The organism is Amycolatopsis sp. lyj-23 (assembly GCF_046549135.1).
Classification (GTDB): Bacteria; Actinomycetota; Actinomycetes; order Mycobacteriales; family Pseudonocardiaceae; genus Amycolatopsis.
In genome coordinates, this window is sequence record NZ_JAJPWN010000012.1 from 1 (window position 1) to 113,735 (window position 113,735).

103 protein-coding genes, 3 tRNA genes and 2 riboswitches are annotated in these 113,735 nt (G+C 71.8%); of the genes, 46 read left to right on the plus strand and 60 right to left on the minus strand.

The features are described 5' to 3' along the window. The first annotated feature begins 196 nt into the window (after positions 1-196). Positions 197-2,464 carry an AAA family ATPase gene (locus ACLJPY_RS28670; RefSeq protein ID WP_410593083.1) on the plus strand — a complete coding sequence of 756 codons (2,268 nt, stop codon included), beginning with the start codon at positions 197-199 and terminating at the stop codon, positions 2,462-2,464. A 39-nt stretch (positions 2,465-2,503) separates the two neighbouring features. On the opposite strand, the gene ACLJPY_RS28675 is transcribed toward ACLJPY_RS28670, so the two are convergent. Both ACLJPY_RS28675 and ACLJPY_RS28680 read right to left on the minus strand, forming a co-directional pair. Beyond that, the gene (locus ACLJPY_RS28675) at positions 2,504-3,175 is read right to left on the minus strand and encodes a LytR C-terminal domain-containing protein (protein ID WP_410593085.1); all 672 of its coding nucleotides are present in this window, start codon (positions 3,173-3,175) and stop codon (positions 2,504-2,506) included. Continuing rightward, the gene (locus tag ACLJPY_RS28680) at positions 3,172-3,480 is read right to left on the minus strand and encodes a DUF3263 domain-containing protein (RefSeq protein ID WP_003101701.1); all 309 of its coding nucleotides are present in this window, start codon (positions 3,478-3,480) and stop codon (positions 3,172-3,174) included. The genes ACLJPY_RS28675 and ACLJPY_RS28680 overlap by 4 nt, the downstream gene beginning before the upstream one ends. Positions 3,481-3,635: 155 nt before the next feature. On the opposite strand from ACLJPY_RS28680, the gene ACLJPY_RS28685 reads away from it, so the two are divergent. Continuing rightward, positions 3,636-4,214: a peptide deformylase gene (locus ACLJPY_RS28685; protein ID WP_410593086.1), complete on the plus strand. Its 579-nt coding sequence runs from the start codon at positions 3,636-3,638 to the stop codon at positions 4,212-4,214. A 106-nt stretch (positions 4,215-4,320) separates the two neighbouring features. Here ACLJPY_RS28685 and ACLJPY_RS28690 read toward each other — a convergent pair whose 3' ends face one another. Then, positions 4,321-6,486 carry a glycoside hydrolase family 15 protein gene (locus ACLJPY_RS28690; RefSeq protein ID WP_410593088.1) on the minus strand — a complete coding sequence of 722 codons (2,166 nt, stop codon included), beginning with the start codon at positions 6,484-6,486 and terminating at the stop codon, positions 4,321-4,323. Between the two features lie 202 nt (positions 6,487-6,688). Here ACLJPY_RS28690 and ACLJPY_RS28695 point away from each other — a divergent pair, with 202 nt between their 5' ends. The 4 genes from ACLJPY_RS28695 (at position 6,689) to ACLJPY_RS28710 (ending at position 10,424) form a co-directional block, all read left to right on the plus strand. Then, positions 6,689-7,600 (plus strand): S1C family serine protease, encoded by a 912-nt coding sequence (locus tag ACLJPY_RS28695; protein WP_410593090.1) that lies wholly within the window; start codon positions 6,689-6,691, stop codon positions 7,598-7,600. A gap of 38 nt (positions 7,601-7,638) precedes the next feature. Beyond that, a riboswitch (TPP riboswitch) is annotated at positions 7,639-7,761 on the plus strand. After that, positions 7,755-9,392 carry a phosphomethylpyrimidine synthase ThiC gene (thiC, locus tag ACLJPY_RS28700; RefSeq protein WP_410593092.1) on the plus strand — a complete coding sequence of 546 codons (1,638 nt, stop codon included), beginning with the start codon at positions 7,755-7,757 and terminating at the stop codon, positions 9,390-9,392. (Overlaps the previous riboswitch by 7 nt.) Beyond that, positions 9,389-10,189, plus strand: a complete 801-nt coding sequence (gene thiD, locus ACLJPY_RS28705) for a bifunctional hydroxymethylpyrimidine kinase/phosphomethylpyrimidine kinase (RefSeq protein WP_410593094.1) — start codon at positions 9,389-9,391, stop codon at positions 10,187-10,189. The genes thiC and thiD (ACLJPY_RS28705) overlap by 4 nt, the downstream gene beginning before the upstream one ends. A gap of 40 nt (positions 10,190-10,229) precedes the next feature. Further along, positions 10,230-10,424: a hypothetical protein gene (locus ACLJPY_RS28710; RefSeq protein ID WP_410593096.1), complete on the plus strand. Its 195-nt coding sequence runs from the start codon at positions 10,230-10,232 to the stop codon at positions 10,422-10,424. Position 10,425: 1 nt separating this feature from the next. On the opposite strand, the gene ACLJPY_RS28715 is transcribed toward ACLJPY_RS28710, so the two are convergent. After that, positions 10,426-10,821 carry a winged helix-turn-helix transcriptional regulator gene (locus ACLJPY_RS28715; RefSeq protein ID WP_410593098.1) on the minus strand — a complete coding sequence of 132 codons (396 nt, stop codon included), beginning with the start codon at positions 10,819-10,821 and terminating at the stop codon, positions 10,426-10,428. Between the two features lie 92 nt (positions 10,822-10,913). Here ACLJPY_RS28715 and ACLJPY_RS28720 point away from each other — a divergent pair, with 92 nt between their 5' ends. Further along, positions 10,914-11,837: an NADP-dependent oxidoreductase gene (locus ACLJPY_RS28720; RefSeq protein ID WP_410593100.1), complete on the plus strand. Its 924-nt coding sequence runs from the start codon at positions 10,914-10,916 to the stop codon at positions 11,835-11,837. Here the strand turns inward: ACLJPY_RS28720 and ACLJPY_RS28725 are convergent. Continuing rightward, on the minus strand, positions 11,834-12,844 hold the full coding sequence (locus tag ACLJPY_RS28725) for a phosphatidylinositol-specific phospholipase C domain-containing protein (RefSeq protein WP_410593102.1): 1,011 nt from the start codon (positions 12,842-12,844) through the stop codon (positions 11,834-11,836). The two genes, ACLJPY_RS28720 and ACLJPY_RS28725, sit on opposite strands and share 4 nt — an antisense overlap. Before the next feature lie 105 nt (positions 12,845-12,949). On the opposite strand from ACLJPY_RS28725, the gene thiD (ACLJPY_RS28730) reads away from it, so the two are divergent. Next, a complete protein-coding gene (thiD, locus tag ACLJPY_RS28730) occupies positions 12,950-13,777 on the plus strand; it encodes a bifunctional hydroxymethylpyrimidine kinase/phosphomethylpyrimidine kinase (RefSeq protein WP_410593104.1) in 828 nt (275 codons plus the stop codon). Between the two features lie 25 nt (positions 13,778-13,802). Here the strand turns inward: thiD (ACLJPY_RS28730) and ACLJPY_RS28735 are convergent, their stop codons facing one another. From ACLJPY_RS28735 to thiO, 4 genes are all read right to left on the minus strand, one after another. Beyond that, on the minus strand, positions 13,803-14,228 hold the full coding sequence (locus ACLJPY_RS28735) for a MarR family winged helix-turn-helix transcriptional regulator (protein WP_103351229.1): 426 nt from the start codon (positions 14,226-14,228) through the stop codon (positions 13,803-13,805). A 96-nt stretch (positions 14,229-14,324) separates the two neighbouring features. Continuing rightward, a complete protein-coding gene (locus tag ACLJPY_RS28740; RefSeq protein WP_410564160.1) occupies positions 14,325-15,083 on the minus strand; it encodes a thiazole synthase in 759 nt (252 codons plus the stop codon). A gap of 1 nt (position 15,084) precedes the next feature. After that, a complete protein-coding gene (thiS, locus tag ACLJPY_RS28745) occupies positions 15,085-15,285 on the minus strand; it encodes a sulfur carrier protein ThiS (RefSeq protein WP_410593106.1) in 201 nt (66 codons plus the stop codon). Further along, positions 15,285-16,358 carry a glycine oxidase ThiO gene (gene thiO / locus ACLJPY_RS28750; RefSeq protein WP_410593108.1) on the minus strand — a complete coding sequence of 358 codons (1,074 nt, stop codon included), beginning with the start codon at positions 16,356-16,358 and terminating at the stop codon, positions 15,285-15,287. The genes thiS and thiO overlap by 1 nt, the downstream gene beginning before the upstream one ends. Continuing rightward, a riboswitch (TPP riboswitch) is annotated at positions 16,352-16,457 on the minus strand. Its footprint overlaps the gene before it by 7 nt. Before the next feature lie 31 nt (positions 16,458-16,488). On the opposite strand from thiO, the gene thiE reads away from it, so the two are divergent. After that, positions 16,489-17,148, plus strand: coding sequence for a thiamine phosphate synthase (gene thiE, locus ACLJPY_RS28755; protein ID WP_410593110.1), 660 nt, complete (start codon positions 16,489-16,491; stop codon positions 17,146-17,148). A 1-nt stretch (position 17,149) separates the two neighbouring features. On the opposite strand, the gene ACLJPY_RS28760 is transcribed toward thiE, so the two are convergent. Continuing rightward, positions 17,150-17,890, minus strand: coding sequence for a hypothetical protein (locus ACLJPY_RS28760; protein ID WP_410593112.1), 741 nt, complete (start codon positions 17,888-17,890; stop codon positions 17,150-17,152). Positions 17,891-18,038: 148 nt separating this feature from the next. On the opposite strand from ACLJPY_RS28760, the gene ACLJPY_RS28765 reads away from it, so the two are divergent. Beyond that, complete coding sequence (locus ACLJPY_RS28765; protein ID WP_410593114.1) at positions 18,039-18,989, plus strand: threonine/serine dehydratase; 951 nt, start codon at positions 18,039-18,041, stop codon at positions 18,987-18,989. A 126-nt stretch (positions 18,990-19,115) separates the two neighbouring features. Here the strand turns inward: ACLJPY_RS28765 and ACLJPY_RS28770 are convergent, their stop codons facing one another. Both ACLJPY_RS28770 and ACLJPY_RS28775 read right to left on the minus strand, forming a co-directional pair. Beyond that, the gene (locus tag ACLJPY_RS28770; RefSeq protein WP_410593116.1) at positions 19,116-20,654 is read right to left on the minus strand and encodes an MFS transporter; all 1,539 of its coding nucleotides are present in this window, start codon (positions 20,652-20,654) and stop codon (positions 19,116-19,118) included. A 44-nt stretch (positions 20,655-20,698) separates the two neighbouring features. Next, positions 20,699-21,454 carry a GntR family transcriptional regulator gene (locus ACLJPY_RS28775; protein WP_206785318.1) on the minus strand — a complete coding sequence of 252 codons (756 nt, stop codon included), beginning with the start codon at positions 21,452-21,454 and terminating at the stop codon, positions 20,699-20,701. 148 nt (positions 21,455-21,602) lie between these two features. Here ACLJPY_RS28775 and ACLJPY_RS28780 point away from each other — a divergent pair, with 148 nt between their 5' ends. Together ACLJPY_RS28780 and ACLJPY_RS28785 are read left to right on the plus strand one after the other, a co-directional pair. Continuing rightward, positions 21,603-22,649 carry an SIS domain-containing protein gene (locus tag ACLJPY_RS28780; protein ID WP_410593118.1) on the plus strand — a complete coding sequence of 349 codons (1,047 nt, stop codon included), beginning with the start codon at positions 21,603-21,605 and terminating at the stop codon, positions 22,647-22,649. After that, the gene (locus tag ACLJPY_RS28785) at positions 22,646-23,602 is read left to right on the plus strand and encodes an N-acetylglucosamine kinase (RefSeq protein WP_410593120.1); all 957 of its coding nucleotides are present in this window, start codon (positions 22,646-22,648) and stop codon (positions 23,600-23,602) included. Before ACLJPY_RS28780 ends, ACLJPY_RS28785 begins: the two co-directional genes overlap by 4 nt. Before the next feature lie 110 nt (positions 23,603-23,712). On the opposite strand, the gene ACLJPY_RS28790 is transcribed toward ACLJPY_RS28785, so the two are convergent. Continuing rightward, positions 23,713-24,372: a DUF3159 domain-containing protein gene (locus ACLJPY_RS28790; RefSeq protein WP_410593122.1), complete on the minus strand. Its 660-nt coding sequence runs from the start codon at positions 24,370-24,372 to the stop codon at positions 23,713-23,715. 268 nt (positions 24,373-24,640) lie between these two features. Between ACLJPY_RS28790 and ACLJPY_RS28795 the strand changes: the two genes are divergently transcribed. The 6 genes from ACLJPY_RS28795 (at position 24,641) to ACLJPY_RS28820 (ending at position 29,521) form a co-directional block, all read left to right on the plus strand. Beyond that, the gene (locus ACLJPY_RS28795) at positions 24,641-25,456 is read left to right on the plus strand and encodes an SGNH/GDSL hydrolase family protein (protein ID WP_410593123.1); all 816 of its coding nucleotides are present in this window, start codon (positions 24,641-24,643) and stop codon (positions 25,454-25,456) included. Between the two features lie 503 nt (positions 25,457-25,959). Next, positions 25,960-26,715 carry an OmpA family protein gene (locus tag ACLJPY_RS28800; RefSeq protein WP_410593125.1) on the plus strand — a complete coding sequence of 252 codons (756 nt, stop codon included), beginning with the start codon at positions 25,960-25,962 and terminating at the stop codon, positions 26,713-26,715. Positions 26,716-26,729: 14 nt separating this feature from the next. After that, on the plus strand, positions 26,730-27,137 hold the full coding sequence (locus tag ACLJPY_RS28805; RefSeq protein ID WP_410593127.1) for a hypothetical protein: 408 nt from the start codon (positions 26,730-26,732) through the stop codon (positions 27,135-27,137). A 57-nt stretch (positions 27,138-27,194) separates the two neighbouring features. Continuing rightward, complete coding sequence (locus ACLJPY_RS28810; protein ID WP_410593129.1) at positions 27,195-27,671, plus strand: DUF6932 family protein; 477 nt, start codon at positions 27,195-27,197, stop codon at positions 27,669-27,671. Continuing rightward, positions 27,668-28,549, plus strand: coding sequence for a hypothetical protein (locus ACLJPY_RS28815; RefSeq protein ID WP_086852001.1), 882 nt, complete (start codon positions 27,668-27,670; stop codon positions 28,547-28,549). The genes ACLJPY_RS28810 and ACLJPY_RS28815 overlap by 4 nt, the downstream gene beginning before the upstream one ends. Positions 28,550-28,855: 306 nt before the next feature. Further along, the gene (locus ACLJPY_RS28820) at positions 28,856-29,521 is read left to right on the plus strand and encodes a DUF4190 domain-containing protein (protein ID WP_410593131.1); all 666 of its coding nucleotides are present in this window, start codon (positions 28,856-28,858) and stop codon (positions 29,519-29,521) included. A 283-nt stretch (positions 29,522-29,804) separates the two neighbouring features. On the opposite strand, the gene ACLJPY_RS28825 is transcribed toward ACLJPY_RS28820, so the two are convergent. The 7 genes from ACLJPY_RS28825 to ACLJPY_RS28855 all read right to left on the minus strand — a co-directional run bounded on the left by ACLJPY_RS28825 (position 29,805) and on the right by ACLJPY_RS28855 (position 40,492). Further along, the gene (locus tag ACLJPY_RS28825) at positions 29,805-32,552 is read right to left on the minus strand and encodes a BTAD domain-containing putative transcriptional regulator (protein WP_410593133.1); all 2,748 of its coding nucleotides are present in this window, start codon (positions 32,550-32,552) and stop codon (positions 29,805-29,807) included. Between the two features lie 460 nt (positions 32,553-33,012). Continuing rightward, on the minus strand, positions 33,013-33,915 hold the full coding sequence (gene thpD, locus ACLJPY_RS28830) for an ectoine hydroxylase (protein ID WP_410593135.1): 903 nt from the start codon (positions 33,913-33,915) through the stop codon (positions 33,013-33,015). 30 nt (positions 33,916-33,945) lie between these two features. After that, positions 33,946-34,332 (minus strand): ectoine synthase, encoded by a 387-nt coding sequence (locus ACLJPY_RS28835; protein WP_410593137.1) that lies wholly within the window; start codon positions 34,330-34,332, stop codon positions 33,946-33,948. Positions 34,333-34,343: 11 nt separating this feature from the next. Further along, the gene (gene ectB, locus ACLJPY_RS28840) at positions 34,344-35,597 is read right to left on the minus strand and encodes a diaminobutyrate--2-oxoglutarate transaminase (RefSeq protein ID WP_410593139.1); all 1,254 of its coding nucleotides are present in this window, start codon (positions 35,595-35,597) and stop codon (positions 34,344-34,346) included. A 15-nt stretch (positions 35,598-35,612) separates the two neighbouring features. Further along, positions 35,613-36,122 (minus strand): diaminobutyrate acetyltransferase, encoded by a 510-nt coding sequence (ectA, locus tag ACLJPY_RS28845; RefSeq protein ID WP_410593141.1) that lies wholly within the window; start codon positions 36,120-36,122, stop codon positions 35,613-35,615. A 224-nt stretch (positions 36,123-36,346) separates the two neighbouring features. Beyond that, on the minus strand, positions 36,347-39,421 hold the full coding sequence (locus tag ACLJPY_RS28850) for a patatin-like protein (RefSeq protein ID WP_410593143.1): 3,075 nt from the start codon (positions 39,419-39,421) through the stop codon (positions 36,347-36,349). An 84-nt stretch (positions 39,422-39,505) separates the two neighbouring features. Then, complete coding sequence (locus tag ACLJPY_RS28855) at positions 39,506-40,492, minus strand: zinc-dependent alcohol dehydrogenase family protein (RefSeq protein ID WP_410593145.1); 987 nt, start codon at positions 40,490-40,492, stop codon at positions 39,506-39,508. A gap of 114 nt (positions 40,493-40,606) precedes the next feature. Between ACLJPY_RS28855 and ACLJPY_RS28860 the strand changes: the two genes are divergently transcribed. Then, positions 40,607-40,966, plus strand: coding sequence for a winged helix-turn-helix transcriptional regulator (locus ACLJPY_RS28860; RefSeq protein ID WP_410593146.1), 360 nt, complete (start codon positions 40,607-40,609; stop codon positions 40,964-40,966). On the opposite strand, the gene ACLJPY_RS28865 is transcribed toward ACLJPY_RS28860, so the two are convergent. Further along, positions 40,963-42,198 (minus strand): DUF445 domain-containing protein, encoded by a 1,236-nt coding sequence (locus ACLJPY_RS28865; protein ID WP_410593147.1) that lies wholly within the window; start codon positions 42,196-42,198, stop codon positions 40,963-40,965. The genes ACLJPY_RS28860 and ACLJPY_RS28865 overlap by 4 nt on opposite strands. Positions 42,199-42,202: 4 nt before the next feature. Then, complete coding sequence (locus ACLJPY_RS28870) at positions 42,203-42,994, minus strand: Abi-alpha family protein (protein WP_410593148.1); 792 nt, start codon at positions 42,992-42,994, stop codon at positions 42,203-42,205. Between the two features lie 82 nt (positions 42,995-43,076). Between ACLJPY_RS28870 and ACLJPY_RS28875 the strand changes: the two genes are divergently transcribed. Continuing rightward, positions 43,077-43,898 (plus strand): maleylpyruvate isomerase family mycothiol-dependent enzyme, encoded by an 822-nt coding sequence (locus ACLJPY_RS28875; RefSeq protein ID WP_410593149.1) that lies wholly within the window; start codon positions 43,077-43,079, stop codon positions 43,896-43,898. 48 nt (positions 43,899-43,946) lie between these two features. Here the strand turns inward: ACLJPY_RS28875 and ACLJPY_RS28880 are convergent, their stop codons facing one another. Together ACLJPY_RS28880 and ACLJPY_RS28885 are read right to left on the minus strand one after the other, a co-directional pair. Further along, complete coding sequence (locus tag ACLJPY_RS28880; RefSeq protein ID WP_410564113.1) at positions 43,947-44,378, minus strand: lipopolysaccharide assembly LapA domain-containing protein; 432 nt, start codon at positions 44,376-44,378, stop codon at positions 43,947-43,949. 46 nt (positions 44,379-44,424) lie between these two features. Beyond that, entirely contained in the window at positions 44,425-45,564 is a 1,140-nt protein-coding gene (locus tag ACLJPY_RS28885; RefSeq protein ID WP_410593151.1) for a dipeptidase, read from the minus strand. A 100-nt stretch (positions 45,565-45,664) separates the two neighbouring features. Here ACLJPY_RS28885 and ACLJPY_RS28890 point away from each other — a divergent pair, with 100 nt between their 5' ends. Both ACLJPY_RS28890 and ACLJPY_RS28895 read left to right on the plus strand, forming a co-directional pair. Continuing rightward, positions 45,665-46,111, plus strand: coding sequence for a MarR family winged helix-turn-helix transcriptional regulator (locus tag ACLJPY_RS28890; RefSeq protein ID WP_410593152.1), 447 nt, complete (start codon positions 45,665-45,667; stop codon positions 46,109-46,111). A 47-nt stretch (positions 46,112-46,158) separates the two neighbouring features. Next, positions 46,159-46,539: a VOC family protein gene (locus ACLJPY_RS28895; RefSeq protein WP_410593154.1), complete on the plus strand. Its 381-nt coding sequence runs from the start codon at positions 46,159-46,161 to the stop codon at positions 46,537-46,539. 57 nt (positions 46,540-46,596) lie between these two features. Here the strand turns inward: ACLJPY_RS28895 and ACLJPY_RS28900 are convergent, their stop codons facing one another. From ACLJPY_RS28900 to ACLJPY_RS28930, 7 genes are all read right to left on the minus strand, one after another. Next, complete coding sequence (locus ACLJPY_RS28900) at positions 46,597-47,451, minus strand: amidohydrolase family protein (protein ID WP_410593155.1); 855 nt, start codon at positions 47,449-47,451, stop codon at positions 46,597-46,599. Then, positions 47,448-48,995 (minus strand): benzoate-CoA ligase family protein, encoded by a 1,548-nt coding sequence (locus ACLJPY_RS28905; protein WP_410593156.1) that lies wholly within the window; start codon positions 48,993-48,995, stop codon positions 47,448-47,450. Before ACLJPY_RS28905 ends, ACLJPY_RS28900 begins: the two co-directional genes overlap by 4 nt. 8 nt (positions 48,996-49,003) lie before the next feature. Then, entirely contained in the window at positions 49,004-50,425 is a 1,422-nt protein-coding gene (boxB, locus tag ACLJPY_RS28910) for a benzoyl-CoA 2,3-epoxidase subunit BoxB (RefSeq protein WP_410593157.1), read from the minus strand. A gap of 5 nt (positions 50,426-50,430) precedes the next feature. Beyond that, complete coding sequence (boxC, locus tag ACLJPY_RS28915; protein WP_410593159.1) at positions 50,431-52,050, minus strand: 2,3-epoxybenzoyl-CoA dihydrolase; 1,620 nt, start codon at positions 52,048-52,050, stop codon at positions 50,431-50,433. 31 nt (positions 52,051-52,081) lie between these two features. Beyond that, positions 52,082-52,507: a hypothetical protein gene (locus tag ACLJPY_RS28920; protein WP_410593160.1), complete on the minus strand. Its 426-nt coding sequence runs from the start codon at positions 52,505-52,507 to the stop codon at positions 52,082-52,084. 97 nt (positions 52,508-52,604) lie between these two features. Beyond that, positions 52,605-53,507, minus strand: a complete 903-nt coding sequence (locus ACLJPY_RS28925; protein WP_410593161.1) for a GNAT family N-acetyltransferase — start codon at positions 53,505-53,507, stop codon at positions 52,605-52,607. 153 nt (positions 53,508-53,660) lie between these two features. Next, positions 53,661-56,087, minus strand: a complete 2,427-nt coding sequence (locus ACLJPY_RS28930) for a beta-glucosidase H (RefSeq protein ID WP_410593162.1) — start codon at positions 56,085-56,087, stop codon at positions 53,661-53,663. Positions 56,088-56,182: 95 nt separating this feature from the next. Between ACLJPY_RS28930 and ACLJPY_RS28935 the strand changes: the two genes are divergently transcribed. Beyond that, positions 56,183-56,752, plus strand: coding sequence for a TetR/AcrR family transcriptional regulator (locus ACLJPY_RS28935; protein WP_410593163.1), 570 nt, complete (start codon positions 56,183-56,185; stop codon positions 56,750-56,752). 2 nt (positions 56,753-56,754) lie between these two features. Here the strand turns inward: ACLJPY_RS28935 and ACLJPY_RS28940 are convergent, their stop codons facing one another. Continuing rightward, complete coding sequence (locus ACLJPY_RS28940; protein WP_410593164.1) at positions 56,755-57,138, minus strand: PPOX class F420-dependent oxidoreductase; 384 nt, start codon at positions 57,136-57,138, stop codon at positions 56,755-56,757. A 20-nt stretch (positions 57,139-57,158) separates the two neighbouring features. Further along, positions 57,159-57,746: a dihydrofolate reductase family protein gene (locus ACLJPY_RS28945; RefSeq protein ID WP_410593165.1), complete on the minus strand. Its 588-nt coding sequence runs from the start codon at positions 57,744-57,746 to the stop codon at positions 57,159-57,161. A 90-nt stretch (positions 57,747-57,836) separates the two neighbouring features. On the opposite strand from ACLJPY_RS28945, the gene ACLJPY_RS28950 reads away from it, so the two are divergent. Next, positions 57,837-58,292 (plus strand): winged helix-turn-helix transcriptional regulator, encoded by a 456-nt coding sequence (locus ACLJPY_RS28950; protein WP_410593166.1) that lies wholly within the window; start codon positions 57,837-57,839, stop codon positions 58,290-58,292. Position 58,293: 1 nt separating this feature from the next. Here the strand turns inward: ACLJPY_RS28950 and ACLJPY_RS28955 are convergent, their stop codons facing one another. Further along, entirely contained in the window at positions 58,294-58,740 is a 447-nt protein-coding gene (locus ACLJPY_RS28955) for a MarR family winged helix-turn-helix transcriptional regulator (RefSeq protein WP_410593168.1), read from the minus strand. Positions 58,741-58,789: 49 nt separating this feature from the next. On the opposite strand from ACLJPY_RS28955, the gene ACLJPY_RS28960 reads away from it, so the two are divergent. Continuing rightward, positions 58,790-59,257, plus strand: a complete 468-nt coding sequence (locus ACLJPY_RS28960) for a DUF1579 family protein (RefSeq protein ID WP_410593169.1) — start codon at positions 58,790-58,792, stop codon at positions 59,255-59,257. Positions 59,258-59,297: 40 nt separating this feature from the next. Then, positions 59,298-61,211, plus strand: coding sequence for an ABC transporter ATP-binding protein (locus ACLJPY_RS28965; RefSeq protein ID WP_410593171.1), 1,914 nt, complete (start codon positions 59,298-59,300; stop codon positions 61,209-61,211). 435 nt (positions 61,212-61,646) lie between these two features. Here the strand turns inward: ACLJPY_RS28965 and ACLJPY_RS28970 are convergent, their stop codons facing one another. Beyond that, on the minus strand, positions 61,647-62,360 hold the full coding sequence (locus ACLJPY_RS28970; protein ID WP_410593538.1) for a 2-keto-4-pentenoate hydratase: 714 nt from the start codon (positions 62,358-62,360) through the stop codon (positions 61,647-61,649). Positions 62,361-62,383: 23 nt separating this feature from the next. Next, complete coding sequence (locus ACLJPY_RS28975; protein ID WP_410593172.1) at positions 62,384-63,190, minus strand: 2-keto-4-pentenoate hydratase; 807 nt, start codon at positions 63,188-63,190, stop codon at positions 62,384-62,386. A gap of 137 nt (positions 63,191-63,327) precedes the next feature. On the opposite strand from ACLJPY_RS28975, the gene ACLJPY_RS28980 reads away from it, so the two are divergent. The 3 genes from ACLJPY_RS28980 to ACLJPY_RS28990 are packed head-to-tail and all read left to right on the plus strand — an operon-like array spanning position 63,328 to position 64,885. Continuing rightward, positions 63,328-63,831, plus strand: a complete 504-nt coding sequence (locus ACLJPY_RS28980; protein WP_410593173.1) for a VOC family protein — start codon at positions 63,328-63,330, stop codon at positions 63,829-63,831. A 56-nt stretch (positions 63,832-63,887) separates the two neighbouring features. Continuing rightward, the gene (locus ACLJPY_RS28985) at positions 63,888-64,460 is read left to right on the plus strand and encodes a hypothetical protein (RefSeq protein WP_410593175.1); all 573 of its coding nucleotides are present in this window, start codon (positions 63,888-63,890) and stop codon (positions 64,458-64,460) included. 23 nt (positions 64,461-64,483) lie between these two features. Next, positions 64,484-64,885: a CoA-binding protein gene (locus ACLJPY_RS28990; protein ID WP_410593176.1), complete on the plus strand. Its 402-nt coding sequence runs from the start codon at positions 64,484-64,486 to the stop codon at positions 64,883-64,885. Here the strand turns inward: ACLJPY_RS28990 and ACLJPY_RS28995 are convergent. From ACLJPY_RS28995 to ACLJPY_RS29025, 7 genes are all read right to left on the minus strand, one after another. After that, positions 64,882-65,409: an NHL repeat-containing protein gene (locus tag ACLJPY_RS28995; protein ID WP_410593177.1), complete on the minus strand. Its 528-nt coding sequence runs from the start codon at positions 65,407-65,409 to the stop codon at positions 64,882-64,884. The genes ACLJPY_RS28990 and ACLJPY_RS28995 overlap by 4 nt on opposite strands. Before the next feature lie 74 nt (positions 65,410-65,483). Beyond that, entirely contained in the window at positions 65,484-66,044 is a 561-nt protein-coding gene (locus ACLJPY_RS29000; RefSeq protein ID WP_410593178.1) for a GvpL/GvpF family gas vesicle protein, read from the minus strand. A gap of 392 nt (positions 66,045-66,436) precedes the next feature. Next, complete coding sequence (locus ACLJPY_RS29005; protein ID WP_410593179.1) at positions 66,437-67,117, minus strand: response regulator transcription factor; 681 nt, start codon at positions 67,115-67,117, stop codon at positions 66,437-66,439. Further along, positions 67,117-68,505, minus strand: a complete 1,389-nt coding sequence (locus tag ACLJPY_RS29010; RefSeq protein WP_410593180.1) for a sensor histidine kinase — start codon at positions 68,503-68,505, stop codon at positions 67,117-67,119. The genes ACLJPY_RS29005 and ACLJPY_RS29010 overlap by 1 nt, the downstream gene beginning before the upstream one ends. Before the next feature lie 69 nt (positions 68,506-68,574). After that, positions 68,575-69,297 (minus strand): type 1 glutamine amidotransferase, encoded by a 723-nt coding sequence (locus ACLJPY_RS29015; protein WP_410593181.1) that lies wholly within the window; start codon positions 69,295-69,297, stop codon positions 68,575-68,577. Further along, complete coding sequence (locus ACLJPY_RS29020; RefSeq protein WP_410593540.1) at positions 69,290-70,483, minus strand: MurT ligase domain-containing protein; 1,194 nt, start codon at positions 70,481-70,483, stop codon at positions 69,290-69,292. Before ACLJPY_RS29020 ends, ACLJPY_RS29015 begins: the two co-directional genes overlap by 8 nt. 92 nt (positions 70,484-70,575) lie before the next feature. Beyond that, the gene (locus ACLJPY_RS29025; RefSeq protein WP_410593182.1) at positions 70,576-71,469 is read right to left on the minus strand and encodes an NADP-dependent oxidoreductase; all 894 of its coding nucleotides are present in this window, start codon (positions 71,467-71,469) and stop codon (positions 70,576-70,578) included. 77 nt (positions 71,470-71,546) lie between these two features. Here ACLJPY_RS29025 and ACLJPY_RS29030 point away from each other — a divergent pair, with 77 nt between their 5' ends. The 4 genes from ACLJPY_RS29030 (at position 71,547) to ACLJPY_RS29045 (ending at position 75,823) form a co-directional block, all read left to right on the plus strand. Beyond that, positions 71,547-72,110 (plus strand): helix-turn-helix domain-containing protein, encoded by a 564-nt coding sequence (locus tag ACLJPY_RS29030; protein WP_410593184.1) that lies wholly within the window; start codon positions 71,547-71,549, stop codon positions 72,108-72,110. 653 nt (positions 72,111-72,763) lie between these two features. Continuing rightward, positions 72,764-73,546, plus strand: coding sequence for an IclR family transcriptional regulator (locus tag ACLJPY_RS29035; RefSeq protein WP_410593186.1), 783 nt, complete (start codon positions 72,764-72,766; stop codon positions 73,544-73,546). A gap of 23 nt (positions 73,547-73,569) precedes the next feature. Further along, entirely contained in the window at positions 73,570-75,261 is a 1,692-nt protein-coding gene (locus tag ACLJPY_RS29040) for an L-lactate permease (protein WP_410593188.1), read from the plus strand. 10 nt (positions 75,262-75,271) lie between these two features. Next, a complete protein-coding gene (locus ACLJPY_RS29045; RefSeq protein WP_410593189.1) occupies positions 75,272-75,823 on the plus strand; it encodes an HD domain-containing protein in 552 nt (183 codons plus the stop codon). Here ACLJPY_RS29045 and ACLJPY_RS29050 read toward each other — a convergent pair. The 3 genes from ACLJPY_RS29050 to ACLJPY_RS29060 are packed head-to-tail and all read right to left on the minus strand — an operon-like array spanning position 75,820 to position 77,903. Further along, the gene (locus ACLJPY_RS29050) at positions 75,820-77,085 is read right to left on the minus strand and encodes an RNA polymerase sigma factor (RefSeq protein WP_410593190.1); all 1,266 of its coding nucleotides are present in this window, start codon (positions 77,083-77,085) and stop codon (positions 75,820-75,822) included. The genes ACLJPY_RS29045 and ACLJPY_RS29050 overlap by 4 nt on opposite strands. A 42-nt stretch (positions 77,086-77,127) precedes the next feature. After that, entirely contained in the window at positions 77,128-77,478 is a 351-nt protein-coding gene (locus ACLJPY_RS29055; RefSeq protein WP_410593192.1) for a YciI family protein, read from the minus strand. Then, positions 77,478-77,903, minus strand: a complete 426-nt coding sequence (locus tag ACLJPY_RS29060) for a YciI family protein (protein WP_410593193.1) — start codon at positions 77,901-77,903, stop codon at positions 77,478-77,480. Before ACLJPY_RS29060 ends, ACLJPY_RS29055 begins: the two co-directional genes overlap by 1 nt. A 148-nt stretch (positions 77,904-78,051) precedes the next feature. Here ACLJPY_RS29060 and ACLJPY_RS29065 point away from each other — a divergent pair, with 148 nt between their 5' ends. Beyond that, on the plus strand, positions 78,052-79,035 hold the full coding sequence (locus ACLJPY_RS29065) for a small ribosomal subunit Rsm22 family protein (protein WP_410593194.1): 984 nt from the start codon (positions 78,052-78,054) through the stop codon (positions 79,033-79,035). 253 nt (positions 79,036-79,288) lie between these two features. Here the strand turns inward: ACLJPY_RS29065 and ACLJPY_RS29070 are convergent, their stop codons facing one another. From ACLJPY_RS29070 to ACLJPY_RS29085, 4 genes are all read right to left on the minus strand, one after another. Continuing rightward, positions 79,289-81,835, minus strand: a complete 2,547-nt coding sequence (locus ACLJPY_RS29070) for a CHAT domain-containing protein (protein WP_410593196.1) — start codon at positions 81,833-81,835, stop codon at positions 79,289-79,291. A 111-nt stretch (positions 81,836-81,946) separates the two neighbouring features. Next, entirely contained in the window at positions 81,947-82,432 is a 486-nt protein-coding gene (locus ACLJPY_RS29075) for a hypothetical protein (RefSeq protein WP_410593197.1), read from the minus strand. Next, a complete protein-coding gene (locus tag ACLJPY_RS29080; protein ID WP_410593198.1) occupies positions 82,429-83,004 on the minus strand; it encodes an RNA polymerase sigma factor in 576 nt (191 codons plus the stop codon). The genes ACLJPY_RS29075 and ACLJPY_RS29080 overlap by 4 nt, the downstream gene beginning before the upstream one ends. Further along, positions 83,001-84,626, minus strand: coding sequence for a S8 family peptidase (locus ACLJPY_RS29085; RefSeq protein WP_410593200.1), 1,626 nt, complete (start codon positions 84,624-84,626; stop codon positions 83,001-83,003). Before ACLJPY_RS29085 ends, ACLJPY_RS29080 begins: the two co-directional genes overlap by 4 nt. A gap of 197 nt (positions 84,627-84,823) precedes the next feature. Between ACLJPY_RS29085 and ACLJPY_RS29090 the strand changes: the two genes are divergently transcribed. After that, positions 84,824-87,934, plus strand: a complete 3,111-nt coding sequence (locus ACLJPY_RS29090; protein ID WP_410593201.1) for a hypothetical protein — start codon at positions 84,824-84,826, stop codon at positions 87,932-87,934. Here the strand turns inward: ACLJPY_RS29090 and ACLJPY_RS29095 are convergent. Beyond that, positions 87,903-88,778, minus strand: coding sequence for a sigma-70 family RNA polymerase sigma factor (locus ACLJPY_RS29095; protein ID WP_410593202.1), 876 nt, complete (start codon positions 88,776-88,778; stop codon positions 87,903-87,905). The genes ACLJPY_RS29090 and ACLJPY_RS29095 overlap by 32 nt on opposite strands. A gap of 153 nt (positions 88,779-88,931) precedes the next feature. Here ACLJPY_RS29095 and ACLJPY_RS29100 point away from each other — a divergent pair, with 153 nt between their 5' ends. Beyond that, a complete protein-coding gene (locus tag ACLJPY_RS29100) occupies positions 88,932-91,736 on the plus strand; it encodes an alpha-L-fucosidase (protein WP_410593204.1) in 2,805 nt (934 codons plus the stop codon). Here the strand turns inward: ACLJPY_RS29100 and ACLJPY_RS29105 are convergent. Together ACLJPY_RS29105 and ACLJPY_RS29110 are read right to left on the minus strand one after the other, a co-directional pair. After that, positions 91,725-92,348, minus strand: a complete 624-nt coding sequence (locus ACLJPY_RS29105) for a hypothetical protein (RefSeq protein ID WP_410593205.1) — start codon at positions 92,346-92,348, stop codon at positions 91,725-91,727. The two genes, ACLJPY_RS29100 and ACLJPY_RS29105, sit on opposite strands and share 12 nt — an antisense overlap. A 126-nt stretch (positions 92,349-92,474) precedes the next feature. Then, positions 92,475-93,707 carry a peptidase S8 gene (locus ACLJPY_RS29110; RefSeq protein WP_410593206.1) on the minus strand — a complete coding sequence of 411 codons (1,233 nt, stop codon included), beginning with the start codon at positions 93,705-93,707 and terminating at the stop codon, positions 92,475-92,477. Positions 93,708-93,974: 267 nt separating this feature from the next. On the opposite strand from ACLJPY_RS29110, the gene ACLJPY_RS29115 reads away from it, so the two are divergent. Then, a complete protein-coding gene (locus tag ACLJPY_RS29115) occupies positions 93,975-96,302 on the plus strand; it encodes a chitobiase/beta-hexosaminidase C-terminal domain-containing protein (RefSeq protein ID WP_410593208.1) in 2,328 nt (775 codons plus the stop codon). Between the two features lie 19 nt (positions 96,303-96,321). On the opposite strand, the gene ACLJPY_RS29120 is transcribed toward ACLJPY_RS29115, so the two are convergent. Continuing rightward, positions 96,322-97,314 (minus strand): erythromycin esterase family protein, encoded by a 993-nt coding sequence (locus ACLJPY_RS29120; protein ID WP_410593210.1) that lies wholly within the window; start codon positions 97,312-97,314, stop codon positions 96,322-96,324. A gap of 17 nt (positions 97,315-97,331) precedes the next feature. Here ACLJPY_RS29120 and ACLJPY_RS29125 point away from each other — a divergent pair, with 17 nt between their 5' ends. Next, positions 97,332-98,033 carry a MerR family DNA-binding transcriptional regulator gene (locus tag ACLJPY_RS29125; protein WP_410593211.1) on the plus strand — a complete coding sequence of 234 codons (702 nt, stop codon included), beginning with the start codon at positions 97,332-97,334 and terminating at the stop codon, positions 98,031-98,033. Here the strand turns inward: ACLJPY_RS29125 and ACLJPY_RS29130 are convergent. Both ACLJPY_RS29130 and ACLJPY_RS29135 read right to left on the minus strand, forming a co-directional pair. Then, positions 98,022-98,864 carry an ion transporter gene (locus ACLJPY_RS29130; protein ID WP_410593212.1) on the minus strand — a complete coding sequence of 281 codons (843 nt, stop codon included), beginning with the start codon at positions 98,862-98,864 and terminating at the stop codon, positions 98,022-98,024. The two genes, ACLJPY_RS29125 and ACLJPY_RS29130, sit on opposite strands and share 12 nt — an antisense overlap. A 199-nt stretch (positions 98,865-99,063) precedes the next feature. Beyond that, positions 99,064-100,062 (minus strand): hypothetical protein, encoded by a 999-nt coding sequence (locus tag ACLJPY_RS29135; protein WP_410593214.1) that lies wholly within the window; start codon positions 100,060-100,062, stop codon positions 99,064-99,066. Between the two features lie 378 nt (positions 100,063-100,440). Between ACLJPY_RS29135 and ACLJPY_RS29140 the strand changes: the two genes are divergently transcribed. The 3 genes from ACLJPY_RS29140 (at position 100,441) to ACLJPY_RS29150 (ending at position 104,329) form a co-directional block, all read left to right on the plus strand. Further along, positions 100,441-102,639, plus strand: coding sequence for a tetratricopeptide repeat protein (locus ACLJPY_RS29140; RefSeq protein WP_410593215.1), 2,199 nt, complete (start codon positions 100,441-100,443; stop codon positions 102,637-102,639). 269 nt (positions 102,640-102,908) lie between these two features. Then, complete coding sequence (locus ACLJPY_RS29145) at positions 102,909-103,961, plus strand: hypothetical protein (RefSeq protein WP_410593217.1); 1,053 nt, start codon at positions 102,909-102,911, stop codon at positions 103,959-103,961. Positions 103,962-104,158: 197 nt separating this feature from the next. Then, the gene (locus ACLJPY_RS29150) at positions 104,159-104,329 is read left to right on the plus strand and encodes a hypothetical protein (RefSeq protein WP_410593219.1); all 171 of its coding nucleotides are present in this window, start codon (positions 104,159-104,161) and stop codon (positions 104,327-104,329) included. Between the two features lie 129 nt (positions 104,330-104,458). Here ACLJPY_RS29150 and ACLJPY_RS29155 read toward each other — a convergent pair whose 3' ends face one another. The 3 genes from ACLJPY_RS29155 to ACLJPY_RS29165 all read right to left on the minus strand — a co-directional run bounded on the left by ACLJPY_RS29155 (position 104,459) and on the right by ACLJPY_RS29165 (position 105,798). Then, a complete protein-coding gene (locus tag ACLJPY_RS29155) occupies positions 104,459-105,325 on the minus strand; it encodes an alpha/beta fold hydrolase (RefSeq protein ID WP_410593220.1) in 867 nt (288 codons plus the stop codon). Between the two features lie 277 nt (positions 105,326-105,602). Then, a tRNA-Glu gene (locus ACLJPY_RS29160) sits at positions 105,603-105,674 on the minus strand. A 55-nt stretch (positions 105,675-105,729) separates the two neighbouring features. Next, positions 105,730-105,798: transfer RNA gene (locus ACLJPY_RS29165), tRNA-Trp, on the minus strand. A 398-nt stretch (positions 105,799-106,196) separates the two neighbouring features. Between ACLJPY_RS29165 and ACLJPY_RS29170 the strand changes: the two genes are divergently transcribed. Continuing rightward, positions 106,197-107,150 (plus strand): hypothetical protein, encoded by a 954-nt coding sequence (locus tag ACLJPY_RS29170; RefSeq protein WP_410593222.1) that lies wholly within the window; start codon positions 106,197-106,199, stop codon positions 107,148-107,150. Between the two features lie 31 nt (positions 107,151-107,181). On the opposite strand, the gene ACLJPY_RS29175 is transcribed toward ACLJPY_RS29170, so the two are convergent. Next, positions 107,182-107,254: transfer RNA gene (locus ACLJPY_RS29175), tRNA-Thr, on the minus strand. Positions 107,255-107,433: 179 nt separating this feature from the next. Between ACLJPY_RS29175 and ACLJPY_RS29180 the strand changes: the two genes are divergently transcribed. From ACLJPY_RS29180 to ACLJPY_RS29195, 4 genes are all read left to right on the plus strand, one after another. Next, positions 107,434-108,933 (plus strand): threonine/serine exporter ThrE family protein, encoded by a 1,500-nt coding sequence (locus ACLJPY_RS29180; RefSeq protein WP_410593224.1) that lies wholly within the window; start codon positions 107,434-107,436, stop codon positions 108,931-108,933. Positions 108,934-109,015: 82 nt separating this feature from the next. Further along, a complete protein-coding gene (locus tag ACLJPY_RS29185; protein ID WP_410593226.1) occupies positions 109,016-110,458 on the plus strand; it encodes a trehalose-6-phosphate synthase in 1,443 nt (480 codons plus the stop codon). A gap of 39 nt (positions 110,459-110,497) precedes the next feature. Beyond that, positions 110,498-113,029, plus strand: a complete 2,532-nt coding sequence (gene otsB, locus ACLJPY_RS29190; protein ID WP_410593227.1) for a trehalose-phosphatase — start codon at positions 110,498-110,500, stop codon at positions 113,027-113,029. A gap of 86 nt (positions 113,030-113,115) precedes the next feature. After that, positions 113,116-113,643 (plus strand): hypothetical protein, encoded by a 528-nt coding sequence (locus ACLJPY_RS29195; RefSeq protein WP_410593229.1) that lies wholly within the window; start codon positions 113,116-113,118, stop codon positions 113,641-113,643. Positions 113,644-113,735 lie beyond the last annotated feature (92 nt).

Genomic DNA, 113,735 nt, shown 5'->3' on the forward strand with positions numbered 1-113,735 from the left:
GAGTTGACCAGCTCGATCGCATCGTGCCGGAACTGCTCCGGATACTTCGACCTGCGAGACACCAGGACATCCTCCCTCCAGACCACCGTCTGGAATCAAGGTGTCCGGCCCCAGGGGGCAACTCCACATGCGTGACTGGCGGGGCATCACGCGTGATCGAGGGGGCACCACCCGCCCGGATCGCTAGGGTGAACGCGTGAGCCACCCGCAGATCACGCTGACCGTCCGGCACACCCCGTCGGCGCTGGACACGCGCCGCGGCGTCGTCCGGCTGCACCCCGAAGTCCTCGACGCGCTGGGCCTGCGGGCCTGGGACGCCGTCCACCTCACCGGGGCGCGGGTCAGCGCCGCGCTCGCCGCGCCCGCCGACGAGGCCGGGGTGCCCGGGGTGGTGCTCACCGACGACGTCACGATGTCGAACCTGGGCGTCACCGAGGGCTCGGAGGTCGTCGTCGCGCCGGCCGACGTCGCGGCGGCCAGGACCGTGACCGTCGCCGGGTCGCGCCTGGCCAGCGTCTCGGTCAGCCCGCACATGCTGCGGCTCGCGCTGATCGGCAAGGTGCTCACCGTCGGCGACGCCGTTTCGCTCCTGCCGCAGGACCTCGCGCCGACGCCGGGGTCGGACCCGGCCGGCCTGCGCGGCCAGCTGTCGCGGGCGGTCGGCGCCACCTGGACGAACGAGCTGCTCACCGTCACCGCCACCGAGCCCGCCGGCACCGTCGCCGTCGGACCGTCCACAGTGGTCACCTGGCGCGACGGCGCCCGGCCGGGCCCCGCCGAGCAGGCCGCGCCCCGGGCGGCGACCGCGCTGGTGCGCACCTCCGCGGTGACCGCGGCCGAGGAGTGGATCGACGCCGAAATCGTCGAGGACGAGGTCACGGCCGTCCAGGAAGAGCCGGCCGTCCCGCTGGCCGACCTGATCGGCGCCGAGACCGCCGCGCGCAAGCTCGCCGAGTGGTTCGACCTCGCCTTCCACCGGCCCGAGCTGCTGGCCCGGCTGGGCGCGCCGGCCCACCTCGGCGTCCTGCTGTCCGGCCCCGAAGGCGTCGGCAAGGCGACGCTCGTGCGGTCGGTGGCCCACGACGCCGGGATCAAGACCATCCCGCTCGCCGCGCCGAACCTCGCGGTGCTGGACCCGAACGTCGCCGTCAACCGCCTGCGCGAGGCCATCCGCGAGGCCGACGGCCCCTCGGTCCTCCTGCTCACCGACGTCGACGCGCTGCTGCCCGCGACGACTCCCCCGCCGGTCGCCACGGTCGTGCTGGAGGAACTGAGGACCGCCCTCAAACGCGAGCGCTTCGCCGTCGTCGCGACGACGGCCCGTGCGGAGTCCGCCGACCCGCGGCTGCGCGCCGCCGACCTGCTCGACCGCGAGCTCGGCCTGGCCCTCCCGGACGCGAAAACCCGCCGTGAGCTGCTGAACGTCCTCCTCCGGGACGTCCCGCTCGACGCGGGCATCGACTGCGGCGTGCTCGCCGAGCGGACGCCGGGGTTCGTCGCCGCGGACCTGATCGCGCTGCGCCGGGACGCGGCCCTGCGGGCGGCGCTGCGCCAGCGTGACACCGACGAGCCGCGCATCTCGCAGCAGGACCTGCTGGACGCGCTGGCCACCGTCCGGCCGGTCTCGATGTCCACTTCGGACAACCTGGCCACCGGCGGGCTGACCCTGGACGACGTCGGCGACATGACCGAGGTCAAGCAGTCGCTCACCGAAGCCGTGCTCTGGCCGCTGCGGTACCCGGACTCGTTCGCCCGGCTCGGCGTCGAACCGCCGCGCGGGGTCCTCCTGTACGGGCCGCCCGGCGGCGGCAAGACGTTCCTCGTGCGGGCGCTGGCCGGCACCGGCGCGCTGAACGTCTTCGCGGTCAAGGGCGCCGAGCTGATGGACAAGTGGGTCGGCGAGTCCGAGCGCGCGGTGCGCGAGCTGTTCCGCCGGGCCGCCGAGGCCGCGCCCGCGCTGATCTTCCTGGACGAGATCGACGCGCTGGCCCCGCGCCGCGGGCAGTCGTCCGACTCCGGCGTCGCCGACCGCGTGGTCGCGGCGCTGCTCACCGAGCTCGACGGCGTCGAGCCGATGCGCGAGGTCGTCGTCCTGGGCGCGACGAACCGGCCGGAGCTGGTCGACCCGGCGCTGCTGCGGCCGGGACGGCTCGAGCGCCGCGTCTACGTGCCGCCGCCGGACGCCGAGGCCCGCGCGGCCATCCTCGCCGCCAGCTCGAAGAACACGCCGCTGGCCGAGGACGTCGACCTCGCCGCGGTCGCGTCCACTCTGGACGGGTACTCGGCCGCCGACTGCGCGGCGCTGATCCGCGAAGCCGCGTTGACGGCGATGCGCGAATCGCTGGAGGCCCGCGAAGTCACCGCGGCGCACCTGGAGACGGCCCGGAAGACCGTCCGGCCGAGCCTCGACCCGGCCCAGCTGGCCGCGCTGGAGGCGTACGCGAAGACCCAGTCGGGAGAATGAGAAAGGCGGCCGTCAACGACGGCCGCCTTCTCCGGAGCTTCAGCTGCCCTTGTGACCGCTCTGGTATTCCTTCGTCACGATGATGATCACGCCGGGGGTCGCGTTCTGGATGCCCTCGAAGCGCGGCTCGGCCTTGATGTCGAACTCCTGGGCCAGTTGCTTGGCCGCGGCTTCCTCGTCGGTGCCCGGGCGGTAGTACGCCGTCGTCGTCGGGATGATGCCCTGGGAGTAGTTGCCGACCTCGTTGACGTTCCAGCCGGCGCCGCGGAAGTCCTCGGCCGCGCGGTCCGCCAGGCCCTTGATCGTCGAGTTGTTGAGCACCCGGACGGTCACCCACTTGTTGGACGCCTGCTGGTCACCGCCCGGCTGACCGGGTTGACCAGGCTGCCCCTGCTGCCCCGGCTGACCGGGTTGACCCGGCTGCCCGGGGCCGGCCGACGTCGGCTGGCCGGGCGCCGGCGAACTCGGCGACGGCGACGCGGGCGACGAAGCGCTCGTCGAGGACGACGCCGTCGCCGTCGAAGAACTGCCCGAAGACGGCGCGGAGGACGTCCCCGGCTGCGTCGACGTGCCGCTCGGCCCGGCTTCGTTCGATCCTTCGCCTCCGCCGAGCGCGGTGATCCCGCCGATCACGGCGGCGATGATCGCCACGCCGATCAACGCGACGCCGGCGGCCTTCATCGGCCGGGACATTCCGGAAAACACACTCATTTCAGCTCGATCCCCAGTCGCCGGGCGCCTCGCTTGCGCTGGCGGGCGGCGCGGGTCTTGCGCAGCCGCTTCACCAGCATCGGGTCGGCTTCGATCGCCTCCGGCTTCTCCAGCAGCTTGTTGAGCAGCTGGTAGTAGCGCGTTGCAGACAGGTCGAAGCGTTCGCGGATGGCGTTCTCCTTCGCCCCGGCGTGCCGCCACCACTGGCGCTCGAAGGCGAGGATCTCGACCTCGCGTTCGGTCAGGCCGGGCACGGGCTTCGGCGGCGACGGCTGCGGCTCAGCCATCGACTCCGCGGCGTCCATCCGAGTCCCTCTCAATCGGGCGTCATGGCGAATCAGACCTAGCTCTTCCGCGGGCGCCATTGAACCACGGAAGCCACCACCGACGTGGGCATCGACGTCGGCGCGTCACGGTCTGATGCAGGTGTACCAGAGGGGTCCGACTAAACTGGCTCGCCGTGACCATCCACCCCATCGTTATCGCCGGCGAGCCCGTGCTGCACCAGCCGACTCGGGAGATCACCGAGTACGACGAGAAGCTGCGCACGCTCGTGGACGACATGTTCGAGACGATGTACGCCGCCGAGGGCGTCGGCCTCGCGGCCAACCAGATCGGCCTCGACCTGCGCGTGTTCGTCTACGACTGCCCGGACGACGAGGGCGTGCGGCACAAGGGCGTCGTCGTCAACCCGAAGCTCGAGACGTCGGAGATCCCGGAGACCATGCCGGACCCGGACGACGACTGGGAGGGCTGCCTCTCCGCGCCCGGCGAGTCGTACCCGACCGGCCGCGCGAAGTGGGCGAAGGTGACCGGCTTCGACGTCGACGGCAACCCGATCGAGGTCGAGGGCACCGGTTACTTCGCGCGCTGCCTGCAGCACGAGACCGATCACCTGGACGGGTACATCTACCTGGACCGCCTGGTCGGGCGGCACGCGCGCGCGGCGAAGAAGATGTTGAAGCACAACAAGTGGGGCGTCCCGGGCAACTCGTGGCTGCCGCCGAAGACCCCCGAGGACGACGGCGCCGTCATCTGAACCGCCCGACCCAAGCGCCCCAAGGCGGCCTTGGTTGCGTCTCACGCACCCAAGGCGGCCTTCGGTGCGTCTGACGCACCGAAGGCCACATTGGGGCGTTTGAGACTCAGCAGCCGAGGAAGTGGCAGCGGACCACCTTCGGCGTCTCCAGGACCGAGCCCGCCTGGACGTCCCAGGCGAGCCGGACGTACTGCGCGTGCGTCCAGGCCAGCGGGGTCGCCGACGTGTTCGGCGTGCCGGCCGGGAAGCCGGTCTGGCCCGACGGCGGGTTCTCGTCCCACACCTGCTCCGGCATGGTCTCCGCCGAGCTGCTCACCCGGCCGAGGTCACGCAGCCGCCGCGCGGCCGACGCACTGTCGCCGAGCGTCAGCTCGTACTCGCCGCGCTCGCCGGCGAGCAGCGGCCACAGCCGGCCGAACGTCGTGCGGCTCTCCGCCGGGAACGTGTAGTCCCACGGCGAACCGTCGGCCTGCTCGCCGTAGCCGTCCTTCGTGTAGCGGTGCCAGAACTGGCCGGTCGGCGTGGTGAAGGCGATGTCCTTGTCGGTGACCCTGATGCTGTTGCGGATCACCGGGTCGTCGGCGCGGTAGACGCCGAGCCGGACGAGGTCGAGGAAGCCCGCGTCGGTGACCGCGCGCTGGTCCATCGTCACGCTCGAGTTGCCGAGGTTGTAGGTCGTGCCGGCGTTCGCGTTCGCGTCCTTGGTGAGGCGGACGAAGTACGGGTCCTTCGACAGCGGCCCGTTCGTGGTGATCGTCTGCTTGGGCAGGTCGGCCTTCATCTTGTCGGCCGCGGCGAGGTAGCGGGCGGCGTCGGCGGCCGCGCCGTTGTGCGACGCGATGTCCGCCGCGCAGACGAGCCCGGCGATCACCGAGGCGATGGTCGACGGGGACCAGCCGTCCTGCTCCTCCCAGCGCTCCTGCTGGGTGTACGGCGACGCCTGCCCGTTCGGCCCCCGGTACCCGAGGATGAAGTCGGCGGCCTTGCGGACGCCGGGCCACAGGTCGGTGCGGCCGAGCTGCTGGGCCAGCACGATCGGGAACGCGGTCTCGTCGAGCTGGATCGACGTCCAGTACGGGACGCCGTCGACGCGGCTGTTCTGCGGCATGTGCCCGTCGGCCTGCTGCTGCGTGCCGAACATGTAGGACACGGCCCGGTTCGCGGCCGCCTGGTCGCCGCCGGCGGCCAGGCCGGTCGCGATCTGGTAGAGGTCACGCGGCCAGACGAGGTGGTAGGTGCCGGACGGCGACCACTCCGGGTCGTTGTTCCCGAACCGCCACGGCATGCTCGGCGACGCGATGAACGCGCCCGGGTGGTGCTTGTCCTCGCTCGCGGCGAGCGTCAGCATCGACGCCTTGTAGAGGTCGCGCTCGGCGTCGGTCTTCAGCGACGACGGCGGCTTGCCGATCCCGCGCAGGTACTGCTGCCAGCCGCGGTCGTAGGCGCGCGTGATGTCGCGGACCCCGCGGCGCTGCGACGCCTGCGCGCTCTTCAGCGCGTCGGCGGCCTTCGCGCCCATGCCGAGGGCCAGGGTGACATGCCGGTTGCGGAGACCGTCGGCGGTCGTCTGCCCGGTCAGCACGACGTTGCCCTTGGCGGCGGTGTCGTAGGAGGTCAGCTTGAACGTCTTCGCGAGCTGCGTGTGGCCGTCGGACGCGCCCGCGTAGCCGACGCTCGTCTTCGTGAACGCGGGCTTCGCGGTGAGCGCGGCGGCGTTCGCGGCGTCCTGCGCGGTGACGGCGTCACCGGCGCGGGCGGCCGAGTCGTCGGAACCGTCGTTGGTCAGGTCCGGGTCGGCGACCGCGTAGAGCTGGTAGGGCCGCCCGGTGAGCGACTGGAAGTCGACGTCCACCAGCACGGTCGTGGCGGCCGGGTCGGTGACGTAGGTCTTGCGGATGCGCCAGCGGTGCTGGTCGTCGGTGATGGTCTGCTCATAGGTGAGACTGTCGTCGTCGGTCCGCCGGACCTGCTGCGACTCGGCGGTGTGGTCCGCGACGGCGAAGCTGCGGCCGTCCGTGACCACGAAGTCCAGCGAGCGGACGCTGGGCGTCGACAGGTCCGGGTAGTAGACCTCGGACAGCTGCCCGCCCTGGAGGGTGAACCAGACGTTGCTGGACCGGTCGTGCGCGGTCCCGAAGCCGGTCTTGTTCGCGGGCAGCCAGCTGGGATGGCTCCCGGGCGCGCCGGGAGCCTCGCCCTGGGCCACCGCGGTCGCCGGGATCAGGCCGGTGACCAGCAGCCCGGCGAGGGCGCCGAAGATGAGTTTTCGCATATCAACCCCACAGAAGATCGCTTTCTGCACCGTTACAGAAGCGACTTGGCAGTCTGCCGCCGATCCTTCACCGGCGCATGAGCCGATCCGGTGAACCACCGACCGTCACTGGTCCGGTGAACCGGTTCACGGACAGCGAACGGACTTCGCCCGTCGACGAGCGCACACTTGTAGTACCTGCAACGTTGTAATCGAGGTGCGCATGGACGACGCGATGGACGCCTACTCGCGCGCGGTCAGCACGGTCGCCCGGACCGTCACCCCGCACGTCGCCGGGGTGCAGCTCGCGCGCGGCAGCGGCTCGGCGGTCGTCTTCGCCGGCGACGGGCACCTGCTCACCAACGCCCACGTCGTCAGCGACCACCGGCGCGGGGTCGCCACCTTCGCCGACGGCAGCGAAGTGCCCTTCGACGTCGTCGGCGCCGATCCGCTGTCCGACCTCGCCGTGCTGCGGGCCCGGGGTGCGACGCCGGCGGCCGCCGAACTCGGGGACGCCGACCGGCTCGTCGTCGGGCAGCTCGTCGTCGCGGTCGGGAACCCGCTCGGCTTCTCCGGGACCGTCACCGCGGGGGTCGTCAGCGCGCTCGGGCGGGCGCTGCCGGTGCGGCAGGGGCGCACCACCCGGGTGATCGAGGACGTCATCCAGACCGACGCCGCGCTCAACCCCGGCAACTCCGGCGGCGCCCTCGCCGACTCCGCCGGCCGGGTGGTCGGCGTCAACACCGCCGTCGCCGGGGTCGGCCTCGGGCTCGCCGTGCCGATCAACGCGACGACGCGGCGGATCATCGACACGCTCCTCGTCGAGGGCCGGGTGCGGCGCGCGTACCTCGGTGTCGTCGGCGTGCCCGCGCCGCTGCCGGACGACGTCGCCGAGCGCACCGGGCAGAACGCCGGGCTGCGGGTGCGCGAAGTCGTGTCCGGCGGTCCCGCCGACCGGGCCGGGTTGCGGGCCGGCGATCTCGTGCTGACCGTCGGGCGCACGCGCGTCTCGGACGCGCAGGGCATCCAGCGGCAGCTGTTCGCCGAAGTGATCGGCACCGCACTGCCGATCACCGTGCTGCGCAACGGAGCCATGGTCGACGTCTACGCCACACCGGCAGAGTTGGTCGGGTGACTTGAGTATCGCGCTCCGGCGTGGCATGGTCGGTGGCACAACACCAACGCGGGAGCTCGCGCCATGGCGGGCTGAGAGGGTGACTTGCGATTTCGCAGGCGTCACCGACCGCATGAACCTGACCGGGTAATGCCGGCGTAGGGAGTGAAAGTCGTTGACGACGCTGGAGAATTCTGCTGCCGTCTCCGTGACGACCGGGCCGATCACCGGCTCGCGCAAGGTGTACCACCAGACCGAATCCGGGCTGCGGGTTCCGGCCCGCCGGATCGATCTGTCCAACGGTGAACACTTCGACGTCTACGACACTTCGGGCCCGTACACGGATCCGGAGGTGTCGATCGACGTCCACAGTGGACTGCACCGGCTGCGCGCCGGCTGGGCCGACGGGCGCGAGCACAACACGCAGCTCGGCTGGGCCAAACAGGGCGTCATCACCCGCGAAATGGAGTACATCGCGGCGCGCGAACGGGTTTCGCCCGAGTTCGTCCGCGACGAAGTGGCCCGCGGGCGTGCGGTGATCCCGGTCAACCGCAAGCACCCGGAGTCCGAGCCGATGATCATCGGCAAGAACTTCCTGGTGAAGATCAACGCCAACATGGGCAACTCGGCCGTCTGGTCGTCGGTCGAGGAAGAGGTCGACAAGATGGTGTGGGCCACCCGCTGGGGTGCCGACACGATCATGGACCTCTCCACCGGCAAGCGGATCCACGAGACGCGGGAGTGGATCATCCGCAACTCGCCGGTCCCGGTCGGCACCGTGCCGATCTACCAGGCGCTGGAGAAGGTCGACGGCGAACCGGAGAAGCTGTCGTGGGAGGTCTACCGCGACACCATCATCGAGCAGTGCGAACAGGGCGTCGACTACGTCACCGTGCACGCCGGCGTGCTCCTGCGCTACATCCCGCTGACCGCCCGGCGCGTCACCGGGATCGTCAGCCGCGGCGGCTCGATCATGGCCGCGTGGTGCCTCGCGCACCACCAGGAGTCCTTTTTGTACACGCACTTCGAGGAGCTCTGCGAGATCCTCCGGCAGTACGACGTCACGTTCTCCCTCGGCGACGGCCTGCGCCCGGGGTCCATCGCGGACGCCAACGACCGCGCCCAGTTCGCCGAGCTCGAAACCCTCGGCGAGCTGACGCACATCGCGCGTTCGCACGACGTCCAGGTCATGATCGAGGGCCCCGGCCACGTGCCGATGCACAAGATCAAGGAGAACGTGGAGCTCGAGGAAAAGCTCTGCGGCGAAGCGCCGTTCTACACCCTCGGTCCACTCGCGACGGACATCGCACCGGCGTACGACCACATCACCTCCGCCATCGGCGCGGCCCAGATCGGCTGGTACGGCACGGCGATGCTGTGTTACGTCACGCCGAAGGAGCACCTCGGCCTGCCCAACCGCGACGACGTCAAGACCGGCGTGATCACGTACAAGATCGCCGCGCACGCCGCGGACCTGGCCAAGGGACACAAGTACGCGCAGGAGTGGGACGACGAGCTGTCCAAGGCCCGGTTCGAGTTCCGCTGGAACGACCAGTTCAACCTCTCGCTGGACCCGGACACCGCCCGCTCGTTCCACGACGAGACGCTGCCCGCCGAGCCGGCCAAGACCGCGCACTTCTGCTCGATGTGCGGCCCGAAGTTCTGCTCGATGCGGATCACCCAGGACGTCCGCAAGTACGCCGAGGAGCACGGTCTGTCCACGGTGGAAGCCATCGAGGCCGGCATGGCCTCGAAGTCGGCGGAGTTCACCGAGGCGGGCGGCAAGGTCTACCTGCCGGTGGTGCAGCCGTGACACCGAGGACCGCCCTCACCATCGCCGGGTCCGACTCCGGCGGTGGTGCGGGCATCCAGGCGGACCTGCGCACCTTCTTCGCCAACGGCGTCCACGGACTGGTCGCGTTGACGGCGGTCACCGTGCAGAACTCCCTGGGCGTGCAGGGTTTCACCGAGATCCCGGCCGACGTGGTCACCGCGCAGATCAAGGCGGTGGCGTCGGACATGGGTGTCGACGCGGCGAAGACGGGCATGCTGGCCACGGCCGAGATCATCCGCGCGGTGGCGAAGACCCTGGACGAGCTCGAGTCCGGCTTCCCGCTGGTGGTCGACCCGGTGGCGGCGTCGATGACGGGCCACTCGCTGCTGCGCGAGGATGCCCTGGAGGCGATCCGCACGGAACTGTTCCCGCGGGCGACGCTGATCACGCCGAACCTCGACGAAGTCCGGTTGCTGACGGGCGTTTCCGTCGTCGACACGGCCTCGCAGCGGGCCGCCGCCGACGCCCTCCTCGAGTTCGGCTCGCGGTGGGTCCTGGTGAAGGGCGGCCACATGCAGGGGACACCGGACTGCGTGGACCTGCTGACCGACGGCAGCTCCTACGTCGAGCTGACCGGCCGTCGCTACGAGACGGAGAACACCCACGGCGGCGGTGACACGCTCGCGTCGGCGATCACGGCGGCCCTGGCGAAGGGTGCTTCGGTCCCGGACGCGGTGGCGGCGGGGAAGAAGTTCATCGAGCGTTGTGTCGCGGAGGCTTACCCGCTGGGTGCAGGGGTGGGGCCGGTCTCGCCGTTCTGGGTACTGGACCGGTAAATCACGCGCGGCATCGGAGCCGGGCTGCCAAACTGGCCCGGTGACCGAGGACGAGCTGTGGCAGACCCTGCCCCAGGGGCTGCAGGAGCAATTCGACGCCCTGGTCGGCGAAGGTCGCCATATCCAGGCGATAGCCGTCCTGCGCGAAAAGTCCGGCCGCACGCCGCCGCCGAGCATCCACGACGGCGTGGCGCTCCTCGACCACCGCGCCCGCGTACTGCGCGAACGCGGCTGACTCAGCGGACCGGCTGCAGTTCCCGGCCGTCGTAGTCTTCGCGGGCCGAGCGGATCCGGTCGAAGTTCGCCTGGGACCACGTGCTCAACGCGATCAGGTGCGCGCCGACCTCGGCGCCCATCTCCGTCAGCGCGTACTCCACCGTCGGCGGGGTGGTCGGGTACACCGTGCGCGTCACGAAGCCGTCGCGTTCGAGCTGGCGGAGGTTCTGGGTCAGCATCTTCTGGCTGATGCCGTCCACCGCGCGGCGCAGCTCGCCGAAGCGATGCGGGCCGCGGGCGAGCGCACCCAGGACCAGGGCCGTCCACTTGTTGGCCAGCAGGTCCAGCACGTCGCGGCACGGACAGTTGCGCAGGTACACATCCCAGGGTCCGCCCTGGTCGCAGGTGGTATCCATCAGGTACCTACTTTACGGGAAAGTGCCTTCTGGCGAAAAGTGACGAAGGACCCGAGGATGGAGGCGAGCCCCGAAGACGAAGGAGTGAAGCAATGCGCATCGTGACCCAGCAGGCTCTCGGCGGACCGGAGGTGCTCCGCGTCACCGAGGCACCGCGTCCCGAACCCGGGCCGACGGAGGTCCTGGTGCGGGTGCGGGCCGCCGGGATCAACCCGGTCGACTGGAAGGTGCGGCGCGGCGGCGGGTTCCTCGGCGAGCCGCCGTTCACCGTCGGCTGGGACGTCGCCGGCGTCGTCGAAGAGACCGGCTTCGGCGCGACCGGTGTCGAGAAGGGCGACGAAGTCCTCGGCATGCCGTGGTTCCCGCGCCCGGCCAACGCCTACGCCGAGTACGTCACCGCGCCCTCGCGGCACTTCGTGCGCAAACCCGCCGGGCTGTCGTTCGCCGAGGCCGCCGCGCTGCCGCTGGCCGGGCTGACCGCCTGGCAGGGCCTGGTCGACGTCGCGAACGTCCACGAGGGACAGCGGGTGTTCGTCGACGCCGCCGCGGGCGGGGTCGGCCACCTCGCCGTGCAGATCGCCAAGGCGCGCGGCGCGCACGTCATCGGCACGGCGAGCGCGAAGAAGCACGGCTTCCTGCGCGAGCTCGGCGTCGACGAGCCGATCGACTACCACGACCCCGAAGCCACCGCGTCCGATGTGGACGTCTACTTCGGACTCGTCGGCGAGGAGAGCGACCTGCGCTGGCTGCCCGCCATCAAGGAGGGCGGCCTGCTGATCGGCGTGCCCAGCGGTGTCGGCGACCGGGTCGAAAAGGCCGCCGAGGCCAGGAAAGTGCACGTCCGGCGGATGCTCGTCGAACCGGACCGCGGCGGGCTGACCGGCCTCGTCGAACTCATCGAAGCCGGTCAGCTGAAGGTCCGCGTCGAGCAGACGTTCCCGCTGGAGGACGCCGCCAAGGCGCACGAGCTGGGCGAAGCGGGCCGGTTGTCCGGCAAGCTCGTGCTGACCGTCTAACCCCGCGCGAGCACCTGGGGCAGCACCGTCGTGAGCCCGGTCCAGTCCGAGGTGACCACCGACGCGTGCTGCTTCGCCAGGTCGGCGACGCGCTGGTTGGCCTGGTCGACCGTCGGGTTGTGGGCGTCGATGGCCGGGGCGACGTTCTGCCCGTCGGTCATCACGACGTAGTAGTGGTTGGCGTCGTACCACCACGGCCCGGTCTGGGTCACCCACGCGTTCGCGTCGCCGTCGAAGACGACGAACCACGGCTTGAGGTCGGCGGTGTACTTGTCCCGCGGGTCACCGCCGGCCGCGCCGTGCACGGTCGGGAAGATGTTCGCGTCGCCGAGCTTGCCCGCGTTCTTCAGACCCAGCAGGTACTGCGCGTACTCGACGTCGGTGTGCAGCGTGTCGGTCGGGTTCTGCTCCTCGACCGTGCCCGGGATGATCTCGGTGATCACCCGGCCCCGCAGCGCGTCCACGGACGGCCAGTTGTCCGCCTTGGCCGCGTCGTCGAGCGTGGCGTAGCCGCCGAGCAGCTCGGCCGGGCGGAAAGCGACGCTGCCGAGGTGCGCCCGGAAGGTGGCGTCCAGCTCGTCCGGACCGAGGCCGGTGTTGTCGGAGAACCCGGTCTTCATCTCGATCTTGAGCGTGAGCGGCGTGTGCCCCGGGTGGGCGGCCAGCCAGATCCGGATGTCGTCGAGGCAGTACTCCAGGTTCTTGTTCTTGCCGCCGGAATACAGCTGCGATGCCGACGTCGCGGCGACGCAGTTGTTGTTGTTCCCCAGCGGGTTCGAGTGGCTGACCTTCCACTCGTGGGTGATGAAGTCCGGCCAGACGTCCAGCTCGATCAGCGATGACCCGGCGTCGAGCGCCTGGGCCAGGTAGCCGTAGGCCGCCGGGTCGTAGGTGTTGTGCACGCCGACGGTCGTGACGTGGGACAGCTTGGGACTGTCGGCGTTGGCCGCCGTCGCTCCGGAGAGCGTGAGCGCTGCCGTGAGGAGTGCCACCGAGAAGAGCTTCATCCAGGCTCCTTCGAACGTGAGTAACGTTCACAATGTCGCACCGTGGTTGACTGTTCATGAAGCAAAAGAGGCTGATTGGCCTAGACCAGAAGTCGGGAAACCACCATGACGACGAGCCTTCCGACCGCCTTGACGATCGCCGGGTCGGACTCCGGCGGGGCCGCCGGGCTGCAGGCGGACCTGCGCACGTTCCTGACCTGCGGCGTCCACGGCCTGGTCGCGGTCACCGCCGTCACCGTGCAGAACACCCTGGGCGTGCACGACCGCGCCGACCTGCCGCCGCACATCGTGGCCGGCCAGGTCGAAGCCGTGGCGGCGGACATGGGCGTCGGCGCGGCGAAGACCGGCATGCTGGCCTCGGCCGAGATCATCCACGCCGTCGCCGGCGCGTGCGACAAGGCGAGCATCGGGCGTGACGAGAAGATCCCGTTCGTGGTGGACCCGGTGGCGGCGTCGATGCACGGCCACCCGCTGTTCGACGAGGCCGGGCTGCACGCCCTGCGCGACGAGCTGCTGCCGCGCGCGACCGTGCTGACCCCGAACCTCGACGAGGTCCGGCTGCTCACCGGGATGACGGTGACCGACCGCGAAGGCATGCACACCGCGGCCGTGGTGCTGCACCGGATGGGCCCGAAGTACGTCCTGGTCAAGAGCGGCCACCTGCAGGCCGACCCGGAGTGCGTGGACCTGCTGTTCGACGGCTCGACGTTCGTGGAACTGCCGGGCAAGCGGTATTCGACGCCGCACACGCACGGCGCGGGCGACACGATGGCGTCGGCCCTGACGGCGGGCCTGGCCAAGGGCATGCCCGTGGTCGAGGCGGCGCGCTACGGCAAGTGGTTCGTCTCGCACGCCGTCGAGCACGCCTACCCGATGGGCGCGAAGGTCGGCCCCGTCTCGGCCTTCTGGCGGTTGGCTCCCGAGGAACGCTGAGCGCCGAACTGCGGCAGCGGGCGGCCTAGTCGTCCGCGATCAGGGCCTCGAGCGCCGGGATCGCCGCCGTCAGCGCTTCGCGGTGCTCGGGTGAGAGCCGGTCGAGACGGCGGTTGAGCTCCTGGACCCGCGTCGACCGGACGCCGGAGACGAGCCGCTCACCCTCCTCGGTCGCCTTCGCCAGCCACGCGCGGCGGTCGACCGGATCGGATTCCCGGCTGACGTACCCGGCCTCGACCAGCGACGCGATGATCCGCGACATCGTCGCGGCGGCCACGCCCTCCTTGGCCGCGAGGTCACCGAGCCGCAGCTGGCCCGCGTGCACCAGCGTCGCCAGCGCCGAAATGGCGCCGTGGCCCGGCCCGGGCACGCCGGCCTGGCGCAGGGACCGGGACAGCCTGCCGACGGCGAGGTACAACCTGCCCGAGGTGTCCTGAACCGATGTGGTCACGGCTGGCTCCTTCTGCCCTGCCCGGCCGCGGGTGCGCCGGAAAGTGCCGTCCACCTTACGGGCTCCCGGTGCACACTCGTGTGAAGGCGCTTGAGTTCACCGGGGCGGGCTCGACGCCTGCGCCCAAAAGCGCTGCGGCACCCGCCCGGCCTCACGCGCGAGGCGTCCGGCCACCACACCCGCCCGCATCGCCGCGGCCATCCGCTCCGGATCGGCCGCCCGGGTGACCGCGGTCGACAGCAGGACGGCGTCGCAGCCGAGCTCCATCGCCAGCGTCGCGTCCGACGCCGTGCCGATTCCGGCGTCCAGGATCACCGGGACGCCCGCCCGCGAGACGATGAGCTCGATGTTGTGCGGATTCCGGATGCCGAGGCCGGTGCCGATGGGCGCCCCAAGCGGCATCACCGCGGCGCAGCCGGCCTCCTCCAGGCGCAGCGCGAGCACCGGGTCGTCGTTCGTGTAGGCGAACACGGTGAACCCGTCGGCGGCCAGCCGTTCGGCGGCGTCGAGCGTCTCGAACGGCTCGGGCAGCAGCGTCCGGTCGTCGGCGTGCACCTCGAGCTTGACCAGGTCGGTTTCCAGGGCCTCGCGCGCGAGCTGAGCGGTGAGCACGGCCTCGGCGGCCGTCCGGCAGCCCGCGGTGTTCGGCAGCAGCTCGATCCCGAGCCGCTTGAGCAGCTCGAGGACGCCGGAGCCGCCTTCGGCGTCGGCGCGGCGCATGGCGACGGTGGTCAGCTCGGTGCCGGACGCCACCAGCGCGCGTTCCAGCACGGCGAGGTTCGCCGCGCCGCCGGTGCCGATGATCAGCCGGGACGTCAGCTTGGTCGTGCCGATGACCAGCGGTGCTTCGTCCACTTCAGCCTCCCTGGACCGCGGTGAGCACGTCGAGGACCGCACCCTTGGGCACGGCGGTGGTCGCCCAGTCGGCGCGGCGGACGACGACGCCGTCGACCGCGACGGCGATGCCGGGCCGTGGCCCGCCGGTGGTGTCGAGGACGTCGGCGACGGTGGCGCCGTCCGGGAACGCCGTCCACTCGCCGTTGAGCTTGATCTCCATCACACGTGCTCCTTCTGGTGCAGGCGGGCGGGGGACGCGGCCGCGGTGCCTTCCGGCGGCGCGTCCCCTTCGAGCCAGGCGACCACGGCGTCCGCGGTCACCGGGGCCATCAGCAGGCCGTTGCGGTGGTGCCCGGTTGCGGCAAAAACGCCGCTGTCCAGGACCCCGAGGTACGGCAGCGCGTCCCGGCTGCCGGCACGCAGGCCGGCGGCGGTCTCGGTGAGCTCGTACTCGGTGATCGCGGGGAAGACGCGTTCGGCGCCTTCGAGCAGCTCGCGCACGCCGCGGGCGGTGACGGCCTGGTCGAACCCGGCCTCGTACTGGGTGGCGCCGAGGACCAGCTCGGTGTCCCCGCGCGGGACGAGGTAGATCGGGCGGCCCTCGACGACGGCCCGGACGGTGTGCCGCGGCGGCGGCAGGCAGCCGCGGCGGGGCTTCAGCCGGAGGATTTCGCCCTTGAGCGGCCGGACGGCGCCGGCGAGCAGCGGGTGGAGCTGTCCGGTCCAGGCGCCCGCCGCGAGCACGACGGCCTCGGCGTCCGGAAGCTCTTCGACGCGCTCTCGCTGGAACCGCACTTGGCGGTTGACGCAGGCGTCGTACAGGGCGTGCAGGAGTTTCCGGTTGTCCACGGCCAGGTCACCGGGCACGTGGAGTCCACTTCGGACGGACCCGATGCCGGGTTCGAGCCGCTTGGCCGCCCGGCCGGTGAGCCGCTCGGCCGCGCGGCCGAGGTCGTGCAGGTGGGTCGCCAGGATGTCCAGGTAGCCGGCGTCGGCGCTGTCGAAGGCGACGACGAGAGTCCCGTGGCCGGCCAGGCCGGGGTCCAAGCCCTCTTTCCGCAGGTCATGGGCGAAGTCCGGCCAGCGTCTCAGCGACTCTTCGCCGAGGCGGAGGACGTCCTCCTCGCCGGGCCACGCCTCGGTGACGGGGGCGAGCATGCCGCCGGCCAGCCAGGACGCGCCACCGCGGGCGGGTTCGGGGTCGTGCAGGGTCACTTGGTGGCCACGCGCGGCGGCGCGCCACGCGACGGACAGGCCGATCACGCCGCCGCCCACCACTGCCAGGTTCGTCATGGGATCACGCTCCCTGCGCCGGCATGACCCGGATCAGGTTCCACGGTCGGAGCGGCAGCTCCCTCTCAGCCCGTGCCTCGGGCTCCCGTGCGGACACGTCCACCTTAACCGGCGCGGTACCGTCGCCGCTATGCCCGCCCTCTCCGGTGACAAGATCCGCGCCCGCCTCGACTCCGCGCGCCTGTACCTCTGCACGGACGCCCGTACCGGCCGCGGCGACCTGGCTGCCTTCGCCGACGCGGCCCTCGCCGGCGGCGTCGACATCATCCAGCTGCGCGACAAGACCGGCACCCTGGAGGCGGCCGGCGAGATCGCGGCGCTGGAGGTCCTGGCGGAGGCGTGCGCCCGCCACGGCGCGCTGCTGTCGGTGAACGACCGCGCGGACGTGGCTTTGGCGGTCGGCGCGGACGTGCTGCACCTGGGCCAGGACGACATCCCGGTGCCGCTGGCCCGCCGCATCCTGGGCGACGACGTGGTGATCGGCCGCTCGACGCACTCGCTCGACCAGGCCCTCGCCGCGGCCGCGGAACCCGGCGTCGACTACTTCTGCACCGGTCCCTGCTGGCCGACGCCGACGAAGCCGGGCCGCCCGGCCCCGGGGCTCGACCTGGTCCACGCGACGGCGGCGTGGGCGCCGGACCGCCCGTGGTTCGCGATCGGCGGCATCGACGGCGACCGGCTGCCTTCGGTGCTGGAGGCGGGCGCCTCCCGGATCGTCGTGGTCCGGGCGATCACCGAGGCCGAGGACCCCGAGGCCGCGGCGCGCGAACTGCGGGCGCGCCTGCCCTGAGTCAGGGCGTCGGCGTCGGCGCGGCACCCTTGCTGGTCGGCGGGGTCGCCGTGGTGGCCGGGGCCGAGGTCGACGGCTGCTCGCTCGTCGTGCTCGGGGTGGTCGTCGGCGTCTCGGACGACGTCGGGGCGGTCGAGGTGCCCGTCGGGGCCGTGGTCGTCTCCGTCGGGGACACCTGGGTGTCGTTCGTCGAGGTCGGCGGGGTCGTCGCCGGCGTCTTGTCCTCCTGGCCGGAGCTGCCGCCGAACAACTTGCCGACGCTGGCACCCGTGCCGCCCGCGACCTTGCCGCCCGAGGCCGCGTCCACGCCGATCATCGAGAGGATCGCCACCGCGAACGCCACCACGCTGGTGCCGATGATCAACGGCCACCGCAGCTTCCGCAGCCGTGCGGACAGCGGTGCCGTCTCGGGCTTCGCCAGCCGGACCGTGGGCTGGTCGGTGATGGGTACCTCGGCCGGCGCCTCCTCCGCGTGCCCGCGGCGCCGGATCCCCGACGTCGCCAGCTGGCGCGCCCGCAGCGCCGCCTCCCGCGTGCGTTCCAGTGAGCGGAGGTAGAGCTCACTGCCGACCGTCGACACCACGCTCGCGACGCCGGCACCGATCACCGTGCCCGCCACGCCCAGCGTCGAGCCGAGCAGCGCCGCGGTCACCGCCGCCAGCGCCGCCGCCATGACCTGCGCGATCCGCAGGCCCGACTTCTGTTCCTTTTCCTCCGCTGCCGCTGCTTTCTCCTTGCTCATGATCCCGATCTAGGTAGGCCGTGTTTCTCCCCTGTCCAACGTCTAAGGCGCGTGAGGCACTCCCCTCGTTGCCACGGCGTGAGGAGGACCACTCCGTCTGTCCATAATAGACACTCCATGTCGAACGCTTTCTTGACATACTCGGCACATGGAACTGGTGACGATCTCTGACATCGAGGCCGCCGCGAAGCGCGTCGCCGATGTCGCCGTGCGCACGCCCCTGCTGCTCCAGACGTGGGATCCCCGCGGGACCCTGTGGCTCAAACCCGAAAACCTGCAACCGGTCGGGGCGTTCAAGGTCCGCGGCGCGTTCAACGCCATCGCCGGTCTCGACGACGCGGCGCGCGCCCGCGGCGTCATCGCGTACTCCAGCGGCAACCACGCGCAGGCAGTCGCGTACGCCGCGCAGCGGTACGGCGTGCCCGCGGTGATCGTCGTGCCGGACGTCACGCCGCGGATCAAGGTCGAGGCCACCCTCTCTTACGGCGCCGAAGTCATCGAGGTGCCGATCGGCGAGCACGAGGGCAAAGCGCGTGAACTGGCCGCCGAACGCGGGCTGACCCTCGTCCCGCCGTTCGACGACGCGGCCATCATCGCCGGACAGGGCACCGCCGGCCTGGAGATCGCCGAGGATCTGCCGGACGTCGACGTCGTGCTGGTCCCGATCAGCGGCGGCGGCCTGGCGGCCGGCGTCGGTACCGCGATCCGGGCCCGCTGCCCGCGGGCGCGGGTGATCGGCGTCGAGCCCGCGCTGGCCGCGGACGCCGCCGACAGCCTCCAGCGGGGCGAGCTGGTCCGGTGGCCGCAGGCCGACCGCGCCCGCACGATCGCCGACGGCCTGCGCTCGCAGCCGTCGGAGCTGACCTTCGCCCACCTGCGGGAGGTCGTCGACCAGATGGTGACGGTCTCCGAGGAGGAGATCCGCGAGGCGGTCCGCGTCCTCGCGGCCAAGGCCCGGCTGGTGGCCGAGCCGAGCGGCGCGGTGACGACGGCGGCGTACCTGTCCCACGCCGACGAGCTGCCGTCCGGGAAGACGGTCGCACTCGTCTCGGGCGGCAACGCCGACCCGGCGATGTTCGCCGAAATCCTGGCAGGCTGACCCGGCCCCAGCGCCCCAATGTGGCCTTCGGTGCGTTGAATCAGCACTGCGGCGCGAAGCGCCTCCGTTGAGGGTGGCGGCGGGGGCATGGATGGAGCACCCAAGGCCGCCTTGGGGCGCTTGGGGCTAGGAGCCGGCGACGGAGGAGCCGCCGCGGATGTGCGTCGGCGGGCCCTCCACGCCGCAGTGGTAGCACTCGCCCAGGTGGGGGCACTCGTCGTTCGGCTCGGGCGCCGAGTCCGGCGACGGCGAGGACGGCGGCGCCAGGACGCCGTTGTGGATGCCCAGCGCGATCAGCCCGCCCGCGATCGCCAGGGCCGCGCAGATGACCAGCGCCGTCCGCCAGCCCGCCGTCAGTGCCACCGGGTCCGCGTACGCCTCGCCGGTCAGGCCGGCCGCCGCCGGGAGCACCGCCACCGCCAGCAGGCCACCCGATCGGGCGATCGCGTTGTTCACCCCGGACGCGACGCCGGCGTAGCGGTCCGGGGCCGCGGCGAGCACCGTCGCCGTCACCGGGGCCACCACCGTCGCCAGGCCGAGGCCGAACACCACCACCGCGGGCAGCACCGTGCCGAGGTAGGACGCGCCGGGCGCGATGCGCAGCATCAGCAGCATCCCGACGCCGACCACGATCGGCCCGACGACCAGCTGCGTGCGCGGGCCGATGCGCTGCGCGAGCGCGCCGGAACGGCCGGAGAGCAGCAACATGATCACCGTCAGCGGCAGCCCGGCCAGCCCGGCCGCGGTCGGCGAGTAGCCGAGCGACACCTGCAGCTGCATCACCAGCAGCATCATCACCCCGCCGAGCGCGGCGTAGACGACGAAGGTCAGGGCGTTCGAGAGCGTGAACGTCCGGTCCCGGAACAGCGACGGCGGCACGAGCGGCTCGCGCGAGCGGCGCTGGACGGCGACGAACGCGGCCAGCCCGGCGATCCCCAGCAGGCCCGCGACCAGCACGATCGGGTCGCCGACGCCGCGGGCGGGCGCCTCCACCAGCGCGCCGGTCACCCCCGCGAGACCGAGCGCGCCGAGCGCGGCGGCGCCGAAGTCCGGGTGGCCGGTGGCGCCGGGGTCACGGGATTCGGGGACGAACTTCCGCGCCATCAGCACCACGGCGACCGCGATCGGCACGTTGATGAGGAACGCGAGCCGCCAGGACCACACCTGCACGAGGAACCCGCCGAGCAGCGGGCCGGCGGCGGCCGCGATGCCGCCGAGGCCGGACCACGCCCCGATCGCGCGGGCGCGGGCGTCGTGCGCGAAGGACGACTGGAGGATCGCGAGCGACCCGGGCGTCAGCAAGGCGCCGCCGATGCCCTGCAGGATCCGCGTCGCGACGAGCATCTCGGTGGAGGTCGCGGCGGCACACAGCCCGGACGCGATGCCGAACCAGACGACGCCGACGAGGTACGTGCGGCGCCGGCCGTACCGGTCGCCGAGCGAGCCGGCGACGAGGATGAGCGCGGCCAGCGCCAGCATGTAGCCGTCGAGGATCCACTGGAGTCCCGCGACGGAGGCGTTGAGTTCGGCGCCGATGCGCGGCAGGGCGACGTTGACGATGGTGCCGTCGAGCATCGCCATGCCGGAGCCGAGGATGGTGGTCGCGAGCACGCCGCGGGCGGCGCCGGTACCCCACCGGATCCCGGTGTCTTCGGTGGCAGTCACCCGGTCAACTTCACAGTGACCGGGGACCGTCGTCAACCGCGCGCTTACGGCAGCAGCGTCGTCACGAACTTGTAGCGGTCGCCGCGGTAGACCGAGCGGGCGAACTCGACCGGCTTGCCGTCCGTGGCGAACGAGTGCCGGGTCAGCATCAGCACCGGCATGCCGACGTCCGCGCCGAGCATCTCCGCTTCCTGCGGCCCGGCGAGCGACGTCTCGATCGTCTCTTCCGCGCGTTCGAGTTCGACGCCGTAGTGCTCGCGTAGAACGGCGTACAAGGAACCGCCGGCCGAGACGTGCTTGCGCAGCCCGCGGAACCGGCCGAGCGGGAGGTGCGTCGTTTCCAGCGCCATCGGCTGCGAGTCCGCCAGTCGAAGGCGTCGAAGGCGGAGGATCTTCGCGCCGGTCCGGATGGCCAGCAGCTTGGCGAGGTCGCCCTCGACCGGCATTTCCTCGACTTCGAGGAGCTTCGACGACGGCTTCAGGCCCTGCTTGCGCATGTCCTCGGTGTAGGAGGACAGCTGCAGCCGCTGGGCGAGCTTCGGCTCGGCCGCGAACGTGCCCTTCCCCTGCACCCGGTGCAGGCGGCCCTCGGCGGTCAGGTCGGCCAGCGCCTGGCGCACGGTGGTGCGGGAGACCGTGAACTCCCCGGCGAGCGCGCGTTCGGTCGGGATCGGCGACCCCGGCGGCAGCACGTCGAGCAGGTCGAGGAGGTGCTGTTTCAGCGCCCAGTACTTGGGCTCGCGCTGCCCGCGCATCCCGGCGACGGCGCCCGCCTCGCCCGTGGTGGTGGTCTCCAACATGCCCGGCTCCCTATGTCTTCCCTCATCGCACGCCACGTCCCCGTAAGAAACGTACCCTTTTCCCCAAACGCGCCGCCCCTATAACATTGGTCTAGACCTGACCGACGCCGCCTGAGTCCGGTACATAATGCCGGAGGTGGAGAGGAAAATGATGACCGAACAACGGCCCGGCGAGCACATGGCCGCGGAGATCGCCCAGCAGCCGGACGTCTTGGCGGGACTGGTGGCGCGTCAGGCGGAAATCGCCGAAGTGGCGGAAAAGATCTCACACCGCCCGCCGCGGTTCGCTTTGCTCGCGGCGCGTGGATCGAGCGACCACGCAGCGTTGTACGCGAAGTACCTGATCGAGGTACTGCTCGGCCTTCCGGCCGGTCTGGTTTCCCCGTCCACGGCCACGCTGTACGGCGCGCGGCCGGACCTGCGGGACGTGCTGTTCGTCACGGTGAGCCAGAGCGGCGGCTCGCCTGACCTGATCGAGGTCACCGAAACGGCCCGGCGGCAGGGCGCGCTGACGGTGTCCGTGACCAACACGCCGGACTCGCCGCTGCGGGCGGCGTCCGAGCTCGGCGTCGACATCGGCGCCGGTGTCGAGAAGGCCGTCGCGGCCACCAAGACGTACTCCGCGACGCTGATGGCGCTGTACCTGCTCGTCGACGCGGTGCGCGGCGGCAAGGCGGCCGACGCCGAGAAGATCGGGGAGCTGGCCCAGCAGACGCTGGACGGCGCCGCCGAGGGCGTGCAGCACGCGGTCGACCGGTACCGGTTCGTGAACCGGGTCCTCACCGCCGCCCGTGGCTACTCGTACGCGACCGCGCTGGAGGCGTCGCTCAAGCTCGCCGAGACCAGCTACCTCGCGGCCCGCGCGTACAGCGGCGCCGACCTCCTCCACGGCCCGGTCGCGGCGGTCGACGACCAGACCGCCGTCCTCGCGGTGACCAGCGCCGGGCACGGCGCCGACGCCATGCGCGAGGTCATCGACGCCGTCGGCAAGCGCGGCGCGGACGTCGTCGCGATCGGCTCGGCGTCGGCGCAGACCCCGGCGGCGCTGCGCATCGACGTGCCGCAGACCGTCGAGGAGCTGGCGCCGATCCTGGAGATCCTGCCGATCCAGCGGATCGCGCTCGGCCTGTCGCTGGCCCGCGGCGGCGACCCGGACAGCCCGCGCGGCCTGCTGAAGGTGACCAAGACGAGGTGAGCTTCGCGATCGGCGTCGATGCCGGTGGCACTTCGACCAGGGCCGCACTGGTCGACGCCACCGGGGCGGTGCTGGGCACCGGGCGCGGCGAAGGCGCCAACCCGAACGCGCACGCGCCCGAATTGGCCGCGGGCCGGATCGCCGACGCGATCACCGCGGCGCTCGGCGGCCGCGACCCCGGCGCCGCGCGGGCGTGCGTCGTCGGGATGGCCGGGGTCAGCAAGCTGAGCGACCCGGGCGTGGCGGGGGTCTTCGACGCGGCGTGGACGCGAATCGGTCTCACGTGTGCCGTCCGGACGGTCGCCGACGCCGAAGTGGCGTACGCGTCGGCGACCGCGGCGCCCGACGGGACGGTCGTCGTGGCCGGCACCGGCTCGATCGTGGGCCGCATCCGGAAGCGGCGGCTGGCCGGCACGACCGGCGGCTACGGCTGGCTGCTCGGCGACGAGGGGTCGGCGTTCTGGCTCGGCCGCGAAGCCGTCCGCTCCACTTTGGAGGCACTGGGCCGCGGGCTGCCGCTGGACGGGCTGCCATCGGCGGTGCTGGCCACCGCGCTCGGACTGTCCCCAGTGGACGTGCGCGGCGACGACGGGCGGCTGGCGGCGTCCCGGGCGTTGATCACCGCGGCCAACGCCGAGGCACCCGTGCGGCTCGCCCGGTTCGCCCCGCTGGTGAGCGCGGCGCACGACGCGGGCGAGCCCGCGGCCCGGGAGATCGTCGCCCGCGCGGCCGGGCACCTGGCCGAGCACGCCCTCGCGGCGCGCGAGCCCGGCGAGTCGACCCCGGTCGTGCTCGTCGGCTCGGTGCTCACCGGAGCGAGCCCGGTCGGCGGCCTCGTGCGCCGCCGTCTGGCCGGTCTCGAGGTGCTGACCAGCTCCGATGGGGTGCTCGGGGCGGCCTGGCTGGCCGCCGTGGACGCCTTCGGCGAGGGGACGCCGAGGCCCCGGCCGTAGAGATATCGAGCAAAACGCGGCGCAAAGATGCGAAAACGTCGACTGAACCCGGGTAGTCCGGGTACCGTAGGCAGTGGCCCCCGGACCCTCCCCCCTCGCCGGGGGCCGCCTTATGCCCCGGGTACGTCGTCCGAGCGGGTTTCCGGCTCCAGGCGCAGGCCGGGGTGCTCCGGCGGCAACGCCCGGTAGAGCACCCAGCCACTGACCGCGACGGTCAGCGCGACGAGCGGCCACGACAGCACCGTGCGCGCCACGCCGAGCGCGAGCACCTGGCCGGCCCACCACAGCAGGCCGTAGACGACCACGCGCACGGTGTACTGGAGCACCCACACCCAGCTGGCCCGCGAGTAGGCCTTGAGCAGCACGGCGTCGCGGCGCCAGCGCGTCTTCTGGCCCAGCAGCAGGCCGACGACGACGCCGAGCAGCGGCCACCGCACGACGATGCTGGCCGCCCACAGCAGTGCGCTGGCCACATTGGACATCAGCTGCAGCAGGAAGAAGTCCTGGGCCCGGCCGGTGTGCAGGGCGATGAGCGCGGCCGCGACGACGGCGGCCACGCTGACGACCAGCGCGCGGACCTTGCCGCCCCGGGCGATCCGGTAGACCCCGACCACGACGGCGACCGCGAGGGCGGCACCGGCACCCCAGGCGACGGACTGGCCGGCGGCGAGCCACCCGGCGACGAAGCCGACGGGCGGGATGCTGGCATCGAGCGCGCCTCGGCGGCCACCGAGGATCTGCGCGAGCGATTCACGGGGTTCTCCGGACACGTGTCCAGCCTGCCGGATGCCGTCCGGAACGCCCCGGGCAGGGAGATCTTCGCCACACGCGGTGTCCGGATTACCGCCGGGTGGGCGGTTTCACGGCATGCCGAAGGTGAAGACTGCGTAATAGAGAGGCGCAGAAGACCGACAAGATAAGACACTGTTACCGCAGGCTGAACGCCCGGGGGTGGAGCGGGTTTGCGGCTGATGGTTAGTTGAGGTGTACAACTACATGTCGGGGTGTGTCGGTCGCAGGGATGGGAAGGGGACCCACGTGTACGGATTCGACAGCTACGTAGCCCTAGGTGACAGCTTCACCGAGGGTCTCAACGACGGCCTGCCGGACGGCTCTTTCCGCGGCTGGGCCGACCGGCTGGCGGAGGTCCTGGCGGGCGGCCGCGGCGACTTCCAGTACGCCAACCTGGCCCTGCGGGGCAAGATGCTCGACGAGATCCTGGACGAGCAGCTGCCGATCGCACTGGAGCTGAAGCCGGACTTGGTCACACTGTGCGCCGGCGGCAACGACATCATCGTCCCGGGCGCGGACGTGGACGCGGTGACCGCGCGCCTGGAGGAGGGCGTGGCGAAGCTGCGCGAGGCGGGCATCCCGGTGCTGATGTTCAACGGCCCGGACACGAAGGTGCTGTCGGTGATGTCGGTGCTGCGCGGCAAGGTGGCGATCTACAACACGAACCTGTGGGCGATCGCGGAGCGCTACGGAGCCCGGATGGTCGACCTGTGGACCATGGGCCCGCTCCACGACCGCCGAGCCTGGAGCGACGACCGGCTGCACTTCTCCCCGGAAGCCCACCGCCGCATCGCGCTGAAGGCGGCGGAGGTTTTGGGGATCCCCCTGGAGAGCGACTGGCGCGAGCCGTGGCCGCTGGAGGACACGCCGAGCCGGTGGATCGACTCGCGCCGCTCGGACCTGACGTGGACGAAGGTGCACCTCCTGCCGTGGATCCGGCGGCAGTTGCGCGGGGAGTCGATGGGGGACGGGTTGTCGCCGAAGCGGCCTCAACTGGCTCCGTTCGTGCCTTTGGACGTGCTCGAGGTGCCGGACAGCGCTCCGCAGCAGCAGGCCAGCTGAAGAGGCGCTTCGGGTTTCGAGCTTTCTGGCCTTCGGGGCGCTCACGAGTGGCTGAGTAGCCCGGCGCGCGGAAGGTAACCCTTCCGGGTGGAATTTGAGCCTTCCCGACCGCGAACGGCGACCAGGAGGCGCGGCCGGGCCTAGGAGTCGGCGGCCCGCTTGAGCGCGATGGCGCGCGCGACGACTGGGGAGTCGCGGCGCTTGGCGCTGCTCGCTGTCAACCGCGGTTCCGCTTGCCGCCGCTGCCGCTCCGCCCACGACCGCCGCCCACCCTCGTTCACCTGCCCGCTTCCCACCAGCCTCCCCGCCGGACCGCCCCCAGACCTGACCCGCCCTCCCAGGGGGAACCACCCACATCCACCGTACCCACCACCTCCGACAGAAAGTGCCCGTCCGAACACGATCTCTCCAGTTGTCCACATGTCGACTTGCCTGGGGACAACTTGTGGATCGTCACCCGGATTCGGGTCGCCAACCTGCGGCACCCGGCTTACAGTCCCCTTATGCGTCGGCGCTGGATCCTCGTGGTCCCGATTGCGGTGCTGGTCACAGCGCTGCTCGCGGGGGTCGCCACCTGGACTCAGGCAGGCAGCCTCGAGCGGGACCTCGCCGCCCGGGCCCAGACCGCCCTCTTCCAGGCCGGCCTTCCCACCGGCGACGTCCGCTTCGACGGGCGGGACGCCACCCTCAGCGGCTTTCCGCCCACGCTGGCGCTCCGAGCGCTCGAAATCGTGCAGAACGTCGACGGGGTCCGGGCCGCCAAGTTCAACGGCGATGTCACCCCCGTCGCGCCGAGCGGCAGCGACACCACCGCCACCGCCACGAGCCCGCCGACCGAGGCCCCCACCACGAGCACGAGCACCAGCCCGCCGCCGACCACCAGCACCACCGCGCCGCCGCCCACCGACAAGGCCGGTGTCCAGGCCGAAATCGACCGGATGCTCACCGAGACCCCGATCGTCTTCGTGCCCGACTCCGCCGAGCTCACCCCCGACGGCGAACAGGCCGCGCGCAGCATCGCGATCGCCCTCGCCAAGTCGCCCGACGGCTTCCGGTACCGCGTCACCGGGCACGTCGCGCGGGGGCCCGGCGGGGAGAGTGCAGCCCTGCAGCTCTCGCGGGACCGCGCCCGGGCCGTCGCGCGGATCCTCACCGCCAACGGGCTGGCGGTCCGGCGCGTGACCTACCGGGGGCTCGGCGACACGCGGCCGGCCACCGGCGGCGAGGAAGACCGGCGTGTCGAGATCACGGTCGTTTGAGGGGTGATGAACTGATGTTCTGGCTGTTCGCGCAGATCTGGCTGTGGCTGGTCGTCGCCTTCGCCCTCGGCGCGCTGACCTCCTGGCTCGTGCTGCGCGCCACCGCGCGGCCCAAGGCGGAGCCCGCGCCCGAACCCGTCGAAGAAGAACCGCCGTACGAGCCGCCACCGCCGCCGCTGTCGACCGAGCAGACCCAGTTCATCCCGGCCGCCTGGGCGCAGCACGAGCACGATCGGCGCCCGGGCGTCGCCGACGACGAAGGAGCCGATCCCGTCGGCCACCGCGAAGGGCACCTGCCGCTGCCGCCGCAGCGCGGCTCGCAAGCCGAGGACTGGCCCACCGAAGACGAGCCCGCCTGGCCGCAGGCCGAAGAGCCGGAGGACGCCCCTCGGCCGTGGCACCGGCCTGGGCGCGGTGGCTGACACCCATCCTGGTAAGTTCGGCTACGCACTGTGAGCGAGGGCTGAGGAGGGGGTGGAGTGGCGCTCCCCCATTGGACGCCGCAGCAGGTCCTGCCGCCGGGCCGGCACGCGGGTGATCTCGCCGACGTCTACGAACGCCTGGTGTTCGACGCCCCGCACCAGAACGAACGCGAGATCCTGTTCAGCGCGCTCAACAGCTACCTCGGCGTCGCCCGGCGGATCATCCCGTCCGGCCGCGCCTGGATCGGCGGCGAGCTCATCACCCGGACCGCCCACCCGCCGCGCAGCCTCGACGTCGTCCTCATCCCGGACGAGTGGGGCGCGCTCAAGCGGCTGGACGACGACGGCCGCTCCGCGCTGTACGGCCTGCTCACGCTGCGCGGCGTCATCGTCGGGCAGCCGGCGATGTACCTCGATCAGGTGCAGCCGGTCGGCGGCATGCTGGACGGCTTCCTGTGCCGTCCCGGCGACGAAGACGTGTGGGCCGAGGTCTGGGCCGAAGGCGGCAGGGGCTACCCGGAGATGATCTGGTGAGGAACGAGTTCCGGCGCATCGCCGACGAGATCCCCGGCGGGACGTGGCTGGACGACCTGGCCCGCGCCTCGGCGATGGCGGCCAACGCGAAGTTCGAGCGGACGTCCCGCTCGCCGCTGCTGCACGTCTCGGTGATCGGCGAGCAGACCATCGACGCCTACACCTTCTCCGACATCAGCCGGGCCCTGCAGGACGCGACGGCGAAGATCGGGCACATCATCCGCAACCCCTCCGGCGAGGTCACCCAGGTCCAGCAGACCGACCGGGACAAGGCGCCGCTGATCCAGCGCGGCCAGGCGGGCAACGCGATCTTCTTCGGCTTCCCGGAGCCGCTGGCCGACGACGCCCTGATCGTCGACGGCATCGAGACGCTCTCCGAGCGCGCGGTCAAGGAGCTGTGCGACTTCCTGCCGGCGAACGGCTCGGACGACGGCGCGCTCGACGCCGTGCTCCTGCAGCGCGACACCGTCCGCAACGCCGTCAGCGACATCGTCAACGCCGTCGCGAAGAACGCCGGCATCGGAATGGCGCTGACCCCGACCGCGGGCGAGCAGGTCACCCGCAGCATGACGACCGAGCAGGCGCGGATCCTGCAGGGCAGCCTCCGCGAATCGCGGGAAGAGGTCGGCTACGAGACGGTGCGGGGGCGGCTCGACGGCGTCCGCACCCGGCGGCGGATCTTCTACCTCGACCGGGAGTCGGGCGGCACGATCCAGGGCGCGGTGGCCCCCGATCTGCTCGACCAGATCAAGGAGAACCTCGACCGTCCGGTGACCGCCCGGCTACGGGTGGTGCGCACGACGACGATCGACGGCCGCCGCGGCCGTCCCGTCTTCGAGCTCCTGGAAATCACCCCGGAAGTAAGCCTTTTCGACTGAGAAGTCCGGTATCAGACTTTCGTCTTGAACGTCGGTACCGACGGTCGTCGTAGGCCTCACGGTGGTGCCCGGAGGTGCGCCGGATATTTACGATACCCGCTGCGAGGTCGCGAAAGGCCACGTTCAACAGTGGGAACTCCGATATTCTTCCCATTGATCACCGGGCCACACCCTGCCCGCGGTGTCAGGAAATATCGATACCTGACGCCAAATGGTGGGACAATGACTTTTTCCGGAATGTAACAATTTCGTCCTGGGCCACACTTATGGGTTAACGTCGTCGCACTCCCACCCGAAGGGGTTCGCATGATGACCGACCCGCAGTACCCGCCGGTGACCGCGCGCCACGGACGGCCCGCCCCGCCGGTGACGGCCACGGAACGTCGTCAAGCCAATGCGAAGCACTCGCGGAACATCCTGGCGATCGTCGGCCTGCTGCTCGGCGTGGCCGCGCTGGTCGTCACCTTCGTCCCCGGCGTCCAGTTCGTGGCGTGGCCGCTGGGCGGCATCGGGCTCGTCCTGGCGATCGCCGGGCTGGTCCAGGTCAAGAAGGGCACCGCGGGCGACCGCGGGCTGGCGATCACGGCCACCGTCGTCACGGTCGCGGCGCTGCTCACCACGGCCGGGATGCTGCTGTACTCGACGTTCTTCGGCGGCGGCGAGAGCGGGCTGCACATGCCCGCGGTGGCCGGCGACAAGCACGCCGTGACCTTCCAGGTCACCTCCGCGGGCGGCGCGACCGTGCGCTACGGCAGCCTCAGCGACCAGCGGACCGAAAACGCGCCCGCGAGCACCGACGCGTGGCAGGGCCAGGCCTCCTACAACAATGGCTCCTACCTGTTGACCCTCACCGCGGACACCCGCAATGCGACGGTCAGCAACGAAATCAGCTGCGCCATTCTCGTCGACGGCAAGAAGGTCGCGGAAAACAGCGGGGCGACCATCGCGCTCTGCACGGCGAACGTCGGCTGACGCGCCGCGCGCACCCCGCCTGGCGACCGGCCGGCCTACCCCCACTTCGGCCGGCCGGGCCGCCACGAGCCGCTCATGGCGGCTCCGGGCCCCTTCGCGGTTTCCCGCGCGGGGCCTGGCGCCGGCGTCTCAGCCTGCCCCTCCCCTAGGGCTCAGCCGGCACCGCCGAACCTACGCGGGCACCGCCCGCGCGCACTAAGAATCCACTAAGGATTCAGCGTGCGGGCGGGGTCGTGACCCATTCGCAACGAAATTCCCGCCGCGCGAAACTGTCGGAAAGCGTTCACTGCAGATCGGCCAGTTCGGTGCGGACCTCACCGACGAGCTTCGGGTGCACACGCTCGTGAATGCGCACCGACAACGCCAGTTGTTCGCGGGCGCCGTCGAGGTCGCCGCGGGCCCGCAGGACGCGGCCCAGCGTCAGCCGCAGGGCCCCTTCCCGCGCGACGAACTCGCGGCTGATCGCCAGGTCGATCGCCTCCCAGGCGTACCGCTCGGCGGCCTCGTGGTCCCCGGCGCGCAGGCTGAGCTCGGCCAGCTTGTCCAGCGAGACGACGACCCGGTCGTCGTCGCCCAGCTCGCGGTCGATCCGCAGGCCGGCGCGCTGGTGGACGAGCGCGTCGGCGAGCCGGCCCGCCCGCTTCTCCGCCTGCGCGCAGCTGCTGAGCGCCTGCCCGCGCAAAACCACGTCGGGCGCGTTCGCGACGGCCTCGGCCAGCCGTTCGACGGCCTTCTCGTGTTCGCCGAGCCGGCTCAGCGCCCGCCCGAGGTGCAGGTCCACCGACGTGCGCAGCCGTTCGTCGGGCCGGGCGGCGGACAGTTCCGCCGCTCGTTCGGCGTCGGCGAGCCCGAACCCCGGCAGCTCGAACGTCAACGCGATCTCGCACCGCGCGAGCCGCAGCCAGCACTGCCCGGCGACGTCGCCCGCGGCCTCGGCGGCGGCGACACCGAGGTCGGCCATCCGCGTCCACTCGTCCAGCAGCGGGCACGCGACGCGGTAGGTGTGCCCCAGCCGGGCCAGCCGCCAGACGTCGTCGTGGCGGCCCGCGCCGTACGCGGCGTCGAGCACGGCCAGCAGGTTCGGCCACTCCGCCGCGAACCAGGCGTGCGCCTCGGCGAAACCGGGCAGCGGCGGCATGGCGTCGTCGGTGAGCACGCCCGAGAAGTCCAGCGGGTCGGCGACCGGGCCCAGCCGGCGCCGCGCCCGGTCGGCCACCGCCTGGTAGTAGCGGACCGTCCAGCCGAGCACCTCGTCGCGCTCCTTGTCGGTGAGCTCCTGCTCCGCGAGCTCCCGCAGGTACAGCCGAACGAGGTCGTGCGGCACGAAGACGTCCCGCTCGGTCTCGGCGATGAGGTTGTGCGCGGCCAGCGCGCGCAGCCGCCGCCGGGCCTCGGCCACGGTGATCTGCCCGGCCGCGGCCAGCACGTGCGGGCCGACCAGCACCCCGGGCACCGCGCCCAGCTGCAGGAACGTCTCGGCGACTTCGCCGGGCAGTCCGCGGAAGGAGACGTCGAAGGCCGCGCGGACGCTGTCGTCGGCGCCGTAGACCTGCAGGCCCGCCAGCCGGGTGCGTTCGTTGCCGAGTTCGTCGACCAGTTCCTCCGCGGTCCGCTGCGCGCCCGCGGAGAGCCGCGCGCCGGCGATCCGCAGCGCCAGCGGGAGGTAGCCGCAGAGCCGCGCGAGGGCGTGGTTGAGGCTCGCCGGGCCGGCGAGCTCCTCGATGAGCGCCACGGCGTCGTCCGGGGCCAGCGTGCCCAGCACGCGCTGCTGAGCCGCGTTCGACACGGCGAGCCCGTCGAGGCGCGAGCGGCTCGTCACCACCGTCATCGTCCGCGCGCTCGGCGGCAGCAGCGGGCGCACCTGCTCGGCGGTGCGGGCGTCGTCGAGCAGCACCAGCATCCGCCGTCCGGCGATCAGCGACCGGTAGAGGGCGACGCGTTCGTGCAGCAGCTCCGGCACCTTCGCCGTCTCGACGCCGAGGCCGAGCAGGAACTGCGTGAGCAGCTCGGCGGGCTCCAGCGGCGGGTGGTGCGGGTCGAAGCCGCGCAGCGACGCGAACAGGACGCCGTCCGGGAACCGCGCCGCGACCCGGTGCGCCCACCACACGACGAGGGTGCTCTTGCCGACCCCGGCGGTGCCGGTGACCACCGCGATCGTCGTCTGCCCGGCCTCGGCCCGGCCGACCAGGCCGTCGAGCCACGCCAGTTCCTCGGCCCGCCCGGCCAGGCTCGGCACGGCCGCGGGCAGCTGCGAAATCGCTTTCGCCGCCTCGCCGACGGCGGCCGGGACGACGACGTCCCGCGCCGGGAGGTCGTCGTTGAGCACCCGCTCGTGCAGCCAGCGCAGCTCCGCACCGGGCTCGACACCGAGGGTGCGCAGCGTCGCGCGGGAGACGGTCCGGTACAGCTCGAGCGCGTCCCCGCGGCGGCCGGCGTGGTACAGCGCCCGCATCAGCTGGCCCGCGGTCCGCTCGGCCAGCGGGTCGGCCCGGACGATCGGGCTGAGCTCGACGATCAGTTCCGCGTGCCGGCCGAGTTCGAGGTCGGCGTCGACGCGGGCGCCGTGCACAGCGCGGCGCAGGTCCTCCAGCTCCGGGGCCCGCAACGAGTCGGGGACCCCGCCCAGCGCCGGGCCCTGCCAGAGCGCGAGCGCCTCGGCGAGCAGCGCGGCGGCGACTTCCGGGGTGGCCAGCGACGCGCGGTCCAGCAGCGTGCGCGCCCGGTGGACGTCGATCCGGTCGGGGTCGATCTCCAGCCGGTACCCCGGCGGCGTGGTGAGGATGCGCGGGCCGTCGAGCTCGCGCAGGACCCGCCGCAGGTGGGAGACGTTGCCGTGGACGATGGTCCGGACGGTCGCCGGCGGGTCGTGCCCCCACAGGGCGTCGATGATCTCGTCGAGGCCGACGACCTTGCCCGGCCGCAGCGCCAGCAGCGCGAGCAGGCCGCGGACGCCGGGCCCGCCGATCGGGACGGGGTCGTCGCCGTGGAAGAGCTGAACGGGCCCGAGCAGCTGGAGCCGGGTCTGGGCCATGTGCGCGCCCACCTCCCGGGTCCACGGTGTCCCCCGGCGTCGCCCCCGCCGGAAAAGTCAACCTACCGTGATCGCCGGCCGGCGAATACCGCCCCACCGGGCCGGGACCAGGACGTTTCGCGACGCTGCGGAATCCGCAGCGGCCGCGCGAGGGGCCTGCGGATGGCGCGGACGTGAGAAGACCCCGCACCACCGGTCCCGATCCGGTGGTGCGGGGTCACTGGCAAAACTCCCGGCCGGGCCGCCAGGGGGCCGGTCCGCCCGTCCGCCACCGAGGGCAACCGGGCGGGTGAGCTCACCCCGAGCGAAGTACCCGCCGCCGGCCGTCCGCGAAGACGTGTTGCGCGGGCCACACACCCACGCGGTGGCGACACGGTAACAGGGCGCACCGGGCCCGTCACCGGCGGGTGCCGTTTCCGCGCCTTCCGAAGGTTTCGGGCGGCGGAACCGGGGGTACGGCTCAGCGCGTGATCGGCGTCGAATCCCGGCCGGCGATGAACGCCGGGCGCGGGGCACTCGCCGCGAACGGCTCCTGCAACGCGTTCTCCACGCTGTTGAACACCAGGAAGATGTTCGAGCGCGGGTACGGGGTGATGTTGTTGCCCGAGCCGTGCATGGTGTTCGAGTCGAACCACAGGGCCGAGCCCGCCTGGCCGGTGAACTGGTCGATGCCGTGCTCGGCCGCCAGCCGGGTGATGTCGTCCTCGGTCGGCACGCCCACCCGCTGGTCCTTGAGCGAGCTCTTGTAGTTCTCTTCCGGCGTCTCGCCGGCGCACTGGACGAACGTCCGGTGCGAGCCCGGCATGATCATCAGGCCGCCGTTGAACGGGTGGTTGTCCGTCAGCGCGATGGAGCAGCTGACCGCGCGCGGGGCCGGCATGCCGTCCTCCGCGTGCCAGGTTTCGAAGTCCGAGTGCCAGTAGAACCCGGTGCCCTTGAACCCCGGCATGTAGTTGACGCGGCTCTGGTGGAGGTACACCTCGGAACCGAGCAGCTGCCGGGCCCGGTCGAGCACGCGCGGGTCGCGCACCAGCTCGGCGATCAGGGCCGAGATCTCGTGGACGTCGAAGATCGACCGGACCTCACCGGTCTTCGCCTCGGCGATCACGCGCTCGTCCCGGGCGAGCTGCTCGTCGGAGGACAGCCGCACCAGTTCCTGCCAGTACGTCTGCACCTCGCCGACCGAGAGCAGGTCGTCGACCACGGTGTAGCCGCGTGCCTCGTGGTTCGCCAACGTGGCGGCGTCGAGCGGGCCGTCGGCTTCGGTGCCCCACACGGTGGGGTGCACGCGCGGCAGGTGCTCCGGCGTACCGGTGATCCGGGTCGGGTAACGGTCGCCGACCCGGGTGTCCGTCAGCGTCACGGGGTTCGCCTCCTGTTCCCTCGGCGGTTCCTACTCGGTGATCAGCGGGTAGACGCCGTTCTCGTCGTGCACCTCGCGGCCGGTCACCGGCGGGTTGAACACGCACACGCACTTGATCTCGGTCTTCGGCCGGACCTGGTGCTTGTCGTGGTCGTTGAGCAGGTAGAGCGTGCCGGGCTTGAGCTCGTACACCTGGCCGGTGGCCAGGTCTTCGATCTCGCCCTCACCGGAGGTGATGAACACCGCCTCGATGTGGTTGGCGTACCAGAAGTCGTTGACCGTCCCCGCGTAGAGCGTGGTCTCGTGCACCGAGAAGCCGACGCCCTCCTTGGCGAGGACGATCCGCTTGCTGCGCCAGTTCTCGGTCTTGATGTCGGCGTCGGTGTCGGTGATCTCGTCCAGCGTGCGGACCAGCACGGGCAATCTCCTTACTTGGTCAGAACGGCCTTGATGGACTCGTCGATGATCGACAGGCCTTGGGTCAGCTCGTCGTCGGTCAGCGTCAGCGGCGGCAGCAGCTTCATGACTTCGCCGTCGGGGCCGGAGGTTTCCATCAGCAGGCCGCGCGCGAAGGCCTCCGCGCACACCCGGCCCGCGAGGTCGCCGTTGGCGAACTCCAGGCCGCGCGCCAGGCCGCGGCCCTTGGCGGCCAGCTTCGCCTCCGGGTAGGCCTCGACGATGCCGGAGAACGCGGTGGCGATGCGCTCGCCCTTCGCCTTGGTCGACTTCTCGAGCGCGTCGTCGCTCCAGTAGACGTCGATCGCTTCCCTGGCGGTGACGAACGCCGGGCTGATCCCGCGGAAGGTGCCGTTGTGCTCGCCCGGCTCCCAGACGTCGAGCTCCGGCTTGATGAGCGTGAGCGCCATCGGGATGCCGTAGCCGCTGATGGACTTCGACAGGCAGACGATGTCCGGCGTGATCCCGGCGTCCTCGAAGCTGAAGAACGGGCCGGTGCGGCCGCAGCCCATCTGGACGTCGTCGAGGATGAGCAGGATGTGGTGGCGCTTGCAGAGGTCGTCGAGCCCCTTCAGCCACTCCAGGCGCGCGGCGTTGATGCCGCCCTCGCCCTGCACGCCCTCGACGATCACCGCGGCCGGCTCGTTGAGCCCGCTGCCGGAGTCCTCCAGGAGCTTCTCGAAGTACAGGAAGTCCGGCACCGCGCCGTCGAAGTACCTGTCGTACGGCATCGGCGTGGCGTGCACGAGCGGGACACCCGCGGCGCCGCGCTTCATCGAGTTGCCGGTGACCGACAACGCGCCCAGCGTCATGCCGTGGAAGGCGTTCGTGAAGTTGATGACCGATTCGCGGCCGGTCACCTTGCGCGCCAGCTTCAGCGCGGCTTCGACGGCGTTCGCGCCGCCCGGGCCGGGGAACACGACCTTGTAGCCGAGCCCGCGCGGGTCGAGGACCTTGTCGCGGAAGGTCTGCAGGAAGTCGCGCTTGGCCACGGTGAACATGTCCAGGGCGTGGGTGACGCCGTCGCGCTGGATGTAGTCGATCAGGGCCTGCTTCAGCTGCGGGTTGTTGTGCCCGTAGTTGAGCGCGCCGGCCCCGGCGAAGAAGTCGAGGTAGGGCTTCCCGCTTTCGTCGTACAGGTGGCTGCCCTGCGCGCGGTCGAACACGACCGGCCAGCCGCGGCTGTAGCTGCGTACTTCGGATTCGAGCTCTTCGAAGATGCTCATGTGTTTCTTTCTCTCCTACTCGCCCGGATTCGTCGGCGGCATCAGCGGACCGATGCGGTAAAGCTCCTCCGGCAGGTGCCCGGCTTCGGGGAAATCTTCGCCACCGAACAGCACACTGGTTTCCGTCGCGGCGTTCCACCGCTTCGCGAAGGACGCGAACAGCCGGATGGACGCCTCGTTGTCCGGGGTGATCGTGGTCTCGAGGTAACGCACGCCCTCGCCGACGAGGCGCGTGTACAGCGTGTCGAGCAGGGCCCCGGCCAGGCCCTTCCCGCGCTGGGAACCGTCCACCGCGACCTGCCAGACGAACGCGGTCGCCGGCTCGTCCGGTCTGCGGTAGGCGATGACGAAACCGACCGCCTCGCCGTCCTCACGCGCGACCACCGATGTCCCGGCGAAATCGCGGCACCACAACATGTATGCGTACGGCGAGTTGAGATCGAGCTTCGCGGAATCGCGCGCGATTCGCCACAGCTGCGCGCCGTCCGCCTTGGTCGGGGATTCGATCAAGTGCGTTACGGACATACTCAGGAAACGTAACAGAGAAGTTTCTTCGTGCCAGCGATGCAGCTCACGACCCCCGCGATGACCTGCGAAGACGCCGGGGACCCGGTGAGCAGTCGCACAACGGTGTTTGAGGTGGCAGGCAGGTGGGCATACGCGCGCTCGGGGCACGGACGCACGGCCCGTGACCTACTCGCACCATGAACCTTCGCGCCGGTGATCGCAAGGCGACGGGCCGGAATCCGTCAGCGCGGACTCGGTGCCGGCTCCCGCTCCGCCGTGCTCTTCCGGGACGACCGCCGGGTCACTTCGAGCACGACGGTCTTCGCTTCGCGGGACCGGGCGCGGCGGTGGCCGAGCCGGCGCAGGAGGGCGCGCACCGGCGTCACCACCGCCGGCAGGACCAGCAGGCCGGAGACGACCAGCCACCACACCGCGCCCTCGCCGCGGCGCCAGCCGGCCACGACGCCGCCGAGCCAGCCGAAGAACGGCCGGGCGAGCGGGGGCAGGAACGCGGCGAACAGCAGCGCCGCCACGACCAGCGTGCCCAGCGCCGTGAGCAGCCACCGCGTCCTGTGGCCGGTCGTGAGCAGTGCCGTCGCGAGGTAGACGGCCGCGCCGGCCAGGACCGGGAGGCCGACCCACTGCAGGACCGCGCCGCCGTTGTTGCCGAGCACCAGCCCGGCCAGCAGCGCCAGCACCCCCGCGGCGAGCGAGCCCGCCGGGCCGAGCCGTGACGCGCCCTGAGAGACCCTCGCCGTGCTCCTGGCGACCGTCCGCAGCATGCCCGCGACCGTCTGCGGCCAGCCGCCGGGCAGCCGGAACGCGACCGTTCCGGCGTTGACGGTGGCGGCACCGAGCGCGACGAGCGTCCGGGTCAGCCGGGCCGTGCCCTGCTCACCGGCGAGCTTCTCCGCCGAGACGCGGCAGGCCTGGAACTGGGCCTGCGCGGCGGCGACGTCGATGCGAGGCAGGTCCCCGGCCAGCGCCTCCTCGATGCCGGGGCGGTCGTCGGCGTCGTAGCGCGAAGCGAGGGTGACGACCGGGAGCTCCTCCGCGGCGATCTCGGCCTGCCGGGCGCGGGCGAGCACCATCGCCGTGACCGGCAGGCTGGCCGGGCGCACGGCACCCGGCTTCTCCACCGGGTTCAGGTCGGCGTCGAGACCGAGGAAGGCCAGCTCGGCCGTCAGCTGGTCGCGCAGCTGCCCCGCCTCGGCCGGGGTGCAGCGGTCGCGCTCGTCCGGGGCGCGCCAGACGGGCTTCAGCGCGGCGACGAGTTCGTCTCGGAACGTCCCGGGCCCGACGATGTCCCGCAGCGTCTCGAGCCGCACCGGGTCGAGCAGGCACTGGACCAGCCAGCCCGCGCCGTCGATGCGGCCCCACATCCAGTCGCTCGCGCGCCACGACGCCTTGTAGAAGGCGCCGAAGTAGCTCGCCTGCATCCCGGTCAGCTTGTCCCACGACCGGCGGCGCGTCATGTCCAGCAGCGTCCGCGAATCGGCGCTGACCTGCACGAGGTCGACCCGCTGGTCGACCGACGGCGCCTGGGCGAGCAGCCCGCGGGTCGCCACGTGCAGGGTGAGCAGCCGCGCTTGGACGACCTCGTCGCCCGCGGCCTCCGGAGCCTCCGGGGACTTCGGAGCCGCCGGGCCGAGGGCCAGCCAGTCCAGCAGGGTCGTGACGGTGCCGCACTGCCCGGGTGCCGCGTCGGCGAGGGCGCGCAACGTCGGCGCCGCCGCCCGCAGGCCCGCGACGACCTTCGGCCACGCCTCGGCGACGGCGGCCGAGCGGCCCAGCCCGGCCCACTCCTCGGCGAGCTCGCGGACCCAGGCTTCGAGGGTGCTGCTCGCGCCGGGCCCGGGGTGCGCGGCCACCCACTGCGCCAGCCGCACCCCGCGGCCGGCGGTCCGGCGGGCCGCGTGCAGCTGGGCGCGCGCGTCGTTCAAGGTGCCCGCGCTCGCGACGTCCGGGCGGAGCCGGAACCCGGCGTTGACCAGCTGGAGGCCGGTGGCGACGGCGTCGTCGAGCGCGGTCGTCCGGTAGCCGACCAGGTCCGCCACGGCCAGCACGGCCGGCGGCGGTCCGGTGGGCACGCCGGTGCTCAGCCCGGTCACGGCGATCGCGCGCAGTTGCCGCGACATCCCGGACGCCCAGTCGCGGTCCGGGGTGTCGGCATCGGACAGCGCGTACCGGCGGGCGGCGACGCGCACCAGCTCGGCGGCGTCCTCGGCGGTCCGGCGCTCGAGGTAGGCCGCGGCGATCCGCGCGTCGACCAGGCAGCCGGGGCCGCCGCGCAGGCCCAGCGCGGCCAGCGAGACGCGGGTGTCACGGGTGCGGAGCACGGCGTCGTTGTGGCGGGTCAGGTCGTCGAGCTCGGCGCTGATCGACTGGCTCATCACGGTGTTGACGACCTTGGCCAGCGCGCTGGAGAGCAGCGGCGGGTCCACCGGGTCGCAGCCGAGGGCCTCGGCCTCGCGTTCGCCGGTCGGCACGACGTAGAGCAGCAGCCGGCGGACGTCGGCGTGCGACGGGCGTTCGAAGATCTCGCGCAGCGCCGGCCGCAGCGGCTTGTTGAGCAGGACCCCGCCGTCGGTCAGCCAGTGCGAGCGGGTCAGTTCGGTGTACGGCGTCATGTCGGGGTGCAGCCGGTCGGTGCCGCCGGTGCCGATCGGCATCCGCGAGAGTTCGAACGCACCGGGGAAGGACGCGGTGGAGCGGGCCGCCAGCGCGAGCGGCCCCTCCACCCCGTTCGTCCACAGTGGACCACAGAACCGGAACAGCATCCGGTGTTCCGTGTCGCGCACCAGGTTCCCGAGCGCGTCGTCGAACCGGGTGGTCTCGCCGTCGATCATCGTGCCGGTGAGCAGCACGGTGATGTCGGGCTCGCCGGCGGGCGGGGTGCCTTCGGCGGTGATCTGCCGCAGCGCTCGTTCGACGTCCCCGAGCAGCACGCGATCGCCGTCGAGCACCGACCGCGGCTGCGCCTCTTTCGCGTCCCGCACGAGGTTTTCCAGCGAACCGGTGGTGATCCAGGTGTCGCGGAGGACCTGCGGCGTCGACCCGAAGGCCTCGGCCAGGCCCAGGCAGGCGGCGTTGATCCCGCCGGCGCTGGTGCCGGTCAGGACGTCGACCGAGACACTCGCGCGGAGGACGTCGAGCAGTTTCCGGTACAGCCCCGGTGCGGTGTCCCGGCGCGACTCCCGCAGCAGCTGCGACGTCTCGGTGGCGACCCCGCCCATCCAGATGGCCAGGCTGGCCCCGCCCACCATGGTCATCGCGAGCCGGATTTCCTGCGGCCACGGTTGCGCGGTCCCGTCCATGGGAGTCTCCCGTCTTCCAGACGGAGAGTAGAGGCGAAAGGTGTCCGCGGGGATACATCCGCGGGTACGGACTTGTGCACCCGCTCAGCCGCCTGCCGTGACCACCACCTTGCCGAACTGGCCGTTGGCCTCGAGGTAGCGGTGCGCGTCGGCGATGTCGGCGAGGTCGAAGGTCCGGTCGACCCGCGGCCGGAACGTGCCCGCCCGGACCCCGGCGCGGACGAAGTGTTCCGCACGGGCCAGCCGGTCCGGGTCCAGCGTGAGGTCGAAGGCGTTGAACAACCGCATGGTCGGCACGAACCACAGCGGGAACGGGGTTTCCTTCGTGTCGAGCGCGCCGTAGACGACGAGCGTCCCGCCCTTGGCGGTGGCCGCGGCCAGCTTGCGGACCCCCTCGCCGGCGACGGCGTCGAAGACGAACTCCGCGCCCTTGCCGCCGGTGATCTCCAGCGTGCGCTCGGTGATGTCCTCGTCGTCGGTGACGATGACGTGCGCGGCCCCGGCGCTCTCGAGGCGCGCCTTCTTCGCGGCCGTGCGCGTCGCGGCGATCGGGATGGCGCCGAGGTGGTTGGCGACGTCGATGGTCGCGAGCCCGACGCTGCTGGAGGCCGCCGTGATCAGGACGAAGTCGCCGGGCCGGACGTGTCCTTCGTCGACGAGAGCGCCGTAGGCGGTGAGGAACGGCCCCCACAGCGCAACGGTCTCGGCGGCGTCGAGCCCCTCCGGGCGCCGGAGGACGGCCGACGCGGGAACGATCGCCGCTTCGCCGTAGACGCCGTAGTTGCGCATCGAGAAGCCCGCGACCGTGCTGACCGCGTCGCCGGCTTCGAACCCGGTGACACCGTCGCCGACGGATTCGACGGTGCCGGAGGCGGAGTAGCCCAGCTTGGCCGGGAACGCGCCGGGTCGTTCGAAGTAGGTGCCGGAGCGGAACATCGCTTCGGCCCGGTTGAGCCCGATCGCCTCGACCCGCAACCGCAGTTCGCCGGGGCCCGGTTCGCCGAGGTCGACGTCCACGAGCTCCAGCACTTCCGGTCCGCCTTCGGCCGCGAACCGCACTGTCTTCGTCATTCCTGGTTCCTTTCCGTGTCTGCCGGAATCGATCGTGCTCGACAGACGTTGCCGCAGGAAGACGGCACTTTTCTGGTACGACGGCACACGCCTGTTACGAACGGGGTCACGACGGTGGACAGTGGCGAAACTCCTTCCGCGGACACGTGCTCCGTCCGCGAAGTGCTCGACCTGGTGGGCGACAAGTGGGCGATCCGGGTCCTGGTCCAGCTGGGGCCGGGTCCCCGCCGGTTCAGCGAACTCGAGCGCGCGCTCGGCGGCGTCTCCCGGCGGATGCTGTCGCTGACGCTGCGGGGGCTGGAGCGCAACGGGTTGGTGACGCGGAAGGTGTACCCGGAGGTCCCGCCGCGGGTGGAGTACACGATGACCCCGCACGCCGCGGAACTGGACGAGCCGCTGCACGCGCTTTCGGCGTGGGCGGCGAAACACCGTTCGAAGGTCGCCGAGGCGAGGCGGGCGTTCGACTTCGCCTAAGCCGCCAGGTGCTCCAGCAGCAGGACCTGGGCCTCACCGACCGCGAACCCCAGCACCGCGCCCGTCGCGATCAGGAGCCACTCGTCCTGCTCGAACGCCGGGCGCAGCAGCCGTTCGAACTCCCGCGGGGACAGCTGCTTCATCTTCGACACCAGCACGTTCCGGATGTCCATCGCGTCGGCCGCGTAGTCCTCGATGTACCGCATCGTCTCCGGCAGCCGCGACATGATCTGGGACGAGATCGCCAGCTTCACGTCCTGGTACTTGCGGCTGCCCACCGCGAACACCAGCAGCGGCTTGGCGACGCTGCCGAGCTCGCGGTCCAGCTGGCGCTGGATCAGCGCCAGCACCCGGTCCGACAGCGGGCCGTGCAGGATCGCCTCGATCACGTTGTGCGGGGTGATGATCTCCTTCGCGATCAGCGAACCGTACGCCTCCGCCACCTCCGCGCGCCGCTTCAGGAACAACCCCTGCCACGTCACGCCGAAGTACTTGCGCGGCTCGATCGGGTAGAAGATCATGCGCAGCGCCAGCCAGTCGGTGAACCAGCCGGTGAACAGGCCGAAGACCGGCATGATCGGCGGGAACTTGAACAGCACCCACGCCACCATCTGGATGACGCCGATCGCGCCGCCGAAGACCAGGCCCGACCGGGCGATGAACTTGAACTCGCGGGCGCCCGCCTCCTGGAAGATCCGGTTCAGCAGCCGCTTGTCCTTGACCAGGCTGGTGACCACCATGCCCTTGAGGTCGAACACGCTGTCCACATCGGACTTGATCAGGTCGAGCACGGCCGCGACCATCCGCGGCGACTCGTGCTGGACGCGCTCGATCACCAGCCGCTGCACCCGGACCGGCAGCGACTCCCACAGCCCCGGCCGGTAGTGCCCGGCCACCTCGCGGACGATGTCCTCGACGCCGGCCAGCAGCGGTTTCTCGATCTCCTTCGCGATCCGCCCGGCGTCCAGCCGCGCGACGACCTCGGCCGGCTTGATCAGCTGTTCGGTCATCGTGTCGCAGGCGATGCTCGCCATGCGGGCCGCGCGCTTCGGCACGACGCCCTGCCAGCCGAGGAACGGCTTGACGCCGATGAACTCCACCGGCTGGAACATCATCCGGATCGCGACGAGCTTCGTGCCGTAGCCGATCAGCGCCGCGACGACCGGGATCGAGACGTAGAGGGGCCAGTGCTGCGCGAAGTCGGCGAGGACACCGCCGAAGAAGGCCCCCACCCCGCTAACCCAGGCTCGGGTCGCAGGCCTGCCAGAACTGCGCGCCGAGGCGCGAGACGTGGATCGTCCGCCGGACGAACTTCGCGCGCCGGACGTGCTTTTCCGCCGCGCGCACCGTTTCGTCGGTCAGCAGGATCTCGTACTGCGTCTCCAGCGACGGCACCTCTTCGTCGAGGTCGACGAGGCCGAGCCCGATCAGCCGGGTCACGTAGCCGGGCACCTGGTCGGGCAGCGACACCCCGGCCGACTTGCCGACCGTCGAGGCGTTGCGCAGCACGACCCGGCCGTTGCCGCCCAGACCGGTCCGCTCGACGACGTCGACGGCGGGGAACGGCGAGCCGTCGGACAGCGCCGAGAGGATGCGGGCCTCGTCCGGCGTCAGCTGGCGCAGGATGATCGCGTAGAAGTACTCGCGGGCGCGCTCGCGGCCGAAGCCGATGGAGTGGTTGAGCAGCTCGGCCATCGCCGCGCGCAGCGGCTCGGCGTGGTTGTCGCGCGCCGGCACGAGCGTGACGGTGGCTTCGACCTTGCCCGGTACCGCCGCGCGGTTCATCGCCGACGCCGCGGTGAGCGCCGCGTGGTACGGGTCGTCGACCTCGTCGAGCCGGTGGCGCAGCTCGGTCAGCAGCCGGCGTTCCACCTGCCGGACGCCGCGTTCGGCGGTCTCGACGCCGGGCAGCTTGCGGCCGACCGCGAAGCCGGTGCGCGCGGCCCAGCCCGCCAGCTGACCGGCGCGGCGGGCCAGCCCGGCCACGTCGCCGGCGGCACCCCGGCCGTTCGGTCGCTCTGCGTTCACGGGTGGGCTCCCCTCTGCGTACGCGCTGATGCTACCTGCGAGTAGGCCGAACGGAGGTGTGACTTGCGTGTTGGATGACCCCATGAGTCCGACGCGCTGGGGCCCGCCGATCGACGTCCTCCCGTACTTCTCGAAGGAAGAACAGGCGCTGCTGACGCTGCTCGGCGCGCTGACCGAGGAGGACTGGACGCGGCCGACGATGTGCACCGGCTGGTCGGTCAAGGACGTCGCCGCGCACCTGCTGGGTGACAAGGTCGGCCGGCTGTCCCACGGCCGCGACGGGCACGCGGCGGAAGGCCCCCGTCCGGGTGAGGCCTTCCCGCGGTTCATCGACCGGATCAACGAGGAGTGGGTCGTCGCCTGCCGCCGGCTCTCGACGGACGTCCTGCTGACGATGCTCTACGAGTTCATGGGCCAGACGACCGAGTACTGGGCGCAGCTCGACCTCGACGCGCCCGGCATCCCGGTGTCCTGGGCCGGCGACGAGCCCGCGCCGCGCTGGCTGGACGCGGCTCGCGACTATTCGGAGTTCTGGGTCCACCAGGTGCAGATCCGCGAAGCGCTGGAGCACACGCCGCTCGAAGCGGAGTACGCCGAACCGATCGCCGACACGTTCGTCCGCGCGCTGCCGTACACCCTGCGTGACGTCGACGCCCGCGTCGGCAAGCAGGTCGGCTACACCGTGACCGGCCAGGGCAAGTGGTACGCGCGGCGCGAGCGTGACGGCTGGACGCTGGACCGCGGCGCGCCGCCGTCGCGCACCCCGCTGGCCACGGTGACGACGGACCTGGACACGTTCTGGCGGCTCTGCACCCGCAACGCCGCGAACCTCGACCGCGTCCGGACGACCGGCGACGAAAGCGTTTGCGCGCAGGTCCTCACGATGACGTCGATCATCGTCTGAAGGGCACTTTCACGTGAAAGTGCCCGTTCCCGCGGGCGTAGCTCCGGGCTAGCGGCCGCGCGCCTGCTTCCGCAGCTGCAGGATGCGGGCGCCGCCGATGAGCGCGACCAGCGCCGCCCCGCCGATGGCCGAGAACAGCATCGCGATGGCCAGCGGCAGGCTGCCCTCGCCACCGAAGAAGTGCACGGTGACCGAGTCCAGGTTCTGCAGGATGAAGATCAGCAGCAGGACCAGCACCAGCAGGCCGGCGATCACCGCGACCCAGGTGCCGCTGATCCGGGTCCGCTTGATCTTCGCGGGCGCGGACGCGGGCCTGGCCGGCGCCGGGCGCACCGGCGTCGCCTCCTCCGCGCCCGGCCGGACGTCGCCGGCCCGCAGCTCGGCGGGTTCCAGGGCGCCTTCGGGCACCTCGGTGCCCGGCAGGTCGTGGTGGGTGGGACCGGTGGGGCGGTCGGCCGCGCCCCCGCGCGCGTGCGTCATGGGTTCAGTGTCCGTCCGGCGCGCGGGGTCCGCTGGTTCAACCCCCCTAACGGGCGAAACCGTCGACCTCCCGCAGGACGCGGAGGGTGTTCCGGCCGGCCAGTTTCGCGCAGTCGTCCTCACTCCACCCGCGCTCGAGCAGTGCCGCGAACAGCACCGGGTACTTGGACGTGTCCTCCAGCCCCTCCGGCAGCGAGCCGACGCCGTCGTAGTCGCCGCCGAGGCCGATGTGGTCGACGCCGGCGACCTCGCGGGCGTGCTCGACGTGCGCGACGACGTCCTCGACGGTGGCCACGGGCTTGGGCGGGGCGTCCCACCCCTTGACGAACTCCCCGCGCTGCGTCAGGTTCCGGTACTCCAGCCCGGCTTCGGCCATCGCGGCCTCGAGCTGCTCGTTCCAGGCGGCGACCTTCGGCGAGACGAACGCCGGCACGAAGGTGATCATCGCGACGCCGCCGTTGCCGGGCAGCTTGGCCAGGACGTCGTCGGGGATGTTGCGCGGGTGGTCGTTGACCGCGGTGCAGGAGGAGTGGCTGAAGATCACCGGCACCGAGCTGACCTCCATCGCCGCCCGCATCGTCGACGGCGCGACGTGCGAGAGGTCGACCATCATGCCGATCTTGTTCATCTCGCGGACGACGTCCCGGCCGAACTCGGTGAGGCCGCCGTGGACCGGCTCGTCGGTGCCGGAGTCGGCCCAGGTGGTGTTGAAGTTGTGCGTCAGCGTCATGTAACGGACGCCGAGGCGGCGCAGGACCCGCAGCACGCCGAGGGACTCGGCGATGCTGTGGCCGCCCTCGGCGCCGAGCAGCGACGCGATCCGGCCGTCGGCGAACGCGGCCTCGGCCTCGTCCGCGGTGGTGACCAGGCGCAGCCGGTCGGGGTAGCGCTCCACCAGCTGGTGGACGACCTCGACCTGTTCGAGGACGGCCGTCACGGCGCTGTGGCCTTCGAACTCACAAGGCACGTACACGGACCAGAACTGCATGCCCAGCTTCCCGTCGGCGAGCTTCGGGAAATCGGTGTGGAGGGCGGGCTGCCGCACGGTCAGGTCCAGCGACGCGGCCGCCTCGACCGGGTTCGCGCCGCCGTGCTGCCGCAGCTCCCACGGCAGGTCGTTGTGCCCGTCGGCGAGGATGACGGCGTCCAGCAGTTTGGTAGCACGCTGTAGTGCCTCGTTAGTCATCGGCCGATCGTAGGGACGTGCTGCATACGCCTCGTACAAACCTCCTGACATCTTTCCCGCAAGAAGTAATCCGGCGAGGTGCCGGGGTAGAATCCCGGGCGTGGACACCGACGACGACGAGATCGTCACCTGGTGGGGCCTGGTCATCGAGGGCTACCTGGCCACCCAGGACAGGCTGATGGGCGAGATCGCCGAGCGCTTCGGGCTCGCGCCCGCGTCGTTCGACATCCTGCTGCGGCTCGTGCGCTCGCCCGAGCACCGGATGCCGATGACCCGCCTGGCCACCGAGGCGGCGCTGTCCAGCGGCGGGTTCACGAAGGTGGCCGACCGCCTGGTGGCGGCCGACCTGATCTGCCGCGTCCCGAGCCCCGACGACCGCCGCGTCACGTTCGCGTCCCTGACCGACCACGGCCTCGACGTGGCGAACCGGGCCCGCGCGGCGGCGGCCGACATCCTGCGCCGCATCGTGCTGACGCCGCTGGGTGAGGACGCCCCGGCACTCGCCGAAGCGATGCGGACACTGCGCGCGTTCAACGCGGATCGTTGAAAAAGTCGAGGTCACAGCCGTGCGCATGACGGCGCACCATGGGAGTCATGCTGACCGATGCGACCATCACGACGATGCTTCCGGTGACCGACAGTGAACGCGCCGGCCACTTCTACGCGGACGCCCTCGGCCTGGAACAGACGGGGAAGGGCGAAGACGGCACCCTGTTCTTCGCGGCGGGCGGCGGCGCGATCGGGCTCCGGCCGATGCCGGCCGGGGCGCAGAGCGAGAACACGGCGCTGAGCTTCGAAGTCGGCGACCTGCCCGCCGAGGTCCGGGCCCTGGAGGAGCGCGGCGTGCGGTTCCAGGACTTCGAGCTCGAGGGCCTGCGGACGGTCGGCCACATCGCCGAGCTGGGCACCGAGCGAGCGGCGTGGTTCAACGACTCCGAAGGCAACGTGCTCTGCCTGCACGAGGTCACGGGCTGACCCGCTGGGGGCGCGGGGGTGCCGGGCCCGGTTACCGGCACCCCCGCGTGCGCACCCCTACGCCAGCGAAGGCATCAGCTTGACGGCGTTCCCCGACAGCACCCCGTTCAGCACGTCCTCCGGCCACCCCAGCCCGGCCAGCGCCCGGACGTTCGCGGCCACCGAAGGCACACCCGGCCAGTCCGTCCCGAACACGAACTTGCCCGCCAGCCGCGTCAAGTCGAAGCGCCGGTAGTACTCCGGGAGCTTCTTCGGCGGCAGCCCCGCCAGGTCCAGCCACACGTTGTCCCGCGCCAGCGCCAGGAACGCCGCCACGTCGTACCACCAGCCGCGGCCGCCGTGGGCGAAGACGAACTGCAGGGCCGGGAAGTCCTCGACCACGTCGGAGAGCAGCTCCGGGTTGCCGAAACTCGTGCGGGAGCCGGGAAAGCTCGACGTTCCCGAGTGGAGGATCACCGGCACCCCGCGCTCGAGGCACAGCTGGTAGACCGGGTACAGCTCCTTGTCCGCCGGGGAGAACGCGCCGTGCACCGGGTGGATCTTCAGCGCCACCGCGCCCAGGTCCAGCTGCCGCGCGACCTCCGCCGCCGCCGGGTGGTGGACGTACGGGTTGACGTTCGCCACCAGCCGGAACCGCGCCGGGTTGAAGGAAACCAGCGGCAGGTTGTCCTCGATCGGCTGAATCCCGGTCGCCCGCGGGCTGTACTCGCAGAACAACAGCACCCGGTCGACGCCTTCGGACTCCATCAGCTCGTCCATCGCCGCCGGGACGACCTCCCCCGAAGCCGAATACACCGAACGCCACGGGTACGCGCCCGCGAAGTCGTGGGCCCACTGCAGCCACGCCGGTTTGAGCGTCGGCAGCCGAGGGGTGTGGACGTGCGCGTCGACCACGAACCGACCGTCGATCATGGGCGCGGGGCCACCGCCCGCAGCACGTCGCGGACCTGGTCGCGGATCACGTTGCGGCGGATCTTGCCGGTCGCCGTCTTCGGCAGCTCGGCCAGTTCGACGACCCCGCGCGGGCGTTTGAACGCCGCCAGTCCCTCGCGGCAGAACTCGATCAGCTCGGCCGGGTCGACGGCGAACCCCGGGGCGGGCACCACGCACGCGACCGGCTTGTCGAGGCCGTCGGCGTCCGGCGCGGCGACGACCGCGACCTCGGCCACCGCCGGGTGCTGCCGCAGCCGTTCCTCCACTTCGGACGGTGACACCCAGATCCCGCCGGCCTTCAGCATGTCCCCGAACCGGCCGAGGCACGAATAGGTCCCGTCCTCGTTCCGGACGTAACTGTCGCCGGTCCGCAGCCATTCGCCCTGGAAGACGAGCTTCGTGGCGTCGTACCGGGCCCAGTACCCGGTGGCCGTCGACGGCCCGGCCACGAACAGCTCGCCCGGCTGCCCGGCGGCCTCGATCACCGCCCCGGCTTCGTCGCGGATCTGCACCGAATAGCCGGGCACGGGGACGCCGGTGCTGCCCGGCCGCACCGAACCCGGCTGGTTCGACAGGAAGATGTGCAGGGCCTCGGTCGAGCCGATGCCGTCGAGGATCTCCAGCCCGAAGCGCGCGCGGAACCGTTCGAACAGCGACGCGGGCAGCGGCTCGCCGGCCGAAACGGCGTGCCGCACCGAGGAAAACGAGTCGTCCGGGACGTCGCTGGCGAGCAGGGCCGCGTAGAACGTCGGAACCGCGAAGAACAGCGACGGCCGCTCCTCGCGCGCGCGTCTCGCGAACAACGCGGGTGTGGGCCGCGAAGGCTCCAGCAGCGTCGTCCCGCCCGCACCGAGCGGGAAGAAGCACGAGTTCCCCAGCCCGTAGGCGAAGAAGAGCTTCGGTACCGAAAGGAACCGGTCCGCCGACGTCGTCGCCAGCACGCTGCGGGCGTACGTCTCGCAGACCGCGCGGATGCTCGCGTGCCGGTGCATCGCGCCCTTCGGCCAGCCGGTCGTCCCCGACGTGTACAGCCACAGGGCGGGCGAGTCCGCCCACGTCCGTCCATTCGGGACAGAACCGGCCAGCGACGGCCAGTCGTGCGTCCGGACGCCGAACCCGGCCGCGTCGCAGCGGTCGAGCACGACGTCGGTGACCTCGGGAGCCAGCTCCAACGCCGTCAGCGCCTGCCCGGCGAACTCGCCGGACACGCACAGCACACGCGCCCGCGAGTCGGCCAGCACCTGGCCCAGCTCCGGCCCGGTGACCATCGTCGACACCGGGACGGCGACCGCGCCGGCCAGCATCGCGCCGAGGATGCCGGTGAGCAGCTCGACGTCGTCGACCATGCAGAACATGACCCGTTCTTCGGGCCGCACGCCGAGTCCGGCGAGCCCGCCGGCCACGCGCCGCGACTCCTCGGCGAGTTCGGCGTAGGTGAGGGATCGCCCGGGCGACACGACCGCGGTCGCGTCCGGGTGCCCGGCCTGCAGCAGGTACTCCGCGGCGTTGAACCCTGTCGCCACCAGGCCTCCTACGTGAGGTGGACGTACTCGTAGTCGACGGGCTTGCCGTTGATGCCCTGCCGCGGCGGCGCCACCCAGCTCGCGATCTTCCCGCGCTCGTACACCGGGTGCATCAGCGACCGGACGAACGTGAGGTCCTCGGTCGTGGGCAGCCACTTGCGTTTGCCCGCCTCCCAGGTCGCTTCGTCGACAATGGTGCCGTCGGGAGTGACGTGGTGGCCGGAGTTTATGCCCACTTCGCGGTTGAAGCCAGGGTGCGGCAGGCGGAACGCGTGGTCGATGCCCGCCTCGGCGAGGATCTTGTTCCAGCGCTTCACGCCGGTCTGGCAGTCGGCCACGTACTCGCTGCGCAGGTCGAGGTTCAGCAACAGGATCGCCTGCACCTCCTCGGTGGTCCAGGTGCCCTCGCCGGTCGGCCGCTCCAGCGTGCGGGCGTCCTCGGTGAGCTTGTGGTCGTCCTTGCGGCGGGTCTCCTGCCAGCGGCCCTTGAGCCCGGCCGTGTAGTAGTTCGCCGCGTTCGTCGACGTCTCGCTGCCGAACAGGTCCAGAGAGACGGTGTAGTGGAAGTTGAGGTACTTCTGGATGATGTCGAGCGGGATGCCGCCGTGCGGGCCGATGTCGAACGTGTCGTGCTCGCGGATCAGCTCGGCGCTGCGGGTCACCACGCGGTCGACGCCGGTGGTGCCGACCATCATGTGGTGGGCTTCTTCCTTGAGCATGAACTCGCAGGTGCGCGAGAGCGGGTCGAAGGAGGACTCCTTGAGCGTGCCGAGCTGGTACTTCCCGTCGCGGTCGGTGAAGTAGGTGAACATGTAGAACGCCAGCCAGTCGGCGGTTTCCTCGTTGAACGCGCCGAGGATGCGGGGCGCGTCCGGGCTGCCGGAGTTGCGCAGCAGCAGCCCTTCGGCCTCGTCCCGGCCTTCGCGGCCGAAGTAGGCGTGCAGCAGGTACACCATCGCCCACAGGTGACGGCCTTCTTCGACGTTGACCTGGAACAGGTTGCGCAGGTCGTAGAGGCTGGGCGCGGTGAGGCCGAGGAGTTTCTGCTGCTCGACCGACGCCGGCTCGGTGTCGCCCTGGATGACGATCAGCCGCTGCAGGTCGGCGCGGTACTCGCCGGGCACCTGCTGCCAGACCGGTTCGCCCTGGTGCTCGCCGAAGGCGATCCGGCGGTCCGGGTCCCGCTCGGCGAGGAAGATGCCCCAGCGGTAGTCGGGCACGTTGACGTGGTCGAAGTGCGCCCAGCCTTCGCGGCCCACGCTGACGGCGGTGCGCAGGTAGACGCCGTGCGTCTCCAGCGTCGGCCCCATCTCGCCCCACCAGTGCAGGAACTTGGGCTGCCAGCCCTCCAGGGCCCGCTGCAGCCTGCGATCCTCGGCGAGGTTGACGTTGTTGGGGATCTTGGCGTCGTAGTCGATCTTCTCGGGCATCTGCGCTAGACCCGCTTCCTGTCGAAGACGGCCTTCTGTCCCGTACCGTAGCGGCGCAGCGCGCCTTCCGGCCCGGATGCGTTCGGCCGGGTGAAAATCCAGTTCTGCCAAGCCGCCAGCCGGCCGAAGATCTTGGTCTCGATGGTCTCGGGACCGACGAACCGGTGGTTGGCCTCCATCCCGGTGAGCGCGTCCGGCGAGAGCGACGCCCGGCCTTCGAGGGCGATCCGGATCTCGTCCGCCCAGTCGAGGTCGTCCGGGGCGTCGGTGACCAGGCCGAGTTCGAGGGCTTCGGCGGCGCTCAGCTCGCGGTTCTTTTCGCGCGCGAGCCAGGCGAGGTGGTCGTCGTCGCCGTAGAAGCGCGCTTGGAGGCGGGTCAGGCCGTTGCCCATCGGGAAGGCCCCGAAGTTGGCGTCGGTCAGCTCGATCGAAGCACGTTCTTCGGAGTCTTCGTCGTCGATCGGCGGGCCGTCCAGGATGTACTGGCGGTCGGCGGCCAGCGCGAGCTCCAGCAGGGCGCCGGTGAAGCAGCTGCCCGGTTCGATCAGCGCGATCAGGCTGCGGCTGGTGACGTCGAGGCGCTTGAGGGTGCGCTTGAAGTAGTGCGTGATCTCGTTGGCCAGCCAGTCCTTCTGGCCCAGTACGGCCGCTTCGTGCGCCCGGACCTTGGCCGGATCCCCCTGGGTCTTGAGGATCCACGTCCCGGCCTCGACCTCGTTGGTGCGCAGCCGCAGGATGGCGTCGTCGAGCTCGCGGGTCATGGCGAGGAACCAGCCGCCCGCGCCTTCTTCGTGCAGGTCACCGGGGTCGGTTTCGGGTCCCTTGACGGTGATCGTGGCCTGGTTCTTCTCGAGCGCTATGTCGACATAGCGATGTTTCAGCGGGGTCAGCTCGATGCCCCGGCCGGCCTGCTTCTCGGACGCGCGGGCGAGTTCCCGCGCCTTTTCCAGGACCTTTTCGCGGAAGTCTTGGCGCGGCACCAGTTCGTCGACCAGGCGCCAGTCGACCGCCGTCTTGCCCTTGACGCCGTCCGGGCGGGTGGCGAAGACGTCGGCGAGGTCGCGGCGCACCCGTCGCTTGTCGACGACCCGGGTGAGGCCGCCGGTGCCGGGCAGCACGCCGAGCAGCGGCACCTCCGGCAGCGCCACGGTCGAGGAGTTGTCGTCGATCAGGAAGATCTTTTCGCAGGCCAGCGCGATTTCGTAGCCGCCGCCGGCGCAGGTGCCGTTCACCGCGGCCACGTACGTCTGGCCGGAGTGCTGCGTGGCGTCCTCCATGCCGTTGCGGGTCTCGTTGGTGAACTTGCAGAAGTTGACCTTCCAGTGGTGCTCCGACGCCGCGAGCATGCGGATGTTCGCACCGGCGCAGAACACCTTGTCCTTGGCGCTGGTCACGATGACCACGCGGACCTCGGGGTGCTCGAACCGCAGCCGCTGCGTGGCGTCGTACAGCTCGATGTCGACGCCGAGGTCGTAGGAGTTGAGCTTGAGCTCGTACCCCGGGACCAGGCCGCCCTGCTCGTCGACGTCGAGCTCCAGCCAAGCCACCTCCCCGTCGACCCGCAGCCGCCAGTGGCGGTACTCGTCCGGACGGCGGTCGAAGGCAACCGGTGTGGTGGTGGTCACTTCCCGATTGTCTACATGAGTCAAACGAACGTCAATGTTGTGTAGAAACTTGATCTCGGGTGCTCACCCGGTTGAGCGTGGCCCACGCCCAGGTCAGGAAGACCCACAGGGTCAGCCCGGCCGCAGCGTCGGTGAAGATCGTCGCGAACCAGAACGCCGGGATCTGCGGCACGCCGGTCAGGAAGTGGCCCAGCGTGATCAGCCCGGCCAGCGAATAGACCAGGAGGAACGCCAGCGCCCGGTGGTACCGGCCCTGCGTGTACGCCCGGTAGCCGAACCAGCCGAACGCGGTGAAGACCACCCAGGCGAGGGCGACGGCGATGCCGCCGGCGAGCGGAGAGACGCCCCGCAGCTGCGGGTAGTCGGCGTACCGGACAGTGTTGTGCGTGTAGTGCAGCGTCGTGCTGAGCAGCGAGAAGCCGAGGATCACCCGAAGGGGCGCCAGTCCCTTGTCCATCAGAACCCCCAGATTTGATAGATCGCTCTAGCGAGGCTACCGCCCGGGCACTTTCACGTGAAAGTGCCCAGGCGGCACTTTCACGTGAAAGCGACCGTCAGACGAGGTCGATGCGGTGCTGGACCACCCGGTAACCCGCCTTCGCGAACGCCTTGGCCATCGGGACGTTGCCGACGTCGGTGCCCGCGATGATCCGGTCCGCGCCGTACCCGGCGAGGTCGTGCGTGGCCTCGGCCAGCAGGTCGTAGGCGTAACCGCGGCCCCGCTGCTCCGGCACCACGGCGATGTAGCCGATCACCGGGTCGTAGACGTTGCGGCTTGGCAGGGAGAGACCGACGAGCTCGCCTTCGGGCGTGTACGCCAGCCGCCACCAGTCCCGCGGCCCCGGCATCCACTTCATGATGTCGAGATCCTCCTGCGCGGCCGCATCGATGCCGTGCTCTTCGACGGCCTGCCGCGCGTGCGCGTCGAGGCTGCCGACGTGCACGCGCTTGAAGACGTCGAGGACGACGTCGTCGTCCGGCTCCGGCCGGAACTCGAGCCGGCCGGGCCGCTCCGGCAGGCCTGTTTCCGGTGTCCAGCGGAAGCGATGGCGCTCGACGAGCTTGCGGTAGCCCGCCTGCTCGGCCGCTTCGACGCGGCCTTCGACTTCGCGTGCGACGTCCGCGTCGTCCCGCCACGCCGGTGGCGTGTGCAGTGCGTACTCCGCGCGCAGCGGCGCGGCCTTCAGCAGCCGGACGGCCGCGTCGAAGTCGGTGAAGTCGAACCAGTCCAGCGCGACCGGGGTCTCGTCGCCGGGCTTGGCCCACCAGGCCGCGCGGGCCACGACGACGTCGTCGCGCAGGGCGACCCAGGTCCACTCGGGCCGGTACTCGCCCTGCTTCGCCATCTCGGCGAAGTCGTCGCCGAGCAGCGCGCGGCCGACGAGCCCGCGGTCGGGCAGGGAGGTGAAGACTGCTTCTTCGCCCGCTTCGAGCGGGCGAACGACCAGATCGGTCATGGTGATCCTTCCGGGAGCGCGCTCCCGGGGTCAGATACCCGGCACCCTCATACCGGGGTGGGAGCGCGTGATCGAGTGGGTGATCATCGGTCCCACCTCCTTTCGCCTGGTCGAGGGTGCGTTCCCGACCTTAGGCGGGCCCGCCCGCGGTGCTCAACGGATTTTCTGCAGCACCACGCGCGTGCTCAGCCGCGGTTCGGCGTAGGAGTGCGACGCCGCCAGGACGTACTCGCCCGCGATGTGCTGCCAGCCGTCGCGCCAGACCTCGGCGGACCTCGGTGCGATGACGATGTCGGCTTCGGCGGTCTCGCCCGGCCCGGCTTCGACGCTCGCGAACCCGGCCAGCCAGCGGTGCGGCCGGTCGCCGCGTTCGGTCGGCGCCAGGTAGAGCTGGACGACTTCGCGCCCGGTACGCGTTCCCGTGTTGCGTACGCGGACCCGGACGCGCGCGCCGCCTTCGTCGTCCGGGTACGCGTCGAGTTCTTCGTACTCCCACGTCGTGTAGCCCTGCCCGTGGCCGAACCAATACGCGGGTTGCCGGCCTTCGCGGGCCCAGGCGCTGTACCCGATGTACACGCCTTCGCCGTACTCGAGCACGCCGTCTTCCGGCGTCACGTCGGTGACGGGCGCGTCTTCCAGCTTCGCCGGCCAGGTCGTCGGCAAGCGGCCACCGGGTTCTTCGCGGCCGAAGAGGACGTCCGCGAGCGCGTCGCCGCCGGCCTGGCCGGGGAACCAGGTGAGCAGCACCGCGGCGACGTCGTCGCGCCACGGCAGCTCCACCGGGGAACCGGCGTTGACGACCACGACGGTGTTCCGGTTCGCTTCGGCGACCCGGGCGACGAGCTCGTCCTGCCGCCCGGGCAGGGCGAGGGATGTCCGGTCGAAGCCCTCGCTTTCGACCTCGGCGGTCGTGCCGACCACGACGACCGCGACCTCCGACTTCGCCGCCAGGGCCACGGCTTCTTCGATGCTCGCGTCCGGGTCGAGGACCGGGCCGCGGTGGCCGAGCGCGAAGGTGACCCAGGCGAAGGTGCCCCTGGCGAACTCCGCCATCTCCGAGGGGATCCAGTAGGTCAGGCTGATGTCCACCGGCTCGCCCGCGGTCAGCTCGGCTTCCCGCCGCTGCTCGTGCACCTGCATGATGGACGTGAAGATGTCCCCGCCCTCCGGCAGGTTCACGCCGTCGAAGAGGGTCCGGCCGGCGACGGTGAGGCGGAGGTCGCCGGGTCCGGTGATGCCGAAGGTGTGGGTGCCGCTCCGCTCCGGGAGGAACGTCCCGGTGATCTCGACCGAGGCGAGCGTGCCGATGCCGAGGCCGGCCGGCAGTTCGCCGATCCAGTCAATCCTGGCGCTGCGCAAGGGGAATTCCGCGAGTTCGGTGCCGTCGGCGGCGCGGGCGGTCGCGCGGAGCCGGAAATTGTCGGTGGCGGTCGGTAACGTCGTGCGCGGATCGGCACCGGGCGCGTAGGTGAGTTCGGTGCCCGCGGGAACGGCGGCCTTCAGGCCGTCGAGAGGGGAGACGATGTGGTCGGGAAACACGGTGGCACTGCCACCGCCGAGGATCTTCGGGTCGGCGGCGAGCGCGCCGATGAGCGCGATGCTCTGCGGCTCCCGCAGCGGCAGCAGCCCGGTTTCGTTGCGGAGCAGCACGAACGACCGGTGCGCGACCTCGCGCGCGACCGCGTCCCCGTCCACATAGGACTCCTCCGGCGCGGGGCTGCCGCCGAGCGCGCCGGTCCGGTGGGCGAGCAGGAGCACGCGGCGGACCATGGCGTCGACGACGGCTTCGTCGACTTCGCCGCCGCGAACCGCCTCGGCGAGCCGTTCGCCGAACACCGTGCGGGGCCCGGGCATGGCGACGTCGAGGCCGCCGTTGGCGGAGGCGACGGTGTCGCGCGCGGCCAGCCAGTCGGAGACCACGAAGCCGTCGAAGCCCCATTCGTCGCGCAGCACGCCGTTGAGCAGCTCGGCGTGCTGGGTCATCGTGACGCCGTTGACGCTGTTGTAGGCGGCCATGATCCCCCACGGCTTCGCGCGCCGGACGATGAGCTCGAAGGGCGCGAGGTAGAGCTCGCGCAGGGTGCGCTCGCCGACGCGGACGTTCGCGGTGAAGCGTTCGGTCTCGAAGTCGTTGGCGACGAAGTGCTTGACCGTGACGGCGACCCCGCCGTCCTGCACGCCGGTGACGTAACCGGCGCCGACCATCCCGGTGAGGAGGGGATCTTCGGAGTAGCACTCGAAGTGCCGCCCGCCCAGCGGCGAGCGGTGGAGGTTGACCGTGGGGGCGAGCAGCACGTGCACGCCCTTGCGCCGGGCCTCCTGCGCGAGCAGCCGCCCGGCTTCGACAGCCAGGCGCGGGTCCCAGGCGGCGGCGAGCGCCGTCGGGCTGGGCAGGGTGACCGAGGGGTCGTCCGGGCTCCAGCGCGTCCCGCGGACGCCGACCGGGCCGTCGGAGAGGACCAGCGACGCGAGCCCGATCCGCGGCAGCGCGGGCAGGGACCAGACGTCCTGGCCGGCGAGCAGGCTCGCCTTGGCGTCCAGATCGAGTTCGGCCAGCAGCGCTTCGACGTCGAAGCTCATGGGCATCCTCCGCGGTCGGTCCTGCCGCCACCCTACCTGGCGAAGAGTAGTGAACGTTATCTTTCCGTGACACTCTCTCCCGTAGGCTCGGGATCATGACCCGGGCCAGGGGCGCCGACCGCCGAGCCAGCATCGTCCGAGCGGCGTTCGAGGTGATCGCCGAGCGCGGCTACCGCGGCACGTCACTGGCCGCGGTCGCCGAGCGCGTGGGGCTGACGCAGCAGGGGCTGATGCACTACTTCCCGACCAAGGAAGACCTGCTGACGGCGGTGCTGGAGACCCGTGACGAGTGGGACCTGCTGCACTTCGGCCACGACCGCTCGGCGATGACGGTGAACCAGCTGGCCGAGCTGGTCGACTACAACGCGACGCGGCCGGGCATCGTCCAGACGTACACGGTGCTCTCGGCGGACAGCGTCACCGAAGACCACCCGGCGCGCAAGTACTTCCAGGACCGCTACGCCCGGGTGCGGGCGGGCGTGACGCAGATGCTGGAGCGCCACCGCGACGAGCTGCCCCCGGGAACGACGCCGGAACAGCTCGCCCCTCTGGCGATCGCCGTCCTGGACGGCCTGCAGCTGCAGTGGCTCCTCGACCCGGCGGAAGTCGACATGTCCACCGGGTTCCGCACGTTCCTGACGTTGCTGGGGGTGAAGCCGGACTGACGTCAGCGCACTCCCACGCTCTGCCGGTCCACCTCGATCAGCGCGACCACCCGTTCCTGCTCCCGCGAGTACGGCCCGCCGATGTACTTGGTCGCGATCCGGTCCACGACCTCCCAGGCGGCGTCGCCCTCGAGCCATTCGGTCACCCGCCCGCGGATGATCACCGGCTCGAACGGGTTGTCCGGCGGCGTCAGGGAAAGCGCCACCCGGGGGTCGCGTCGCAGGTTGCGCGCCTTCTGCGAGCCCGGGCCGGTCAGGATGGCGATGCGGTCGCCCTCCGGGTCGACCCAGACCGGGACGGCGTGGGGGGCGCCGTCGGGCAGGACGGTCGCGAGGTGGCCGATCGCGGTGGTGGCGAGGATGCGGCGGACGTCGGTGTCGAGCATGGTCAGCTCCTCATCGGGTTTCAGGCGACTGCGTAGTGGAGGTGGGTGACGCCGGGCGCGGCGACGGCTTCGACGAGGCGGAGCCGCACCTGCGACGGCAGTTCCCGGAAGAACGGCCGGCCGCCGCCGAGCAGGACCGGGACCTGGTGGAGCACGACCTCGTCGACCAGGCCGGCCTGCAGCGCCGAGGCCAGGACGCCGCCGCCCATCAGACCGACGTCCTTGCCGCCTGCCGCCTCGCGGGCCGCCGCGATCGCGTCCTCGACGTTGCCGACGAGCGTCTGCCGCTCGGTCAGCTCCGGCGCCGGCCGGGTGCTGACCAGGAACAGCGGCGCGCCCGGGTGCGGGCTGCCGCCGCCGAAGCGTTCCGAATCTTCGTAGGTGTTGCGGCCCGCCACGACCGCGCCGACCCGGCCGGCCAAGGCATCGAAAACGCGGGCGCTCGGCTCGCTCAGGGTGAAGAAGCCGAAGACCTCGCTGCGGGTGTCCCCGTCGGAGTACCAGTCGAAGAGCGTGCCGCCGTCGCCGAGGCCCCGGCCGGGACGGGCGCCGCGGCCGGTGATGTAGCCGTCGACCGACACGGCGTGGGCGCTGAAGACTTTGCTCATCGCGGTGCTCCTCTCTGAGTTCCTTCAAGAGACTCCAGAACCGTAGCAGCTCGAGTTCCTTCAGGGAACCCCAAGTGCTAATCTCGTCCCATGCAGCGCACGAACTTCAGCGAGCTGGCCGCGTGCTCGATCGCGCGCACGCTCGACGTCATCGGCGAACCCTGGTCACCGCTGATCCTGCGGGACGTGTGGGCGGGCATCAGCCGGTTCGAGCAGCTCCAGGCGGACCTCGGCATCTCGCGCAAGGTGCTCACCGAACGGCTGAACCACCTGGTCGAAACGGGCGTCCTCGACCGCCGCCCGTACGACCGCCGTCCGCGCTACGAGTACGTCCTGACCGAAAAGGGCACCGAACTGGTCGACATGCTGATGGCGATGACCCGCTGGGGCGACAAGTGGCTCGCCGGCCCGGCGGGCCCGCCGGTGCTCTACCGCCACCACGCGTGCGGCGAAATCAGCAGCGTCGACCTGCGCTGCGCCCACTGCGGTGAGCCGATGCACGCCAACGACGTCGACCTGCTGGCCGGCCCGGGCGCGACCCGCTGAGCTACCCGAGCGGCGGCCCGGACACGATTTCACGCAACCGCTGCAGCGTGCGCAACGTCGTCTCCAGATCCGCCGTCGGCACCTCGGCCGCCACCTCTTCCGCCCACTCGACCTGCGCCGCCCCCAAGGCCCGCATCGCCGCGCGCGCCCGCCGCGTCAACGACAACAAAGGCGCCCGCGCGTCGTCCGGGTTCGGCCGGCGGTCGAGCATTCCGTTGCGCAGCAACCGGTTCACCGTCTCCTGCACGCTCTGCCGGCGCAGCCCACGGCGGCGGGCCACCTCCGCCGCGGTCGCCGGGCCGTCCTCGAGGAAGCCGAGGACCTGCCACTGCGCCGCCGTCAGCCCGACCGGTCCGGTGAGCGCGTCACCCGCGGCGAGGAAGCCGCCGTTGCACGCGAAGACGGCGTCGATGACGCGGGTGAACGTTTCGGCTCGAGGCGACCGCATGCGTGCTAGTCTCGCACATCGACAGGTACCTGTCGAAACGGAGACGACCATGGACATGCCCCGACTCGGTCCCGCACACGAAGCGCTGAAAGCGTTCGTCGGCGACTGGACCGGCACCGAAGAACTCGCCGCGTCACCGTGGGCGCCGGCTTCGACCGCGCACGCGGACTGCGAGTACCGCCTGGCGCTCAATGGTTTCGCCGTGGTCCAGCACTACTGGCAGCGCCGGGAAGACGGCTCGGAGTTCCTCGGCCACAACGTCTTCACTGCCGACCCGGTCACCGGAGAGACGCTCTGGTACGGCTTCGACAGCTACGGTTTCCCGCCCGAGTCGGCCGCGCGCGGCACCTGGACCGGCGCGACGCTGACCCTGGAGAAGAAGACCGCGCGCGGGGTCGCCCGGCACCGGCTCACCCCGGACGGCGAAACGCTGACGCACGAAATCGACGTCCGGATGGGTGAAAACCCGGGGTACAGCCCGTTTTTACGCGCGCGGTACACCCGGACGGGCCAGTAGCGGGCCGGAAACTGTCGGACCCCCGGAGTACAGATGGGGTGTGACCAGAACCGCCGAGCCGCCCCCGCTGATCGGGGTCGAGAACGTCAAGATGCCCGAGTGGGCCCGCGTCGACGAACGCGTGGCCGCGGCGGGCTTCGGCCAGGCTGTCCGCACGCTGCCCACCGCGATCTCGATCGTGCTGCGGCTGGCGTGGCGGACGTCGCCGCGGCTGACGCTGCTGGCCGCCGTCGTGCACGTCGTCTCCGGCTGCGTCACGGCGTTCGGCCTGCTCGCCACGGCCAACGTCTTCACCGCGCTGCTCGAACAGGGCCCGACACCGGAGCGGGTGCTGCAGTCCCTGCCGGCGATCGCGGTCGTCACCGGGTCCTACGCGGCGCGGGCGCTGCTGGACGCGGCCGTTGCCGCCGTCGAAGGAGCGCTGCGGCCACGGGTCACCGCCGCGGCGGACGACGCGGTGACGGGCGCGGTGGTGCGCGTCGCGCTGATCGCGTTCGAGGACGCGGACTTCCGGGAGCTGGCCCGCCAGGGCGCGCGGTTCGGGGTGCGGGCGATCGAGACGAGCCTGCGGCGGCTGGCGGACCTGACGTCGTCGGTGATTTCGCTGGCGGCGGCGATGCTCACGGCCGGGCTGCTCAACCCGTGGCTGGCCCCGGTGCTGCTGCTCGCCGCGGCGGCCGACGGCTGGGCGGCCGCGCGCGTCGCGAAGCTGAACTACCGGCACTTCCTGGACACCGTCGGGCGCAACATCCGCAAGTCCGTCGTCGAGGAGGTGGCCACCTGGCGCTCGATGGCTCTCGAGCGGCACGCCTTGACGCTGCAGGAGCCGCTGCTCGGCGAGTACCGACGGATCTCGCAGAGCCTCACGCGCGAAGAGATCCGGCTGGCGCACCGGAGCAACCTGGTGCGCACCAGCGGGCGGGCGGCGGCCGGCTTCGGCACGGCCGTCGCGTACCTCGTGCTCGGCTGGCTGCTCTACACCGGCGGGATGGAACTGGCGCTGGCCGGCACGGCGGTGCTGGCGATGCGCACGGCGTCGACAGCGCTGTCCAACACCATGCGCGCGGTCAACTCGCTGTACGAGGATTCGTTCTACATCGGGTTCTACAACGAGCTGCTCGCCGAATCCCGCAAGCGGCAACCACCGCCGACGTCGGTGACGGCGCCCGCCGACCCGGCCGAGATCCGGCTGGAGGGCGTCACGTTCACCTATCCGGGCCGGGAGAGCCCGGCGCTGCGGGACGTGTCGGTGACGATCCGGCGCGGCGAGGTGGTCGCGCTCGTCGGCGAAAACGGCTCGGGCAAGACCACCCTCGGCAAGCTGCTGACCGGGCTGTACCCGCCGGACGAAGGCACGGTCCGCTGGGACGACGTCGACCTCGCGCACGCCGACCCGGCATCGGTGCACGCGAACATCGCGGTGATCGCCCAGGAGCCGGCGGAGTGGCCGATGACGGCGGCGAACAACATCACGGTGGGCCGCCTCGGCCGCCCGGACCCGGATCGCCAGGCGTGGCGCGAAGCGGTCGGCTACTCGGGCGCGGACGAGGTGATCGGCTCCCTGCCGGCGGGCGAGCACACGGTGTTGTCGAAGAAGTTCGACGAGGGCCACGACCTGTCCGGCGGCCAGTGGCAGCGCATGGGCATCGCCCGCGGCATCTACCGCGACGCGTCGGTCCTGGTGGCCGACGAACCGACGGCGGCGCTCGACGCCCGCGCAGAGGCCCGCGTGTTCGCCGGTTTGCAGCACGCGAGCCGTTCGGGCCGCGGCCGCCGCACGACGGTCCTGGTGACCCACCGCTTGGCCAACATCCGCTCGGCGGACCGGATCCTGGTGCTGGAGAAGGGAAGACTGATCGAGCAAGGCACCCACGACGACCTCATCCGCGCGGGCGGCGTCTACCACGAGCTGTACGAAATCCAGGCCCGCGCCTACCGCAACGACCCCCCATAACCACCACCCCCGCCCAACACCCACCTCACGCACCCCAGTACCGCCACGCCCCACCCAGCCAACCCCGCACCCAGTCTGTCGGCCCGCGTACCCAGGCGGTCGGCCCGCGTACCCAGGCGGTCGGCCCGCGTACCCAGGCGGTCGGCCCGCGTACCCAGGCGGTCGGCCCGCGTACCCAGGCGGTCGGCCCGCGTACCCGGACAGTCGGCTGGCGGGCCCGGCGGTCGGCTCGCCGGCCGACCCTCCAGGTACGCAATCCGACCCTCCAGGTACGCGAACCGACCCTTCAGGTACGCGAGTTCGCTGGTCCGGTTCGCGTCACTCGCGTGATTGCAGGCGGAACTCGCGTGATTGGGCGCGTATCTCGCGTGATTGGGCGGGCATCTCGCGTGATTGGAGGGGTATCTCGGGTGGGTGGGGGTCAGGGGGTGAGGGTTAGGAGCCTAGGTGGGAGAAGTGGGCTGCTACTCGGGTGGCCGGGTGGAGCGGGACCGCGTCCGTCATGCCGCCCGTCAGGACCAGCCAGCCCGGCTCCAGGGCCGAGCCGCGCGCCGCGAGGGTGTTCGCCGCCAGGGCCAGGGCCTCCGCCGGGTGGCCGAGGACCGCCGCTCCCGTTGCCGTGTCCACTATCTGGCCGTCGACCTCCAGCAGCGCCGCCTCCAGCGAGAGGTCCAGCGCGGCAGGCGGCAGACCCACCGGGCCCACGCTGAAGTACGCCGACGAGCCGTTGTCCGCCACCGCGTCCGGGAGCGTGAACCGGTAGTCCGCGTACCGGCTGTCGATCACCTCGATGCCGCCGTACACGCGGTCGACCGCGGCCAGCGCCGTTGCCGCCGTCACGCCCGGGCCGGCGAGACGGCGGCCCAGCACGAACACCAGTTCCGGCTCCGCGCGCGGGTGGATCAGCGACGGCACCGGGACACCCGCCGGGAGCACCATCGCGTCCGTCAGCCAGGCCAGCAGCGGCGCGTCGATGCCCATCCGCTGCTGCTTGGCGCGGGACGTCAGCCCCAGCTTCACCCCGATCAGCGTCTCGCCGCGGGCCCGGCGCTGCCGCAGCGCCTCGTCCTGGATCGCGTACGCCGTGTCGACGTCCAGCTCCGGCCAGTCGGCCGAGAGCGGCGTGCGCTCCGAAACCGTGGCCAACAACGAAGCCGCTGCTTCTCGCACGTTCACGCGTCCTCCGATGCAGGAGCAGGAGCGAAGACCGCGGTGACGCTGCCGACGCCGGCGATGGTGGTGACGACCGTGTCGCCCGGGGACACCGGGATCGCCCGGGTCATCGACCCCGGCAGCACGACGTGCCCCGGTTCGAGGGTGACGCCCAGCGGCCCCACCGTGTTCGCCAGCCACACCAGCGAGTTCAACGGCGACCCGAGCACCGCGCCGCCCGCGCCGGTCGCCGCCACCGTGCCGTTCCGGTACAGCACGCAGCCCGCGAGACGCAGGTCCGCGGCCGAAAGCAAAGTCGGGCTGCTGCCCAGCACCACCCCGCCCGACGACGCGTTGTCCGCGATCGTGTCGAAGAGCGAGATCTTCCAGTCCCGGATGCGGGAGTCGACGATCTCCAGTGACGGCAGCACGAAGTCCACCGCCCGGACCGCGTCGGCGACCGTGACACCCGGGCCGCGCAGGGCCGAGCCGAGCACGAACGCGATCTCCGGCTCGATCCGCGGCTGCAGGAACGCCGACGTCGGGATCGGCTGGTGCTCCAGGTGGAACATGCTGCCGGTGAGGTGCCCGTAGTCGGGCTGGTCGACGCCCATCTGCCGCTGCATCGCCGCCGACGCGAGGCCGACCTTGTGCCCGCGGACGGCGTCGCCACCGTCGACCCGGTGCCGCACCTGCTCCTGCTGGATCCGGTACGCGTCCTCGACACCCGCGCCGGGATACGTCTTGATCAGCGGCTCGATCGGCTCGCGCGTGGCGCACGCCCGCGCCAGGGCCGATGCGGCCGCCTGCACCTCGCTGACATCCACCCCGGCGACTCTGCCGTGCGCACCCGGCACGCACAAGCGACGACGTTCCGCCCAACGGAACTCTCGCCAGGCAATCTCTTGCGCGCGAGATAAATCGGGCGTACCTTGAAGTGACCACCAGGAAGGACGTGAGGGACATGGCACCGACCCAGGCCGAGGTCACCAAGCTCGCCGAAGCCCGTGACGCGCTGCGTGAACGCCACCTGCACCCGGCCGCCGACCGCCCGGCGACGAACGGCCGCGGCATCCACCACACCGCGCTGATCTCCAGCGACGTCGAGCGGACCATCGAGTTCTACCAGGACATCCTCGGCTTCCCCCTCACCGAGCTGATCGAAAACCGCGACTACCCCGGCTCCAGCCACTTCTTCTTCGACGTCGGCAACGGCAACGCGGTCGCCTTCTTCGACCTGCCGGGCCTGGACCTCGGCCCGTACGCCGAAGTCCTCGGTGGACTGCACCACCTGGCCCTGTCCGTCGAGCCGGAACGCTGGACCGCCATCAAGGACAAGCTCGACGAAGCCGGCGTCCAGTACCTGCTGGAGAGCAAGACGTCCATCTACCTGTCCGACCCGGACGGGGCCCGCGTCGAGCTGATCTCCGACCCGCTCGGCGAGATGTACGGCGAGAAGATCGGCTGAAAGCGTGGTCCGGGCGTCGCGCGCCGCATACCCTGTGCGCGACGTCTGGAGGTCCGATGTCCGATTGGTCGCTCTCCCGCGCGAAGGCACGGCTCGATCGCCGTGAGCAGCTCGACGAACTCACCGCGCGCACCCGCTTCGAGGTGCGGCTGCACCTGAACGAGCCCGCCACGAACGGCGCCTACGACGAGCTGACCAGCATCTTCGCCATCGGACACGGCGAATGCGCCGCACTGCTGGCCCACCACCGCCTGCTGCCGTGGTGGGAGCGCGCGCTGGTGTTCCGCTACGCGCGGCGCATGCACGGCAAGGCGATCACCCGCAGCGTCGGCGCGGTGCCTGCCGAAGTCGCGCCGCAGGCGGCCCGCGCGTTCGGCGCCGAAATCGCGGAGCTGGCCCCCGGCTCCGGGGACACCGGCGCGAAGTACGACCTCCAGGGCCGCGGCCTGCTGACCGTGTTCCGGATCGCCGTCGGTGCCAAGGGCGCGACCTGGGCCGACCGCCACGAAGTGGCGACGACATCCGCCCGCAACATCCTCACCTGCGCCGCGACCTTCGCCCACCGCAAGCCGTGGCACGTCGTGTGGCCGGTCTACCGGGTCCGCGGCCTGCGGCTCTGGAAGCTTTGAGGCCGGTCGCGCGTTCCCCCGGTATGAACGCAGAGGAAATCCTCGCCGGTGCGAACACCATCGCCGTCGTCGGGCTGAGCCGCGATCCGGCCAAGGCCGCGCACGGCGTCCCGGCGGTCCTGCAGGCGCACGGCTTCCGGATCATCCCGGTGCACCCGACCGCGACCGAGCTGCTCGGCGAGAAGGTGTACCGGTCGCTGAAGGACATCCCCGAGCCGGTGGACCTCGTCGACGTCTTCCGGCCGTCGCCGGAAGCACCGGGCATCGCGCGGGACGTCGTCGAGATCGGCGCCAAGGCGCTGTGGCTGCAACAGGGCATCGTCTCCGCCGAAGCGCGCCGCATCGCCGAAGAAGGCGGCCTCGCCTACGTCGAAAACCGGTGCACGGCCGTCGTCCGCGCGACCGCCTCGATCTCGAAGAGCTAGCCGGACGCTCCGAAGTGGACGATGCGGTGGTTGCCGGTCTCGGCGACCCAGACACCGCCCGCGCCGTCGTCGGCCATGTCCCGCGGGGAGCCGATCGGCTCGGACGTGTCAGGCAAGGCGGCACCTGTGCGGGTGTCGAAGCGGGCCACGCGCCCGGTGTCGTCCACCAGCAACCGCCCGGCCTGGTCGAGCGCGACGGCGCGCGGCCGCGCCAGGCCGCAGAATTCGCGCACGAACCCGCCCCGCCAGGAGAACTGGACCACACGGCGGTTCCCGGTGTCGGCGACGTAGACGTTGCCCGCCGCGTCGACCGCCACTCCTTCCGGCGCCTTGAGCCGCCCGGCCAGGACGCGCACGAGCGCGCCGTCACGGGTGAACGCCTGGACCCGGTCGTTGCCGGTGTCGGCCACCCACACGCGGCCGCGCGTGTCGACGGCGATCCCGGCCGGGGCGCGGAACTGCCCCGGCCCGGCGCCGGGGCCGCCGAACGAACGCGGGAGCGCGGCGACTTCACTGCTGGTCACGGCACCAGGATCACCGGCCGCGAGCCACGGCGGCCAGCGGCGGGAGGAGTGTTCAGCGACTGTTCCGCCTCCGCTCACCAGCTCCAGCGCGAGCACGTCCGGCGGCCGAGGAAGCTGTACGCCGGCAGCGGCCCGAGCCAGTCGGCCTGGACGCCGTCGTCGCGGCCGAGCCCGGCGACGGTTTCGCGCACGACGAGCAGGTCGCCCAGCCCGACCAGGAACGCCCACCGCTCGTCGGCGCTCTCCCCCGCCAGCAGCGCCACGGAGTCGCGGGCCCGTTCGGCGACCCGCGCGAGCAGGACGTCCGAGCGGGCCGCCCGCCACGCCGACCCCGGTTCGGTGAACCGGAGGCAGACGTGCACCTCGGCCAGGCCGTCGAGCCGGTCGAGGTCGGCGCGGTGGGTGTCCGCGGCCGGGGCGAGCACCTCGGTCCGGACGGCGGCTTCGTCCTCGGCCACGGTGCCGAACCGGACCGGCAGCACCGGGCCGCCCTCGACCAGCGCGGACACGACCGCCAGGTGCGCTGCCGGATCGGGCTCGGGCTCGCCGACGACCATCGCGAGGTCCTCCCAGCACACCGTCCGCGGCGCCCGCGGGTGCCCGGCCCGCACGACGCCGTAGAGCTGCAGCGTCACGGCTGTTCGACGGGGACGCCGCCGGTCATCCGGTTGGCCACCACCCCGGCCGGCACACCCGCCGCAATGTTCGCCGAAGAATCGGACGAAAAAGCCAATGTGTCGACCTTCCTTTCCGGAACCGGTGATCCTCCGTGCCGGGAAACGGATTTCCCGCCGGACTTCCGATTCAAGTGTTTCCGGCACAGCGCAAGGGCGGCGATTTCGTCATCGCTTTCCTCGTCGGTTGATACTCACCGTAGCAACCGGGACAATCGCACGGATGAGCGCTGGATCACGGGATTTTTCACCGGTTCGCCGGAACGATTGGGCGGTCCGCGGCAACCGGCGGGAGCAGATGGCGCAACCCGCGGACGCCCGGCGGCACCAATTACCGGAAACCGCCCGATCGATCACGATAGAGTAACGTCCACCAGCCGGTAGCCCACCCCGCGGACCGTCTCGATGGTGTGCGTGCCGAACGGCGCATCGATCTTGCGCCGCAAGTAACCGATGTACACCTCGACGACGTTCTCGTCGCCGTCGTAGTGCGCGTCCCAGACGTGGCTCAGTATCTCGTTCTTCGACAGCGCCGTGCCCGCCCGCCGCAGCAGGAACTCCAGCAGGCCGAACTCCCGCGCGGTGAGCTCGATCCGCTTCTGTCCCCTGTGGACGGTCCGGGCGGAGGGGTCGAGCCGCAGGTCGCCCGCCTCCAGCACGGCCGGCCGGGCCGGGGCGCCGCGGCGCAGCAGCGCCCGCAGCCGGGCGATGAGCACGACGAAGGAGAACGGCTTGGACAGGTAGTCGTCGGCGCCGAGGTCGAACGCGTCGGCTTCGTCGTACTCGCCGTCCTTCGCCGTCAGCATCAGCACCGGCGTCCAGTTTTCCGCCGCCCGCAGGCGTTTGAGCACCTCGTAGCCGGACAGCTCGGGCAGCATGATGTCGAGCACCACGACGTCGTACGCGTGCTCGGTCGCCCGCCAGAGGCCCTCGCGACCGGTGTGCGCGACGTCGGCGGTGAACCCCTCGGCGACCAGCCCCCGCCGCAGCGTCTCCGCGAACTCGCGCTCGTCCTCCACGATCAGCAGGCGCACTACTCCTCCTTCGGCAGGTCGATCACCGGCAGCTCGATCACGAACCGCGCGCCCGGTTCGCCGGACTCGGCGTAGCGCGCCCGGCCGCCGTGGCGCGCCGCGATGCCGGCCACGATCGGCAGGCCGAGGCCGGTCCCGCCGTGCCCGCGCTGGCGTGACGCGTCGAGCCGGACGAACCGCTCGAAGATCCGTTCCCGGTCCGCTTCCCCGACGCCGGGGCCGTCGTCGCTCACCTCGACGACGGCGAGGTCGCCGCGCACCGAACTGCTGACGCGGATGCGCGTGCGCGCGTGCCCGCGCGCGTTGTCGACCAGGTTCCGCACGGCCCGCCGCAGCTGGGCCTCGCTGCCGTGCACCTTGGCCGGGCCGGCCCGGACCTCGACGTCCACCGTGCTTTCGCCGCGGAGCCGCTCGGCCTCGGCGCGGACGATGTCGTCGAGGTCGACTTCGGCGCGCTGCGGCCGGTCGGTCGCGTCGTCGGTGCGGGCCAACATGAGCAGGTCGTCGACGAGCTCACGCAGCCGCGCGGTCTCCCGGGCGATCACCGGCACCAGGTCCCCGGTGCTCTCCGGGTGCCGCCCGGAGACGTCGAGCGCGGTGCTGATCGTCGACAGCGGCGAGCGCAGTTCGTGGCTGGCGTCGGCGACGAACCGGCGTTGCGCGGCCTGGGCCGACGCGAGCCGGGACAGCATTTCGTTGAGCGTCACGGCCAGCCGGTGCACCTCGTCGCCGCCCGGTGGCAGGGGCACGCGCGCGGCGAGGTCGCGCGTCGAGATCTCGGCGACGGTCCGGCGCATCCGTTCCACCGGCCGCAGCGCCGAACCGACCGCGCGGTACACGGCGAGCCCGGCGATCGCCAGCAGCGGCACGGCGATCAGCCCGAACAGCAGCGTCAACCGCGTCGACGCCTCCGTCACCGGCTCCAGCGAGCGCGCGGAGATCACGGTGAACGGCCCGCCCGGCCCGTTCACCTCCTGGGACACCACGCGGTAGTCGTTGCTGTCGCCGTTCAGCCCGAGCGGCAGCGTTTCGACGGTCTCCTGCCCGACGGCCGGGCGGGCCGTGGTCAGCGGCGGGTGGCCGACGATCGCCGGGTCGCTCGCGATCGGCGTCCCCCGCGCGTCCAGGACCTGTGTGACGGCTTCGGTGTCCCCGGTGCTGGCGACGTCGCTCGCGCTCAGGTCACGCGCACCTTCGCGGACGAGCTGGATGGCGACCTGCCGCCCGGTGCTGCGGGCGCTCTCGGTGACGCTGCGGTCGAGCGACTCTTCGAGCAGGAAGACCACGACCACGCCCGCGGCGGCGATGGCCAGCGCGAGCGCGAACACCGCCACCGCGGTGGTGCGCATCCGGACGCCGGTCGCGGCGATCACCCTGCCCAATCTCACCAACGCAGCGTAACCACGGGCGAGCCCCGCGCGCGGGCGGACCAGCGGCGGGGCGCCCGCGGCCACTCCTCACGCGCCCCGGCGGCGGCGCGGGACGGCGAGCCGTTCCGAGCGCAGGCGTTCGACCTCGGGCAGGTCGAGCGGGCCGAGCGGGTGCCCGACCGTCCAGGCCAGCAGCAGGTCGGCCAGCGCGGGGTTGCGGGCGAGCGCCGGGCCGTGCAGGTAGGTGCCGACGACCCGGTCGGTCACCGCGCCCTCGGTGCCGTCGCCGTTGCCGGTGCCGCGCACGACCCGCCCGAGCGGCTCGCTGTCGGTGCCGAGCTTGCTGAGGCCCAGGTGGTTCTCGAACCCGGTCAGCGCCTGCCCGTCCAGGAGCCGGGACGGCGTCGCCACGAGCTCGGCGACCGCGCGCTGCTCGCCGGCTTCGGTGGTGACGTCGAGCAGGCCGAGCCCGTCGTGCTCGACGCCGTCGAGGCCGCGGAAGCGGGTGCCGAGCACCTGGAGGCCGGCGCACACGCCGAACACCACCGCGCCGCCCGCGACCGCCCGCCGCAGGCCCGGGTACTTGCGCAGGTGCGCGGCGGCCAGCGCCTGGGCGCCGTCCTCGCCGCCGCCGAGCAAGTACAGGTCCAAAGTGGACGGAACCGGCTCGCCGAGGCCGACGGGGACCACCTCGGCGTCCAGCCCGCGCCACTGCAGCCGCTTGCTCAGCACCTGGGCGTTGCCGGTGTCGCCGTAGGTGCCCAGCACCTCCGGCAGCAGCAGTCCGATGTGGACAATCGAGTCAGCCACCGGGCAGCCTGCCCACCAGGTCGCGGAACGCGGTGTAGTTGGCGACCAGCTCGACGGCGCCGGGCGGCAGCGCGTCGATCGCGGCGACCGGGTCCGGCTCGGCCCAGTGCGCGACCTCGGCGTAGCAGAGCCGGACCGAGAGGTCGGCGCCGCGCTCGCCGGTGACGACCACCTGGCGCCCGCGGAGCCGCTCGAAGTGCACGTCCCACAGCCAGGACAGGTCCCGGCCGTCGGCTTCCTGGGCGTTGACCGCGACGACGACCGGGGTGTCCTCGTCCAGCACGCGCAGCGTCTCCACCCAGCCGGCCGGGTTCTTCGCCAGCATCAGCCGCACGGAGTGCCGCGACCGGCGGATCGTCCGGTAGCGGCCGCCGATGTCGGTGATGGTCCGCAGCCGCGCCGCGGCGGTGTGCGGCGGGACGCCCAGCCGGTGCGCGGCGGCGAGCGCGAGTGCGGCGTTCGCGCGGTTGACCTCGCCGGGCAGCCGCAGGTCGAGGTCGACTTCGCGGCCACCAGGCGTCCGGACGAGGTCGCCTTCGAGCGTCCAGGCCGGCTCCGGCCGGGCGAGGCCGCACTCGCAGCTCCAGTGCCGTTCGTGGGTTTCGACGCGGCCTTCGCAGCGCGGGCACGCCGTCGAATCGCCGGTCCAGCGGCGGCCCGTGCTCACCCACACGAGCTTCGCGGCCGCGCTCGCCGCGGACGTCACCAGGACGTCGTCGCAGTTCGCGACGACCACCGTGCCCGGCAGTCCCGCGACGGCGGCCCGCAGGTCGCGTTCCATGGCCCGGACCTCGCCGACCCGGTCGAGCTGGTCGCGGCTCAGGTTGAGCAGCACCAGCACGGCGGGCCGGACCTGGTCGGCCACCCACGGCACGTAGGTCTCGTCGACCTCCAGGACCGCGTAGGGCGCGCCGGGACGGGCAGTCAGCGCGGCGAGGACACCGTCGGGCATGTTCGAGCCGTCGCTGTTGGCGGCGACCTCGGCCAGCGTTTCCAGCGCGCGGGTGAGCATCAGCGACGTCGTCGTCTTGCCGTTGGTGCCGGTGACGAGCACGACGGTGCGTTCACGGCCGAGGCGGCGGAGGGCGGCGGGATCGAGGGCCAGCGTGACGCGGCCGCCGATCATGCCGCCGCGGCCGAGCCCCGAGCTGCGGGACAGCCAGGCGGTCAGCCGCCCGGCGGCCACGGACGCGCGGGTGCGGAGGGGACTTCGGACGGGCACCGGCTGGATGGTGCCTGCCGGGCGCTGTGATTTTCCTGAGTCCGTGACCCCGATCTCTACAGCGTCACGACGACCTTGCCGTGGACGTGCCGCCCGGCCTGCAGCGCGACGGCGTCACGGATCCGGTCGACCGGGAAGACGGCGGCGACGGGCACGGTGAGCCGCCCGGCGGCGACCGCGTCGGCAATCCGCTCGACGGCCCCGGGCTCGGCGTCGTAGCCCCCGGTGGCCCGCACGCCGCCCGGCGGGTTGGGCCCGGCGGCGATCGTGGCGATGCGCTCGGGCGGGACCCCGAGTTCGAGCGCGGCTTCCGCGGTTTCGGTGCCGAAGAGGTCGATGGCCGCGGTCGGCTTCCCGGCCCGGCCGGCCAGCCCGGGTCCGTAGGCGACGGGCTCGGCGCCGAACTCGCGCAGGAACGGGAAGGTGGCTTCGGAAGCGGTGCCGATGACGGTGGCACCGGCCAGCTTCGCGAGCTGGACGGCGAAGATGCCGACACCGCCGGCGGCCCCGCCGATCAGGACGGTGTCCCCCTCCCGGAGGCCGACGGCGGCCAGCGCGGCGGCGGCGGAAGCGCCGGCCACCGGGAGCGTGCTCGCGACTTCGTCGCTGACGCCGTCCGGGGTGGGGAAGAGCGAGTCTTCCGCCTTGACGATGACGTAGTCGGCAACGGCCCGCCCGAGCGCCCCGCCGTAGACCCGAGCGCCGGCGGCGGCCCGCGGGCCGCCTTCGTCGACCACGCCGGCGAAGTCGTACCCGAAGCCGGACGGCAGCGTGATGCCGAACCGCGCGGCGGCCTCGGGCCGGGCGGCGAGGCCCCAGTCCATGGGGTTCAGCCCGGCGGCGGTGACGCGCACGCGCACCTCACCGGGTCCGGCGTGCGGTTCGGGAACTTCGCGCAGGTCGAGCACCTCGGGCCCACCGAACTTTTCGTAGACGACGGCTCGGCTCATGGGGACCTCCTCGTAATGGGACTTGGTCTCATCACCGTACACGCTTTGACGGGACTTGGTGCCGTAAGCTGGTGACCATGGCTCGCTGGGAACCGAACGCCCCGGAGCGGCTGAGCAGGGCAGCGCTCGAGCTGTTCGCGGAGCGTGGGTACGAGAACACGACGGTGATCGACATCGCCCGGCGCGCGGGGCTGACGAAGAGCACGTTCTTCCGGCACTTCCAGGACAAGCGGGAGGTGCTGTTCGGCAACGGGACGCTCGCCTCGGTACTGGGCGCGGCCGTCGCCGCCGCTCCTTCGCCGGTCGACCCGTTCGAGGCGGTGGCCCTCGGGTTGGAGGCGATGGGACGCGAGGCGTTCACGGCGTCCCGCCGGGAGTTCAGCGTCCAGCGGCGGGCGGTGATCGAGGCGCACCCGGAGCTGCGGGAGCGGGAGGCACTGAAGGGCCTGGCCCTGACGGCGGCGGTGGTTGACGCGTTGCGGGAACGGGGGGTTGGGGAGCTGCCTGCGCGGGTGGCGGCGGAGCTGGGGGCGTTGGCGATGAAGATCGCTTATGAGCGGTGGAGTGATGGGGAGGTCGAGGAGTTCGGTGCGGCTGCGCGGGTGGCGCTCGAGGAGGTTCGGGCGGCGGTCGGTTCCTGAGCGGTCACCGGCGGACCCCGCCTGACGGCCATCTGCCCGTCCTGGGGCGGGAGGTCCCCCAGGGAACGACAGCCCCGCACTCGGCCTGCGCTGCGCTCCGGGAGCGGAAGGTCACCCGCCGACCACCGGCGCCACCCGCGGCCCGCGGCGGCAGGTCGCTGCGGGTTCGCGCCTGCGCAACCCGCCGGGCCGAACCCGCGCCGGTCATCGCGCCGGTCGTCGCGGGTTCACACCTCCGCAAACCCCCGGAACGAACCCGCGCCGGCCACCGAGCCCCGCGAGCCGAAAACCCACCCCTCCCGCGGGGGCGCCCCCCGGGTCCAGCGTATCGGCGCGGACCGACAACAACCGCGGAAGAACGCATCCCCGAGCCGGTTTGTCCACATTGCGCTCCCCCTGTTCACAACACCCACCCATTCACGGATATGAACAAAACCCCCGTCGAACCGGTCGAACGCGCCCGTCAACACCCGCACAACCGCCATAGGTAGGAAACTTAACCATCGGATGTTGAACCAATTAGCATCCACAACCACTCGCATTGTTCCGACTTATTCCAAGATCTACCGCAGATACATCGGAGGTGTTACCGTCCAACCCCAGCCAGCGGAAAGGCGTGCCGCTGAGCGGGAAAACGTCCAACGGAGGGCAGCGTGGGACCGGAACGCGGGCTGGAACAAAGCGGAACCCTCGAACGCGGCCTCGCCGTGCTGGAGCACGTCGGGCGGCACCAGGAGATTTCCACCAATGCGATCGCGCGGCAACTGGGGCTTTCCCGCAGCGCCGCCTACCGCATCGTCGGGACCCTGAAGAACCTCGAGTACCTCGAAGCCGACCAGGTCACCGGGCGCGTGCGGCTCGGGACCCGGCTCGTCGAACTCGGGGCGCGGGCCATGGCCGCCACCGATCTGCACCGGTGTGCTCCGCGGTACCTCGCCTCGCTCGCCGAACGGTCCGGGGAGACCACCTACCTCGCCGTCCCGGACAACGACACCATGGTCTACGTCGCCACCGAACGCAGTGCCAGTGCCGTCACCCTCGCGTGCCGGCTCGGGACGCGGCGGCCGCAGCACGCCACCTCGCTCGGGAAGGCGTGGCTCGCCGCCCTGCCCGAAGCTGACCGGCTCGAACGCGTGCGCCGGATGAAGCTCGATCCGCTCACCCTCAAGACGATCAGCGATCCGCACCGGCTGCTCGACGAACTCGCCAGAACGAGCCGCCGCGGGTGGGCCGTCGACGAGGTCGAGAACGAGCCGGACGTCGGCTGCGTCGCCGCCGCCGTGCGGGACCACTCGGGACGGCCGATCGCCGCCATCAGCATCGCCGGGCCCGCGCCGCGCGTGCTGCGGCGGCTCGACGAACTCGGGGCCTCCGTCGCCGGGACCGCCGCCGCCCTCTCGCTGCGGCTCGGGTACGTCCGGAGCCGGCCGGCCTGACCAACCCCGGACAAGGAGCCGACGTGACCTGGATCCAGGACTACCAGCCGGCGGGCGGGCTGTGGGTCTCCGCGCTGCTCGCCGCGTTGCCGATCATCGTGCTGCTCGTTTCGCTCGGCGTGATCCGCTTCTCCGCGCACCTCTCGGCCGCGCTGGCGCTGGTCACCGCGCTCGGCGTCGCCCTGCTGCTGTACCGGATGCCCGCCGCGCTGGCGTTCGGCTCCGCCGCGATGGGTGTCGTCTTCGGGGTGTGGTCGGTGGCGTGGATCGCCTTCCACGCCGTGTACTTCCACAACGTCACCGTCGCCACCGGCCGCTTCGACGCCATCAAGCGCGTCCTCGCCGGGTTCAGCGAGGACCGGCGGCTGCAGGCGCTGCTCATCGCGTTCGGCTTCGGTGCGCTGCTCGAAGGCGTCGCCGGCGGCGGGTCGCCGATCGCGATCACCGCGGCCATGCTGGCCGCGCTCGGGTTCCCGCCGGTGAAGGCCGTCGTGCTGGCGCTGCTGGCGAACACCGCACCCGTCGCATTCGGCGGCCTCGGCAACCCGCTGATCGTGTTGGGCAGGCTGACCGCGCCGATCATGCACCTCAAGCCGGACCAGGCGACCGAGCTGTTCTCGGCCGCGGTCGGCCGCCAGGTCCCGGTGCTGGCGCTGATCGTCCCGGCGTTCCTCGTCGTCGTGCTGGCCGGCTGGAAGCGCATGCTCGAGGTGTGGCCCGCGGTGCTCACCGCCGGGCTCGCGTTCGCGGCCATGCAGTTCACCGCGTCGAACTACATCAGCGCCAGCCTGGTCGACGTCCTCGCCGCGCTCACGGCGATGGCCGCGCTGTGGGTGCTGACGCGGTTCTGGCAGCCCGCGGCCGTCTGGCGGTTCGAAGGCGAAAGCGCGGAAAGCGCTGTCAAGAGCCTCGGTGCCGCCCAGGCCGAACGCGGCGCGCTGTACGCGTGGACGCCATACACCATCCTGGTACTGGCGATCTTCCTGTCGCGGATCGGCACGATCTTCAAGAACCTTCCCGTCTGGCTCGACCTGACCAAGCTGCTGCACCGGGCGGACTGGGTCTTCGCGTGGCCGGGGCTGCACAACCACGTCGTCCAGCACCCGCCGATCACCGCGAAGAGCACGCCGTACGCGGCGACGCTGACCGTCGACTTCCTGTTCTCGCCCGGCACGGTCGCCCTCGTCGCGGCGGTGATCGCCGGGTTCGCCATGGGCGCGCGGCCGAAGCTGCTGCTGACGACGTACCGGAAGACGCTGTTCCAGATGCGCTGGGCGCTGGCGACGATCTTCACGATCCTGGCGATCGCGTTCGTGATGAACTACTCGGGCGCGACGCAGACCCTGGGCCTGGCCCTGGCGACGACCGGCGCGGTGTTCCCGCTGTTCTCGGCGTACATCGGCTGGCTGGGCGTGTTCCTCACCGGCTCGGACGCGTCGACGAACAGCCTGTTCGGCCCCATGCAGGTGATCTCGGCGCAGCAGCTGAACCTCAACCCGGTCCTGGCCGGCGCGACGAACACGTCCGGTGGCGTGATGGGCAAGATGATCTCGCCGCAGAACCTGTCGATCGGCGCGACGGCGATCGGCCAGAGCGGCAAGGAAGGCTCGCTGCTGCGGCAGACGTTCCTGTGGTCGCTGCTGCTCACCGCGGTCGTCGGCGTCATTTCGCTCCTGCAGGCGACGATCCTGACGGCGATGATCCCGTCCCCCTAGGCTGGGCGGCATGAGTGAGCCGCTGGCGTCCTTCGGTTACGAGCTCGGGCTCCTGAAGCGCATCAGGAGGTCCGGCTGGTGGCACGCGGGCGTCCGCGACCCGGAATCGGTCGGCGAGCACAGCCTCCGCGCCGCCCAGCTCGCGGCGCTGATCGCGGTGGAGGAAGGCGCGTCGCCGGAGCGGGCCGCGTTCCTCGCGCTGTGGCACGACACGCAGGAGACGCGCACCGGCGACCTGCCGCTGACCGCCGCCGAATACCTGCGCAAGCCGGAACCGCGGGACATCACCGCCGACCAGACGGCGTCGCTGCCGGAGCGCTCGCGCGAGCTGGTGCGCGCGGCGGTGGACGAGTACGAGACCCGGGAATCGGCGGAAGCGCTGTGCGCCAAGGACGCGGACAAGCTCGAGATGCTGCTGCAGGCCCTGGAGTACCGCGACATCGGCGTCCGGCCGGTCGACGAGTGGATCGCGTCGGCGCGGAAGGGCCTCAAGACGGAGACCGCGCGGAAGGTCGCCGAAGCGGCGTTGACGCTGTCGCCGCTCGCGTGGCGAGGTCGCTAGCCGCTGACGGCCTTCGCGCGGTTGAGGAGCAGCTCCCGCTCGCGGGAGTTCTCCGTCATCTCCGCCGCCCGCCGGTACTCCTGCTCGGCTTCCGGCAGCCGGCCGAGCTTCTCCAGCAGGTCGCCCCGGACGCTGGGCAGCAGGTGGTAGTCCTTCAGCGCGGCCTCCCCGGCCACCGCGTCGACGACCGCCAAGCCCGCCTCGGGTCCGTACGCCATCGCCACCGCCACCCCGCGGTTCAGCTCGATCACCGGGGACGGCTGGAGCTTGCCGAGGCCTTCGTAGAGCGCCGCGATCAGCGCCCAGTCCGTCTCCTCGGCCGTCCGGGCGCGCGCGTGGCAGGCCGCGATGGCCGCCTGGGCCGAGTACGGGCCGTACGCGCCTTCGGCGATCTGCTCCGACAACGCCAGCGCCGCGAGGCCGTGCTGGATCAGGAAGCGGTCCCACCGGGAGCGGTCCTGGTCCAGCAGCAGCACCGGTTCGCCGTTCGGGCCGGTGCGGGCCTTCGCGCGGGACGCCTGCAGCTCCATCAGCGCGACCAGGCCGTGGACCTCGGACTCGTCCGGCATCAGGCCGGCGAGCACGCGGCCGAGCCGCATCGCCTCCTCGCACAGCGCCGGCCGCATCCAGTCGTCACCGCGGGTGGCCGAATAGCCCTCGTTGAACACGAGGTAGATCACCTCGAGCACGGAGGAAAGCCGGGCGACGCGCTCCTCGCCCTCCGGCACCTCGAAGGGCACCTTCGCCGCGGTCAGTGCCTTCTTCGCCCGCACGATCCGCTGGGCGATCGTCGATTCGCGGACCAGGAAGGCCCGCGCGATTTCGTCGGTGGTCAGGCCGCCGAGCATGCGCAGCGTCAGCGCGACCCGGGCCTGGGTGTTCAGCACCGGGTGACAGGCGACGAACAGCAGGCGGAGGACGTCGTCCTCGATGTGGTCGTCGAGCGCGGCGTCGAAGTCGGGCAGCACGCCGTCGCCGAGCCGCTGGTCGCGCCCGACTTCTTCGAGCTTCTCCGCGTACCGCTCGTTGCGGCGGAACTGGTCGATCGCGCGGCGCTTGGCGATGGTCATCAGCCAGGCGCCGGGGTTGCGGGGCACGCCGGACTCCGGCCACTGCTCCAGCGCCGCGACCAGCGCGTCCTGCGCCAGTTCCTCGGCCAGGCCGACGTCACCGCGGGCCATCCGGGCCAGGCCCGCGATGAGCCGCGGCGACTCGATCCGCCAGACCGTTTCGACCGTTCTCCGGGCGTCCGCAACCGTCACCCGGCCATCAGACAGGGTGCGGCGGCGGGGTGCAACCCGCTGCTACTCGTCGATCGGGCGGATCTCCAGCACCCCGGTCCGCGTCTCGCAGCCGGGGGCCTGCTTCATCAGCGCCACGACCTCCTCGAGCGACTCGCCCTTCAGCACCCAGAACCCGGCGATCAGCTCCTTCGTCTCCGCGAAGGGCCCGTCCACGACCTTCGGCTCGGCCTCGCCGTGGAAGAGGATGCGCGCGCCTTCCGCGCTGGAGGTCAGGCCTTCGGCGTACTCGACGCGGCCCTCCCGGAACAGCCGGTCGTTGAACTGCGCCATCTCGGCCAGTTCCGTGGCGGTGGGCTGGAAGCCGGGCGCGTCGGTCTCGGCCTCGGCCTTGACCATCACCAGGAAGCGCATCACGCGTTCCCGGCGCTCTGCACGCGCAGGCGGCCCTCGAGCGCCTCGACCTCGGGCGTCATGTTTTCGAAGTCGGCCGCCTCGGCGACGCGCCGGATCTCGACCTCGCCGACGTGGCCGTCGGGGTTGGGCATCCGCTTGATCCACTCGATGCACTCTTCGCGGTCGCGGCACTGCAGGATCCAGAAGCCGCCGACGAGTTCCTTGGTCTCGGCGAACGGGCCGTCGACGACCTGGGGCTCTGCGGTACCGGAGAAGACGACCCGCGCGCCCTGCGAGCTCGGCGTCAGCCCCTCGCCGGCGAGCAGGATGCCGGCCTTGACCATCTCTTCGTTGAACTTCCCCATCTCGGCCAGCAGCTCGGCGCTGGGGCCCCGGCCCGCCTCGAAGTCCTCGTTCGCCTTGGTGATCACCATGAACCGCACCGCGGTCTCCCTTCGTTGCCGTTGCCCACGCGTCGAACGACCGGCCACCGGATCGACAGCGTCCGCCGGAGAAGTTTTGCTCCGGGAAGCTAGCAGCTCAGGGCCCGGGCGACGGGCGGACAATCCGGACAGGGGAGAATCTTCGACCGTGGCGGTACTCCCCGACGACCTCTCCTCCGCGCTCGACGACGAGCTGGCCCGGCACCCGGTGGCCCGGCTGACGCAGTCCGTCGACCGGCTCAGCGCGCGCTACCGCCGAGGTGACGCGGCGACTTCGCCGATCCTCAGCTCCGAAGCCGACGTCGCCGCCTACGCCGGCTACCGCATGCCGGCGACCTACGCCGCCGTACACGCTGTGCTCGCCGAAGCCGCGTTACGCGCTCCCGGCTTCGAACCGCGTACGCAGGTCGACGTCGGCGGCGGCACCGGCGCCGCCGTGTGGGCGGCCGCGGCCGTGTGGCCTTCGCTGGCCAAGTGCACCGTGCTGGAGCAGGTCGCCGGGGCCATCGGGCTCGGCAGGCGGCTCGCCGCGGGCGCCGGGCGGGCCGCGGTCCGGGACGCCGAGTGGCGGCGCGGGCTCGTCGACCCCGCCGCGCCCGCCCCGGCAGCGGACCTCGTGACGCTGTCCTACGTGCTCGGCGAGCTCCCGGAGGCCGGCCGGGCCGACGTCGTGCGCTGGCTGGCCGCCGAAGCCGGCGCGGTCGCCTTGATCGAGCCCGGCACACCGGCGGGCTACGAGCGGATCCGCGCCGCCCGCGCCCAGCTGATCGAACTCGGCCTGCACGTCATCGCGCCCTGCCCGCACGACGGCGCGTGCCCGATCGCGCCCGGCGCGGACTGGTGCCACTTCGCCGCGCGGCTCCCGCGCTCGGGACTGCACCGGAAGCTCAAGGCGGGCACGCTCGGGTTCGAGGACGAGAAGTACGCGTACGTCGTCGCGTCGCGGACCGAGCCCGAGCGGCCGGACGCGCGGATCATCCGGCACCCGAAGAAGCACAAGGGCTGGGTCGCGCTCGACCTGTGCACGGCTTCCGAAGGGCTGAAGCCCGCGGTTGCCGTCTCGAAGAAGCAGGGCCCGCGGTACCGCGCCGCCCGCGACGCCGAATGGGGCGACGGCTGGTCTTCCGCCTGAACCGGCGGCGAAGCGGCACGTGAAGGTGGAGCGCACCGCCGTGCCGGGGACTGCGCCACCGTGAGTAGGGAACTCGCAGCGGTAACCGGCCAGTCGGGGGGCGTGCCGGCCGGTTACCGCCGCACCGAGGAAGAGGGAACCCCGTCCCAGGAATGACGCGCGGCTCCATGCTTCACTCGATCGAGTGAAGTCGGGCCGGATCCGCCGGGGAACCGTTGACATCCGCTCCGGGAGCGGGTCCACGAGCAGGGCGTCAGCTGCGGCCGAAGCAGACGAACGGCATCAGCGGTTCCGCCTGCGCCGCGTCCGCCAGCGCCCGCGCCGGGGGCGTGCCCACCGCCAGCGCCCGGTGGAACGCCAGCATCACGCCACCCGCGGTGCGGTCGTCGACGCGGGCCACGCTCGAAACCACCGTGCGGCTGCCGCCGTAGAGCAGCGCCGCCGTGAAGCCCAGGACCTCGTCGCCCGCGCGGACCACCGTCTGGCCGACGTCGCACGAGGACAGCACAACGTGCTCCGGCGCCGTCGCCAGCTGCTGGACGTCGTAGGCCATCAACGGCCCGTCGGCCAGGTTGAGCCGCGAGAACAGGACGTTCTCCCGCTCGTGGTGGCCGTGCGCGGCGAAGTGGGCCAGCCGGCAGCCGTCGAACGCCTTGAGCGTCGCCGCGACCGTCGCGTGCGGGCCGGTCAGCACCTCCGCGTCCGGGTACAGCGGCGCGAGCCGGGCGATCTCCGCCTCGGCGTGGGTCAGGTCGGAGCCCGCGACGAGCAGCGGCGGGCCGGTCGCGCGCCCGGACCGGCGGCCGGCGTCGAACCAGGCCGACGACGACGGCGTGACCGTCACCGGGCGGCCGCGCAAGGTCGGCAGCAGCCCCCACGGGATCGCCGAAAGCGCGCCGGTCGGCACGACGACGACGTCGAGGTCGCCGAGCCGGGAAGCCAGCGGGGCCAGCAGGATCGCGTCCAGCGCGGTGACCTGCGTCCGCACCGACCGGCGGATCACCTGGTCCAGCTGCGGCGGCAGCTGGCGCCCGCACAACGCGTCGAGGTCGCTGTGCAGCCGCGCGACCGGCTCGGCGACGGCCGACGCCGGGCCGAGCTCGACCAGCGCCACCCGGTGGTTCGCGATCACCTGCGCGCACAGCGCGCCGCGGTCGGCGAGGAAGCACACCATGGCGCTGCCGGTCGCCGCGAGCTCGTCGCCGATTTCGCGCAGCTTCGCCTCGGCGTGGCCGGCGTCGGCGCCCTCGGCCTGCCAACCCTTGGCCCGGATCTCCCGTTCCAGCGCCGCACACCGCTTGACGGCCTGGGCGTCCGGCTTCCCGGCGAGCTCGCCCGCCCGGATCTGCATCGAGAGGAACCGCAGCTCGGCGACGGCGTCGACGGTCTCCGGGTGCGCGGGCGGGCGCACCGGCCGGAACCGGAACGCCTGGGCGCGCGACCGGTCGAGCCAGCGGAACACCACGCCCGGCGAGCGCTGGGCGAGCGCGGCGGCGAGCCCGGCGGCGGCGAGTTCCTCGCCCAGTGACGTCGTCCCGGTCTGCAGGTCGACGCTGCCGAAGCGGCTGCGGTGCCGCTGCAGCTGCGCCAGGCCGGCCCGCGCGTTCGCGAACGTCACGCGCCGGTGGCCGCTCGCGGCCCCGAGTTCGGCCAGCGCGAGCCGCCGCACCAGGCGGTTTTCCAGCGGGGCGGTCCGGCGGTCGCGCGGCGCGATGCCGGCGCGGGCGCCGTCGAGGTCGCCGAGCGCGATCCGCGCCCGCGCGGCCAGCAGCGCGGCGATTTCCGCGTCGTTGCGCAGGCCCAGCCCGGTGAGCCGGCCGGCCAGTGCGGTCGCCTCGGCGGCGACGCGGGAGATCCGCCGCCCGGCCGCGAAGTCCGCGCGCAGCACGGTCAGCTGCGCGACCGCCGCCCAGGTTTCGTTGCCACGACGGCGAAACCGGCGCTCGGCCCGGCCGGCCCAGCCGCGCGCGGTGGCCGGGTCGCCGCTCGCCAGCGCGGCCAGCGCCCTGGTCAGCTCGGCTTCGGCGTGTTCCTGGTTCATCCGCAGCCGCGGGAACTGCTCCAGCGCGGCGTCCAGTTCGGCGGCAGCTTCGTGGGGCAGCCCGGCGGCCAGCAGTGCCCGCGCCTTATCGACGGCCAGCACCGGCAGCATCCCGACGCTCTGCCCGGCGTAGAAGCCGCTCGCCGCGTCGAAGTCCCGCAGGGCACCGGGGATGTCGCCGGTGAGCACCCGCGCCTGGCCGCGGCCGTGCGCGGCTTTGGCGAAGATCCGTTCCAGGCCCTCTTCCGACGCTTGCCCGGCGCCGATCTGCTCGCACTGGTCGAGATCGGCGAGCGCCGGCCGGACGCGTCCGGCGTACTGGTGCAGCATCGCGCGGTTGAGCAGCGTCCGGGCGAGCACGACGAACTCGCCGGCCTGCCGCAGCAGCGGGATCGCCTCGTCGAAGCAGGCCAGCGCCTCGTCCATCCGGCCGATGAGGATGAGCACGAGACCGCGTTGCTGCCGCAGGATCCCGCGCCCGGCGTCCGACACGAGCACGTCGGCCTCGTCGAGCAGCGCGAGCCCGCGGGCGCTGTTGCCGAGCGCGGTTTCGACGGCCGCGTACGTGCCGAGCACGCGGGTGGCGAGGTCCGGCCAGGCCGGCCACTCCGGCGGTGCCTGGGCAGCGGGCAGGCCGAGCAGCCGCGCGGCGGACCGGATCAGCCGCCCACCGACGACCGGCTGGCCGTTGTTGGTCGCCGCGACCGCACGCCGGTGCAGGTCGCGAACCCGGTCTTCGACCCTCGGCGACGCGACCACGGGCTGCCCTTCCGGCCGGGAACGCCCCGGATCGTACCCCCGGACCGGAGGTATCAGGCAGCTTCCGGATTTCAGCGCCCGACGGCCGGGAGCCCCGTCCGCCGCCCGCGCTCAGAGCTCGATGGCCGGGGTGCTCACCGTCCTCGACCGGCCGACCGTGCGCACCAGGACCTGGACCATCCCGTGCGGCACGCCGCCGACGGCGAACCGGCCCTCCGCGTCGGACGCCGTGGTCAGCGGGCCGTTCGCGGTGCGGACCTCGATCGGGTGCTCGGCCGGCGGGGTGAGCCAGCCGTCCAGGCGGATCGTGCCGCCCGGTTCCGGGCTCACGTTCACCATGATCGTCAGGCTCTCGCTGTCGAACGTGATGAGCCTGCCCTGCTCCGCGGCACTGCGCGCGACCGCGAGCTGCTCCTGGTCGCGGATGCGCATCACCTCCAGGTCGACGTCCTCCAGCTGGATCGCGAACCGGATCTGCTCCAGCAGCGTGGCGGGCATCGGGTCGGCGTCTTCCCACAGCTCGCGCACGCCGGCCAGCAGCCGGAAGTCGAGCTCGTCCAAGGGCTCGTTCGCGCCTGGTGGTTCGACGGTGGTCACAGCCAATCTCCTTCGCCGTTGGCGAGTAGCTGCTCGCGCAGGCGCGCGAGGCAGCGTCCCCTGGTCGGGCCGATACTCCCCCTCGGCATCCCCAGCCGGGCGCCGACTTCGGCGTAGTCCGGCCGGTGCACGAACGCCACGATCCGCAGCAGGCTGCGGCAGCGTTCGGGCAGGTTGTCCACCGCGCGCCACAAGCGCACGCGCTGGTCCTCGCGCAGCACCCCCTCCTCGGGTGCCGGCACCGCTTCGGAAAGCCGCTCCGGGAGCTCCGGCAGCGGCCGCTCGACCTGGCGCCGTTCCCCCGTGCGCCAGGCCTCCCGTTTGGTGACGGTGATCAGCCAGCCGGTCAGCGCGACCGGCGAGCGGATCTCCGCGAACGAGCCGAGCAGCCGCAGCCACGTCGTCTGCACGACGTCGGCCGCGTGCTCGGCGTCGAGTCCCTGGTCACGCGCGACCTGCCAGAGCAACGGCGTGAGCAGGGAAACCAGCTCGTCCAGCGCCCCGCGGTCGCCGGTCCGCGCGGCGTCGAACAAGGTCGCCACGCGGGTGTGGTCGGTCTTGGCCACGTTCACAGCGAGCCCAGCGCGGTCCAGGCGCGCTTGACGACGGTTTCGCGGTCCACCGTGGCCAGGTCGCCGGACTGCAGCAGGGCCTTGCCGAGCTCGGCGGCGGCGAGCGGCGCGGCGAACGAAGTCCCGTCCCAGACGGCGAAACCGGCGCTGTAGTCGTCCGGGTCGAAGGAGCTGCGGCCGAACCCCGGCACCTCGTGGTCGGCGGCCGCGGTGCCGCAGACGTCGGTCGGGTAGGTGCTGACGACCCCGGCGCCGGTCGCCCAGCAGCGCACCCACGGGCCTTCGTTGGAGAACAGCGCCTTGCTCGTCGTGACGTCGGGGTTGAGCGCACCCACGCTGATCACCTGCGGGCCGCTGCCGCCGCCGAGCGGCTGGTCGGCGAAGGCCGCCGGGTAGAACCGGCGCGTGGTGGCGTCGTTGCCCGCCGCGGCGACGACGAGCACGCCGAGGCCCAGCAGCTCGGCGACGGCCACGCCGAACAGGCCGGTGTAGGCCACGTCCACCGGGTTCTCTTCGTAGTAGCCCAAGGACAGCGAGACGACGTCGACCATGTCCTCGGGCCGGTTGTCCGCCTGCGCGGCGCGGACGCGGTCGGCGAGCAGGTGCAGGGCGAGCAGGACGTCGGCTTCGTAGGCGACGCCGTCGCTGTGCACCACGCGGATCGCGAGGGTGTCGGCTTCGGGGCAGGCCTGCCGGATGATCCCGGCGATGAACAGGCCGTGCCCGGTGTCGGTGTCGACGTCGCCGATCAGCGGCTGCCCGGTCGTCGGCGCGTCCCAGTAGTCCGAGAGCAGCTGGGTGGGCAGTGTGGTGCCGGAGTCGAGCTCGCCCTGCAGGATCGCCGCCTGGATGCCGGGCGCGACGGCGAGCCCGGCGCCGGCGGGCGGCGGCGCGGAGCGGTCGGCCAGGCCGAACCACGGGTGCGGGCCGATGCCGGTGTCCAGCACGGCGATCACCGGCCGCCGGTGCGCCGGTTCCTCGCTGCGGTACGGCGGGGCCGCGGCCAGCGTCACCGGGATCCGGTTGGCCCCGCGGGTGCGCCCGTAGGAACTGCCCGCGCCGAACCCGCTGGTCTCCCACGGCGTGCCGCCGAGGCCGCTGGTCTCCCACGGCACCCCGCCGAACACCGGCGTGGTGAACAGCAGGTGCTCCGGTGCGATCCGGGCGACCATGTCCGGGTCGAGCACGGGCCGCTCCCCCGACGCGGCGGACCGCAGCAACTGGAGCGCTTTCCAGCAGTCGACGGCGACCGGGTCGGCGTCTTCGCGCACGCGCAGCAGGGCGCGCACGGGCAGTTCGTCGAGGTGCTCGTGCCGGGCGTCCTTGCCGCCGTCGCGGCCGGACGGCGTCGCGTGGACGCCGATGCGGGCCAGCACGTCGTTGATCGCGGCCAGCGTCTGCTCGTCGCGGAGGTACTTCTGCGGGATGAGGAACACGCCCGGCCGGTACACGGTCGTGCGCGGGGCCGGCCGGCCGGCCCCGGCGACGGCCGTCGCCGGGTCCAGCACGCGTGCGCCGTGCCGGTCGAGCACCTGTCTCGGCGGGGCCGGGAGCTCGTTGAGCGTGCTCGCGTCCTCCGTCGCTGCTTCCGCGGTCTCGTCCCGCAAGAACCTGACGACCATCGGGTCCACCCTCCTGCTGCCTCTGCCCCCGCCATTGATCACCGCCGGCACCCGGGAAAGACCCGCGGGCCGAGACCGGGATACGACACGTACGTCACGAATGCGTAACGGAGGCGGCAAACGGGTGAAGACGTATCTGGCGGGCCCCGATCACCCACTTGGCCCCCGGAAGTCACGGGTTCACGCGGGGAGATCACATGGTTGTGCTCCGGCCGAGCACGCAGGAGGCGGCCTTCACGCCGGAACCGGCGACCGGCGGTGGCTGTTTCACGGTGCCACTCGACCTGCCGCCGGGCCCCGGCGGGATCGCGCCGGTTCTCGCGCTGCGCTACACGACCGGCGCCCCGGACAGCCCGTTCGGCAGCGGGTTCACCGTCCCGCTGCCGCACGTCGGCGCGGGCGGCCACCCCACGCCGTCCGGGGCGACCGGCCGGCTCGTCCGCCACGGCGAGGGCTTCCTCCTCACCACCGGTGCCGGCCTCCGGCACTTCCTCGGCTCCGGCGACGGCGCCACCTGGTACCTCGACCGGACCGAAGACCCCTTCGGCGCCACCGCCACGTTCGGCTGGGCGCACCACAGCGGCCAGGCCTACCTCACGCGCGTCTCCTACGGCCCGTACGAAGTGGAGTTCGGCTACGAGCCCCGGCCGGACGTGCTGCGCCGGGGCCGCGACGGCACGCTCGTCACGACGGCCCTGCGGTGCGCGCGGATCGACCTGCGGGTGCCGGGCTCGGCGCGGCCGCTCGTGCGGCGGTGGGCGCTGGGCTACGACGCCGACGACGTGACCGGCGCGTCCCTGCTGACATCGGTGGCGCTCACCGGGTTCGGCAGCACCGGCGCCGAAAGCGCGGCGCCGGTGCTGCGCCTGGCGTACGCCTCCGTCGAGGCCCCGGCACCGCAGCGGGTCCGGCTGACCGCGCGGGCGCGCTCCGGCGGGGTGTCCGTGCTCGACGCCGTGCCGTACCACTCGCTCGAGGACCCGCCCCGCACCGGACGGCTGAGCGAGATCGACAACGGGACGGGGCTGCGCACCGCGATCGAGTACGCGACCGTCGCCTCGGTGCCGGTGGTCCGGCGGGTTTCGCGGCGCGAATCCGTAACCGGCCACGTCGGCGTGACCGAGTTCGCCTACCACGACAGCCGGCTCCCCGGCTTCGGCCGCGTCGTCCAGGACGACCTCGGTGACGAGTACGCGCCGACCCTGCGGACCGTGCGCTGGTTCGGCGACGGCGGGCTGGTGGACAAGGAAGAGACCTACGGCCTCGACGGTTCGCCGGAGGCCGGCCGGCCCTACCGCCGCGTCGAGCACTTCCGCCGTCCACAGTGGACTCGCTCGGTGACCACGGAGTTCGAGCGCCGGTCGACGCCGGTTTCGGTCACCACGAAGGAGACGGTCCTGGACGCGGCCGGGAACCCGGTCCGGGAGGTGGAGACGACCGAACGGCCCGGGCGCGAACCCGTCGTCCGCGAGACCCGGACCGCGTACGCGACCGATCCCGAACGCCGGTTCACCGCGCTCCCGGCGCGCGTCCGGGAGGTCGACGGCACCGGGAAGGTGCTGTCCGACACGATCTTCCGGTACGACGAAGAGCCCGACGGCTCGGCCGGTTCGCACGGCTTCCGCACGGCCCGGGAAGAACTGGTGCTCACCGACGCGCTCCTCGCCGACGTCTACGGCCGGGTGCCGCCGGACCTGCGGCACCACGGCTACCACCGCCGGCCGGGCGAGGACGGCTGGTGGGTCACGACGTTCCACGGGCGGCTGGACACCGTCGCCGTGCTGCGCACCACGACGTCCGATCCGCTCGGCCACACCCGGGAGGTCCGGTATTCGGCCGACCGCTGCTTCCCCGAGGTGGCCACCGACCCGCTGGGGAACGTGACGATCACGCGCCACGACGTCCGCACGGCGCAGGTGTGCGAGGTGACCGACCCGGCGGGTGCGGTGACCACGGTGGCGCACGACCCGCTGGGCCGCCCGGAGTCCGTGGTGCGGCCGGGTGACTCGGCCGAGCTGCCGACCGTCCGGTACCGCTACGACGGCACGCGCGTCACGACCGAGCAGCGTGCGGTGTCCGGCGAGGCGGAGGTGCTGGTGACCGCCGAGCTGCGCGACGGCGCCGGGCGGCTGCTGGAGCGGCGGCACGCGGACCTGCTCGGCGACGTCGTCGACGAGCACCACGAGTACTGCGCGCGGGGCCTGGTGTGCCGCACGAGCCGGGCCTTCCGCGACGGCGATCCGCGGCCGGCGCCTGCCGAGTTCCGGTACGACGCACTGGGCCGCCCGCTGCCCGTGGCCCTGCGGGACGTCTCCTCCGGTGAAGGGACCGTGCAAGACCTGCTCGGGCGGGAGTTGCGTGACGCGGAGGGCACCGTGCACGTCCGGGACGCGGCCGGGAACGTCGTCGAGTCGCGGACGCCGGCCGGCCACACGGTGTTCCGGGTCCGCGACGCGGTCGGCCGCGTGGTCGCGGTGCTGGTCGACGACCCGCGCGGCACGCCGGTCACCACGTTCACCCACCACGACGGCGGCCTCGCCGTCCCGCTCGGCGCCGGCCCGCACAGCTGCGGGCGCCTGGTGCGTGTCACCGACGAATGCGGCGTGACGCAGTTCGGCTACGACGCGCTCGGCCACCCGGCCGAAACGCGCTGGCGCCCGGCGCACGTCGCCGTCGAATACCGCCTCGACGTGACCCGCCGGACGGACGGGCGGGTCGCGGAAGTCGGGTACCCGGACGCCGGCGACGGGCGGCTGACCGTGCACCACCAGTACGACGAGGTCGGCAGGCTGGTCAGCGTGCCGGGGTTCGTCGACGCCGTCGGCCACGACCTGAGCGGCCGCCGCACCGCGGTGCACTACGCGAACGGCGTCAGCGAGCACTGGGCCGACGGGCGGCACGTGCTCACCGGCCCGGGCGGGCTGCTGCGCGAGATCGAGCCCGGGCCGGCCCCGGAGCCGCTGCCCGGCAGCGAAATCCGGGATGCGTTCGGCCGGCTGCGCGGGGTGCACGGCGACGACGGCGTCAACGCCCTGTACAGCTACGACCACACCGGCCGCCGCGTCCGCACGCTGATCACCGACGGCTCGCGCATCCACGAAGTCCTGACCCCGGACGACCACTACGCCATCGAAGACGGCGAGCTGGTGGTCGTCGTGGCGGACGCGGTGCGGCAGTACGCGGACGGCCGGCGGCGGTACCTGCACTTCGCCGACGACGGCGAAGTAGCGCTGGTGACGGACGAAAAGGGGGCCCTCGTCGACGACGGCGGTGCGCTCAGTCGAGCACGGCGAGATCCAGCCGGCTGAGGCGGCCGGGGTCGGCGAGGATGTCGATCTCGACGATCCGGCCGCCCGCGACCGTGAAGCCGAGCACGGAGAACGGCCGGCCCTCGCGGGTCGCGACCACGCCCGCCGCGCCGTTGACCAGCGCGCGGTGCACCACGCCGCCGCCGGTGCCCAGGCGCGAGAACGTCAGGGCCTGGCTCGCCACCGCGGCCGCGCCGCGGACTTCGGTGGCGCCGCCCTGGGCCGCGCCGCGGTCGGCGCGCAGCACGACGTCGGAGTCGAGGACCGAGACGAGCGCGTCGAAGTCCCCGCCGCGGGCGGCCGCCAGGAAGGCGTCGACGACTTCCCGCTGACGGCCGAGATCGGGGTCCGGCGCCACCGGGGCGCCCCGCACCCGCCGCCGCGCCCGGCTGGCGAGCTGCCGCGTCGCGGCCTCGGTCCGGCCGACGATCGGCGCGATCTCCTCGAACGGCAGCGCGAACATGTCCCGCAGCACGAAGGCCAGCCGCTCGGCGGGAGCGAGCGTGTCGAGCACGACGAGCAGCGCGAGGCCGACCGAGTCCGCCAGCAGCGCCTCGTGCTCGGGGCCTTCGTCGTCGCGGCTGACGATGGGATCGGGCAGTTCCCACGGCTCTTCGCGCCGCGCCTTGCGGGAGCGGAGCATGTCGAGGCAGACCCGCCCGACGACGGTGGTCAGCCAGCCCCCGAGGTTCTCGACGGCCCCGGAGTCACTCCGGCTCAGCTTCAGCCACGCTTCCTGGACGGCGTCCTCGGCTTCGGTCAGCGAACCCAGCATCCGGTAGGCGACGGACCGCAGGTGGTCCCGGTGGGTCTCGAAGCTGCGGGCGAGGAGCTCGTCGTTCACGGGTCCGTCCTTTCGCGGGGCGATCACCACCTTGACGGCCGAGGCCGCGAGTTTGTGACAGATCAGACGACTGTGTGCCGATGAGCGGCAGCTTCCCTTGACGTACGAGATATGCGCCACGAATCATCGGATCTCTCCGGACGAGGAGGTCCCTTGAGAATCCGACTGCTCGCCTGCCTCGCCGCCGCCGTCGCGCTGGTGGCCGGCCTGGTCGCCCCCGCGAACGCCGAGCTCTACCATCCGCGACAGGACTGGCTGCGGGCCTCGACGGCCGGGCTGTTCCTGCACTGGGGCATGTTCACCGCGCCGCGGCACACCGATTGCGCCGCCTGGGAGCGGGACGTCACCGACGGCGGGTGGACGCCCGGCTACTGGATCGACGAGGCCGAGAAACTGGGTGCGTCCTACGTCGTCCTCACCACCTTCCACAGCCGGCTCGGGTACGCGCGGCCGTGGCCGTCGAAGGTTCCCGGCAGCTGCTCGACCCAGCGGGACTTCCTCGGCGAGCTGATCGCCGCGGGCCGGGCCAAGGGCGTGCGGGTCATGCTCTACCTGACCGACGATCCCCAGTGGCACAACGAGACCGGCCACGAATCGCTCGACTCGTCCGCCTACTCCGCCTACAAGGGCAAGTCCGTCGACCTGACCACGCGGCCCGGCTTCGGCGAATTCAGCTACGACCTCTTCGACGAGGTGATGGACCGCTACCCCGACCTCGCCGGGTTCTGGATCGACAACGACAACGAGTACTGGGAGCAGCACGGGCTTTACGAGCACATCCGCGAGAAGCGGCCGTCCATGTTGCTGAGCAACAACAACGAGGACACGCCGATCATGGACACCGTCAGCAACGAGCAGAAGACCGGCATGACGCCGTCCTACGACTACCCGCAGGCGGTCTACACGCCGATGCCGCGCCTGACCGAAGCGGACTACAAGCTGCCGACCAACGGCGACTGGTGGTACAGCGGCGGCGACCAGGCCGTCGACTTCCGGCTCTCCACCGGCCGCTACACCACGAACGCCGGCTCGTCGATCAAGTCGCTGATGGCCGAAACCGCCATGCTGAACGGGAAGTTCCCGCCGCAGCAGGAGGCGTTCAACAACTTCATGGCGTCCTGGACCCAGCCGATCAAGGAGTCGCTGACCGGCACCGAGGGCGGCGGGTACCTGTACGGCGGCCTGCAGCCCGGCTTCTGGAACGACGGCGCGCACGGCGTGATCACGGTCAAACCCGGCGCGAAGACGCAGTACGTGCACGTCGTCACGCGGCCGTCGACGAACCTGGTCCGGCTGCGGGACAACGGCTACCGCGTCACCGGCGTGTCCGACCTACGCACCGGCAAGCCGATGCGGTTCGCCCAGTCCGGCGGCTACCTGTCCATTCTGGACATCAGCGATTGGGACACCTACGACACGGTGTTCAAAGTGGACAGAGCCGGGCAGCAGTACTTCTACGACAAGAGCACGATCAAGGCGACCGCGTCGGCCAACGGGTCCCAAGCGGCGAACCTCGTCGACGGCAGCTACCTGAACTACTGGGACGCCGGCGGTCAGCTCCCGGTGTCCGTGACGCTGGACCTGGGCCGGAAGCGGTCGACGGCCTACCTCGCGGTGCACGAGCGCGAGTCTTCGCCGACGTACGCCCGGGAGTCCTTCGGCCGCGCCGAAGACTCCGCGCGGATCAAGGACTACCGCGTCCACGCCAGTGACGACGGGACGAACTGGCGCACGGTGCGCACCGGCGCCCTGCCCAGCACCCGCGGCGTCCAGTTCATCGACGTCGGCGAAGTGCACGCGCGGTACCTGAAGCTCGAGGTGCTGAACACGTGGTCGGGACCGCAGGCCAAGGCGTTCTACCGGCAGCTCGCGCTCGACGAGGTCGACGTCGCCTACGGCTACCCCGATCCGCGCGGTGAAGTGCCGCTGGAAGCGGAATCGTGGCGCAACGGCTTCGAGGGCAAGGCGACACCGGTGTGGTGCGAGGCCTGCTCGGGCACGACCGCGGTGACCGGTCTCGACCGCGGTGCCGTCGTCTTCCGCGACGTCCAGGCCACCGGGCCGTCCCGGCTGCAGCTGGACACGACGGGGCCGGGAACGCTGTCGGTGAGCGTCAACGGCGCCGCGCCGATCGCGGTCGCCGCACCGGGGGCGATCCCGGTGCCGCTGACCGCCGGGGCCAACACGATCAAGGTCTCCGGGACCACCGGCCTCGACCGGATCGCGGTGGCGCCCCTGCCGCCCGAGTCGTACACGCCCAAGACGACGTTGACCGTGCAACCCACCGGCGTGCAATGGCTTTCGCCCGGTCAGCAGGCGCTGCGGATCACCGCGTCGCTGCGGCTGGACGTCGACGACCCGATCGGCCAGGTGTCGCTCCAGCCGGTCGTCCCGGCGGGCTGGACCCTGCAGGGCGACGCCGCGACGGCGGCGAACCTGGGACTCGGCCAGGTCCTCAGTGGAGCGTGGACCGTGATCGCGCCGTCGGCCCAGGACGCGAGCATCCCGGTGACGGCGTCGTTCCGGACGCTCGGGCGCGCGAAGTCGGTGAGCAAGCCGGTGCAGGTCAAGCCGCGACCGGCGGACCGGGTGTTCGTGCGCGAGGCGGAGGACTCGGCCAACGACATCGGCGACGCCGGTGTCACCAGCTGCCCGGCGTGCTCGGGCGGGCAGAAGGTGCGCAACATCGGTCCCGGCGCCGCGGTGACGTTCCCCGGCGTGACGGTGCCCGCGGCCGGGCAGTACACGCTGTTCCTCGACTTCACCGTCAACGGCGACCGGTCGTACTCCGTGTCGGTCGACGGCGGCGCGCCGGTGGAGGTGAAGGTCAGTGGCGCCGGGAACAACACGCCGTACACCACTCCGGTCCCGGTGACGCTGACCGCGGGCGTCCATGCGATCCGGATCGGCAACGACCGCGCCGGGGCGCCGGACCTCGACCGGATTTCACTGGGTTAGCTCCCGCCGCACCCGGGCCGCGTCGATGTCGACGGCGCGGCCCGGGTCGCCGCCCCGCTCGCTCCACGCGACGGAGACCCACAGTTCGGCGTAGTCACCGCGGTCGACGCGGGGCAGCCGCCAGGTGAGCCGGCCGCCGGTCCGCTCGACGACGTCGCCGCCGACCAGCCGCGACCAGTACGGCGGCACGTGCTGCCCGGCCAGCGAGCAGCGCCGCAGGACGTCGGCCCCCGGCCCGCCGACGCTCACCGCGGTGTCGGCGGTCTCGGCCGTGAAGGCGCTTTCCCAGATGCGCTCCTCCTCCGGCGCGCCGGCCAGCTCGGCCCGGACGACGAACCCGCCGACGTCCTCGCGCGCCAGCACCCGGAAGATGGCGGTCTCGCGGGTGACGCCGGGCAGCCCGGTCGCGGTGGTCCCGCACAGCACGTCGAGCCGCACGGAGTCGTGCCGCCACCGGCACAGCCGCGCGCCGGACTCGAGGCCCCAGGTCAGCTCGGGTCTCGCGGGCACGTTCCATTCGCCGACGCGGACGGCGAAGCGCACCTCGCCGAGCGGGGTGCCGACGTCGAGCGCCCGCGGAACCGTCCGCGACAGGACTTCGGTGTCCAGCATGCAGACATCCTGGCCCCACCGCGGGAGGCAGCGGAAACGCACCGCGCGAACGTCACCCGACCGGGGACCCGGCCGGAGCTTTCGCGTGAAAGCTCCGGCCGGAGAACGTGAAAGTGCCGGTCCGGGTCAGAACGCCGACGTGCCGTTCGGCGTGCCCAGCCCGGTCGGGCCGTCGTACCCGGGACCCGCGGTGCAGAGGTACGTGCCGCCGCAGCTGCCGTTGGACCCCGACGTCACGTCGTTGAGGCCGCTGGTGTGCGCGTACGGGTACGAGCCCGACGTCACCGAGTTGCCCGCCAGTGCGTACACGCTCGCGATGACCGGCGACGACAGGCTCGTGCCGCCGACCTGGACCCAGCCGTCCGCGCCCTGGGCGAGGCCCAGCGACAGCAGGAAGTCGCACCAGGACGACGTGCCGCAGCTGTTGTACGTGTCGTACACCCCGAGGCCGGTGGCCGGGTCCGCGACCGCCGAGACGTCCGCGACCGTCCTCTTCGCACACCCGGTGTCGTGCTGCCAGGCCGGCTTCGGCTCCACTGTGGAGCACCCGCTGCCGCTGCCGCTCCACGTCGTTTCGGTCCAGCCGCGCGTGGTGGTCGCCGCCTTCTTCAGCGTCGTGCCGCCCACCGCCGTCACGTACTGCGAGGACGCCGGCCAGCTGACGCCGTAGCCCGAGTCGCCCGAGGACGCCGTGACCGCGATGCCCGGGTGGTTGAGGTGCGCGTCCGCGGCGAGGATCGTCGAGTCTTCGGCGCCGCCGTAGCTGTTCGAGATCGCCACCACGCCCGGGGTCGCCGCGGCCGTGTCGACCGCCGTCATCAGCGGGTCGGTGTCCGGGGTGCTGGCTTCCACCAGCAGGATGTGGCAGTCCGGACAGGTCGCCGAGACCGCGTCGAGGTCGAGGCTGATCTCCTCGGCCCAGCCGTAGTCCGGCGCGGGCAGCGGGCTCGTCGCGCCGTTCTGGTTGACCTTCTTGAAGCAGCCGTTGGCGGTCGTGCACGGCGAAAGCCCGCGCGCGGACCGGAACTTGGCCAGGTCGGCCTCGGCGGTCGGCGCGTCCTGAGCGTCCACAATGGCCACCGTGCGGCCGTTCGCGTGCAGGCCGCCGAGGTTGTAGGCGGCCTGGATCTCGGCCGGGCCGTAGCCGACCGGGGTGGCGACGACCAGCGGGCCGTTGCCGTTCGGCGACCGGACCGCCTTGCCGAAGCAGTGCAGCTTTCCGGAGGTGGCGCAGCCGAAGTTCACGACACCGCCGCTCTGCAGGGGCGCGGCTTCGGCGGTCGTGGTCGTGGCCACCGTCAGCGGGGCCGCGATCAGGGAGAGGACGACGAGGGACCGGGACAACCGTGGAGACGCCATGGCCTGCTCCTCGGTAGGGGACGAGGGTGGCAGCGGATCGTCGCATGTCACACCATCGAGGTCACCCGACAGAAGAAGGTTTCTCGGTTCAGTCATTCGCCCAGCGTGGTGGCAATGCGACGAAGAGTGACGAATCACTTCACCCGTTCGCGTATTGGTCCAGACAAGTGTTACCGAACCGTGACCGAAGCACCGCTGACTGGGAGCTACTTTGTTGCGACTGGCAACAAATACCTCGTGGATCCCCAACGGCGGAGGTGTCACGGCGTGAACCGGACCTTGGACAAGTTACGACGACGCGGCCCGGTGCTCGCGCTCGTCGCCTCGGCACTGCTGGTGGCGGCCGGGCTGAGCGCCCCGGCGGCGCTCGCCGCGGACGACTACACCCAGAGCGTCACGCAGCTCAGCTCGACGCAAGTGCAGCTCAACTTCACCCCGACGACCCCGGCGCTGTACGTGGACGTCCACTACACCGGCGTTCCCGGCCTCGGCCAGCAGAACGTCCGGATGACCAACGGCGCCGGCAACTGGCAAACCACGGTGGGCGGCCTGAGCAGCGGAAACGTCCTCGACTACTGGTTCACCTACGAGAAGAGCGGCCCGCAGTACGACACGCCGCACTTCAGCTACACCGTCGGCGGCGGGGGCACGACGACGGTCGCCGCGCCGACGTTCAGCCCGCCCGGCGGCACCTACTCGAGCGCCCAGACGGTGACGATCAGCAGCGCCACCTCCGGCGCGACCATCCGGTACACGGTGGACGGCTCGACCCCGACGGCGTCTTCGACCGTCTACAGCGGACCGATCAGCGTCCCGAACTCCCGCACGGTCAACGCGATCGCGCTCAAGTCCGGTTCGACGACGTCCCCGGTGTCGAGCGCGACCTACACGATCGGCACCCAGGCGGGCTGCCCGACGCAGTCCGACACCCCGGACTTCGGGCCGAACGTGCGGATCTTCGACCCGAGCATGTCGGCGGCGACGATCCAGGCCCAGCTCGACACGGACTTCAACAACCAGAAGGACACGCTCACCGCGCAGTTCGCCGAGCGCCGCGTCGCCCACCTGTTCAAGCCGGGCACTTACAACAACGTGCACGACAACGTGGGCTTCTACACCTCGGTGGCCGGCCTCGGCCAGAACCCGGGCGACGTCCTGATCAACGGGGACGTCACCGTCGACGCCTTCAACGCCTCCGACAACGGCGTGGCGCTGCAGAACTTCTGGCGCTCGGCGGAGAACCTGGCGGTCAACCCGTCCGGCGGCAACGAGCGCTGGGCGGTGGCGCAGGCCGCGCCGTTCCGCCGGATGGACGTCCGCGGCGGGCTGCAGCTGTACCCGGCGAGCTACGGCTACGCCAGCGGCGGCTACATCGCCGACACGAAGGTGGCCGGCCAGGCCGCGTCGGTGTCGCAGCAGCAGTGGTACACCCGCGACTCGGCGCTGGGCAGCTGGAACGGCGGCGTGTGGAACATGGTCTTCTCCGGCACCAGCGGCGCGCCGGCGACCACGTTCCCGAACCCGCCGGAGACCACGCTGGCCACGACGCCGGTCTCGCGGGACGTGCCGTACCTCTACGTCGACGGCACCGGCAAGTACCGCGTGTTCCTGCCTTCGCTGCGCACGAACGCGTCCGGTCCGAGCTGGGCGAACGGCAGCACGCCGGGTTCGTCGGTCCCGATGAGCCAGTTCTACGTCGTGAAGTCCGGTGACACGGCCGCGTCGATCAACAACGCGCTCGCCGCCGGCTGCAACCTGTTCTTCACGCCGGGCATCTACCACCTGAACCAGACGCTCAACGTGACCCGCGCGAACACGACCGTCCTCGGCATCGGCTACCCGACGCTGGTGCCCGACAACGGCGTCAACGCGATGCAGGTGTCCGATGTGGACGGCGTCCGGCTCAAGGGGCTGCTGTTCGACGCGGGCACGACGAACTCGCAGGCCCTGCTCACCGTCGGGCAGTCCGGCTCGTCGGCGTCGCACGCTTCGAACCCGGCGACCGTCCAGGACGTGTTCTTCCGGATCGGCGGCGAGATCGCGGGCAAGGCGACCAACAGCCTGGTCGTCAACAGCGCGAACACGATCATCGACCACATCTGGGCGTGGCGGGCCGACCACGGCAACGCGGGCACGGTCGGCTGGACGACGAACACCGCGGACACCGGGCTCGTGGTGAACGGCGCGAACGTGCTGGCCACCGGCCTGTTCGTCGAGCACTACCAGAAGTACCAGGTGATCTGGAACGGCCAGGGCGGGAAGACGATCTTCTTCCAGAACGAGATGCCCTACGACGTGCCGAACCAGGCGTCGTGGAACGCGCCGTCCGGAGTCGCCGGGTACGCCGCGTACAAGGTCGCGTCGAACGTGACGTCCCACGAGGCCTGGGGTCTCGGGAGTTACTGCTTCTTCGACACGAACCCGGCGGTGTCCAGCTACCACGCGTTCGAGGTGCCGAACACCAGCGGCGTCAAGTTCCACAGCCTGCTGACGGTGTCGCTCAACTACCGCGGCACGATCACGCACGTCATCAACGACACCGGCGGCGTGACGCCTTCGGGCACGGTGCCGGTCAACGTGGTCAGCTACCCCTAAGCGGTCCGCCGCCGCGGTGTCAGGCGATGTGCCACACCGCGGCGGCGCCGTCGAGCACGTCCCGGTCGAGCCCGAAGTAGCCCCGCTCCGGTTTGGTGTCGGTGCGCTTCCGGCCGGCCGGGACCTCGGCCAGCCGCCAGGTCTTCGTGCCCTGCTGCAGCCGGCCTTCGTAGGTGTCCGGCGCGGGTTCGCCGAGGCCGAGGGCCGCGCTGTGGCCGAGGCTGCCGGCGACGAACGCGTACCGGTCGCCGAGCAGTGCCCCGACGATCGCGCCGGCGCCGGCGCCCGAACGCTGCAGGTGGCCGTTGTGGGCGAACACCAGCGTCGGGCCGCGGCCGGCCTCGACCGCCCGGATGTCCAGCAGGTTCTCGGCCATGAGCACCGCGCGCAGGCCCGCGAGGCGCGCGATCCGCGTATCACGGTCGCCGGGACGGGCCGACGCCGCGTGGTAGCGCAGCAAGCCGCGTCCCGCGATGGCGTGCACCTCGGCCCGCCGCCAGGCGGCGTCCGGCCGCGGTGCCCGGGCGCGGAGGGCGACGAGCAGGTCGTCGGCGAGCACCCGCAGCTCGCGGGCCTCGGGCGACGCGCCCGGCGACGCCGCCGGGTCCAGGATCGCTTCGGACCGGCTCCACCGCTCGTCGTCGCCGGCCAAAGCCGCGATGTCGACGTCGAGGCCGAGGTAGTCGCGGGCGTGTTCGAGGTAGGTGCGCGGGCTGGGGGCGCTGAACATCTCCATCGGTGCGTCGAAGCCGTGCCAGGTCAGCGGTTCACCGGCGGTCTCGTTGTACTCGCGCAGCCACTGCAGCAGTTCCCGGTTGGCGGGCACCTCGCCCAGGTCGTGCGAGAAGCCGCCGTCGAGCGCGGCCACCCGGTCGGTTTCCAGGGCGATCGAGCGGAAACCGTGCGCGGCGAGCCGGGCGAACAGGTCGTTGCGCAGGCGCGCGAAGGCCGGTTCGAAGTGGGTCGGCTCGCCCAGCGCGAGCAGTTCGGCGGTGAAGTCGGCGATGTCCATGTGGTTGAATCGTATCCTTGAACTCTCGATTGAGACCTGCCGATCTCGCGCGCGAACACGGCCTCTCCACGCAGGCGGTCCGGAACTACGAGCGCGACGGCTTCCTGCCGCCCGCTGCGCGGACGCCGAGCGGCTACCGGGTCTACACCGCGGTCCACGCGGAGGCGCTTCGCGCGTTCCTTGCCCTGGTCAGGGCGTACGGCCACGCGACGGCGGGCGGCATCATGCACGCCGTCAACACCGGCGACGTCGAGCGGGCACTGACGCTCGTCGACCGCGGGCACGAGCAGTTGCTCCGGGACCGCGAAACCCTCAACACGGTCCGCGCGGCCACCGGTGCCCTGCCGGTCCGGGCGGTCCCGGAACCGGCCGGGGCCGCGCGGACCGTCGGCGAGCTCGCGCACCGCCTCGGCGTCACCGCGGCGACGATCCGCGCGTGGGAACGCGCGGGCATCCTGGTCCCCGAGCGCGACCGGGCCACCGGCTACCGGGGGTTCCGCGCGGCCGACGTCCGCGACGCCGAGCTGGCCCACCTCCTGCGCCGCGGCGGCTACCCGCTCACCCGCATCGCCACCGTGGTCGCCCAGGTCCGCACCGCGGGCGGCACGGAACCGCTCGTCCAGGCGCTCGAAACGTGGCAGGACCGGCTGACCGGCCGCGGTCTGGCCATGCTGGCCGCCGCCGCCCGGCTCAGCACGTACCTGGCGTCACGGGCGTGAGCCCTGGTGCAGGCGGTCGTACTCGTGCGCGGCCGAGCGCTGCGTGCGCACCGGCAGCACGTCCTCCCCGTCCTCGTCGTCGACCTCGTTGAGCCCGAGCTGCACGGCGAGCCGGATCTGCTCGCGGTTGTCGCGGACCACGGCGGAGAAGAAGTCGTCGATCCGCGGGTCGAGGAGGACCTCGAGCAGCACGCGGAAGGAGGTGTCGACGCAGGCCCGCACGATCTCGTCGTGGAACGGCAGCCGCTTGAGCTTCCCGAGCTGCGGGTCCGCGGCGATCTTCTCGGCGATGATCGACCGCAGCTCGTCCTTGTGGGCGCCCAGCGACTTGGCCAGGTTCTCCGGGTAGTTGCCGGTTTCCAGCACCTTGACGACCTCGTCGAGCACCGCGATCGTCACCGGTTTCTTGATCGCCTTCACGATCGGCTCGGACAGCTTGTCCACGAGCCGGTAGGTGAACTGCTCGCCGACGGCCCGGTCCGCCGCCCGCCCGATGCGGACCAGCAGCAGCACGACGCTGACGAACCTGTGCGCGGCCATCGCGGGGTGCGCGACCGGGATCATAGCGAACAGCTCGTACCAGTTGCGCACCAGGAACTTCTTTTCCCACCGCCGTTTCCGCCAGCGCCACAGGAACTCGAGGAAGAAGACCGCGCAGATCCCGCAGTCGACGTAGAAGATCACCAGGCCGGTGTCCCGGGCCGGCGGGCTCAGGACCATGAACCCCAGCAACCCGACGGAACCGGCGGCGAGCAGGAGCATGATCCAGTCGTCGGCGCGCACGTTCCCGGGCAGGATGCCGCTGTTGAGCTCGGGTTCACGAGTGACCATGCCCGATGATGGCACGGGCGCCGCTGATCAGCCGGGTCGGACGGCACGTCCGGGTGTCCGGTTTTTGTCCGCTTTTCGTCGTGTTGCGGGCTCTTCCGATAGGGCATCGTGGACAGTGGCGGTCACGGCGAGGAGGAGCATGGAGCGCACACCGCACAGCCGGCCCGCTCCGGCTCCCGGGGATGCGGCGGCTGGCGGCTCAAGGAGCAACGGGCTGCCAGCCCACGCCGTAGGACCGCGCGGGCCGCAGGTCGTGGAACCCCGTGCGCACCTCACCCGCGTTGTCCAGGAACAACGGCTTGCGCGCGGTCAGCGGATCCTGCGCGTCCTTGGAAAACTCCCCGTCGATCCGCCACACCCGCACCGGCGGCTTCGCCCGATCGAACCGGACGTTCAGGTCGAAACTCTCACACGGGAACTCCGGCGTGCAGCAGTAGAACGGCGACGGCAGCTCCGCCACCCGGATCCGGAAGAAGAACTCGTGCTCGTCCCCCGCGTCCAACGGCTGCGGCGGCCGCAACGTGAACGCCACCCGCGACGAACTCACCATCCGCACCGAATGCACCTCACCCCCCGCGACCACGTCGATCCCCAGCCCCGACAGCTCCGGCTGCCCCGCCGTGCTCGCCGTGCTCGCCGGACGAGCCAGCGAAATCGCGTGCTCCACCTCGGCCAGCCCCGCCACGTGACTGACCACCCGGCGCGTCTCGAACACCTCCGCCTCCGCCACCCCGGTCAACGTCAGCCGCACCGCCAGCTTCGACGTGTGCCACGGACCGTCCTGGCTGACGCCCGAGAAACCCCCGTACGGCGCCGGCGCCCCGTACGCAGCCTCGGCCAGCAGGTAGATCACGTCATCGGCACGCCGCTGCATCGTCCGCACGTTCCGGTCGGCCCCCGACCCCAGCAACTCCAACCGCTGCGTGTAGCGCTCGCTCGCGCCGGTACCGAAACCCAGCACGATCCGCGCCGTCGACCGCTGCGAATCGGGCAGCACCTCGATCAGCCGGCGAAGCGTTTCCACCACCTTGGCGCGCACCGTTCCCGGGTTGTCGTCCTCACCGACACCGCACACTTCGCGCAACCGTTCGCCGACGAGCGCAGGCAGGGTCTTCGCTTGGATGCCCAGGCCTCTGCGAAGCAGTTTCAGCTCCGCTGACAGAGCGTTGATCTTCGCTTCGGCCGCCTCCTGAGCCAAGCCGCACCTCCGTCTTGGTCGTTGCGGGGGAGTCTACCCACCTTCGCCGTCCGCCACGACGGTGTCACGTGTTTCCGGCCGTTTCCGGATCCGGGAAACAGTGCAGGTCCGCGGTTTCCTTTAGTAGGCAACGGGAAACGCCTGTCGCCGGGCAATTCGCCGGGTCAAGCTTGTGTCGTCGAAATCCTTCGGCAACCAAGGAAGCCGCCGCACCAAAAGCGCGGCGACGGCGATCCGGAAAGGGGAACGCGATGCACACGCACCTCGTCATCGTGCTCGGCCAGCTGGTCTCCCTCCTGGGCTGACCAGTGAGTCGCCGGCGGGCCCGGGCCGCCGGCAGACCTTCCCCCCGTTCGCCGATTACAGGATGATCGACCCATGCCCGACTTTGGAGCCGAATTGAAGCGTCGACGGTTGTCGGTCGGTATGTCACTGACCGGACTCGCGGCGTCCGTGCATTTCACCAAGGGCTACCTCAGCAAGGTGGAGAACGGCAAGGTCCGCGTGAACCGGGACCTCGCCAAGGCCTGCGACCAGGCACTGGGCGCCGGCGGAGAACTGCTCGCCCTGGTCGCGGAAACCACATTCACCGGCCGCCGCAGCGCGGGCGGGATCGTCGGGCTGCCGGACAGCAGCCGGTACTTCGTCGGCCGCGACACCGAACTCGAAGCGCTTTCCACGCTGCTGCGGGGGCGGGACGACGGCCGGGTCGGGGTCGTGCACGGGATGGCAGGCGCCGGCAAGACGGCACTCGCCGTCGCCGCCGCCCGCCGGGTCGCGGACTCCTTCCCGGACGGCTGCCTGTTCTTCGACCTCCGCGGCCACACGCCGGGGGCCGTCGAACTCTCGCCCGGCGAAGCCCTGCACCGGCTGCTGCGGCTGCTGGACGTGCCGGCCGACCAGCTCCCGGCCGACGAGGACGGCCTGGCCAACCTGGTCCGCGACCAGCTGCGCGGGCGGCGGATGGTCCTCGTGCTCGACAACGTCCGCTCCGCCGAACAGATCCGCGGCATCGTCGACGGCGAGACGCCGTCCCGGATCCTGGTGACCAGCCGGGGCCGGCTGCCCGCGCTCGACGACGCCTGGCACTTCCCGGTCGGGGTGCTGCCGCTGGCGGACGCCGTGCGGCTGCTGCGGTCCATCGCGGGCGACCGCGCCCCCGAAGACGAAGCGGTGGCCACCGAGCTCGTCCGGCACTGCGGGCAGCTGCCGCTGGCCGTGCGCATCGTGGCCGCCCGGCTCATCGCCGGCGGCTGGACGGCGGCGAGACTGCGTGACCGGCTGGCCGACGAGACCACCCGCCTCGGCGCGCTGGAGGACGGCGAGCGGAGCGTCGCGACCGCGTTCGCCGTCTCCTACGACGCCCTGCCCGGCGACCAGCGGCGGCTGCTGGGGCTGCTCGCCCTGCACCCCGCGGCCGCCGCGGAAGCCGGCGCGGTCGAGGCGCTCGCCGGTCTCGAGGCGGGTGAGGTGGACCGGCTGGTGGACCGGCTGCACGACGCCCACCTGGTCGTCCGCGACGACCGCGGGTACGTCGAACTCCACGACCTGATGCGGACCTTCGCGGCGAGGCACGCGCTGCCCCAGGTGGCGGCGGGCGAGCGCGACGTCGCCGTGCGGCGGCTGGTCGAGCACCTCGTCGCGCTGACGGTGGCGGCGGACGAACTCGCCGAGCCCTACCGCTTCCGCCCGGCGACCGGCCTGACGGCGCCGTCGGACGTGCCCTTCTCGGACGCCGACGGCGCGCTCACCTGGCTGAGCGCGCAGTGGCCGGCGCTCGCCGACATCGTCGCGACCGCGGCCCGGCACCGGCTGCACGACCGTTGCTGGCAGCTCGCGTTCGTACTCCGCGCGTTCTTCTTCCGCGAGAAGCTGTTCGAGCCCTGGATCCGCACGCACGAATGCGCGCTGGAGGCGGCGCGGGCGGCCGGCGACCCGAGCGCGACCGGCATGATCCTCAACAACCTGGGCATGGCGCACCTCGAGGCGGGCCGCGCGGACGACGCGGTCAGCCTCCACCGGCAGGCCCAGGAGCAGTTCGCGCTGGCCCGCGACGACCGCGGCACGATCGACGCGCTGTCCAGCCTGGCGTGGGCCCGCCTGTACCGCGGCGAAGCCGAGCCGGCCCTGGCGGACCTGACGACGGTGCTGGCGGTCTACCGCCGGACCGGCCGCACCCGCAACGTGGTGATCGCCCTGCGCGGGATCGCGCTCGCTTCGGTGGCACTGGACCGCTTCCCCGAGGCACTGGCCGCGGCGGAAGAGGCGGCGGCGCTCGCCCAGCTACCGGTGGACCGGGCGATGTCGGCCAACTGCCAGGCGTGGGTGCACTTCCGCGCCGGCCGCTGGGAGGAGGCGGAAAGCGGCTACCACCGAGCGGCCGAGGTAGCCGACGACGCGGGCAGCGAGTACGAGCGAGCCCGCGCACTGACCGGCTTGGGCAACACGGCCGCGGGCCGGGGCGACCGAGCAACGGCGTCCCGCTGGTGGGCGGAGGCCGCCGAGTACCGGGTCACGCTCAACCCGGCGGTGCTCGGCGAGGCCGAATACCGGAACCGGCCGGCCTTCGCGGAGTGACCGGCCTGGCCGCAGCGAGCGCAATCGCGAAGCAACCGGCGAGCGCAATTCGCGGATCGTCCGGCAGGTGACCTCGGGCGACCGGATCTGACGGCCCCGCCGCCCCGCTCGGCGACGAGCCCTCTGGAGCGCCAAGCCCGGCGCGTGATCCCTTGGCGGCCGGATTGGCGCCCCTCACCCACCTCCGCGGCAACCCCTCCGGAGCACAAGCCCGGCGGGTGATCCCTTGGCGAACGGTTTTGTCGGACCCCGTCGCTAGGCTGCGCGACATGACCTCTGGGGGCGTCGAGTTCGGCGAAATCGCGAGAGCCATGGCGGAAGCGCTGCGCGCCGGCGCTGGAGGCGCGTCGTCCGCCACTCTGCAGCTGCAGCACACCGGCGGTGCCGTGTCGTGCCAGGCCTGGGGTGACGCGGGCAAGCGCCTGTCCGTGAAGCGCCGGCGTCGCTGGAGGTGCGGCTGGACGCCGGTGGCCACTACACGTTCACCGCGCGGCCGGACATCGCGGCGGTGTCCCCCGGCCGGCTGGCCCGCCGAACGCGGCCGGCCCGGCCAGGTCTTCGAGTACGGCCGGGACAACTACGGTCCCGTGCGGTACGTGTCGGCGTCCGTCACCGCCATGCTCACCGAGGTCGTCGAGGCGCTCCGAGCCGACAAGTACGAAAACGGGCGAGGAGCGTCCGTGGACACGGAAACCGGCCTCCGCGACGACCCGGCGCGGTCGTACGACGAGGTCATCTCGGACGTGGCCGGCCCGGACCTGCCGGCGGCGGTGGCCGCGCTGCCCGGGCGGGAGCTGGTCCAGGAGCTCTACCTCAACGATCCCGGCGACGTCGACCTGGCGGCGCTCGAGCCCCTGGAGTCGCTGCGCTTGCTGCACGTCAACCGCGCCGGCGCGGTGACACCGGCGATCGGCGAGCTCCCGGCCCTGGAGTCGGTGCAGATCACCGCGAACCGGGTCGAGCTCGCCGCGGCCGCCGGCCATCCGGGGCTTTGGGCGCTCGCGCTCGAGGGCGTCGAAGGCCCGCTCGACCTCTCGGTGCTGTCCACGCTGCCGCGCCTGGCCCGGCTGAACCTCACCGGCTCGGCGGTCTCGGACTGGGGGCCGGTCTGCGCGCTGCCGGGCCTGCGGGTACTGGAGGTTGACGCGGACCAGGCGCGCGAACTGGTCGCCTCCGGCCACCCGCTGCCCCGGCTCGCGGCCTTGTTCGTGGCGGGCCGGACCACGCTGCGGGACACGAGCGAGCTCCTCACCGCCTTCGGCCGCAGCAACCCCCAAGGGACGGTGACCGAGTTCTCGGGCGTCCTGAACCCGCCGTCATGATCACCCACTGAGCCCTGAGGCACGGGCCGCCGCCCGTGTCGTTGCCCCGGTGTTTCCTGAGGCAGAGCCGTTTTCGGCAACGGGAAACGCCTTGTCGCACCCTGTTCCGGGGCGCACCATCAATGCAGACCGAATTTCGCGCCAGACCGCGGAATCAATCGAACCCCGTCAACCGGGGAAATCGCGAGGAGCCTGCCATGATGGTCGTCTGTTCCGTTTCCGCCCTCATCCGCACGGCCCTGTTCATCGTCGCGCTGGCGCTGGTGGCCGGGCTGGCGCTGGCCGGCCCCGCCGCACCGGCGACGACGCCCGGCTCCGGCGCGGCCGTCCCGACCGCCACCGCGGCCGCCGAACCCGTCACGCACTGAATTTCGCGGGTGAGTGCACCAGCGCAGTGCAGACGAGGCTCGCGGCCGCGGCGGGTCAGGGCGCTTCCGCCGCCAGGTGCTCGATCAGCCTGGCCGGCCGGTCGGCGTACTGAGTCCTCCGAGTGGCGATCAGCCTTCGAGCACCTCCCGCAGCTTCTCGGCGAACGCCTCGGGCTGCCCGGCGTAGCCGAACTCGCCGCCCAGGAAACCGCCGTGGTGGCTGGGGAACACGGTGGCCTCCTGCCCGAGCAGCGCCGCCGCCCCGACCGCGGCACGCCCGGTGAAGACCTCCCGGGACTCTTCGCCGACGGCGATGACGATGCGCGTCGACGCCGCGGCCAGCGCTTCGACGTCGAGGCGATAGGTGGTCACCGCGAGGGAGCGGTCGGTGAGCAACGGGTCGTCACGGCGGCCGTCGTCGTCGGTCGGCAGGCCGAACTGGGCCGGGTCCGCGGGCGGGAGCGCGAAGTAGGCGTCGGTGAACTCACCCGCCCACGACGTCATCGCGAAGAACGCCGCCATCCCGGCGCCGAACCCCTTGGCCTGGTAGGCGTCCCGCATGGCTTGCGCGGCCCGTTCGGCCGCGGCGGCGTCCGGCAGCGCCCGGATGAGCGGCGGCTCGTGCGCGACCAGCGTGCGGACGTCCCCCGGGTGGGCGGTGACGAGCGCGAGCGCGGCGACCGCACCACCGCTGCTCCCGAACACCTCGACGGCACCGGCCCCCAGCGCCTGGACCACGGCGTGGATGTCCTCCGCCTGGACCGCGGGCACGTGGTCTTCACGGCCGTCCTTGCGGACGCTGCGCCCGAGCCCGCGCGGGTCGTAGGTGACGACCGTGCGGTCGCCGAAGTGCGACGCCAGCGAACCGAACCCCTCGGCGGTCATCGGCTGCCCGATCATGAGCAGCGGTGGCCGCGGGCTCTCGGCGGGCGCGGGGCCGTGGACGTCGTAGACGATGTCGGCTTCCGGGGTTTCCAAAGTGTGCGTGGTGGTCATGGCTTCCTCCCCTGGTTCAGGTGCTGGCGAGGACGTTAGCCGGGGGTACCGACAATTCCGGTCGCGCGCCGTGGTGCCGATCCACGTAGGCGGGGCTTATGAGGCCCCGCTGGCTGCCGAGCCGCGCGCGTGAGTGGCCGACCGGACTCGCACCGGCTTCGCCCGGGGCCACAGCCCGGGGCCTCGTCTCCTTCGGCATCGGCCACGGTGGAAGACGTGGGTGTCGAACCCACCGGGGCAATGGTCACCCGCGCTCCGGCGCGTCTCCCGTGTTGCGTAGCGCGTCCGGGAGTCGAACCCGGGTCTCCCGGGTGAGAACCGGGGATCCGTACCGCTGGACCAACGCGCCGAGCGCGCTCGCGTCGCCCGCACTGTTGCGGCCGAGACGAGCGCAGGAAAAAGGGCACCGGCGGAAGGAGTGGAACCCTCGGGCCGCGGTTTTGGAAACCGCGCCGCTTCCGAAGCACGCCGATAGAATCGCAAAAAGAGAAAGCCGCCCGAGTCGGTTCTCCGACGGGCGGCTCCCGGGCCATGACGAGAATCGCGTCAGGTCCGAGAGCCCGGGAAGTGGTGCCGGTGCACCATCGCCACACGTACGGCGACGACCGGGGCGGCGGCGTTCTGCCACGCCTCTCGCGTCCGCATGTGCGTCATGGTCACTCCCGAGGTTTGTTCGTGTGGAACCATCTTCACGCAGGGAACGCAGCGGGTCAACGCATTTACCGGAAGGTCTGGCGCCGACCCCTTCGCAGAACACGTGCCGGTACCGGCACTGAACTTGGTGAGGCATCCGGCGGAAATTTCCCGCCTTCGGTAACAGCCGCCATCGACGCAGCGAATCGACAGGTAGGCGACCAGCGGAGCACATCGAATGAACGAGACCGACGAGCACAGCGGGCAGCCGGAAGAGAGACGCCCATCCCCAGCCGGGCGCAGACTCCTCGTGCCGGCCGCCGCTGTTGCCGGTCTCGCCGTCGTTGTGGCCGTTGTACTCGTCCAGTCGCGGTTCGGACAGTCGTCGTCAGCGCCCTCGTCCGCTCCCAGGACAAGCGCCACCCGGCCACCCGCGAACACGACCTCCACCAGCGGGCCGACGCCTTCGGGGCTCGAGCCGTCGACACCGGCGCCGGACAACATAGCGGTCCTGAACGATTTCGCGGCCGCGTGCGACAAGGGCGTCAACGATTGGCGAGCCGCACAGGTGGATTACGCCGGAACCCTCGACCTGGTCAAGGACGTTCCCGGTGTCTACGTCGCCGCAATCGACGTGAACAACCTTCCCCTGCCGCCGGACAAGGTCATTCCGGGAAGCGACCCGCGGACGGCGCCGATCGGCGTGCAGTGCGTCATCAGCGCCCGGGTCATCGGCGACGAGTCGATGACCGTGAGCCCCCTTGAATGGGCACCCAGGGCTTTCAACCCGGCCGGCGTGATGAACTGGTCATGGCAGGTGACAGCCCGCGCGCCGGGAAGCCGGCGACTCCAGCTCCAGCTCCAGCCGGCAGTGGCGACCGACGGCGCAGCTCCCAGGATCATCATCGGCGGCGCCCCCCTTCAGACGTTGACGTACGTGACCCAGGTCGTGGTCGCCGAACCCCCGCCGCCGGAACGCGGTTTCGGTGAAGTGATCTCGGACAACTGGGCGGCCTTCTCGGCCGCGGTCGCGGCCATCGGCGCCGCGGTGCTGTCGCTCGTCAGGTGGGGCGGCCGGCTGGGAACCGAACTCCGGCGCTTGTCAACGGCGTGGGGGCGTCGGAAGCCCGCCAAGACAGGGACGATCGCGCCGAAAGCGTCGAAGAAAAAGAGCGCCAAGAAGAAGGACTGAAGGCGGTGTCGCGCGATGAGGACACCTTCGGAGCCGGCAAGGGGGCTCGAACCCCTGACCTTCTGTTTACAAGACAGATGCTCTACCAGCTGAGCTATACCGGCCTGGCACCGAGGCGCCGGACACAGTGTACCGAGCCACCCGGCGTGATCCCTCCGGGAGGCAGCACCCGCAGGTCCAGGCCACTATGGAGCGACGTGGCGGACGCCACTCCATGATCCGTGCAACGGTCGGTGGGTGGCCGTCGATGGTCCGGGGGAACGAGCGAGGAGGTGGACGGATCATGAAGATCAACGAGCGCACCAACGGGGGCCGGGCGACCAGATGGCCCGTCCTCGAACCCCCCGCTCAACGCCCGCGGGCCCACCGCCCGAACCTCCTCAAAGTAAGGCCGTGGCACGTTCTCGAGGCGCCGACCGGGGAGTTCCCCGCCGTCGACGCCGCCGAGGCGATGGGGCCGCAGCTGCCCGATGAGGCCACCGTCAACTTCGTGCTCGACCTGAGCCTGCGCATCGGCGAGGTCCAGATGGCCAGCGGCGCCGGCGCGTCGGACGTCACCGCGACCATCATCGCCATCGCCGGGGCGCTCGGGCTGCCGCACTGCGAGGTCGACGTCATCTTCACGTCGATCACCGTGACCTGCCACCGCGGCACCGACCTGACGCCGATCACCGCGCTGCGGGTCGTGCGGAGCCGGAGCCTCGACTACACGCGGCTGACCGAGACCGAGAAGCTCGTCCGCAAGATCGTCCGGGGGCACGTCGGGGCCGAGCAGGCGCAGACCGAGCTGGAGCGGATCACCTCCGCGCCGCACCCGTACCCGCGCTGGGTCGCGACGCTGTCCTGGGGCGGGGTCGCCGCCTTCGTCACCATCCTGCTCGGCGGCGGCTTCGACATCGCGCTCGTCGCGTTCGTCATCAGCGGTGTCATCGACCGGGTCGGCCGGGTCGTGAACCGGTACGGGCTGCCGTTCTTCTTCCAGCAGGTGATCGGCGGCCTGATCGCCACCCTCTCGGCGATGGCCATCGTCAGCAGCAACATCCTGACCACCGACAAGCCGACGCTGGTCGTCGCGGCCGCGGTCACCGTGCTGCTGTCCGGGCTGTCCACCGTCTCGGCCGTGCAGGACGCCATCACCGGCTACAACGTCACCGCCGCCGGCCGCACCATGGAGACCGCGCTGATGTCGGCGGGGCTGATCGCCGGGGTGGTGCTCGCCCTGCGGATCGCCGTCATGCTCGGCCTGCCGCGCACCCCGCTGCCGGAGGTGACCGGGTCGACGCCGCAGCAGCTGCCGCTCGTCGTCCTCGGCGGGGCCGGCGCCGCCGCGTGCTTCGCGCTCGCGAGCTACTCCAAGGTGCGGGCCATGCTGGTCGCCGCGGCCGCGGGCGGCATCGGCGCCGCCGTCTACGGGTCCCTGACGCTGGCCAGGCTGGACGGCGTCAGCTCGTCCGCGGTGGCCGCCACGCTGGTCGGGTTCTGCGGTGGCGTGCTCGCGCGGCGGCTCGGCGTTACTCCACTGGTCGTAGCCGTGTCCGGGATCACTCCGCTGCTTCCCGGCCTGTCGACCTACCGTGGTCTGTACCAGATCGGGGTCGAGCCGAGCGGCAACATCTCGACGCTCATGACGGCCGTCGCAATCGGGCTTGCGCTGGCTGCGGGCGTGGTACTCGGGGAATGGCTGGCCCAGCCGGTGCGCACCGGACTGGGCCGGCTCGAGCGGCGGTTCGCCGGACCGCGCATGGCTGGTCCGCTCGAACCGACCGAACGGAGCTTGGAGTAATACCGCGGTCACCGAATGTTCATCGCTCACGCGATAGGGTTTCACTCTGGGGCCGCGACCCAGAACGCGAGGAGCAGGCGACGTGAGTGACCAGAAGGAGAACTCGAACCAGGCCGATTTCGTCGTCGTGGCGAACCGGCTACCGGTGGACCTCGAGCGCACGGCCGAAGGCGAGCGCCGGTGGACGGCCAGCCCGGGTGGCCTGGTTTCGGCACTGGAGCCGTTCCTGCGGTCGAGGAAGGGCGCCTGGGTGGGCTGGCCGGGCATCCCGGACGTCGACGTCGAGGAATTCGACGACGACGGTCTCGTGCTGCACCCGGTGTCGTTGAGCGCCGACGAAGTCCGCGACTACTACGAAGGTTTCTCCAACGCGACGCTCTGGCCGCTCTACCACGACGTCGTCGAGCGCCCGGTGTTCGACCGCGCGTGGTGGAACAGCTACGTGAAGGTGAACCGCCGGTTCGCGCAGGCCAGCGCCGAGGTCGCCGCCCCGGGCGCGACCGTGTGGATCCAGGACTACCAGCTCCAGCTGGTGCCGGCGATGCTGCGCGAACTGCGGCCCGACCTGCGCATCGGCTTCTTCCTGCACATCCCGTTCCCGCCGGTCGAGCTGTTCATGCAGATGCCGTGGCGCGCCGCGATCATCCGCGGCCTCACCGGCGCCGACCTGGTCGGCTTCCACCGCCCCGGCGGGGCGCAGAACTTCCTCTGGCTGTGCCGCCAGCTGATCGGCCTCGAGTCGACGCGCGGTGCGGTCGGCGTCCGGTCGCGGCCGGGCACCATGCAGGTCGGCGACCGGACCGTGCGGGTCGGCGCCTTCCCCATCTCCATCGACGCGGCAGGCCTCGACAGCCTCGCGCGCACCAAGGGCGTCCAGGAGCGGGCCGCGCAGCTGCGGCGCGACCTCGGCAACCCCAAGACCGTCCTGCTCGGCGTCGACCGGCTCGACTACACCAAGGGCATCGACCTGCGGCTGCAGGCGCTGCACGAGCTGCTGCACGAGGGCAGGCTGCAGCCGGACGACGTCACGTTCGTCCAGCTGGCCACCCCGAGCCGCGAGCGCGTCGAGCACTACCAGCGGATGCGCGGCGAGATCGAGCAGATGGTCGGCCGGATCAACGGCGAGTTCTCCAGGGTCGGCCACCCGGTCGTGCACTACTTGCACCAATCCGTGGACCGCACCGAGCTGGCCGGTTTCTTCTCCGCTGCCGACGTCATGGTGGTGACACCGCTGCGCGACGGCATGAACCTGGTCTGCAAGGAGTACGTCGCCGCCCGGCACGACCTGGGCGGCGCGCTGGTGCTTTCCGAGTTCGCGGGCGCCGCCGCGGAGCTCTCTAGCGCATTCCTCGTGAACCCTCACGACCTGGACGGGGTGAAGGACGCACTAGTGGCTGCCATTACGCTCGACCCGGCCGAGGGCCGTCGCCGGATGCGCGCCATGCGTCGCCAGGTCCTCACCCATGACGTCGACCGTTGGGCGCGCTCGTTCCTGCAAGCGTTGGGTGCCGAAGGGGTCGACTGACACAGTCCTGACCCATGCACGAGCTCCTGAGGAGGAGTGTTGACTGCCGAGGCCCTGCCCGCCGAGCTGCGGCGTGCGATCGTCCAGATCGCCCGCACGCCGCGCCTGCTGGTCGCTTGCGACTATGACGGCACGCTGGCACCCATCACCCTCAACCCCGACGAGGCACGCCCGCTGCCGGAGTCCGTCGGGGCCCTCAGATCGCTCGCCGGTCTGCACGAGACCACCACGGCGGTCATCTCCGGCCGCGCGCTGCGCGACCTGGCCACGCTCTCGCGGCTGCCGTCCGAGGTGAACCTCGTCGGCAGCCACGGCTCGGAGTTCGACATCGGCTTCATCCACGCCCTCGACGAGAAGGCGCGGGAGCTGCACCGGCGGCTGGAGACCGAGCTCGAACAACTCGTCCTGGACGTCCCGGGCGTGTCGCTCGAGGTCAAGCCGGCCAGCATCGCGGTGCACGTGCGCCGAGCCGAGCACGAGGCCGGCCGCCGCGTGCTCGCGGCCGTGCACGCCGGGCCGTCCACCTGGGAGGGCGTGTCGACCACCGACGGCAAGGAGGTGGTCGAGCTCGCGGTCGTGCAAACGGACAAAGGCCGCGCACTGGACATCCTCCGCCACCAGGTCGGTGCCACGGCGGCGATCTTCCTCGGCGACGACGTCACCGACGAGAAGGCCTTCGCCCGGCTGTCCGGCCCGGACCTGGGCATCAAGGTCGGCGACGGCGAGACGCTCGCCGGGTTCCGCGTGCCCGACACCGTGGACGTCGCCCTGGTCCTCGGCTTCCTCCTCGAGGAACGCCGCAACTGGCTCTACGGCGAATCCGCCCCGCCGATCGAGCGGCTCTCGATGCTGGCCAACGAACGCTCGGTCGCGCTGCTGACGCCGGACGCCAAGCTGACCTGGCTGTGCCACCCGGGCCCGGACGCGCCCGCGGTGTTCGCCGACCTGCTCGGCGGCGAGGGCGCCGGCCACTTCTCCATCAAGCCGCACCGCAACGGCCTCCCGCTCGGCCAGCGCTACCTGCCGAACACGATGACGGTCGAGACGCGCTGGTCGCGGCTGCTCGTCACCGACTACCTCGAGCCGGAGAGCGCGCCGCACCGCACGGACCTCGTGCGCGTGATCTCGGGCGAGGCGGCCGCGGACGTCAAGTTCGCGCCGCGGCCCGAGTTCGGCGGCGTGCCGGTGAAGCTGGAGATCGTCGAAGGCGGCGTCCGGGTGCTCGGCACGTCGGAGCCGTTCGTGCTGTACTCGCCCGGCGTCGAGTGGACCATCACCTCCGACGGCCTGCACGACACCGCGACCGCGCTCGTGCAGCCGACGCCGGCCCAGCCGGTCGTGCTGGAGCTGCGCTGCGGCACCACGGACCTGGGCGCGCACGAACTGTCCGAAGTGGAACGCCGGGACCGCGCGGGCCGCTACTGGAGCGAGTGGACGTCGAAGCTGCAGCTCCCGACGGTGCAGACCGACCTGGTGCTGCGCTCGGCGCTGACGCTGCGCGGGCTGGTCAACACCGACACCGGCGGCGTGCTGGCCGCGGCGACGTCGTCGCTGCCGGAGGAGATCGGCGGGGTCCGCAACTGGGACTACCGCTACTGCTGGATCCGCGACGCCGCGATGACCGTGCGGGAGCTCGTGCACCTGGGCTCGATCGAGGAGGCCGAAGGCTACCTGCGGTGGCTGCACGGCGTGCTCGCCACGCTGGCCGGCCCGGAGCGCCTGCACCCGCTGTACACCCTCGCCGGCAGCGTCATCGGCGCCGAAGCGGTCATCGAATCGCTGCCCGGTTACGCCGGTTCCCGCCCGGTCCGCGTCGGCAACCTGGCGAACCACCAGGTCCAGCTGGACGTCTTCGGCCCGGTCGTCGAGCTCGTGCAGACGCTGGCGACGGCGCGCGGCGAGCTGCGCGACGAGGACTGGCAGATGGTGCGCGCGATGGCGGAAGCCGTGACCCGGCGCTGGAACGAGCCCGACCACGGGATCTGGGAGGAGCGGCACGTGCCGCGCCACCGGGTCTACTCCCGCGTGATGTGCTGGGTGACCATCGACCGCGCCATCAAGCTGGGCGAACAGTACGGCCGCGAGATCCCGGGCAACTGGCACGGCCTGCGCGAGGACATCAAGACCGACGTCCTCACGCACGGCTGGAACGACGAGGTCCAGGCCTTCACCACGGCCTACGACGGCACGGACCTCGACGCGGCCTCGCTGTTCGTCGGGCTCACCGGCCTGATCGACCCGGCCGACGAGCGGTTCCAGCAGACGGTGACCGCGATCGAGGCGGAGCTGCGCAGTGGGTCCACTGTGTACCGCTACCGCCGCGACGACGGCCTGCCGGGCGGCGAGGGCGGCTTCCACATCTGCGCGGCGTGGCTGATCGAGGCGTACCTGCTCACCGGGCGGCGCACCGAGGCCCAAGAGCTGTTCGACCAGATCGTCGCGGCGGCCGGCCCGACCGGCCTGCTGCCGGAGCAGTACGACCCGATCGCGGAACGGTCCCTGGGCAACCACCCGCAGGCCTATTCGCACATCGGGCTGATCCGGTGCGCCAACTTGCTGGCAGCCAGTTAGCCCTTTCGGTCCGAAAGTCCGTGAAGGCCGCGTTGGGGGACGGTTAGTCCCTTACTGTGGCCTTCACGGCTTTCGGAGGTGAGACTGTGCAGGGGACCTTCGGCCAGGTCGAGTTCGTGCCGCTGCCCCCGCGGTTCGCCGACCGGGTGCGCTGGGGCTCGGTGGTCGTCGGCTGCTCGATGATCGCCGGGATGGTGGTCCTGTTCGGGCTCACCACGTACCTGCAGGGCATCGTGCACGGCCACGCCTTCCCGGACACGCTGCTCGGCAAGGCCGCCGCGGTGCTGCCGCCGCTGGGCGTGCTGGCGCTCGCCGTCCTGGTGCTGACCTGCCGCCGCTGCCTCCGCGGTGACTACCTGGTGGTGGCCAGCGCCGCGGCCACCCGCGGGGCGCTGCTGTTCACCTACCTCCTGACGCTGGTGCTGATCCTCGGCTCGTTCGCGGTGCCGATCGTCTTCCGCGTGTGGCGCGAAACCCCGGAGCTGCAGGCACCGGACCTGCTGACGACGTGCTCGACCCTCGCCTTCGCCACCGTGGGTTTCCTGGCCGGGATGTGCTATGTCCGGCCGTCGGTGCAGACGCTGCGGAAGTACAGCGACCACCCCATCTGGTAAGTCCACTTGAGACACTGCCCGGCCGGGGCACCGGCCCGCGCGCAGTTGCAGAGATTTCTTTGCACACTTTCCTTTGTACGGCTACAGTGGGG

Bases quoted from the DNA above. Each gene is read 5' to 3' on its own strand.
- ACLJPY_RS28675 (WP_410593085.1), bottom strand. From the start codon at position 3,175: ATGAGTGTGTTTTCCGGAATGTCCCGGCCGATGAAGGCCGCCGGCGTC.
- ACLJPY_RS28680 (WP_003101701.1), bottom strand. From the start codon at position 3,480: ATGGACGCCGCGGAGTCGATGGCTGAGCCGCAGCCGTCGCCGCCGAAG.
- ACLJPY_RS28690 (WP_410593088.1), bottom strand. From the start codon at position 6,486: ATGCGAAAACTCATCTTCGGCGCCCTCGCCGGGCTGCTGGTCACCGGC.
- ACLJPY_RS28695 (WP_410593090.1), top strand. From the start codon at position 6,689: ATGGACGACGCGATGGACGCCTACTCGCGCGCGGTCAGCACGGTCGCC.
- ACLJPY_RS28715 (WP_410593098.1), bottom strand. From the start codon at position 10,821: ATGGATACCACCTGCGACCAGGGCGGACCCTGGGATGTGTACCTGCGC.
- ACLJPY_RS28720 (WP_410593100.1), top strand. From the start codon at position 10,914: ATGCGCATCGTGACCCAGCAGGCTCTCGGCGGACCGGAGGTGCTCCGC.
- ACLJPY_RS28725 (WP_410593102.1), bottom strand. From the start codon at position 12,844: ATGAAGCTCTTCTCGGTGGCACTCCTCACGGCAGCGCTCACGCTCTCC.
- thiD (WP_410593104.1), top strand. From the start codon at position 12,950: ATGACGACGAGCCTTCCGACCGCCTTGACGATCGCCGGGTCGGACTCC.
- thiS (WP_410593106.1), bottom strand. From the start codon at position 15,285: ATGGAGATCAAGCTCAACGGCGAGTGGACGGCGTTCCCGGACGGCGCC.
- thiO (WP_410593108.1), bottom strand. From the start codon at position 16,358: ATGACGAACCTGGCAGTGGTGGGCGGCGGCGTGATCGGCCTGTCCGTC.
- thiE (WP_410593110.1), top strand. From the start codon at position 16,489: ATGCCCGCCCTCTCCGGTGACAAGATCCGCGCCCGCCTCGACTCCGCG.
- ACLJPY_RS28760 (WP_410593112.1), bottom strand. From the start codon at position 17,890: ATGAGCAAGGAGAAAGCAGCGGCAGCGGAGGAAAAGGAACAGAAGTCG.
- ACLJPY_RS28765 (WP_410593114.1), top strand. From the start codon at position 18,039: ATGGAACTGGTGACGATCTCTGACATCGAGGCCGCCGCGAAGCGCGTC.
- ACLJPY_RS28775 (WP_206785318.1), bottom strand. From the start codon at position 21,454: ATGTTGGAGACCACCACCACGGGCGAGGCGGGCGCCGTCGCCGGGATG.
- ACLJPY_RS28780 (WP_410593118.1), top strand. From the start codon at position 21,603: ATGATGACCGAACAACGGCCCGGCGAGCACATGGCCGCGGAGATCGCC.
- ACLJPY_RS28800 (WP_410593125.1), top strand. From the start codon at position 25,960: ATGCGTCGGCGCTGGATCCTCGTGGTCCCGATTGCGGTGCTGGTCACA.
- ACLJPY_RS28805 (WP_410593127.1), top strand. From the start codon at position 26,730: ATGTTCTGGCTGTTCGCGCAGATCTGGCTGTGGCTGGTCGTCGCCTTC.
- ACLJPY_RS28820 (WP_410593131.1), top strand. From the start codon at position 28,856: ATGATGACCGACCCGCAGTACCCGCCGGTGACCGCGCGCCACGGACGG.
- ACLJPY_RS28825 (WP_410593133.1), bottom strand. From the start codon at position 32,552: ATGGCCCAGACCCGGCTCCAGCTGCTCGGGCCCGTTCAGCTCTTCCAC.
- ectB (WP_410593139.1), bottom strand. From the start codon at position 35,597: ATGAGCATCTTCGAAGAGCTCGAATCCGAAGTACGCAGCTACAGCCGC.
- ectA (WP_410593141.1), bottom strand. From the start codon at position 36,122: ATGTCCGTAACGCACTTGATCGAATCCCCGACCAAGGCGGACGGCGCG.
- ACLJPY_RS28850 (WP_410593143.1), bottom strand. From the start codon at position 39,421: ATGGACGGGACCGCGCAACCGTGGCCGCAGGAAATCCGGCTCGCGATG.
- ACLJPY_RS28855 (WP_410593145.1), bottom strand. From the start codon at position 40,492: ATGACGAAGACAGTGCGGTTCGCGGCCGAAGGCGGACCGGAAGTGCTG.
- ACLJPY_RS28875 (WP_410593149.1), top strand. From the start codon at position 43,077: ATGAGTCCGACGCGCTGGGGCCCGCCGATCGACGTCCTCCCGTACTTC.
- ACLJPY_RS28880 (WP_410564113.1), bottom strand. From the start codon at position 44,378: ATGACGCACGCGCGCGGGGGCGCGGCCGACCGCCCCACCGGTCCCACC.
- ACLJPY_RS28885 (WP_410593151.1), bottom strand. From the start codon at position 45,564: ATGACTAACGAGGCACTACAGCGTGCTACCAAACTGCTGGACGCCGTC.
- ACLJPY_RS28895 (WP_410593154.1), top strand. From the start codon at position 46,159: ATGCTGACCGATGCGACCATCACGACGATGCTTCCGGTGACCGACAGT.
- ACLJPY_RS28900 (WP_410593155.1), bottom strand. From the start codon at position 47,451: ATGATCGACGGTCGGTTCGTGGTCGACGCGCACGTCCACACCCCTCGG.
- boxB (WP_410593157.1), bottom strand. From the start codon at position 50,425: ATGCCCGAGAAGATCGACTACGACGCCAAGATCCCCAACAACGTCAAC.
- ACLJPY_RS28920 (WP_410593160.1), bottom strand. From the start codon at position 52,507: ATGGACAAGGGACTGGCGCCCCTTCGGGTGATCCTCGGCTTCTCGCTG.
- ACLJPY_RS28925 (WP_410593161.1), bottom strand. From the start codon at position 53,507: ATGACCGATCTGGTCGTTCGCCCGCTCGAAGCGGGCGAAGAAGCAGTC.
- ACLJPY_RS28930 (WP_410593162.1), bottom strand. From the start codon at position 56,087: ATGAGCTTCGACGTCGAAGCGCTGCTGGCCGAACTCGATCTGGACGCC.
- ACLJPY_RS28935 (WP_410593163.1), top strand. From the start codon at position 56,183: ATGACCCGGGCCAGGGGCGCCGACCGCCGAGCCAGCATCGTCCGAGCG.
- ACLJPY_RS28940 (WP_410593164.1), bottom strand. From the start codon at position 57,138: ATGCTCGACACCGACGTCCGCCGCATCCTCGCCACCACCGCGATCGGC.
- ACLJPY_RS28945 (WP_410593165.1), bottom strand. From the start codon at position 57,746: ATGAGCAAAGTCTTCAGCGCCCACGCCGTGTCGGTCGACGGCTACATC.
- ACLJPY_RS28950 (WP_410593166.1), top strand. From the start codon at position 57,837: ATGCAGCGCACGAACTTCAGCGAGCTGGCCGCGTGCTCGATCGCGCGC.
- ACLJPY_RS28955 (WP_410593168.1), bottom strand. From the start codon at position 58,740: ATGCGGTCGCCTCGAGCCGAAACGTTCACCCGCGTCATCGACGCCGTC.
- ACLJPY_RS28960 (WP_410593169.1), top strand. From the start codon at position 58,790: ATGGACATGCCCCGACTCGGTCCCGCACACGAAGCGCTGAAAGCGTTC.
- ACLJPY_RS28980 (WP_410593173.1), top strand. From the start codon at position 63,328: ATGGCACCGACCCAGGCCGAGGTCACCAAGCTCGCCGAAGCCCGTGAC.
- ACLJPY_RS28985 (WP_410593175.1), top strand. From the start codon at position 63,888: ATGTCCGATTGGTCGCTCTCCCGCGCGAAGGCACGGCTCGATCGCCGT.
- ACLJPY_RS28990 (WP_410593176.1), top strand. From the start codon at position 64,484: ATGAACGCAGAGGAAATCCTCGCCGGTGCGAACACCATCGCCGTCGTC.
- ACLJPY_RS29025 (WP_410593182.1), bottom strand. From the start codon at position 71,469: ATGAGCCGAGCCGTCGTCTACGAAAAGTTCGGTGGGCCCGAGGTGCTC.
- ACLJPY_RS29030 (WP_410593184.1), top strand. From the start codon at position 71,547: ATGGCTCGCTGGGAACCGAACGCCCCGGAGCGGCTGAGCAGGGCAGCG.
- ACLJPY_RS29045 (WP_410593189.1), top strand. From the start codon at position 75,272: ATGAGTGAGCCGCTGGCGTCCTTCGGTTACGAGCTCGGGCTCCTGAAG.
- ACLJPY_RS29055 (WP_410593192.1), bottom strand. From the start codon at position 77,478: ATGCGCTTCCTGGTGATGGTCAAGGCCGAGGCCGAGACCGACGCGCCC.
- ACLJPY_RS29085 (WP_410593200.1), bottom strand. From the start codon at position 84,626: ATGGTCGTCAGGTTCTTGCGGGACGAGACCGCGGAAGCAGCGACGGAG.
- ACLJPY_RS29090 (WP_410593201.1), top strand. From the start codon at position 84,824: ATGGTTGTGCTCCGGCCGAGCACGCAGGAGGCGGCCTTCACGCCGGAA.
- ACLJPY_RS29105 (WP_410593205.1), bottom strand. From the start codon at position 92,348: ATGCTGGACACCGAAGTCCTGTCGCGGACGGTTCCGCGGGCGCTCGAC.
- ACLJPY_RS29110 (WP_410593206.1), bottom strand. From the start codon at position 93,707: ATGGCGTCTCCACGGTTGTCCCGGTCCCTCGTCGTCCTCTCCCTGATC.
- ACLJPY_RS29120 (WP_410593210.1), bottom strand. From the start codon at position 97,314: ATGGACATCGCCGACTTCACCGCCGAACTGCTCGCGCTGGGCGAGCCG.
- ACLJPY_RS29130 (WP_410593212.1), bottom strand. From the start codon at position 98,864: ATGGTCACTCGTGAACCCGAGCTCAACAGCGGCATCCTGCCCGGGAAC.
- ACLJPY_RS29140 (WP_410593215.1), top strand. From the start codon at position 100,441: ATGCCCGACTTTGGAGCCGAATTGAAGCGTCGACGGTTGTCGGTCGGT.
- ACLJPY_RS29145 (WP_410593217.1), top strand. From the start codon at position 102,909: ATGACCTCTGGGGGCGTCGAGTTCGGCGAAATCGCGAGAGCCATGGCG.
- ACLJPY_RS29150 (WP_410593219.1), top strand. From the start codon at position 104,159: ATGATGGTCGTCTGTTCCGTTTCCGCCCTCATCCGCACGGCCCTGTTC.
- ACLJPY_RS29155 (WP_410593220.1), bottom strand. From the start codon at position 105,325: ATGACCACCACGCACACTTTGGAAACCCCGGAAGCCGACATCGTCTAC.
- ACLJPY_RS29170 (WP_410593222.1), top strand. From the start codon at position 106,197: ATGAACGAGACCGACGAGCACAGCGGGCAGCCGGAAGAGAGACGCCCA.
- ACLJPY_RS29180 (WP_410593224.1), top strand. From the start codon at position 107,434: ATGAAGATCAACGAGCGCACCAACGGGGGCCGGGCGACCAGATGGCCC.